The following is a 108,101-nucleotide window of genomic DNA, read 5'->3' as shown; positions in this document are numbered from 1 at the left end:
GCCAGCCAATTAGCTGTGTAATAAAAACTCTAACTTTAAGGGGTCACTACCAAATTGGCCAGCCTTTAAGAGATATAAAATAAAATGAACGGCTTTTATTGGCTTTGCCAATGGAGCCTGCGTCTGATTTTTTTGTAAAACCGATAAGTATGCCTGACAACATCCAGTGCTTTAAAAGGAATTTTTACTGGGTACTTATAAATAGTTTTTTTATATAGTTTATAATATGCCTTCACTAAATCTTCCCATTTTTCATCTTTGCCTTCTTTATAAAAATCCGAGACGTCGACAACATATCCTCTGCCATCCTTCATCATCACGTTTTTTCCGTGGATATCATATGGATTCAGACCACATCTTCTCGCATATTCGAGGGCTTCATTAATATCTTCGATGACAGTTTCCGGTATCCTAATTCCTTTAGCAAAGGCATTATAAAGCGTGATTCCTTTTAGTCTTTTTAAAACTAAATAGTTATCTCCTTCATACACTAGATGAGAGTAGCTCGGATGAATGCCAAGTTTTCTGTATATATCTGCTTCCTTTTTTAGATTTTCTTGTTCTACTACATTGACTTTAACGACGAGATCTGGCTCTGTATCATGCATAAAGACAGCTGCATAATTGCCTACTCCAACACACTTCCATCCAAGTGGTATGCGTTTTACCACGACTGGATTATGCACTTTTTCTCTTTTTAACACTACTTTCTTTAAAAGCTCTGTTTCTATTAAATGAATAAAATTCTTCTTCATCATTCCCCTCCGCTACTTGCTATTTTATCATCTTTTCCTTAGTGTTCCCTTAACTTGAACAGAGAAATTTTTACAAACTGAAAAATAATAATAGAGTAGCTATTTCTATCGAAAGTATTGATTAATTCAATCAAAATAATCAGCTTTCCTTACTATATCTGTCATCATAAAATAGAGATAGTAATGGAGAGAAGGGAGAATTTATTATGACAGTTGCCGTTATATATGGGGGAAACCGCCCGAATGGAAATACAGAATTGCTGACAGACTTAGTAATTAAAGGGGTCAAGGTCGAAAAAATTTATTTAGGAGATTTCCATATTGAACCAATAATGGATATGCGACACGAAGAAATTGGCTTTCAGGATAGCAAGGACGATTACTATACAGTCATAAACCGTATCCTCCCACATGATACTATTCTATTCGCTACACCTATTTATTGGTACAGCATGACAGGAATCATGAAGAACTTTATTGATCGCTGGTCCCAAATGCTAAGAGATGCTAACTACCCTGATTTTAAAGGAAAAATGGCTTCCAAAAAAGCATACGTCATCGCTGTTGGCGGCGATTCACCTACCATTAAAGGTCTGCCGATGATTCAGCAATTTCAATATATCTTCGATTTCGTCGCTGTTAATTTTGCCGGCTATATTCTTGGTGCTGGCAACAAACCTGGCGATATTTTAACAGACAAAAACGCACTTTATGCTGCAACTGAGCTCAATAAGCAATTATTAGCGAGAGAATAACGAAAAAGTCTGCATCAGTTGCTGCAGACTTTTTTCTATTCATTTCTTTACTTCATATTGTAGTTCAACAAATTGTCCAAAGCTTCGTGTACCTTTCAGCTGAAGGTTCAGCTTATAATTACCAGCTTTAAATAACGGAATGCCGTCTCCGATAACAGTTGGGGCAATTGTCACAATCAGTTCATCAACCAAATTGTTTTCCAAAAAAGCCTGAAGCAGATTACCTCCGCCAACCATCCAAATATTTTTGCCTGCTTCTTTTTTTAATTTGTTCACAAAGAGCAAAATATCCTCTTGTATAAATTGAACATATTCTGTATTCTCTTTAGGGGTTCGAGAGAAGACATAGCAATCCTTTCCTTTATACGGAAAATCACCTTTTTCATAATCCATAATCCACTCATATGTACGATTACCGATCAGAATAGTATCAACTGTTTCATAGAACTCGGAGTAGCCGTTATCCCCTTCTCCCTCTACTTGGAATAACCAGTCTAGTGAATCATCCTTTGTAGCAATATATCCATCTAAGCTTTGAGCAATATATAATACAAGCTTTCTTTCGTTCATTGGGCATCATCCTTCACAAACAAGAATATATGTTCTTGTTTATTATATACTATAATCTAATTTTTTAGGATAGTGCTGTAACATTTTTAAAGAGTGTATTTTAACAGCTGCCAAGCCTGTATCACCTTTTGGTATTACAAGTAGGTTAAGGAATCAAGGACTTCCTCCAAACTTAGTTCAGCACAAGCCATGGATGTGTCTGCTGCCCCATAATACAATTTAATGATGTCCTCTTCTGTCAGCACCCCGCAAGAAAACACAACTCCACCGAAAAATCCTTCTTTTTCATACTGTGCTTCCGGTTCAACTATAGGATTCTCCGATCGTGCAGGTTTTGTAAATCTAATAAGACTGCCCCCATACAGTAACGGTGATCCTGTGATGCACCATGATACAATTCTAACCAGCCTTTTTTTGTTCGAAACGGCACTGCTCCTCCTCCGATTCTGCCAGAATCCCATTTTCCTGCTCTCGTGCCAATTAAATGACGGTGATTCCCCCATTGCAGCAGATTTTCAGATTCTGCAATCCAAATATCTGGAGAGCCATTACTATTTGGAACAGGGCGATGCAAAGCATAATACTTTCCATTTATTTTTTCTGGAAAGATCGCTACATCTTTATTTTCTGGAGCCAAAATCATTCCATGATTTTCGACTTGAACAAAATCTTTTGTTGAAACCATGACAACGCCTACACCTTTAGGAGATGTTGCACTATAGTAAATATAGTACGTATCTTCTATTTTAGTAATTCGAGGGTCTTCAATGCCAAAGGTCTCCAGTTCATTGGCTGGATAAATAAACGGCTGTTCATCCACTGTAAAGTGACGGCCGTCTTTACTGCGGGCTATTCGCAAATAAGAAAGAGAGGTTAAGTAAGACCACTTACTATGATTTGCTCTTCTGATCACACGAGGATCGGAAAAATCGTAATTAGGGTCGTCCCGTTGAAATTCCATAATATCGAGCTGTTTCGTGTTTGGATTATATATAGGTGATTTCACTGTATTATCTCTATTGCTAAACGGTCTTTCTGCAATTCGAACAAGCATGATTACTTCCTTCTTATACTCCGTAATTCCCGCATTAAAAGCCCCGATAACTTCAAATCCTTCGTGAAACGGTGTTATATCTTCTGGTGTAAGCAATGGATTTTGTTCGTAGCGATAAATATTCATATGTTCAGCTCCTTCGTTTCATATGGTAGAAATGGATCTGGAATCGTAATTTTCTGTGCTTCTGCATCACTAGTTCCTGCATACAAATAGGCAGTTCCATCACTATTACGTATTATGCCGCCACTAAAAACGACATCCTTTAAATCTGGTCTTTTAGACGGTCCCTTCTGAAAGTTCGCCCGTTCAGCTATGATTTTCATTTCTGACGAAGCACCCGTTTTCGGATTAAGCATGAATACCATCGGATAATAGTGGCGGTGTCCACGTTCGTCAAATTTAGCAATATGACCTAACACACCGATCATTCCGTTGGACAGGAGTTGAGCTTCATTAACTCCTCCCCATTCTTCGTCAGTAAATTGCTCCAGTAATGGTGTATTTTCTATCTCTTGAATGGTTATATCAGCTAAGGTTAGCAGACGCTTAAAACCAATCTTTCCTCTGCCTCCTTTTTTTCCTTGTGGACGGGTAAACATCCCGATTGAACCATCACTTAATTCAACTACTCGCAAATCTTTCATACCATCTGGACCAGCTACAAACTCTTTTAAAGTAGCAATCTTGTCTCCTTTCATTAGGATCGTCCGCCAGCCTAATAAATCTTTATTCTTTGGATGGGGAAAGGTTTCTACCCCTCCAAAAATTAACTCGCCACCAATTTTTGTCATAAAAGGATCTTGCAAAGCAAACACTGGTGCATCCTGCAGAAGTATCCATTTTCCATTTTCCTCTGTAAAGAAATGGACGGACGATTTTTCACTCTCCCGGAATTCAACTCTCCCTGCAATCATCATCTTTCCGCCTTCTTCAAAAGGTGCGGTTATATTGTATACATCTTTTCCTTCCAGCCCAGTTATAGTAAGTTTTTGTGGATTGGTGGGCTGAGGCTGCTGTTGAAACTCCCGTAAGATTTTCTCTAATGCTTTTACTGGTTTTTCCATAGACAAATTCCCTTCTTTTAAGTGCACTGTTTACTTTAAAGTAAATTGCATTCCTTCCTGAAATTTTTTCGTAAAGAAAAGGAAGAGAATGATAATTGGCAGTGTTAATAAAACGGAGGCTGCATACATCGGTCCTGGATAACCGCCATATGGTCCGAACATTTGCGATAAAAGCACATTCAATGTCAGCATATTCTCACTCTTAATGACAAGCATATCCCATAGTAACTCTGACCATCTCTCCATAAACAAGAACAGAAAAACGACCGTGGTAATTGATTTTGACATCGGCAGCACAACCCTCCTCAAAATTTGCAGATGACCTGCGCCGTCCAGTTTCGCTGCTTCTATAAAAGTGTCTGGGATAGCACGAAAAAAGTTCGTATACATAAACACCGCCCATAAACTCATTGCTTTTGGAATAATCATCGCCCAGTAAGTGTCATACAGCCCTGCATTTTGGATGATTAAAAAGGACGGAACTAACAAAATAATCGCCGGAAAAAACATTTGAAACAAGATGATATTGTGGACAGTTTCCCGGCCTTTAAAGTTCATTTTTGCTAATGCATAGGCTACAACAGCTCCGGTGACCATCATGAGGACAGTAGACCCTGCTGAAACAATAACACTATTGAAGAACGCTCTTATCCATGGTCTTGGTACAGCTACATCTCCTCCTCCGAACAGCCATTCGTAAGAGCGAAGTGTAAACTGTGTCGGCACCAAGCTCTTATCGACTTGATCCCAGACCGCAAATGAACTCATTACCATATACAGATAAGGAAAAACCATTATGCATAATAGAATACTTGCGACAATATAGCGAAGCAGCAATCCTTTCCTTTTAGACCCAACCATTGCGCTTTCCCCACAGTTCTAATAGTTTTCTAATGATAAAGATGGATAAAAACGTAATCACAGAAGCGACGATTGCCACCGCAGATGCATAACCAGCCTGTAAATTCTTAAATGCTTGTGTGAAGATTTCCATTTGCCATGTATTGGTTGCGTAATCTGGCCCGCCTCCTGTCAATTGATATACCTCTGTGAAAATTCCAAAGGTAACACCGATAGACAAAATCATGACTGTGTAAATTGCCGGATATAATAATGGCAGTGTGATCTTAAAGAACCTTTGCCAGCTAGAAGCACCATCGATTTCTGCTGCTTCATATATTTCTGCATTGATGCTTTCAAACCCAGAGGTTAATATCAATGCATAATACCCAGTAAACTTCCAAGCGATTATTACTGCGACGACACATAATGCTGCTAGAGGCGAACCAAGCCAATCGATATCGATTCCAAACTTTCCTCTTAAAACAGTGTTAAGCGGACTATTGTATGACAGCAATCCTTTGACAATAAAGGATGACACCACACCAGATGCTAAATATGGCAGGAAAAAACCAATCAGGAATATACCTTTGAATTTCGGAAGACCATGGACAATTGCTGCAACAATCATAGATGAAATAATAACTAACGGAACGAAAACAACCATAAATTTAAAGGTAACAAGGAATGCCGCTTGGACACCGGGAGACCGAAACACTTCTATGTAGTTGGCAATGCCCTTCCCATTATATTCTGGAGAAATTAAGTTCCAATCTGTTGTAGATAAATAAAACGACCATACTAATGGAATGGCAAAAAACAGGACGGCATAGAGGAGGTATGGACTGGCAAACAGCCAGCCCAACCCATTGCTTTTCCTCAACATTAAAGCCCTCCCTCTATTGCCTTTTTCATGTCATTCCAGCCGTTTTTAGGCGTTATTTTTCCTTTTACAACAGGATTCACAGCATGTTGGCCAATAAAGGTTTGCAGCTCGTTATATTTTGGATTATCGATAGATGGAATTCCATTTGGGACAGCATCTGCATACGGCTGCAGTGCCGGGTTTTCGCTGAAGAAGGCTGTGAATGCTTCATTTTCAGCTAAGTCGTCCCGGGCAGGCGGCAGATTGGTTTGTTCAAGCCACTTTAAATCATGCTCAGGATTGGAATATACCCAACTCATGAATTTCATAGCCGCTTGTTTTTGTTCCTCTGTTGCTGAAGCATAAATAACTAATCCTTTCGTATCTGCAAATGTTTTAACATTTTCTGTGCTCATTTCATCTGGAACAGGCGGAGGTGCAAGTGTAAACGTTTCTCCGTATACCATTTTCGGAAACTTTTCCTCCCAATATGTCAGTGTCCACGGACCAATGTCAGTGAAAATTCCGACTCCTGTTTCAAAGGGATCAGTAACTGTTTTTAACAAATAGGCATCTTCTTTTCGCAGATCATCCATGAAATCCAACACCTTTATTCCCGCATTATCATCTGCAACTAGCTTGTTTCCTTCAATGAAGTTATTACCTGCTGATGCGGCATTATATAGCATGAAGAAATCAAACCATCTTTTCCACGCTGTAGGGTCTGCTAAGTCCGGCTTGGCCCACACGAATTTTTCAGGATACTTTTGTTTAAGCTTCTTGGCAGCATCAAGCATTTCGCTGTATGTTTTAGGAGCCTCATTAATGCCAAGATCTTTTAAAATATCCAGCCTCCACCCAAAAAGCATTGGGTTGGAGTAGATTGGCAGTACATACTGATTTCCATCGGAAAATTTCCACGGCTCCACTGTTTCGTTCATGTTCCGATTTGTGATAATGTCTTCCCAGCCGTCTAATTCATTAAGAGGCACGAGCGCTTTACTTTCAGCAAGCTGTGCTGCAAATCCGCGGTTAATATTTTCTGACATCGTCGGAGCGCTTTTACCCGCTATTGCGGATTGAATGCTCGCTTCAGATGAAGGACTTTCTTTGATAGCGCTAACATTTATCTTAATCTTTGGATTGTCCTTTTCAAATTCCTTGGCCATTTCCTTCCAATAAGCTTGTTGAGTAATATTCGGTGCTGCCCAAAACTCTATCGTTGTCTCCCCGTTTTTATCTGCATTCTTTTTACCTTCCCCGCTGCATCCTGAAAGAATCGAAACAGCAGCGGTTGCTGCCATAAGCAGAGAAATCACTTTTTTAGATTTTTTCTTCATGTTATCACCCCGTTTAAGATTAATTACTTTACCAGTACATCAACACGTGGATTATCATTACAATTACAAAAGGGAATTACAATTCTTTTATACGAAATTATTGTAACGTTACAATTAAAATTATCACATTGTCTTTTATATTATTCAACGCGATTTTCGGACTAAACACCAAGTATGAATTGTAGTTAATTCACACTAATATTAAAGATAAAGACTTTGTTGCATGACATTATTTTGTCATGTATGTTAGTATTATGAATAATATTGTTTTCAATTAGTTGAAGGAATGATTTCATGACAAAAAAAATTACGATGCAAGATATCGCAGACCAGTTAAATATTTCGAAAAATTCTGTTTCCCAAGCGTTAACAGGCAAAGCAGGTGTAAGTGAAAAAACGAGAAGTTTAGTGGAAGCAACAGCCCGCGAGTTAGGCTATGAATATTTGCCTGCGCGTAAAAACTACCAATATAACACAGACAGCAAAAATGTTAAAATTGCGCTTATTGCATCTGATTATGCCTTTTCTCTTAAAAGCTTTTTCGGTGAAATTTACTTAAGTATTGAAAAGGAGATAGCAAGTCAAAACAACAGCTTAATGATTCAATCGATAAACCAAGCAGCCATACAATCCCTTGAATTACCTGCCTTTATTCTCAATGGTTCGGTTGACGGAGTATTAATTCTTTCCCACTTGAATACAGAGTATATTCAAAAAATTATTTCAACAGGCATCCCTGCTGTGTTAGTTGATCATCATCACCCACACATTAAAGCAGATGCAGTATTAACAAATAATCGGTTTGGAGCATTTCTGGCGGTAGAGCATCTCGTTCAATTAGGGCACAGAGAAATTGGTTTCATCGGCAATATTTCGATTTCGCCGAGCTATTATGAAAGATTGGAAGGATATCATTTGGCATTAAACCATTATGGAATAAAGCATAATGAAGCATTGCTTCTTTCCGACATAGAAGAAGATGAGGATGGTGTTAGAAAAGCGATGCACCAGCTGCCTAAACAGCCAACTGCCTGGTTTTGTGTTAATGATGGCTTAGGCTTTCTCGTCAGCTCGTATCTCGTGCATGCAGGCTACAAAATTCCTGAACAGATTTCCGTATCGAATTTTGACAATGGTCAATTATCGAAACTTGCTACACCGAAAATCACAACAATGGATATCGACCTTGAACTTTTCGGCAAAAGAGCGGTAGAACAGTTAATGTGGAGAATCAGCAATAAAGATACAGCTAATCAAGAAATACTTTTGCCCACCACTTTGCTTGTCCGAGAGTCCACTGGACCTGCCCCCAATTAAAAAAACCAGCTTCCATTTAGAAGCTGGTTGTATCGTTATTCGTTCGTTTTCCAGTCAAACACAAAATCATCATCTGACAACGGCTCCACTTTAGTAGCCTTTACATAACCATTTCCTTTAACAGAGAAGAAGTCATGGTTTTTCGTATCTGTTTTCATCCCGTTCTCCACGATCGGGTTGATTGCCTCTGACTCAAATACTGCTTCATATCCAAGGTTCATACAAGCTTTGTTAGCATTGTAGCGAATGAATTTATTTACTTCATCTACAAGACCAATCTTTTCGTATAAGTCCTGCGTATATCCTAACTCATTTTGGTAAAGAGTTTCCATTAGATCAAGTCTTTCTTTTGCAGCTCGTTCCTGCTCTTCGATTGTAAGCTGACCGTACAGCTCTTGCGCTATTAGACCAACGTAAACTCCGTGTATACTTTCGTCACGAATTATTAAGTTTATTATTTCTCCAGAAGCTGTCAGCTTTCCTTGCCCTGCCAAGAATAATGGATAAAAGAATCCAGAATAAAATAGGAATGATTCCAAGTAGACAGAAGCAACTGTCGCCATATACAAGTCATACTTGCTTACTTCTGGCTTAAAGAGCTTTTGGTAATATTCAGAGATAAGCTTGCCCTTTTTTTGCAATTGAGGATGATTGTGCACCCAGTCAAATACTTGGTCTATCTCTTCCTCTGTAGCAAGCGTTGTAAAGATGGTTGAGTAGGATTTTGCATGGATTTGCTCCATCATTCCCATAAAGGAAAGCACACCTTTACGCTGCAAGCCGCTTACGTGCATGCTGATCAACGGCATACCTTCGCCGCCCTGCTCTGTATCAAGAAGTGTCAAACCGCCAAGCACTTTCATGTATGTGTCTTGCTCTGTAGCTGACAATTCACCCCAAGTATTTTTATCAGATGAAAGACTGATTTCTTCCGGCAGCCAAAACTGTCTCGTATTTTGTGTATAAAACATCTGTGTGTAATCATCTTCATGCTGATTCCAGTTAACAGCATACTTAGTCATTTTCTTTCCCCCAGTGTTACAAAAAATAAAGGGGAGACTTAGGCTCCCCGTGTATTATCTTAAACTGCACATGCGATACATTCGTCAATCGCCAAGTTGCGTGTGCGTGTGTAGTAAAGTGATTTCAAGCCAATGTCGTTCGCATAGATATAATAGCGCGCCAATTCTTTTGTAGAAACGTCTGAGTTTACATAAAGAATGGTCGAAATACCTTGATCGACATGCTCTTGTGCTGCAGCAATCAAGTCCATAATCTTAAATTGATTCATATCGAATGCTGATTTGTAGAACCAGAAATTCGTTTCATCCATATAAGGCATTGGATAATATGTTGTAGAGTTCGCATATGTGCGGGACTCAATTTGGTTAACAACAGGCATTACAGATGCTGTAGCGTTTTGAATATAGCCAATGGATTGTGTTGGGGCAACAGCTAAACGATAAGCATTATACATACCGTGTTCTTTAACTAAAGCAGCTAGTTCTGCCCAGTCTTCACAAGTAGGAATATAGATGCCATTAAACAATTGCTTCACTTTATCTGTTTTTGGCGCATAGCTTACTTCTTTGTATTTTTCGAAGTAAGTGCCTTTCGCATACTCAGACTTATCAAAGTCCTTGAATGTTTCGTTTCGTTCTTTTGCAATCAGCATACTCTTTTCGATTGAATAGTAATTCATCATCATGAAGAATGTTGCAGTGAAGTCTTTTGCTTCATCTGATTCATAGCTGATGCGGTTCTTAGACAGGTAACCGTGCAGGTTCATGGCACCTAGCCCTATCGCATGCAGCTCTTCATTTGCTTTTTTAACAGACGGTGCGTTTTGCACATCTGAAATGTCTGAAACGGTTGTTAAAGCTTCAATTCCAACATGAACAGAATCTCTGAACACATCACCAGGCTGCATCACATTAGGAATGTTAAGGGAACCTAGATTACAGTTAATATCACGGCGGATAATATCTTCTTGGCCGTAATCGGTAATTTCAGAAGTTTCCTGAAGTTGGAAGATTTCTGTCCTCATCTTCAACAGAGCTCGTTACACTCAGTCCGTTTTCTAACTGCTATAGGTCATACCCTATAGAGGAGACTATATCATCACCCTCAGCTCGACCTGATGGGGTGCTCTGCTTTTCGATTTAAAGGATTTTACAGCTTATGCCATTCCGCATAAGCAACCTACCACTTGGCTCTACTCTACTCGCTTCTTCACTGAAGTCTTTCATTCAGCTATGCTTTCGATAGTCGTTAGGCATTTACTTATCTTATTCTTTCAGAAAGTCTCTTATAAGCAGGAAATTTGTGGATATTTTATTTTACCAATGTATTTCATACCATTAAGTTTATTAACGGTCTCATAGACAAACCCATAAGGCACTTTCTGATTCATTGCGTTTCTCCTTTTCATCTATCATGTTAAACATAAACTTTTAAAGGGAGTAAAGCATTATCATAATAAGATAAGATTTAGCACGGCAGGTTATCGCTATTGCTCTCACACAAATAGGACTTCCCCCGTTTAACAGAGTTATTCGACAGCCATTACTGACTGAAGGTGCTAGAAAGTTAACACAGATTACTCATTTTAATCTGGCCAATGTCTTTAAGCGCATGCGCTTTGTTTGCATTGGATTTGTTCATAAAGTATGGATAGCCTGATTCCAGCTGAATTTGGGCAATCTTTGTGATCATTTCACGCGCCGTCATTGCAACACGTTTTTTCACATTTGGATTTGCCACTAACTCGTCATACATTTCATCCATGCGCATATCATCTAAATGTACACCGTATTCCTTAAACACACTGAACGGTGCGAAAACATAAAAGTCTTTGTTTTCCTTTGCTAATTGGAAGAACTTGTTTTCTACGATTAATCCGATGGAAAGTGTTTGAATACGGGACTTCTCGTCGGCATTTATTTTTTTTGTATCCAAAAATTCAACAACATCCCAATGGAAGATGTTTAAGTATGCAGCTCCTGCCCCTTTACGCTGGCCAAGCTGGTTAGCATAGGAGAATGTATCTTCTAACAGCTTCATAACAGGAACAACACCTGATGCTGCATTATCGATGCCTTTAATTTGTTCATTGCGGGCACGCAGCTTCGAAAGGTTAAGGGCTACTCCGCCGCCTATTTTCGAAAGCTGTCCGGATGTATTGATATTATGGAAGATGGAGTTTAATGAATCGTCCATTTCCAATAAGAAGCAGGAAACCATTTCTCCGCGACGGCTTCTGCCTGCATTCAGGAATGTCGGCGTTGCCGGCTGGTAGCGCTGCTCAATCATCGCGATTGCTGTTTTCTTCGCTTTTTCAGCATCTCCTTGTCCTAAAAACAGGGCGACGATGATAATGCGGTCTTCGTATGTTTCTAAGTAGTTCTTCTTGTCATCTGTCTTCAAGGCATAATCTTTATAGAATTTTGAAATAGCCATGTAAGACTGGAATTTAAATTCATAGTTGTAAACGGCATTTGTTATGTCTTCAATGTCAGATATGCTGTATTGTTCCAGCACTTGCGGATAATAGAAATCTTTTTCCACCATATAAGTAAATTTTTGTGCCACAGATTCAAAACGAATCAATTTCGGCTCGATTTCCGATACAAGGAATTCAGCCACTGCCTCTTTGTCTTTTTCCAGACGGAAGAAACCTTTTTCGTTAAGCTGTGTCACTTCGTTGTTTAATTCTATGTGTCTCATAGCTAATATTTTGCACCCTTTCCCTAACTATCTCCACATCCTCGGGCATGCCGCTCATCTCAAACTTATGGAGAATCGGTACCCCGTACATATTTGATATCTTATTTGCACTTAAAGCAAAGTTTTGCCCCCAATTTTTATTACCACTCGATACGACTGCATAGAGATTGGTGTGATTTGCCTTAAGGAAGTCTAAAGTTGTTTGAGGAACCTGCCCCATTCCAGTTGTATAAGTTAATAGTATAAAAGGTTCATAGACTTTTAGTCCAGCCTTTAGTTCTATTAAATTGTGCTCTGGAAGCTCTAGTTTTTGCACAAAGCGGCGCACATTCCCGGTTTTACTGTCAAACACGATAAACAAAATTATTCCCTCCTTAAGAATTTTGATAGAATAGGGGCAAAAGCAATATTCTATCCTATACCCTAAAAACATACAAGGGCTACTAAATACAGATGTTTTTTATAAATATATCTCAATATGTTGTGTCTAAACACTATTCAACCCTTTTTTGGTACTAGAGTCAATAGAGTCTCTTTGAATTTTTTTGTCAACAATATTACTCAACTTTTATCGATTTTTGAGTTTATTTGAACCTAAAAAAATGCAAAAAGTCTGATGAGAGTAGTCCTCATTAGACTTTTTTTATACGAAAATATATTCTATTTATCTTACTTCCCACACAGCAACTATATAAAACCTTCCTACTTTTTTTACTTTTTAAAGATGTGCTGAAGGATTTCTCCCGTTCGCATTTTATCCATAAAAAAAATTATATTTGATTATAGCACCCTTACAAATTGTCCGAAAACAATAATTAACTTTTGGAACTGCCAAGTGTATCACTTTCCAATAAGCTTTTTTCATGATCACTTTCATTCCATTAATCTTGAATTAATTTTAGCAACTTTCAAAGTAACTAACCGCAATATATGTACAAATAAAAATTACCGGTGTATTTGCCGATACATTTTTACAATGTTAAAAAAGTTAAAAGAATTTTCCATCTTCCATTAATCTTTTTACTCACAGGTAGATTGGAAGATTAATTATCTACATTCACATCCCCCTTCATCCTTAAGCATGTACATTTAAATAACCACACCATTTCGAATGCATAATTATAATCCGTCTCTTTAATAAATTAAGTTTCCGGTAACCTTAAGATTTTAAAAGGAAACTTTAATTTCCTATATATATAGGAAAGAAAATGTTATTTTCTAAATTTAAAGAATTATATTTGACGAATTTACTTCTCTCTTATATGATAGATATATACATTTCGAATATCCCTAAAGGGGAGTAGCTTTTACAGCAAAGTCGTCATTACAGAGTGCATGCACTCTCGGCTTTGTTGGCAGCTGACAAGCTGTTAGCAAGACCTTTACATGTGAACGTGTAAAGGTCTTTTATTTTTCAAAAATCCTTTACCGTCAGCGGTAAAGGATTTTTTTGTTTAATATGTCCAAAAAATAAAATAAAAAAAGGATGAGAACAATGAAAAAACAAGTTAAAATGAATATGTTTGAACTGATTAAAAAGAATAAAGAAGAACTTCTAAAGGATAGAAGCTTAATGGAAAAGATTGAAAAGCGGGTTGATGAAAAGATTATCAAACAATAAGACCAGCAATCAGTTAAAAAAAGACAGCAAAATTCTATTATATTATTTAAGAAGAACACGTATAATTGGATAGTGAAACGCAAAGACAATCATTTTATATTTTGTTATTATATTAACATTAAAGACTAGCGAAACCGCGTCTTATGACATTACAACTGTTCATGTCATTTCAAAAAATCAAACAATATCCTATAAAATTATAGGACTGGAGGATTATAGTTTGTTTACTTTATTGACTAATTTACTAAAATCAGGTGCCCCTACTGTTGACCTTTCTCTATCACAGCAATCAGCTGCTCCAGGAGAGGTTGTCACAGGCCAATTCCATATTCAAGGGGGACGTAAAAGCTGTAAAATTAAACGATTAGAATGCACCTTAGTAAAGGAATTCGAGGATGGCAAAACCGAAACGGTTGAAGAAGTTACGACCATTTTGATGTCCCGAGTTATAGGCAGTGAAGAAAAAATCGAACTGCCATTTTCTTATCTCATTACAGACAAGCTTGAGCCAACTGCTACTTCCTTTTCTTACAGACTGCATACTAATCTTGTTTTCGCAGAAAATATGTCAAGAAAGGACCATGATGAATTAGTGATAGTCGATAATAGGAAATAAAAAGGAACCATTTAAGGATGTGCCAAATTGGCACATCCTTTTTTTACAATTTATGCTAATTTGTATTTATGATTCAATTCATACGCCAACACAGCTTGTCTCTTAAAAAATATAATATAAAGAATACAATTGAAAGGTGGGATAAATGAATGTGTAATTCCAATTCCAGATGCTGCTGTAATCACGGTTTCCATCATGGCTGCAATCACGCTTTTTATCACAATCGCTGTAATCGTTGTCAGCCTTTTATCCGAATCAATCACTGCAACCCTTGCCACTTTTGTCATCACCATCATAATTGCCACAACTACTTCCCTTTCTTCCCAAACAATATTTGCTGCCGCTGTAAAAAATAACGGATAGAAACACCAATTTTCAAATTTTTTTTGAAACCGCAGATTGCTGCGGTTTTTTTTATTTGGCTGTCAAGAGAGATAAAAGCACAAACATGTCATTCAACCATACATACAATACGACTAAAACAAATAATGAGAAGGAAGGTTATGTATGAACGCAGATAAATACCCATTAATTCCAGAAAACTCGATTTTTAAAGGTCTTGAAGGCACAGACATTTTAGTTGTGACAGATGAAGACCAATTGAACATACTTGGGCAAACATTTAGACCGATTTTCACTGGAACAGTAAGTGAAGTGACAAATGGTTATCTTACGTTAAATCCCGCTATCATCAAAATGAGTAATGCTCCGAACTATCGGTTCCCGACACCTTTAAGCATTCCGTTAGAAGCAATTGCCTGGTTTACTCCTTGGGATCCAGAACGACGTCTTCCATTAGTCTAACTTACTTTAGAAAGGTGATATTATGTCTACGAAAAATAAAAGCAAACTGTTGAAAGAATTAGGACTTAACGGTGAAGCAGATGTGAATGCTATCCGCCAAGCGGTTGTAACAAACAAGTTCAGACAAAGTATAGGGAAACGAACATTTATCCTATTAGGACCATACCCGTTTATGGTTATTGGAACAATTCTTGAAGTTGTGTCTGATTTCGTCAGAATTAAAGTAGAAGTTACGAATATTTCTGAATTAGATGGAGAAATTTTCAGCCTCCATTTAGACGAAATTGATGTTTTCTTCATTGAAGATGGTAAATACAAAATACCTAAGCTGAATGTTGGTTCGCAATAAAGGAGGGATAATTATGCTGCGAAAATTTCATATAGTAGCAATCCCCATCAGAATCGTCTTTAATAAATTCGGAGATTACGATCCTGATGGCATGATGTATGTATTAAAAGAAAATGAAGAGAAAGTGAAAGCGCAAGTTGCAGCAAACCCGTTCATGCCTGTTGACCTAGTTGAACCACTCGTTCTCCGCGCAAACCGCGGTGATGATATTGAGATTTTATTCGAAAACCAGCTTCCTTTTAGCACATCTCTTCATATTCAAAAAGCAGAATATAGTGTCTTCACTTCAGATGGCGCCTTTGTTGGGGTAAATCCCGATACTACGGTGCCTCCTTGTGGACAAATTATTTACCGCTGGCATGTAAATGAACAAGGTATATGTTTCTTCTCTGACATGGGCAACACCTTATCAAGTGAATTAGGGAGTAATGTCCACGGCCTGTACGGAGCTCTTTTAGTACAGCCAAGAGGTTCCTATTGGACAGATCCCGTTACTGGTTTGTCTATTAACAGCGGTGCTTTTGCTGATATTCACAATGCTATGCTCCCTTCTTACAGGGAATTTGCCTGGTTTTTCGCAGACGAACCGGAAGTTCGTGATTTAACAGGACAGAATCCAATCAGCCCGCACACCTTGCAGCCTGAGTCAACATTTCCGATCAATTACCGATCGGAGCCAATGCGAAACAGGTTAAGATTGATCCAAGAAGGTGTCGTAGCACCAGAGTGTGAAAGCGAAGAGGTTCATCATGATTCATGGGTATTCGGTGATCCTTCGACTCCGATTCTCCGTGCATATGTTGGAGATCCAATAAAAATTCGCCTTATCCATGGTGGTGTAAAAGAGACACACACTTTTCACTATCATGTTCATCAGTGGCTGCAAGAGCCAACCGACCAAGATTCAGAAGTTGTCGATGTACAAGCAATCTCCCCACAGAACAATTATACAGTTTCGCCATTGTACGGTGCAGGCAGCCTGCAGAGAGCAAAGGGTGATGCAATTATTCACTGTCATCTCTACCCGCATTTTGGTGAAGGTATGTGGGGTATCCAACGGACTTTTGATACATTGCAAGATGGAAGCCAATGTTATCCAAATGGTGTGCCGATTGCTGCTCTTCAACCGCTTCCAACCCAGCCATTGCCACCAGAGCCTACAGCTGAAAAACCAGGATACCCGAACTTCATTCCTGGAATTGCCGGCTGTAAAGCACCAAGACCGCCGCTCGTCGGAGACAGAGAATCAACCGTTCTTGAGATGAATGCCTTTGACAGTCGTCCAGTCCCTGGAGCAGCATTTACAAATCCATGTCCCCCGGGAGCGCCGGTAAGAGAGTATGATATTTCTTTGATTCAAATGCCGATAGTATACAACAAACAAGGCTGGCACGATCCAGAGGGACGCCTTTACGTCTTGGCGAAAGATGAAGAAGATGTTCTAGCAGGCAGAAAGTCACCGGAACCGCTCGTTATCCGTGCAAATGCAGGAGAGTGTCTAAGGCTTCACTTTACAAATAAACTTCCTGAAGTATTAGGCGGTAATGCCTTCCAGCTTGTCAATCGTACGTATGAAGCTGGCATGCATGTCCACTTCGTAAAGTTTGATCCGCTTTGTTCAGATGGTGCTAACGTTGGCTGGAATTATAACTCAGGCATCTTGCCTGGAGAAACAATCACCTATCAATGGTTTGCAGATGTTGAATTAAAAGCAACCTTTTGGCATGACCACTTATTTGCCAATGAACATCAGCAGCATGGTGTATTTGCCGCAATTAATATAGAATCTAGATTCTCCCGCTTCCTTGATCCACACACTGGAGAAGAAATAGAATCAGGAACGCAAGCAATGATTGTGAACCCGCTAAGTCCTGACTTCCGAGAGTTTCATTTGTTCGTTCATGATTTTTCATTACTGTTTGATGCAAATAATCAGCCTTTAAACCCGCCTCCTTTTCCTGGTTCACCAGATGACCCTGGCGTAATGGGCATTAACTACCGAAACGAGCCGCTGCAATACCGGATAAAGGAACCTGACTGTGATCCTGCCTATACCTTCAGTTCATGGGTTCATGGTGATCCAGTCACGCCGCTTTTAGAGACGTACAACGGCGACCCAGTCCGCATCAGGCTTATTCAAGGTGCTCATGAGGAGTCACACAGCTTCAATTTACATCGCCAGCGCTGGCATCGTGAAAGAGGTGACTTGGATTCAGAGTTAGTGCAGCAGCAGCATATCGGTATATCCGAGTCCTTTACCTTTGAATTTTTCATAGATGGTGAAGGCGACTTTGATATGCTCTATCATTTCGGAACAATCGATGATGTTTGGCTAGGAAACTGGGGATTAATGCGTACATTTAAGGAGAAGGTATCGCATTTGCTGCCATTGCCTGACCAGCCTGCACCGCCGCCACGAACAGAAGCCTTGCCTGTTCCGACCGGCTGCAGACCGCCTATGGCACCGCATCCTGGAAACCCAGCACCTCCTGGCGCACCAGTCCGCAAATATGAGGTGGTTGCACTCCAGATGCCAATCGTTTACAACAGCTTTGGCGATCATGATCCGAATGGTCTTATATTCGCACTTGCTGAGGATGTTCCAAAGATAGTAAGCGGCGAAAAAAATCCTGAACCGCTCATATTACGTGGTAATGTTGGAGAATGTGTGGAAGTGACGCTCTACAATCAAATATTTGGTCCGTTTCATAATGAGGATGATCTACTGCATGGCTATCCAAGTGTGCCAGTCGAGGCTCCCTTCCCTCCGTCTCGACGCATTTCGATGCATGCACAGTTAGCTGAATATGACGTCCGATTCTCGGACGGTGCAACAGTTGGCTATAACTATGACCAAACAATTGGACCAGGTGAGTGTATTACCTATCGCTGGTATTTAGATCAGCCGTTTGGATCAGCAAATCTCTGGGATATGGCCGATATCCGCAATCACCGCCACCATGGGGCCTTCGGAATGCTGATCACAGAATTCAGAGGTTCCAGTTATCTTGATCCATGTACAAGAGAAATAGTAAATACCGGTGATCAGATTATCATCTCCAATCCTTTTGGTGAATATAGGGAATTTGCTGTAGTAATGCATGACGGTATTCGTCTTGTTGATAAAGATGGCAATCTTATTATCGACCCTGAACCATTGTTACTCGATATTGAAGACATTGAATTAGAGGATTTTGAAGATCAAGGATCGCGGGCCTTTAATTACAGGGCGGAAAGATTTAAACACCGCTTAGCACAGAATCCGGATATATCAAAAGTGTTCAGCTCCCTTGTCCATGGAGATCCAGCAACACCGCTATTTTTAGCGTATGCCGGTGACCCGGTTGTTATAAGGTTTACCTTCCCTGCTGATAGAGCCCGGGCCCACTCCATTACCTTCCATGGCCACAAATGGCTCGATGATGATGATGATGTAAACTCACGAATCACTTCCATTGAAGGACAGATATCTGTCGGTCATGCAGATGATTTTGCTTTAAAATACGGAGCTGGCGGCTATTTGAACTTGCCAGGAGACTATCTTTACCGATCTGGTCTTATTCGCTGGGATATTGAACTCGGTGTGTGGGGAATCATGCGTGTGTTAGATATGCCTAGTCCTTATTTGGCTCCGCTGAATCCGAATTTCTCTCCATTTAGATACGATTAAGAAAAGAGGTGTTTAAATAAAGATGTCAGAAAAATATTGTGATTGTCCTTGTCACCATAATCAGGGTATTTGTCCCGAAGGCGGCTTTTGCTGCCCTGAACGAATACCAGAAAGTGTTCCAAACAATCGCTTTGGTTCTCCAAATATTTGTCCACCAGCCATTCCGACACCGCGTTACAACTCGCCGAGCAGTTCGCTGCCGCTTCGGGAGTTAAACGCCTTACAGGCTTGTATTGAGGAAATTAATGATACCCTTCGCACCATCGGCAATCCCCGTGATCCACAAGACCCTGAACAACAGCAGCGGCAAAGACAGCTGCAGCAGCATTTCCGGGCACTTCGCTTTTCTCTTGTGAAAGTAATCGTCACTTGTGATGATGAAGAAATGGAAATACTAGGGATATTAGAGGATGCAGGTTCTAATTTCATCAAGCTTAATACACTCGGAGACAAAAAACTGATTCTATTTAACCGAATTTGCCTTTTGAAGCATGAAAATAACGATGCAGAAACGTTTGAACATCAGCAGGAGCTTCTAAACATTGATATGTGCCTGCGCCGTGAAGTCACCTTGCATTTTGGTGAAATTGTCGGGCGCAGCCCTGAGCTCATCAATATATTTTTCGGGATTCCTCTTTATTTGTTCCTGCTGCCTGTTATCGGCTGTAAGATACGTGTAAAAACAGATGGAGAGAATATCTCAGGCATTCTTTGTGAAGTCGATGAAAATCAATTCAGGATTGAATGGATAGAGGAACCAGAACAAGCTGAAGAGGAAGAGGAAGAACCAGAGCAAGAGAATCCTATTGATCCGTGTGCAGAAGAAGATGGAGTCCGTACTATTAATTTTGACGAAGTCTGTTTTATTTCCATAGATTCATAGCAAAAAAGAAGAGTCTGATGCCTACGGCATCAGACTCTTCTTTCTCCTATCTTTCTCCGTTTCGGCCAAATATTATGGCAGGTTTCCTTGACCCACTGAACAAAGGTTGGAAACATTTGAAACGGAGTACTTCTTTTCAATAAATTTATCTCTTTCATATTTATAGTAGACAGCTCTTTGCCGTGCTTTAATGTCAGCTTCCCAGCTTCAAGCTTTACTAGCTTTCCCTTTCGCTTATCTCCACCTGTAAAAACTGTTACCTTTGTGTTCTTCCATGCCTGAAGATGCACTTCAAGGGATTCTTCGTAAAACTGGCGCTTTAATACGTCATTTTTTAGGACGGTTGAGGAAAAATCAGACAACAGCTTCCGCCTCAATGTATCATCATATATGACTTGCTGGTGGTTATTCGGCATATCAGAAATCCCATAAGGAACACTTGCCGATTCAATTGCCGCATAAGGAATCCAATAGCGCTCTGTTACAGTTGTTAATGCCACAAAGTCTCTGCCGACAACACTGACTCTGCCAAGCAGCTCTACTGCTTCTTCACTGACAATAGCATGAACCTTCGTCTGCTGATTGCGCCTTCCTTTAAGAAATCTGGACAGCATAATCGGCTTTTTATATTCGGGAAGACTTTGACCAATCTGCTTCAAATTAATTCCTTCCATGTAATCCCGCAGCAGATTCAGTTCATGTGCAGGCATAGTGCTTGGCGGAGAGGTATAGCCATCTCCCCTTTTTAACGTATAATAATCATTTTTCAGGAATTTCGTTTTATTAGTGAGTCCCTCATAATATTTCTTCTCCTCATCCGGCCCCATCTCTCTTTTCTCCACAGCGATCCCTCTCTTTAGCTTTTTTTATACAGTATGAAGGGAGACTAAAAAAAGGACGGAAACGAGTAAGGGATAATCGCACATTTTTTTAAGGACTAACTAGGAAGTGGCGCAACAAAGTATTTTATCTCATACATATAGGAACAAGGGGTGATCAGTGGTGTTATCTTTTACATGGGTTCTTTTTGTCAGCTATTTTATTACAGCTGCGGTTTCTTACTTTTATTTGCATAAGGCAAGAAACTTAATAAGCTACCATTTTGGCATGAATATTGCGATGACTTCAAGCGGAGTCATGGGAATATCATGCGGCATTATCCTTGGCAGTCAATTCCCGCTGTATTTTTCTGAAGTGACCGTGTTAACGCTGATTATCGCTGTCACTGTCGGAGCAATCTTCGGCTCCCTTGTTGACTACCAGACACTTTTGACAGGAGTTTCAAGCGGCATCATGGCAGGAGTAATGGGACCAATGCTTGGCGCAGCAGCAAACTTTACTCTCATTGTCGTTGCGACCCTGCTAGTATTCTTAAGTTTTGGACTGCTGTGCTTTTCATTAAGATCATTATAGAGGAGTTAGGAAAATGAACAAAAATAGGTTACGACTAATGACTGTTGCCTGCGTGAGCACCATCTTTTTATTTGGGTGCACAACGACAACCGAGCATGAACAAACATCAGAAAATGAAACACATGAGCATTCAAATGAAGTGAGTATTGAAATCAAGACACCGGTAAGCGACCAAGTTAACAAGGAATTAGATTTAGAAGTGGCAGTTATGGATGGGAATAACCCTCTGACCGATGCTAAAGTTGGCTTTGAAACATGGAAAGAGGGAGACACAACTCATCCGTATTTTGATGCAGAAGAAAACAAAGACGGACACTATAACGCAAAACTTCTGTTTGAAGAATCAGGTGAATATACAGTCAAAGTACATGTGGAAAAAGGCAGCATTCATGAACATAAGGAAATATATATTACAGTAGAGTAAGCTACTCCTTGCTTTCTGTTTTAAATATTCGAAAACCTTTAGTGAAGTTCTTCTCTGCTCCATTCTGGTCTACGATTTTAAGATGTGCGACCCACTTTCCGTCAAAAGGAAGATAATAACCTTCTGCCACATACAATCCGTCTGTCTCTGCAGGCTTTAACGGGACTTGGATTGGAGCGATTTCTTCACTGTTTTCATATTGTAGCCACAGCTCTGCCCTTTTGATTGTATGCTCGGTAAATTCAACTTGAAAGCTATTTTTACCTGGAGCATTTGGAGTGATTGTTAAAGTCATATCTGTTTGGCTGCTTTTTTCTTCCCATTTCAAAGGCGTATTTGCCGGAACAGGGCTTAAATAACTTAATCCTCCAACAACAAGCAGGATCAATACCATAAAACCAAAGTCTACTTTTAACCATTGCCAGTTTTTAGTGAATGATTTCTTTTTTAAATAATAGCGGATAATACCTGCTGTCAAGATAACAAGGAACACTAAAAACACTTTAGTCAGCAGGAAAATCCCCCAAGGCGTTACCCATAAATAATCCAAACTAGGCAAATAGAGAACAGTCAACGCAATCCCCGACATAAAGAGGATTAACATGCTTATAAATGCTCCTTTTGAAAACAGCGGTATAAAATCCTTAATATGAAGACGGTGTTTTTTCCAAAAAATCACTATATACAATAACCCGCCAGTCCAGACTGCTGCACCAAATAAATGGAGAAAGTCGATCGGTACAGATATCCACATCGGTCCATAAGAAGCAGAATGACCGTTGAAGCCTTTCGCTGCGAGCATCAGTATTATCCAAATACAATCGAGCCATTTTGCTTTAAAAAGCAGGAAAAATCCCAACAGTGATAACAACAAGGAAAATATCCAGGAAAGACCGAAACCGGTGTTTAAAGGAATGCCGGAGACAGTCGTATTCATAAGCCACTGAACTGCAATTAATATAATTAAACATAACAGATGATATTGCTGCAAGATAAGAGAAACAAACCGAAATTTACGTCTTTGTATATCATTGTGTTTGCTTTCTTGAAGTACTCCCCATAATATCCAGCCAGTGACACTAAGCAAGCCAAAATAATAGGCAGCTCTTGTCACAAATACAGGGATTTCGTATGGATTATCTCCGCTTATTTCTAAATTAGCCGGCAGTGCTGCATTGCCGACCAAAAATACATAGGAACCACTTATTGGATGCCCATCTGCTGAAATAACGGTATATGAGACTAAATAAGCTCCTTCAGAAAGTGCAGGAAGGCGTGTTTTAAGCTGTTTATTATCATTGCTTAAAGTCGTCTCAGCCTCTTTAATTAATTCTTTGTCTTGATTCATTACTTTAACAGCAGAAAGTCCTGCTTTAATCGCTTCATTGAAGAGAAGAACTATTTCCTCTGGACTCTCGTCAAGCCTGGAGTCTGCCGAAGGATTTGCATTTGTTAAGACAGCATGAGCTGCTGCTTGAAAAGGGAAAAGAAACGGACAAATCAGGATAATGAATAGAATAACAACCTTTCTCATATGCCCCCCTAAAAGTTTGCTTTATGTGTATCCTATTCAGCTCCTGCCTAAATGATAATCAAAAACCGCGTTCTATATCTGCTTAAGTATGTTAAATAAAAAAAGAGTCTTTTCCGCATTAACACGGAAAAGACGATCTGCATTGCAATTAAACTTCTTCTTCTTCCTCTTCATCATGCTTTGCGCCACATTGCGGACAAAAATGATCATCCTCACACGGGAAGTAACAAACCGGACACGGATTGCAATGCTTGTCCAGCCATTCAATCTTGCAAATATGCTCAATCAGTACAGTAACAACCTTCTCGTCAAACATAAGAATATCGACAAAGTTAGTACCCACATTACAGATAACGCCTTCCACTTCATCTGACATATCAGGACATTCTAAAAATATTTTTACTTTGCAGCCTTTAAAACGGAAGAGCTGGAAAGCAAGGTTTCCATTCAACCCGTTGAAGTTCAGCCGTGGATTATTGATTCCGAAAAAGAATGGTGATACTTTTAACGGAACATCACAATCCTTGCCGACAAAATGTCCGTTATTACAGTTGTTATGAAGCGGTTTAAGCAGAAAATTCCCTTGTCCCCTTCTGTCATGATGTTTACCGCAGTTACAATTAGAGTGATGATGGTGGCCACAGTTGCAATCAGAGTAATGATGCTTATCGCATTCACAATCTGAATGATGATTGTCGCAGCCACAATCACAATCTGAGTGGTGGTTATAATTGTTTTGTGAATGGTGATGTGGATAGGAAGGATCATTTGAGTAAGTGGAATAGTTTTGATAATTGTTATTAGAAGGATAATGATAATTATGCTTGTCCTCCGAATCCCAATTATTGATTACTCCATGCAGTGATTTCAACAAATGCTTTGATATTTTACGTGCTTCTCCCCTAACAGAAAAACCCAATATACCCATTAAAATGCTCCCTTCTGATCTTGTTCATACTAATATATGTCACCTTATTCCACTGGTTATGTACAAACGTTTAATATGTAAAAAATTGACTTATGTCCTCATTGAATAAATGTCTACAAAACTGTTTTGTGAAAATAAAAAAATGATCAGCCCGTTAAAAAGCGATCACTTTTACTTGCAATTATTCCTTTCCGTCAAGGAAATAATAAATTGTTTTAAGCTCGGAGCAAGCTCTTCAGCCTCTCCGCTTTCATGGTACCATAGAAAGATTTGTTCTCTCATCACTCCATTAACTTTTTTTAAGCATAATTTATCTCCTGTACCATCTTCGCCAATAACAATCCATTCGTCTGCCATTCCATTATAACGAACTTCAATATTTTGTCTGACAATATCATCCCATGTTTTCTTCACATTTTTTGCAGTCTTTAATCGGAAATAGTATCCATTCTCCAATTTCAGGATTGTTTACTAAATGGTACAGCTGCACATATTGTTCTGGAAACACTGCTTGAAGTTTTTCTTCTGCTGCCTTAATATCTATCTCGTCTACACCAGGCTTTCTAGTTAAAATCAACTTACGGACTGTTTCCATCTGCTTCTCTCTCCTTTATAAACGATATCGCTCTTGAATCTCAGCTGTCCCAGTCCTCTGCCAACATCCCATAAACGATATGATCCACATAATGATCATACAACCACTCTGCCTGCCTGATACAGCCTTCCATTGTGAAATGAAGACGTTCCGCAATACTTCTACTTTTCTTATTCCCTGACGCAGCCCTTATTTCTACTTTATCGAGCCGCAGCTCTAAAAAGGCATAATCAGTTAATGCGTGCACAGCATTTGTCATTATTCCATTGCCCTCATAGCCCGTCCCGAGCCAATAGCCAATATAGGCTGTTTTATTCGCCCAGTTTATACTATTAAACCCAACAACTCCAACAATTTCGCCTTTAAAAAGAATTACTGTTGTTAAACTTGTATTCTCAGAAAATCCTTTTAAGCAATATTGGATAAATTGCTGTGTATCCTGCAGCTTTGTTGTTGTGTCAAGCCAAGGCAGCCATGTTCTTAAGTTCTCTCTCGAAAGCTCTGTTAACGCAAACACACGCTGTGCATCATGTGGCTGTATTAATTTTAGTGCTAAATCTTCATTTATTTTATGTATGAACATGAAAGCTCCCCCCATTGCCTTTTTTTGTATTTTACCATAATACTGAAAGTTAGGGAGAAGGTCATAAAAAAGAACAAGGAAGCTCTCTACCTTGTTCTATATTTTCCTATTAAATTGCTTTCGCCTTAAGAATAAATCTGTGCTGCTTAACTTCAAAGTAGCCTATTTCCTCGATTTGTTGATGAATATGATATAATTCATCTTCCAATTGGCCAATGTTAAAGTTTGGTACTTGCCAAGGGATTGCTTGAAGATATTGACACTCCCACAGCTAAGCAATGGGATTCTAAAGTGCTATTGCGTTCACATTTTCTTATTTGTTGCAGCGCCAAGCTTCCATATGACCAGGAAAGCTTAGCACTCGCTGTTCGTCCTGTTTCTGATAAATACGAGAAATCTCAGCCATTAAATACGTGATTTCCCGCTTTTATTAAGTCTAAAAACAGCTGATCCTGCTCCATGTTTGCCTCCTGTAGAAGTTAGTTCTCATAAAAAACTTTAAAGGCGGCACTCTAAGCCAGATTGATTGATAGAAGGGAGTGTTTTTCAAAAGAAAAATCTGCCGCTTCCTTAAACTTCCACAACCTTAAAGCTATTTCCTCTTTTCTGACCGAACAGATAAGATATTTGCTTCTGCACCATATTCAAGGCGGATTGTTTTTCTTGCATCTACAGGTGTGCGCGCATTGATTGGCTTCACCTGTTTTTCGCCGTTTATCTCAAGCTCCACTAAAAAGCATTTCGCTCCACATCTCAAAAGCGCTCCTCCTTATCTACTCACAAGCCTATCATACTTACATCTAGTAAGAAAATCTGCTTTCTTCCATCCTAAAAAAAGAAGATCACTAAGATCTCCCCTACTCTTTGCTTATAGCACCTAAGCCTTCTAACAAAACTTTCGCATCAGAATTCAAATAATTTCGTGCTGATTTTTTCAGCAATGTTTGTTCATTGCCTTTCACAATCATTTTTAATCCTCTCACATCAAACTTAGAGGCATAGGTGTTGATGGAATGATAAATTGCAAGCTCCTGCCTTGTTGGTTGTTCATAGCCTGATTGGATGGAATCAGTAATGAACTTGAGCAGCTCTCTTCCGTTTTTCTTCAATTTCCTTTCATTTTTCTTTAAGTATTCTATGTTCTCTTCCATCAATTTTCTTGCTGTCACTAGGTCAAGCTCTTCTACCTTCTCATTTATTGTTTGAATTAATTGCTCTATATACATGTACATTACCCCTTCCTATCTTTATATCGGATGGTATTCCATCTAAACGCACGTATAAAAGAACTATTTTTCCCTTCAAAATTTTGCAACTATACTCACAGAAGCACTCATTAGCTATAAAGAGAGATGAGACAGCACTGGATAATTCCCGTAAAATGGAAATATACAATAATTTGTAGTTGTTCTTCCTATTCTTTAATACTACAATGTAAGAAGCGGTTAGATTTAAAATTCAGCTCGCCATATTTGTACGGTATTGAAAAGAGGAGGCGCATCAAATTTGGACTTAGACAAAAAAGAAAGTGGTTATAGATGGATCGTATTCAGCGCCGTCTTGTTTGCCTATTTCTTAATCGTAAGTCAAAGAACAGCTCCAGGACTTATTACGGAGCAGTTAATGAATGATTTTCAGATTTCAGCATCAACCGTTGGAATGATCAGCAGTATACAATTTTTAGCGTATGCAGGACTGCAGATTCCTGTCGGGTTATTATCAGACCGTTTTGGTCCAAACCGGTTTCTTATTATTGGAACATTGCTTACTGGAATAGGCAGTCTTTGCTACAGCATTGCTCCTAATGAATATATTTTGATTGTATCGCGCTTTATCGTAGGAGTCGGAGATGCAGCAATTTTCGTTAATGTAGTCTTAATTATGAACGAATGGTTCAAAGGCAATGAGTTTGTTAAATTGATGGGAATGGTAGCACTAATCGGCGGAATTGGTTCCTTATCGGCGACTCTGCCTTTTTCTATGTGGATATCCCATGCGGGCTGGCGAGTTCCATTTTTAAGTGTCAGCATCATATTGATTGTAGTTTCATCTCTGCTTTATATAGTATTAATCTCAAAGTCGAGGAAATTATTTAAACCAGAGTCACAGCCAAAACCGAGTACACCTGTTAAAAGAGAGAGTGTTTGGAAAATTCTCCGCCGCGTCGTCACAACGCGTCAGGCTTGGGCAACCTTTCTTTGCCACTTCGGTGTAGTCGGGACATATGTTGGGTTTATCGGGTCATGGGCAGTTCCATACGGAATGAATGTTTTTGAGCTAACACGCTCAAGTGCAAGTCAACTCGTTATGTATGCCCTTGTTGGTACAATGATTGGCGGACCATTACTCGGGTGGATTTCCAGTAAGACTGGCCAAATTAAAAAGACGTACACGATGGTTCATTTAATTGTCATTATCGGCTGGGTCGGATTATTCAGCCTAAATACAAACCCGCCATTTTTGATGGTGTTATTAATGCTATTTGTTTTAGGTTTTGGAAATGGTGCGAGTGCATTGACATTTGCCATTGTCCGCAAGTCTTTTCGTATGGAAGAAGTCGGTGTTGTAACGGGCTTTGCTAATATGGGCGGCTTTTTAAGTGCTGTATTGCTGCCGATTATTTTTGGGCATGTTTTAGATTTCTTTCCGAAAGATTCCGTCAGCCTCGGCTATCATTACGGCTTTATCGTGCCTGTTATCTTCGCATTGTTCGGTCTCGTTGGCATTCTGTTAGCTAAGGAAGAGAAACAATCAGATGCGAAAAAGGTTTTACCTGCTTCTTAAACAAAAGGGGAGTCCAATTAGACTCCTCTTTTTACTGCTCTTGTTTAGGTTTATTAAAGTTGCTTTTATTAATAAAAAAGTGGCTTAATAAATAAAAAACAGTCAGAATAAAAAATGAATAGGTCAACGCCCAATTCACTTTTTTGTATAAATCAATGGCACTTAGCAGAGGCAAACCTATATAAGCACCAAAGGCACCAAACCCTATTGCCTTAATAAACGGATTTATCTTTGGCTTGTATTGCATTAATAGCATTACAACAACTGGCAAAACAGAAAGCCGAAAAGAGAAATTAATCGTTGCCACTGGAAAAACCTTAACTGGATATGTCCACAAACCAAACATAACACCAATTGTATCTAATATCTCTGAAAAAACCATAATTAATAGACCGGCAGCCAATAATCTGCCTGTGCTTTTTTTATCACGAATAAATATCCAAACCGTCCAAGGCACAATAATCATACCGAAAGCAACCCACCATTGCCATGACCATAAGAAACCATGGAGGATAGCATCAACTATTAGTTTATTTGCTTCCGTAATTTGCTTATTCGCCTCATCGACGAGACTTAGTGCCTCTTGATACTCCATTCACATCACCTTCATACTAACAATTAATTATGGTTTTCAGCTTGCTTCTTGATCGGTCATTTTTAAAAAGAAATTAGTAATTCCTTTCGAAAATAGAACGATAATGACATACCCTAAAAAAATATGGAAGTAATTAGTTCCTTTCGTTAAAATAAACAAGTTTCCTGCTGCTAGTATTGGTTTGAATATAAATGTAATCAGAAAAATTAATATTAACGAATGGAGATAAAAATTCGCCTTTTTTTCAATGGTATATTGGTACATGAGTATGAATAAGACGGGAACTAATGAGGTATCCATACCGAAATGAATCGGAAACATTGGAATTGCTTTGTAGGGATAGCCAATATAATTGGCCCTTGTTGCCATACCATCCAAATAAGCACTCCATATATGTATATTGAATCCAAAAAAAAGCAATAAAAACAGTCTCTTGCGGTCAATAAATAGATAAAGAAAGATTAACGGAAGAATAACCATTACGACATTTAACCAAAATTGCCAAGTATCAAAGCCCGAATAGTCCCACCAATACTGATTCCAAAGATCAAACACTTTCTCTTGGGCAGCTTTTAATTCTTCGTATTTTTTAGCTTGCTCTGTCGGAAATACAGACATTTTCAGTTCTCCTCCTTTGCTATTTTCATGCCACTAGGAGTGATTGTATGTTGTTATTATGCTTCAGTATAAGGCAGGCTATTCCATAGCGTAATTTCAATTTTCATAAAAAAAACTGCCAAACGGCAGTTTATATATTCAGTAAATGCATAAATAAAAATACGATTGGCGGCACGATTAATGCTGGCAGGAGATTAAGCGTTTTGCATTTTTTTATGCCAAGGATACCTAAACCTGATGCCAAAATTAAAATCCCGCCAACTATTGTGACTTCATTTAAAAGATCGGTACTTAAGGAATTTTCCATCAATAGAGCAATTAAGTAAATCGAGCCTTGCCATGCGAACAAGACTATTGCGGCAATGGCAATTCCGATGCCAAATGTCGAAGCTAACACAATGGAAGTAATTCCATCTAGCATACCGTTAGCCAGTAAGTACGTAAAGTCTCCTTTAAGAGCAGCCTCTACTGGACCTAGGATAGACAAGGATCCAATACAGAATAACAGAATTGCAGTCGATAAGCCTTCCGCTAAATTTCCTTTGGAGAATTTACTTACTAATCCATTAAATCTTGTTTCTAAATCAAGCTTTTGACCAAGCAATCCCCCCACTGCCAAACTCACGATAAAAAGGACCGGATATTTGCTTGCAGGCAAATGCTGGACAATTGCATTGATGCCCAAACCCATCGCCACTAATCCCATTGCCTGCATTAAAATCTCATGGTAATCATGCTTGATGCCCTTTTTAAAAATACTGCCAATAATGCTGCCAGCTATAATCATACCGACATTGAATAATGTTCCAAACATATCTTTACCCCTTTAATAAAATACTTTTCAGACCCTAAAATAAAATTAAACCCTCCAGTAACTAGAGGGTCAAGTATTTCTATAAAATTATTTTCTTGCAAATGGCAGCAATATTTCTGTTACATGCTTATCAAAGTCATTGGTTATTCCATAATCGATTAAAGTTATTTCAATGGAATCATCTATCAGCTGATAATCGTGCTCTATTATATAAGAAAGTAACTTATCATAGTAATACGCTGCTTCCATATGGGTACCTTGAAAGCGAACTCTTAGATACTCCCTTGCAGGTATCGCAGCATAAGCCGAATCAGTCTCATCCCCTTCTTCTAACACCATAAACACACTTGAATACGTAGTAAGTTCACCAGCTGCTAAATTATCTATCGAGATGGATAGGCCGATCTTCCCTAAAAAAACCCCTCCATTTATACCAAAGCTGTTCCTTAATTCTGTGATAGGATACTCCAGATCCTCTCCTAATACATATTGCTTTCGTAAGTATGCTAAACGCATTTCAGGAAGAGTCACTTCACAAATAACATCAAGAGGTGTGTGTACAGCATCATCTATTTGCGTTAAACGGCGGCTAATCTTTTTTTCCATCAGTTCTAATTCTTTTCGTTTCTTTCTTACTTCTTCCTGCTGCTCTTTCAGCATATCAATAAGGGTATCAATATCCCGATAGTTGAAAAATTCAATAATTCTGTTTATAGGTAAATCGAGTGCCCGCAAGTACTTAATCGAGTTCAGCCGTTCGAACTGCTGTGTGGAATAATAGCGGTAATTCGTTTTTTCGTCAATAAATGCTGGAGCTAATAAGCCAATTTCATCATAATATCGGAGTGTCGCAATCTTAACTTGAAATAGCTTTGAGACTTCTCCGATTGTGAAGTATTCTTTCATTTCTTTAAACACCTCTGTTATTTTAAAAAAACTGCCTCCCTTTTCCTAATAAATCTTTTCGGTAAAGGGGGCAGTTCTTCGTTTATTCCTCAGTTGTTAAGCTGTAATTATATTGTGTACGGTCAACTGGAGTAAAGTTCTTCGGCGTGTAGAATCGCAATAGGTCACCATTGACCACTTTATCGGAAAGTCTCAGTGTTTCTTCGACACTTGCCTGGTACTCAGCAGCTTTTTCAAGCTGTTCTTCCTCTTCAATCAGTTCACCTGTTTTTGAATTATAATACTTGCCATCCTTTAATGTAAATTCCGGACTGACAAATTCTCCATTACGGAATGGTATTAATTCATCGTGTTCCTCTGACAGGATGTCTGTTCCAAAATGGATATTATCCTTCGTATCCTCACCTAATAAATGAAGCAATGTCGGAAGCAGGTCAATTTGTCCTGCATATTGATGCATTGTCCCGCCTTCCATGCCAGGAACCCGTATGAACAGCGGAGTTCGCTGAAGTCCGGCACTTTCAAAGGAATTCACTTCTTTTCCGATTACTTGTTCCATTGCTTTATTATGGTTTTCGGAAATACCGTAATGGTCTCCGTACATGATAATAATTGAATTATCATATAGACCATTCTTTTTCAGGTCTGCAAAGAATTGTTCCATTGCTTCATCTGCATAACGAGCTGTCTGGAAGTAGTTATCAACAATTTTGTTGCCTGTATTATTTGGCTCTATCGTTGCTTCTTCTTGATTCATCGCGAAAGGATAATGGTTCGTCACGGTAATAAATTTCGTATAGAAAGGCTGTGACATAGAACTCAAGTATGGCAGCGACTGTTCAAAAAACGGCTTGTCCATAAGGCCATAATCAGCAAGCTGATCAGGATTCATATCATAAGCGCTTGAATCGTAAAATTGGTTGTAACCAAAGGATTTATATATTTCATCCCTGTTCCAAAAGCTTCCCGTATTCCCATGAAATACGGCAGAAGTATAGCCAAGCTGGCCTAGAATTCCAGGTGCTGCCTGATAGGTGTTTAACCCTTTAGTCGTGAAAGCAGAGCCTTGAGGAAGGCCATACAGAGAATTCTCAATCATAAACTCGGCATCAGCTGTTTTCCCTTGAGCTGTTTGGTGGAAGAAGTTATCAAAATACAATGTATTTTCGTCTTCTACCAATGAATTAAGGAATGGAGTAGCTTCTTCCCCGTTCACTTCATAGTTGATAAGGAAATTTTGAATTGATTCCATATGAACGTAAATGACATTCATCCCTTTTCCTTTACCGAAGTATTCGGGATTAGGCTCGGCATAATTGGATGCTGTATAGTTAACAACCTCAGCCATATCATCTGTATCTGCAAGCACCCGTTGCGCAGATGCTTTCGTGCTTTGCACTGCATCATAGATTGTGTAGTTATACATTCCCAAGTATTTCACAATATAATTCCTGTCAAATCCCCTTGTCAGAAGCTCTGGGCGGTCGATTTCTGCTAACGCGAGATTCGTTCCAGAAATCCCTAAAGCTAAACCGATAATACCTATCCCTTGCTTGAATCCAACTGCCTTACTGTCCATTTTCACAACTTTAAATACAAGCAGTGCAAGAAGCAGTAATGTATCTGCAAAAAACAAGAAGTCATACGGCTTTAACAATGCATAAATACTGCCGCTAACATCACCGAAGTTTTGCGTCTGCGTTAATGTCGGCAATGTAATAAAGTCATTGAAAAAACGGTAGTACAAAACATTCGCATACAATAGAAAAGATAACACAAAATCAATAATTAACAGCGCATAGTATTTTCTTTTGTTTTTGAATGTCAGGGCTAAGCCAAGAAACAGCAGCGAAGACCCTAAGGGATTAAGAAACAGCAGAAATTGCTGAAGTGAGTTTCCAACACCTAAATCAAATTGTGTCAATTGCACAATATACGTTTTAATCCATAGAAAAAATACAGCCGCAAAAAAGAATAGGATATATTGTTTATTTGTGTCTTTGTTTAAGTTTAATTTTTTTATTTCAAACACCAACCTCTATCAATCATCTCTTTACATCATTTACAAAAATTTAATAATACAAGTGTACCATTTTTTCACCACAAATTTAAATATTTTTGCGTATTGTAGAATAATGGCAATTTTAATTTGTGTTTTACAAGGAATTATTACTTGGGAAATAATTGGTAAGACACCAGGATATAGAACTGATTATACTATCTCTATTTAAATCATCTACTTATTATACGATAAAACATAGAAAAAAGTTTCACTTGCGATGGAATCTTCTCCCAGCAAAAATAATGTGTTATATAATCTAACAAGTTAATTGACGGTCTTTTCTTTCTCATAGATACTCAGTACTATCAAACAAAATAACGGTTCTCATCATAACGGAGAACAAAAATGCTGTCTAGGGTTCCGGTTTAAAAAACGTCTGGACCGAGAGACGGCGTACAGTATTTTATGAAAATACAGTATACACGGAGGGATAAAAGCCCGGGAGAATTTTGCAAAAAAATTCTCCCGGGCTTTTATTTTTTTCCTGAATTTCAATTAGAAAAGAGGAGAAAAAAGGATGACGAACAAACCGACACTTGAGAAATCGTTAAAATTACCCCAAGTTGTATTTATGGGGCTTGCATGGATGACACCAATGATTTTTTTCACTGTTTATGGCGTAGCTTTTGAAGCCGCCGGCGGCATGATGGCTGCTGCCTATATTATTGCATTTGTAGCAATCTTCTTTACTGCGTTCAGCTACAGCCGGATGGTTAAGGCATATCCGATTTCCGGTTCTGCTTATACGTATACAAAAAAATCTATCCACCCGAAGGCTGGTTTCCTCGTCGGCTGGGCACTTCTGCTGGACTATGTATTCTCTCCAATCATTGCAATCTTAACTTTCGGGATTTTTATGCATACTGAATTTCCTGCTGTCCCGGTATTTGTGTGGATAATTATCATGAATATAGTGCTGGTTGTTGTTAATGTCGTTGGCATTAAGTCTGCTGCTCGCATCAGCAGTTTATCTGTCCTAATTCAAATCGCCTTTATTGCTTTGTTTTGCGGCTTGATTGTGAAAGATATTCTTGCAGGTGACACACAGGCAGCTTCCCTCTTTTCACTATCTCCCTTCTTTGGAAACGAAGGTTCATTAAGTGCTGTATTTACAGGAGCTTCTCTAATCTGCTTTTGTTTTCTTGGATTTGATGCTGTCACCACCATGTCAGAGGAAACGATTGATGCTGATAAAACAGTATCTAAAGCCATCTTTTTAATTGTCCTGATAGCAGCGGTTATGTATATTGCTATCTCCTATTTGACACAAGTCGCTTTTCCTGACTTTACTTTTGCCAATCCAGATAATGCAGCATATTCCCTTGTACAGCTTGTTGGCGGAAACTTGTTAAGCTCGATATTTATTATGGTGTTAATTATTGCGACCTTCACCCAAGGTGTTTCTTCTGTAACAAGCGTCAGCCGTTTTCTGTACGCTTTAGGACGAGAATCGATTCTTCCAGAAAAGCTGTTTACTTCCTTGCATCCGAAATACAGAACGCCTGCTGCAAATATTATCTTTGTCGGGATTATTTCTTTTGCTGCTGTCTTTTTTAATCTTGATACAGCAGTAACCTTTGTCAGCTTCGGTGCATTAACGGCGTTCACATTTGTCAATCTGTCTGTTATTGCTCATTACTTTATTAAACAGAAACAACGTTCCTTCAAGTGCACACTTCTATATCTTTTGTTCCCGCTGATTGGAGCTGGCTTTATTTGCTGGCTTTTGACACTGCTTAACAAACAGACACTACTTTACGGCGTTATTTGGCTGGTTGTTGGCTTTATTTACTTAGGTATACGAACCATGTGGCTCTCCGCAAAAGTTAAGCAAGCAGCAGAAATAAACCAAACAGAAAAAACCGTGTTAGATAATCTGACAAAATAATAGTTTTTATTTTCAGAATTGTTATACTTTTACTCAAGATCTTAATAAAGGTTTCCACTTAAGAGTTGGAAACAAAAAGCTGTCTAGGGTTCCGTTTAAAGTTATTCGCTTTAAAGACTGGTCCGAGAGAGAGCGTACAGCAAGTGCTGTATACACGGAAGGACAAAAGCCTGGGAGATTATCTCCTATGTGCTTTTGTCCTTTTTTCATTTCAAGGAGGTTAATTATGAAGCTAAACGTTATGAAGTATGTTCCTGGCGGAGGTAAATGGTCCGGCACAATCAAACGAGGAAAATCAATCAAGTTTACTGCACTGGAAGATGGCGCTAATATTTCTCTGCTTTTGTACTCAGCATCCGATACTGCAGAACGGTACAATATGCCGGACACGTTAAAGGCACAGCACACTTCTCATTTAACAAAGGGCCATGTGCTGATGAGTGATAACGGCCGTGTACTTACAAGTATTACAGATGATTCACTTGGCTGGCATGATACTATTTCCGGCTATATAACGCGACGTATTGTTGATGAACGCTACGGAAAAACCACTTATCAAGATAATCGAAATGAATGGTACCGAAGCGGAGAGGAAAATTTCGCCGTCGAGCTTTTTCGTAATGGATTGTCCGTCCGTGATCTTGTTCCGGCAGTCAACTTATTTTCTAAGGTTTACTGCACAGAGGATGGAAACATGCATTTCGTGCCAGCACATGCTAAAAAAGGGGATTATATCACATTAAGAACGGAGCAAGACGTTCTGCTTATTGTATCCAATACACCAAACGCTTTAAACCAAACAATAAACTATCCCTCTGTACCTATAAAGATAGAGATAACAGATGCAGGCAAACTTTCCGATGATGATTTATGTTTGAATTTTTGTCCAGAAAACAAGCGTGCCTTTGAAAATACATGGGATTATGCAGCCTTACTTGAAGGAGGAATTAAATAATGGCCATATTAAGCCGGATTGAAAGCAACCGCAAACAAGAAAATGCTTTTTTTAATAAAACAATCGAAGCAGGTGACGGCTGGACATATACACTTGAACCTGGGCAAGTCCTTCGCATTGTTGATTTGGAAGGAAACCAGGCCGCAGACACACTTTTTTATGATGCCGACAATCCGACAGACCATTATAGTGCTGTCAATACGATCACAAATCAAAGCAATATCTACTTAACTGCTGGTTCCGTGCTGTTAGCTGAATCCGGCAAAGAGCTTGTTAAAATAATAGCAGATACTTGCGGAAATCATGATACGCTCGGAGGCGCCTGTTCTGCCCAAAGCAATACCGTTCGTTATGCCCATGAGACTTTACCGATGCACAATTGCCGAGATACATTCATGCTTCAGCTCTCAAAGAATGAACCGCGCCTCTCTAAACGGGACTTGGCACCAAATGTGAACTTTTTTATGAATGTTCCGGTAACTCCTGACGGCGGATTAACATTTGCTGATGGTGTTTCGGCACAAGGCTATTATGTAGAAATGCAGGCAATCTGCCGGGTGCTTGTCTTAATCAGCAATTGCCCTCAACTAAACAATCCATGCAATGCTTATAATCCAACACCTATTCAGGTGCTAGTTTGGGACAAATGACAAAAGGAGTGACAGCAATGTATTCAAAAGTATTGATAGCAAACAGAGGTGCTATAGCAGTTCGGATTGAGCGCACTCTAAAAAAATTAGGAATTGCTTCTGTTGCCGTATACACAAAAGCAGACCAAGACAGCCTGCACGTTGATCTAGCAGATGAAGCGGTTTTGATTGGTGAAGGGGCGGCAAAAGACTCTTACTTGAACGCCGAGTTGCTCCTTAAGATTGCCAAAGATACAGGAGCTCAAGCAATTCATCCAGGCTACGGATTTTTAAGTGAAAATGCTGATTTTGCAAGAACGTGCTTTGAAAATGGCATCTCCTTTATCGGACCAACACCTGAACAAATAGAGCTATTTGGCTTAAAGCACTCTGCGCGGGAAATTGCTAAAAAAGCTAATGTTCCGATGCTGCCTGGCACATCGCTAATTACCGATCTGCCAACAGCGCTTACCTCGGCCGCCAGCATTGGCTATCCAGTGATGCTAAAAAGCACTGCTGGCGGCGGCGGAATCGGGATGCGAGTGTGTGAAGACGAGTCCGCCCTGCAGCAGGCATTTGAATCAGTAAGCCGATTGGCAAAGTCGAACTTCAATAACGGCGGTGTATTTCTGGAAAAATATATCCAAAAAGCCCGGCATGTGGAGGTGCAGATTTTCGGCAATGAATATGGCGAAGTAACAGCACTAGGTGAACGTGACTGTTCCATTCAGCGCCGCAACCAAAAAGTTGTCGAGGAAAGCCCCGCTCCCCTTCTTTCTTCGACTATCCGCGCGCAGATGCACCAAGCAGCTAAACGCCTTGCAGAAGAAGTTGGTTATCGAAGTGCTGGAACGGTTGAGTTTCTGTATGATCCGAACAGCCAGCAATTCTATTTTCTTGAAGTAAATACCCGTCTGCAAGTTGAACATGGTGTTACCGAAGAAGTTCTTAGCATTGATTTAGTGGAATGGATGATTCGGGAATCTGCAGGCGACTTGCGTGGACTTGATGAATTGTCTAAACAACCTGTTGGGCACAGCATACAGGCCCGCATTTATGCAGAAGATTGTCTGAACGACTTCCGTCCAAGCGGCGGTCAACTTGATCATGTTCGGTTACCAGAAGATGCCCGAATTGAAACATGGGTGCGAGATGGCATTCAAATCACCTCCCTATACGATCCTATGTTGGCAAAGATCATCGTCCATGGAAATACACGGGAAGAAGCGCTAGGAAAACTGCACAAAGCTCTTGGAGACACTCGCTTTTATGGTGTGACAACGAATATTTCCTATATTCGCTCCTTGTTAGTGGAGGACAGCTGCAAGAGCGGTCTCGTTCATACACGGATGCTGGACGGATTCTCCCCTGCTGAACAGGCAGTTGAGGTGCTGGACGGCGGGATTCAAACAACAGTGCAAGACTGGCCAGGCAGAATCGGCCATTGGGATGTTGGCGTTCCACCATGTGGGCCGATGGATCCTCTATCCTTCCGCATTGGCAACAAGCTGTTAGGAAACGCAGAATCGTCAGCAGGTCTGGAATTAACACTTCGCGGCGGAACGTACCGTTTCCGTGGTGATATCGCATTTTGTATAACTGGAGCTGATATGCACGCCGTCCTTGATGATAATATTATCCCGATGTATACAGTTATTCATGCGAAACGGAATCAAGTGTTACGGTTTAGTGAAGCAGAAACAGGCATGCGCACTTACTTACTCGTTGCAGGCGGCTTGGATATGCCTCTAAACCTTGGCAGTGCAGCAACTTTCACACTCGGCGGATTCGGAGGGCATGGAGGCAGAGCTTTGCGGACTGGTGACGTATTATCTGTTAAGGTCACTTCTGCCCCAAAAGTGAACACTCTTGCTTGTAACAGTCAGCCTCATTTTAAAAAAGAGTGGACGATTGGTGTTATTCCTGGTCCCCACTGCACAACAGAATTTTTACTGCCAGAATATTTGCAGCAGTTAACAGACGTAAGCTGGGAGGTACACTTTAACAGTTCTCGTACAGGTGTGCGCTTAATCGGCCCTTCTCCCCTCTGGGCACGAACAGATGGCGGAGAAGCAGGTTTGCATCCATCAAATATCCATGATAATGCTTATGCAGTGGGAACCCTTGATTTAACTGGAGATATGCCAATCTTGCTCGGTCCGGATGGTCCTAGTCTTGGAGGATTTATCTGTCCTGTTACAACCGCTTCAGCTGAATTTTGGAAGATTGGCCAGCTTCATCCAGGCGACCGCATCCGCTTTAAGCTGATTACATTGGAAGAAGCCGAAGCTCTACGCCATGCACAGGAACAATACCTTGAAAATATCTGTATGGAGGAAAATTTATTACTGCCAGAGCTGAACAAACAGACAAACGAGCTGACACCTGACTATCCTATCCTGCTTGAGCAGTCAAAAGAAAGATTTCCACTGGTAATCAGAGCAGCTGGTGATAAGCATGTGCTCATAGAATATGGCGAGATGGAACTTGACTTGCTTCTCCGCTTTCAAGTGCATGCTTTAATGGAGGCAATACAAGCTGATACAAGCCTCCCTGTTGTTGATTTAACGCCAGGAATTCGTTCCTTGCAAGTCCATATTAATCCAGCTCAAATGTCTGTAATCGAACTAAGTAAAAAAATCGCGGCCATTAACGAAACATTGCCGCCATTGGAAGAAATAGAAGTGCCATCACGCATTGTCCGTCTTCCCCTCTCTTGGGATGATCCAGCAACACAGCTTGCGATTGACCGCTATCAGAAGAATGTGAGACCAGATGCGCCTTGGTGTCCTAGCAATCTTGAATTTATTCGACGCGTTAACGGATTAGACAATATAGATGATGTAAAAAGGATTGTATTTGACGCAAATTATCTTGTACTAGGACTTGGGGATGTCTATCTCGGTGCGCCAGTAGCAACACCACTAGACCCAAGGCACCGTTTAGTTACGACAAAATACAATCCTGCGCGAACTTGGACACCGGAAAATGCAGTCGGCATCGGCGGAGCGTATATGTGTGTCTACGGGATGGAAGGTCCTGGCGGCTACCAGTTTGTTGGCCGTACTGTTCAAGTTTGGAATAAGCAACGAGAAACAGAAAGCTTCCGGCAAGGCAAGCCTTGGCTGCTTCGCTTCTTTGACCAAATATCGTTTTATCCAGTCACTGCAGATGAATTGCTGGAAATGCGCGAAGACTTCCCGCGCGGCCGTTTTGAGATTGAGATAACAGAAACAACCTTTAAACTTGGAGATTACTTAGCTTTCCTTGAATCCATCAAAAAAAGCACCAATGAATTCAGAAGCACACAGCAGACTGCCTTCCATCAGGAGCGGGAAAGATGGCAGGAGCTTGGTCTTGCTGAATATGTTTCTGAAACAGAGCAAACACCGCAGACGGAAGAAACACTTCCAGAAGGTGCTGAAGCAGTCCGCAGTTCGATGCCAGGCAGTGTTTGGAAGGTTCTCGTGTCTGCTGGTGATGTTGTCAAAAAAGGAGATCCGCTAATAATTGAGGAAAGCATGAAAATGGAGTTTCCTCAGCTTGCCCCATTTGATGGAGCAATTGAGGCTGTACATGTTGTACCTGGTGAAGAAGTCCATGCAGGCCAGCTGATTATTTCTATTAAAAAAGCAGAAAGCGGTGATAATAATGCAAACAATTCCGTATCCAATGAAATTATCCATTCATGAATTACAAGCAAACTATGAGTCAGGGAAACTAACTCCTGAGAATGTTATCGAGCATATCTTAGAGAGAGCAGAAGCTGATAAAGATATGAATATATGGATAACTCCCCCTTCCTGGAGCTTCATTAGACCCTTTTTAGAAAATCTATCCAAGATGGAGCGCTCACACGCTCCTCTATGGGGAATTCCGTTTGCGATAAAAGATAATATAGATCTAGCAGGGGTGCCAACGACGGCAGGATGTGCGGAGTTTGCTTATACACCAGACAGAAGTGCTGTTATTGTACAGCGTTTGATTGATGTAGGTGCCATTCCAGTAGGAAAAACAAATTTAGACCAGTTTGCTACTGGCCTTGTTGGTACTAGAAGCCCTTTTGGGGAAACGAAAAACGCATTAAGACCAGAGTTAATCAGCGGAGGTTCCAGCTCTGGGTCTGCTGTATCTGTTGCCAGAGGGCAGGCTGCTTTTTCCCTAGGCACAGATACAGCCGGCTCCGGCCGCGTCCCTGCCGCACTAAACGGATTAATCGGATACAAACCAAGCCTCGGAGCCTGGCCAGTTAAGGGTGTAGTGCCGGCATGTGCTAGCATTGACTGTGTTACAGTATTTTCACATAATATTTCTGATACAATACTTGTTGATGAAGTGGTTCGAGGCTTTGAAGAAGAAGATTCTTGGTCAAAAGAAGTAGAGCGTAAAAAGACAGCTCTTCCGAAAAAAATCTTCATTCCTGAACAAACACCAGAATTTTTTGGACCGTTTGCTGCCGAGTATAAAATTGCCTGGCAGAATACATTAGAGAAGCTGCACAAATTGGATATACCGCTAGAAAAATTAGATGTCAGCTATTTATCGGAAGCAGCGTCTGTTTTATATGATGGGCCATGGGTTGCCGAAAGATGGTCTGATTTAGGAAGTTTTATTGAAACCCATAAAAATACAGCACTAGCTGTAACAGAAACGGTCTTGCGAACAGGTGCTAAAGAAGACTACAATGCAGCATCGGTTTTTCAAGCTATGCATACACTGCAGGCTCATAAACGGAAAGCCCATCTCGACCTGCAGGATGCTGTATTAATTATGCCAACAGCCGGTGGTACTTGGTCCAGAGAGGATGTGCGAAAAGATCCTATTCATACAAACAGCCAAATGGGGGCTTTTACGAATCATTGTAATTTACTGGATTTATCTGCTATCAACATCCCATCTGTTGCTCCAGATGAAACATTGCCATTTGGTATCACCCTATTTACCGGCCCTTACGCTGAACATTTATTGATCGGCTTTTCTGATTTGTATTTAAATAATATTTCTGTTTCAACAGTAAGGAGCACTGAAATGGTGGCTGTGTGCGGACTTCATATGAGAGGATTTTCATTAGAGAAGCAAATGCTAGAACATCAAGCTGTTTATATTGGTCCAGCTAAAACATCAGCACAGTACCGAATGGTAGAATTAACGACCAATCCAAATAAACCAGGACTTATTCGTGCTGATAAAGGCAGTGCCATCGAAGTTGAGCTGTGGGAAATGCCTATTAGCCAGTTAGGTTCATTTGTCTCGCTGATTCCGTCACCACTTTGCTTTGGAACAATTGAGCTAGAAAACGGCTCTGCAGTTAAAGGCTTTCTATGTGAAGCGAATGCAATGGAAACTGGTTTAGACATAACCAGTTTTGGCGGCTGGCGAAATTTTGTTGCAAGCAGCATAAAGTGAAAAATGGCGGAGGGTATATACCCTCCGCCATTTTTCTTTAGCTCCTAAATGTTTAATTCCATATACTCATCGGTTTCGATAAACCCAAATTTTTTATAAACTGGTCTGCCCATCTCTGAAGCCCCAAGCCATAATTTTTTTATGCCTGCTTCCTTCGCTTCCTCAACGAGTAATTTTAATAGCTTTGTAGCAATCCCTTTGCCTCGGTAGTCTTTATTAGTATACATATTGGTTATATACGCTCTTTTTCCACTTCGGTTCGTAAAGCTTGGCGGAAATGGATAAATGATGAAAGCTCCACATGCAACAACCTCCTCATCCTCCTCTACTAAATATTGAATTAAGGACCCACCACTTAACTGTTTTTCAAAAAAATGATACAGTTCCTCGTCAATATCTATATCTGCCTCTAACCCTTCGTCCACTAATTGGGCTTTTCGTAAATGCATCATTGCTTTAATATCCTGTCTTGTTGCTTTACGGAAATTCAACGTAAACACTTCCCATTCTAAGATATTTATATTTATAATATAACTCATTTCCCATACGGAACCTAATGGTAGCATCTCCTCTTTGAGAATGTAAAAAAAGCTGCTTAAAGCAGCTTAATTATGAAAGCACCCAATTATAGGGATCCTCCAGCTTGTTCCATTCACTGTTGTATTCAGCTTCTGTCAACAAACACTCATCTAATTCCTTCGTGATGACATCAATATCTAAATCCATTCCAATAAACACTAGTTTCGTATGTCGGTCGCCGTGTTCCTTATCCCAATTCTCCATTAACTGAGGGTTACTTTGAATAATCTCTGCTTGTCTGTTTTCAGGAAGAGAAGCAACCCAATAAGAAATTGGTTCAATCTTAACAGATGGTCCTGCTTGTGAAAGCAATAATGCTAAATCATTGCGAGAAGCACACCAGGCAATTCCTTTTGCGCGGACAATCTGCATCGGCATGGAGCTGCACCATGTATGGAATCGTTCTGAATGAAAAGGTCTCTTACGGTAATAAACAAAAGAACTTACGCCATATTCCTCTGTCTCTGGCGTATGTGCTGCAGGTCCTGCTTGTAACTCTTTAAGCCAGCCTGCTGATTCACTAGCTTTTTCAAAATCAAATCTGTTCGTATTCATAATTTCCTTTATGTCTATCAAACTGTTTTCCGTGCGGATAATTTTTGCTTCAGGCTGTAAAGTTCTCAAGACATTCTCTAGATTTGCGGCTGCCTCTTCTGTTACTAAGTCACATTTATTCAGTAAAAGGATATTGCTAAATTCAATTTGATCAATAAGCAAATCAGCAATATTCCGTTCATCATTTTCACCGACTGCTTCCTTGCGGTCAAGCAAAGAATCACCAGATTCATAGTCATGCCAAAATCGGTTTGCATCCACAACGGTTACCATTGTATCCAGCCTGCAAAATCTTGTCAGGTCAATCCCTAACTCGTCATCGATATAGGAGAAGGTTTGGGCTACAGGAATGGGCTCACTAATTCCTGATGATTCAATGATGATGTAGTCAATATCCCCTTGATTAGCTAATTTCTCTACCTCGATTAATAAGTCTTCCCGTAATGTACAGCAAATGCACCCATTGGACAATTCAACCAATTTCTCTTCTGTTCTTGAAAAACCGCCCTTTGTTTGAACTATTTCACTATCAATATTTACTTCACTCATATCATTAACGATGACAGCAATCTTCATGCCTTCCCGGTTATTTAAAACATGATTCAGCAAGGTTGTTTTACCTGCACCTAAATAGCCGCTTAATACTGTGACTGGTATTTTACTCATACCGCATCCCCCTATTTATATTCATATGTATCACATACGATTTACTGTTGTGTTTTTGTAATTAGCTGACAAAAACATATGTCCAGTTCTTTCTTTCTGTGTCATTGGTATTAGAATCGTCACTCATATCTACCCATTTTATTTGCTTTAGTCTCTCTACTATCTTATTGTCAATTTCTGCTTGTGCTTCAGTCATTATGTTTTTAATTGTTTGAAAGTCGAGAGAAAAATGACTTACCGCCGCTTGAAATGGAGACTTTTCATGAAACAGCTGTCTAAAGTGGCTCTCATTGACCGCCTCCATCTCGAGTTCGTCCTCCCTGCTTTCTATGAAGCGGTAAATCTCTTTGTATTTATCTGGCAAGCTTTCAATTGCACTGCGATATAAAAACTGGACTAAGACAGGATTAAGAGTATGCATGCCCACTTCCCTCCTTTCCCTTTATTATACTTAGCCGCCAAATCTTCTCTTTGGCGGCGCTTAACATTTACCAACTGGCTTTTTTTACTCCTGGAATTTGCCCTTTATGCGCATACTCCCTAAAAGCAATACGAGACATGTTAAATTTTCTCAAATAGCCTCTTGGTCTGCCTGTGACTTCACATCGGTTCTTAAGTCGTGTTGGTGAAGAATCCCGCGGTAGCTTTCGTAGCGCTTCATAATCTCCCTTCTCTTTTAATTCCTTTCTAATAGCTGCGTACTTTTCTACCATTACTTGGCGTTTTTTCTCTTTTACTACTTTAGACTTTTTTGCCATTAGTTCTTTCCTCCTCTTAAAACGTCATCATTACGATTTAAATTTTATAGAAACTTAAATTCCTCGATAGCCCTTACTTTGTTTCTCTATGCAAAGTACGCCTTTTTAAACGAGGGCAATACTTCATTAATTCAATACGGTCAGGATTGTTGCGTTTATTTTTAGTCGTGATATAATTTCTGTCCCCTGTTTCTGTACAAGCTAATGTAATTTTTACTCTCATAATTATTCCTCCTAGTTATTAGGATAAATGTAAATCATAATGATTACGATTTACAAATCCGTTATAAACATTTATTTTAATGAAGGAAAAAGGATTTTGCAAGTTATTTTATTATTTTTTTGTTTTCTAAGGATTTTTCATAAAAAAAATCAGATGGACACTGCCACCTGATTTTTACTTTATTCGTTTTTCTCTTCCTCCAATAAACGAAGCTCATCAAGAGGCAGAGGCTTGCTGTAAAAGTAGCCTTGCGCTTTTTCGCATTTAAAACCTTTTAAAATTTCAACTTGTTCTTCTGTTTCTACCCCTTCTGCAATGACCTTCAGCCCAAGATTATGGGCCATGACAATGATGGTTGAAGCAATATTATAATCATCTTTATTCACTACGATGTTTTGGATAAAGGATTTATCAATTTTTAAGTAGTCAATTGGAAACTTTTGCAAATATTGTAGAGAACTGTAACCAGTCCCAAAATCGTCTATGGAAATTTCCACGCCAAGCTCCTTCAATTGATAAAGAATTTGACTAGCTTTTTCAACATCCATAGTCATACTCTCGGTGATTTCCAGTGTTATATAAGAAGGTTCAATTCCTTCCTCTTCTAATATACTTGCCATCGTTGTAACAAGATTGCTGTCAAAAAACTGACGTAAAGATAGATTGACAGAAAAGTTTATTGGAATAAATCCTCTTCTGATTATTTCTTTAATTTCTTGGCAAACTTTTCGTATTACCCATTCCCCAATCGGGATTATCAGACCAGTATCTTCGGCAATACGGATGAATTTATCTGGGGAAATGAGTCCAAATTTAGGATGCTGCCATCTTATTAAGGCTTCAGCACTTGTCACAGCATTTGTCTTCAAATCAATAATCGGTTGAAAATGTAAGATGAAGTGTTTAGTAATGTCTGCCTTTCTTAATTCTGTTTCTAATACCAACAGTTCTGATGATTGAAAATCGAATTTCTCATTATAAAACTGATAATTATTTCTTCCTTTTTTCTTTGCTTCATACATGGCAATGTCTGCGTTACGGATAAGTGTCACATCATCATCACCATCTTTTGGGTGCATCGATATACCAATACTTGGAGTAATAAATATTTCATGCCCGCCGATTAGGAAAGGCGAAGAAAGGATATCAATTACCTTATTTGCTTTACTTCTTACTTCTTCTTCAGTAACATTTTCAAGCAGGAGAATAAATTCATCGCCCCCCTGTCTGGAAACTACCCCATTCGTTCCAACACAATGCTTTAATCGATCTGCAAACTCTTGTAAAAGTTCATCCCCAATATGGTGACCAAGTGTATCATTAATAACTTTAAAGCGATCTAAATCCATAAACAGCAATGCTAAATGCCGAATGCTGCAAGTAGGTTGAAAGTTAGTGATTGCCACTTTTAAATTATCAGCAAAAACCCGCCTGTTAGGCAGTCCAGTCAGATCATCGTGGTATGCAAGGCGATGGATTTTTTCTTCAGCTAAACCTCTTTGAATAACGAGACTCGTTAGATAGGTAGCCTCCTCTATCAGCTTTTTTACATTCGCACTTGGAGCCGTCGGTATACGGTGATAAATAGCAAAACAACCAATTACATCGTTATTGCTGTCAAAAACTGGAGTAGACCAGCATGCTTGCAGTCCATGCTTTAATGCGATATCCCGATAGTCTGCCCATAAACAATCATTTGAAATATCTTCAACAACTACCTGCATTTTTTTATAGGCAGCAGTTCCGCATGATCCTGTATTTGGTGCAATCGGAATACCGTTAATAAAGTCAATAAACTCATCTGGCAGATTAGGAGAGGAAGCTGTATAGAGCTTTTTCGCTTCCTGATCGGCAATCATCACAGAACAAAGGCAATCTTTTGCAAAATTTTCAACAATCGAGACAATTTCATCAAGGATCAGCGTATATTTTGTTCCGCTAACAATCATTTTTAAAATTTTATTTTGTTCTTTTACAAGTGATGCAATATAATTTTTACTAGTGACATCCTTCGCCACACCAACAATCCCTATTGTCCTCTCATCTTTATAGATTGGAAGGGCCACTATAGATAATTCAATTCTCTCTCCCTGTTTGTTTTTGATCGTTAACTCAGCATTCTCAGCATGACCATGAAGCAATTTTTCGATACGGTTAAGGGTATTTTCTAACTGAGACTCATCAATTAATTCGGCGTATGATAATGATGAAAACTCAGCACTGGTATATCCAGTCAAGCTTTCTGCCGCTTTATTAATATGCAAAAAGTCACCATTAATGCTTATCGCAAAACATGGATCACTATTATTATTAAACAAAGACTTATACATATCGAATATCGAATCATTTCTTAAAGGATTATCCATCTAGTTCTCTTCCTTCTTTACTAACAATCATAAATAGTAAGTTATACTCCATATTATATCGGTATATTTATAAATTTTTTAACATGAATAAACAATTGTTGTATAAATCTTTCATTCTGAACAAAAGAACAATCTTTTTCGGCGACTCCCTGGCAAGGATACTAGCGTTATTGACAATGTTATAAGAAGAATGTGCAGAGATGCCAAATAATTGTCCGCCTCTCCCTAATTTCAAAGTGATTTCTTTGTTATTTTTCCTTACCGCCACTGCATTTGATTTGTCTTTAACAAACGAAAGAAGCTGCCCGTCAGGCAGCCTCTTAATTTCATATTCTAACACTCTATAAAGCTTTCAAATGCCAGCAAAAGCTTTGAAAATCGCCTTGTATCATTTCAATAGGAATACTTAATCCGGCAAAAGCAAGTTCATCTCCACCGTAAACTGTGTCTGTGCCGTTTACTTGATACTCTTTATTTACATCAATCCCTCTCAGCTTCAAAACAGAAGCTGAAGCGGCTGGTTCTGCGAGCACTTTAAAGTAATAGACGATTACTTCCGTTTTTTCCTTATTAGTAAAAAGCCATGCTGTTTCATTTCCTTCAAAGGGGCTTTTCAAGCGGTAAAACTCACCAAACTGAATGAGGCTTCGGATTTCTTTATAATAGGAAACCTGATTTTTAACGGCGATTTTATCTTCTTCTGACAGCCTTGTTAAATCCAATTCATAGCCTAAGTTGCCTGACATTGCCACATCGCCGCGCATACTTATAGATGTAGTCCGCTGCACCTGATGATTAGGGACCGCTGAAACATGTGCTCCAATTGAAGAAACAGGATATACTAAGCTTGTTCCGTATTGAATCTTTAGTCTGGATACTGCATCCGTATTATCACTCGTCCAAGTCTGCGGCATATAATGGAGCATCCCTGGATCGAATCTTCCGCCGCCACCTGAGCAGCTTTCGAAAAGTACATGTGGAAAAGAAGCTGTTATTTCTTCAAGTATTTTATATAAGCCGAGCATATACCGATGAGCTGTTTCTCTTTGCCTGTCAGGTGGAAGAAGTGCAGAACCAATCTCTGTCATGTTACGGTTCATATCCCATTTCACATAGGAAATAGGCATATTTCCTAAAATATCACTAACTCGCTTCGTAATTTCTTTACATACATCTTCTCTCGATAAATCCAAGACCAATTGGTTTCTGCTTTCGGAGCTTTGCCGTCCCGGAACATGGAGGCACCAATCTGGATGCTCACGGTATAAATCACTGTCAACGGATACCATCTCTGGTTCAAACCATAGACCGAATTTCATCCCTTTCACTTCAACATCTGATGCCAGCTTATTTAGGCCATTTGGAAGTTTACGATTATTGACAAACCAGTCTCCAAGTGATGTTTTGTCATTATCTCTTTTGCCAAACCAGCCATCATCGAGAACAAATAATTCGATTCCAAGCTCTTTTCCTGCTTCTGCAATTTCCAAAATACGCTCAGCAGTAAAGTCAAAATAAGTTGCTTCCCAGTTATTCACAAGAATTGGACGTTCTTTATCTCGATATTCTCCTCTAATTAAATGGGTTTGATACAGGTCATGAAACGTTCTTGACATGCTCCCAAGTCCCTTTGACGAATACACCATAACCGCCTCTGGTGCCTGAAAAGCTTCACCAGGTTCTAGCTTCCAGCTGAAATCAAAAGGATTAATCCCCATTGTTACTCGTGTACAGCTAAATTGATCCACTTCTGCTTGTGCCAGAAAATTACCGCTATATACAAAGTTAAAGCCATAAACCTCTCCTTTATCCTCTGTTGTTTCTTTTCTAAGCAGCGCTATAAACGGATTATGCTGATGACTGCTGGAGCCTCTGCTGCTTTCAATGGATTGGATACCATGGCGGAGCGGCTGTCTTTCAATATGTCTCTCCCTAACATGAGCACCATGTAAGTGCAGAAAATCGAAATCGGCTTCGCGGAAGTCTACACATAGACTCTGCACATTTAACAGCTTTAAGGAATGCTCGCCGTCATTAATGATTTTTACAGATCTTGTAATCACATTAAAGTGTTCAAATACACTGTAGCTCAATACCACCTGTAATCCAATAAGCTCATCGACCATCGTAATTTCGAGTGTTTCTGCTTCCTCTTCCTTCTCAACAAAGGTAGCCGGCAATCCTTCTAAAGGCTTCTTTCCTTTATAGATTAAATGTGATTGATACCGCAAGTCAGTTATAGTTGAACCGTTTTCGAGCTGAATTTGATAGCTGGGCTTTCGAAAATCTGAATTGCCGTACTGTGGGTACTCTAGCGGCAATGTATCTAGTGAAAAGGTTCGATCCTCTTTATGCTGATATGGGTTCCCAGAAAAACCGCGATCCATGAGCTGCAGAAAATTAGAATGGCGGTATTCCTTTACCTTTCTTCCCCAATAAAGATGCAGCAAATAGCCGTCTCTGGCAATTTCCATGACATAACTTGTGTTACGTGCTTGCATATGAAAAATTTTCCTGTTCGAATCAAACAAAATACCCATCAACTCTCACTCCCCTATATTAGTTCAAACCTTTTACACTTTCGCGCAAAATCAATTCAACAGGTAATGTCACTTGCAATGGTATTATTCTCCCGTTCAATTGATCATGCAGAAGCTTAACAGCTGTTTTCCCCATTTCCTCCCCATGAATCTTTACTGTAGAGAGTCTTGGATTCATAAATGCTGCTGCTTCAATATCATCAAAACTGATAACAGAAATTTCGTCGGGAACCTTTATGCCTTGTTCATGCAAGCAGCTGAGCACACCTAATGCCATCGGATCACTGGCAACAACAATGGCTGTTGGTCTCGGAGTTAAGTTAAGCAGCTTTTGTGTAAGAGCGTACCCGCCTGTTGGCCCCCAATCTCCTTCCAATATCCTGCTTGCTTTATTTAATTCCTTCTCTTTTAGAAAATTTTCAAAGGCTTTTCTGCGCACATCTATCTTGTCCGTTGTTTCAAGATTACTGACTTTAAATACCCTGCCCTCGCCTCCTATATAGGCAATATCAGTATGTCCGAGTGTTAGAAGATGGTCTAAAACCATGTTTGTAGCACGAACGAAATCGGAAATAACAACATCCACATTTGCATTTTTAGGAATCTGATCAACAGCAACTATATGCTTCGCTTCAGGATAGATTGTCTTCAGGTCAGCAATATCGACATCGCCTATAACAATTAAGCCATCTAAGGAGTCGAGACCGCTTCCTGTAATCTGGTTTTTGCCTATAATCATAGTGGAAGCAAGATTCATTGAATACTCATGGCATATACCTTCTATACCAAGGCGAATTGACTGAAAATAAGGATCGATTGTTTCATCATTCAGAATGATAATGCCTATTTGATAGGTACTAACTGCTTTTATTTCCTTCGTTTGCTTCTTTCTGGATGGCTTGTAATCAAGCTCATCAACCACTTGTAACACCCGTTTTCTTGTTGCTTCTGTTACAGAGAGGGTCTCGTCTTTATTAAGTATTCTGGAAACTGTCGCCGTGGATACATTGGCTTTTTCTGCAATATCTTTGATTGTTGCCATGCTTTCACCCCCTTTTTAGTAAATTTAACTAAAGTCTTTAGCGAAAATATAACACAGAATACGCTTACATACAATAATATTCTGAAAAATTTAGCATTCTAGCTATTTTCCAAGTAAATAATTGATAAAACCAGCCAGTATTTTATTATTTATTAGTAAATTTATAGTTATGTTTACTAAAAATAATTGTAAATCCACTATAAAACATCATAAAAAAAGCATTCCTTCACAAAAGGAATGCCTCTCTTTTATATTTCACTAAAAGTAATATGGAACATAGTTCCCCTTTTTTTGTCGCTGGTTACACGCCACTTTCCGCCTAATTCCTTAATGATTTGCAAAGTGACCATCAAGCCTAAGCCTGTCCCTTTTTCTTTTGTCGAGTAAAAGGGTAATCCAAGCTTATCCAGCTGGTCTGCAGACATCCCTTCTCCGTCATCACAGATAAAGATATGGACTTCCTTTTCGTTTTGCCGAATGGATACTTGAACGTTTTTAGCCGCTGCTTCTATAGCGTTTTTGATGAGATTCACAAACATTTGTTGAATCTGCGCTGAATTGCCCATAATGACTGCTCGCCCTTGAATCTCAAAAGCAACATCCACATTAAACAGCATCGCATAAGAAGAAAGAGAGCTTATTGATTTTTTTGCTTCTAGCTCCAAATCAAGGACACTATGTTTCTTTCTGCTTTGGCTTTTTCCTAACGATAAATAATCAGAAATAATTTCATTGGCTCTGTTCAATTCTTCTAAACTTATGTTTAAATATTCCTTTTGCGGAGCTGATAAATTGTCTGCTTTCGTAAGAAGCTGCAAAAAACCTTTAATACTTGTCATCGGGTTTCTTATCTCATGAGCAACACTTGCAGCAAGCTCCCCGACAACTTGCATTTTTTCATTTCTTTGGATTTCTTTTCTTAACAGCATTTTTTCCCGGTGTGACTCAATCAAATAGATAGAGAACCAGGCAAGAAGGCCGTTTACAAGAACAAAAAGACTATAGTTCAATAATGTGGTCATTGTCGTTAGGTCTTTCCCAAATAACAATGCAATGATTGGCAGCATGGCAGATGAAAAAGAAACGAATAAAACGGATAAATAAATCTTCTTTTTCACTATTAATGTATGAAACTTATTTTTAGTCCAAAAAATAAATACCACCGAAATAAGCATTCCAATAAAGGAAGGAACCATACCGATTCCTCCATATAACAATCGAACAATAAAGAAACAGACGGTTACTAGAATTCCGGCATAATTACCGCCATATATAAATGCTAAGTACCACGGCACCATGCGCGAATCAAGGCGGATGCCATCAAGAATAATGGAAAAACTGACAGAAAGCCCCATCGTAATGGCACATAAGATACCCCACAGCACGTTCTCTCCAGCTTTATCACCGCGGTCATTTGATATTACTAAATAAAGAATAATAGGTATTTGAACAATCAGCATTTGTAGCAGCAGCTGGTCATATTGAAATTGCATTGTTTTCTCCTAAATTGTAAGCTTAACATTTCTCATGTTTTTACATCATCATTATATACATATACTAACAAAATAGATAGTGAGATTATGAATGCAATACACAAAGGGAATCTCCTGTTATAGGAAACTCCCTTCAAAATTCAGCCACCAGTATAGACACTTTCACAAGTCCCTGCTTTAGGTTCATAATAACAATGATTTTTATATTGACCAGATTGAGGCTGACCGTACCATGTCGGTGGGCATGGAGCATATGGATTGAAATACCAAAGAGCAAACTTACCTGGGTGATCTCTCCAATAATCTAAGTTCATTTTAGCCAATTTTTTTTCGGCTGTTCTCGCTCTTTGATAAAAAACATTTCCCTTTTGAACCGCTTCAAAGGAATAGTTATTACCTTGCACTTGATAAATGACTTGAGGTATCGTTCTTAATCCTTCAAAATCAGAACAGTTCGCTTTCAGACGATTGACAATAACATTGCCAACATACAGCATACCTTGCTGGCCTTCACCTTCTGCTTCTGCTCTCATCATTCTTGCCATTAAATCAACATCTGAACTTTTGTAATTTACACGCGGCATTTTCTCACCCCCAAAATATAGTATGAAAAAAACCGCCTAATGATGTCATTGTTTAAACCATAGCGATTTGTTTTCGCTAATTGATGTTATTAGGTGCATCCATTATCAAATCAAAAAAGAACTGCCCAGATTGTCCAATCCAAAGGCAGTTCTTTTTTAACTGAAAGGCAGACTCAGCTGCAGGCTGATTTTATTGGAACTTCCTTCTCATTGTCTTCCCATATATCGTCATATTTGTATCCTGTTAATGCTTCCACGACTTCTCGTGTTTCTGGATCAACCTCTTTCTTTGAACCGTTATTTTTTAATCTTTCGATTTCATCAACAAGAATCTTATGCGTCTTCTTGTTCAATTTAAAAGTGAACACAACCACTAATGCTGCGATTAAAAGCAAGGCTGAACCAAAAACTAATGTGTAAACAATCGTGTGCACTGCTTGAGGAGATTGTGTTGATTGGCCTGCAGTAAAACCGCCAAATTGCAATACAATTCCGACAAAAAATGTAGCAAGGGCAACCGTGCTTTTACGAGTAAATGTCATCACAGCAGCAAATACCCCTTCACGACGCTGTCTTGTGACAATTTCATCTATATCAGGTATGAACGGAAAGACATTCCAAGGCGTAAAGTCTAATATCGCTCTACCAACTTGGTACAATGCTGAAATAATAAACACATACATAATCATGGATTCAGGTTTCATTAAATACACAGCATAAAACGCAGCTAAACAAACAATCATCGTAAGATATGACACTTTATATAAGCTGTTTGGACCGAACTTAATCATCAGATATCCAGCTAAAATAGTAATAGGAACTCCAATAATACTCAGTGACAGCATGTCCCCTGCCAGAGAAGAGGAAATACTTAATGCAAAAACACAGAAATACACAAATACTGCATTAAAAACATCCTTCGCCGTATAGGAGAATAAATAAATCATTAAATGCTTGCGGAAGCTTTTAATTTTTAAAGTAGAGAAATAAACCTTAATAGTTTCAGCAAATGCTGCTAATAATTCCTTGGCACCTTTTCTATTAGTAGTTTCTCTGCTAGCAATCCATTCTTCTTCCTCTTCTGGAGTTAGCGTTTTTTCCCATGTTACTTTATAAGATATAAAAATACAGATTGCAAAAATAATAGCGAAAAATACTGCATTAATGAAATAGGCATACCCATTATCTTCTCCGAAAAAGGAAATTAGTCGTCCCGGAATAAAAGTGGCCAGAAATACACCTAACCCTGATAAAAACATTCTTGCAGTAGATAATTTTGTACGGTCATTAAAGTCTTTTGTCATCTCTGATGGCAGTGTTTCCCACGGAATCAGTACTAAAGCCATCACAATTTCAAACAATAAATAGCTTAATAAATAATACCAGTAATTCATCCCCGTTATCCAAAGCAAAATATATGTAAACATTAAAGGAGAGCCAATTAGAAGAAAGAAGCGTCGTCTTCCAAATTTTCTGCCTATTTTATATTTATAAAGGTTATCGGTAATGCTTCCAATTGCTAAAGAAACAATCGCATCAACAATGCGGGCAATAGCAATAATCGAGGCCCCTTCAACAGGAGTTAAACCGACAAATGTTGTATAGTAGTATAACAGCCACGCAGATATAATGGTAAAAGCCCCGCCTCCCATAATATCCGTTAATCCGTAGCCGATACTTCGTGGAATCGTAATTTTCTTCCTTGTGTTTTTCATATAAGCTCCTTCCCCCTGCTAGAAAAAATGTATGTGTAGAAGATTGACCGGTCTTGTATGCGTACGCTTTTTTATTTGTAGTTACTTATTCCCAGGTAACTTGCTAACTAAACAAAAGTTTAATAAAGCAGCATTATAAGGTTGTAACTCTATTTGAAGACAATTCTTATATAGGAATAGAATTATAAAGAAGAAACATACTAACTAAAAATATGTAAGGGTGAGTTATGTGCTTTATAAAAATATTTCTAAAGGCTTAATGGTAAGTACCATCTTATCTTCCTGTTTCAGTATCGCTATTATTATTTTTTCGGTGTATCATCATTTTACTGTTTTGTCTCACTTGCAACGAAATAATAAAATGCAGTAAAAACCGGCTTTTTATGGTATGTAAATTGTCTATAAAAGCTACGGAAAAGGTGCGCTTATAAAAAGCAAACCTTTTCCTGCAAGAGAAGGATCGTGCGAGGGTTAATGTGAGAGGAGTATAAGAAGAACACATTAAAGAGGAGAGTCCCAAAATCAGTTTGGAGAAATGTTGTAATCTATTTAAACAGCAGGTTAATTAATTTAAGCTCCTACTGAAACAAACTTAGCTTCTTTAACTGGAATACGGTATAGAATACCGGAAGCCAAAATTAACGCAATTGCTTCTTTAGCGTCTTTAATGATTCCTTGGAAGATTCCTGTAATAGCAGGGGTTGCATGGTTGTCTGTATAAACAGTTACAGTAGTTCCGACTGCAACTCCAGCAAAACGTCCTAGCTTTACAATTGGAAGGTAAACAGCGTGAAGTTTCATTGCTTCTTCTTCAGGCAGTTCTTTCATCAATGCCATTGTATCATCTCCTTTTACATGATTTACAGGAGGTGCACACAACTCATCCTCAAGTTGCTGGACAACTGCATGATCTTTTTCAAACTGACAGTTATCCTTTGGCTTGTCCATCATTTCACACTTGTCCGCTTTTGGAGGATGAGGACGAGTATGCTTTTTGTTTTTATGATTCTTATGCTTTTCAAACAACATTACTTCCAAAGTAAATTTCATGGTACTCTCTCCTTTCACTAATGAATTCTTTTATACAATACAGTATATTATTGCTTGTCCTTAACAGAGATAACATTTCCCCATGACAACATCCATTTTTTTGAAAATAGTAAAAATACATAAAAAAAACAGCCACTTTTCGAGTACTCGAAATGGAAGCTGCTCATTCATAATATCCCCTTCAGACTAATGCCAATAATAAAGAAAATACCAGCCAGAATATAGATCCATCCCATTGCTTTATTTTTTAAGTTGATATTATCAATCCCAAACGCTATCATTGCTGTACTAAAAATTAGAAATGCAATATTATAGTGAAAAAACACCATAATCAAAGATATGGCTGAAAGAATTAGTCCCATTTTCCCCATCAAATTTGCCTCTTTCTTAAATATAAGTTAATTACTCTTAAACAAGAAAAACCTCCACGTAGGACAGGTGGAAGTTCCTCTAACTTTTCTATAACTCACTATATTCATACGAGAGTTATCCTTGTAATTATAACATGGAATTAATTGTATTTTTTTAAAGAATCCTAATATTAATTTACCTTATAGCAAAATAACCTATTACAGTGCCTACTCTTTTTTAAATTGGAACGATACCGTTCTTTCTTCACTAGTGCGCATAACCTTTATTTTATAATTATTCCCTAATAAAAATATCCTCCAATGTCCTTCTAATATCCCTTCTTAATCGTTCCTTTTCCGGTAAGTAATCTTGTGTGCCTTTTACATTTTGGTAAATCATTTTTTTCATTTTTATAAGCCCCATTTTTTAATAAATAAAAAAACCGCATCAGATCTAAGTTTTCAACTTAATCAATGCGGTTTAATAGTAAATAGCCTTCCTTTTCTGATTAAAAAATCAAAATAGCAAGGCTAATTTTTATGATGATGTTTTGGAGACAGACAGGAATAATTGCTATAATCTTGCATTGTTCTCACCTCTTATTCCAATTAAGTTAACATAATATAAGATGGCTAACAACAGATTTAACTAAATTTTTCCTTAAAGCTGTTTTCTCTCTGCTCCATTCAGCGTGTAACTAACAGCGATTTCTGCATTTAGTGAGTTAGATACAGAGCAGTATTTATCCTTTGACAGTTTAATCGCACGTACAACTTTATCTTCAGGCAATTCTCCTTGAAGTGAATAATGGATATGTATACCTGTAAAGCGCTGAGGATATTCCTCTGCCCGCAAGCCTTCTACTTCCATTTCGAATGAAACAATATTCAAGCGCATTTTTGTCAAAATAGAAACAATATCAATGCCTGTACAGCCTGCGGTAGCCTGCAGCAGTAATTCAGTCGGTCTTGCGCCTGTATTATTGCCGCCGGATTTTTCTGCTGCATCCATGATAATCTCATGTCCAGAAGGTGTTTTACCTGTAAACGCCATCTGTCCATTCCATGTAGTTGTTACTTTCATGCATTCACATCCCTTACTATTATTTTGACTTTCTTATAAGTATTCCCTAAAGGTTATGTTCATACCGTGATGATGTGATTTTCTTATAACAAGTAAGCAATCATTATTGCTTACTTGTTATAAAGCTTTGATAGTTTTTATTTCCGCCAGACAGATTATATAGATCCGTAAATCCTATATTGCGAAGAATATTTTGCGCTGCATTTCCAGTGACTCCACTGTTACAATATGTTACAGTAGGCAAGCTTGGATCTAAGTCCTTGCACTTTTCTCGTAAACTGCCAAGCGGAATATTAATTGCCTTGTCTACCCTCGATACATTGAATTGCTTTTCTGCTCTTGTATCGATGATTTGGATAGTCTCTCCTGCTGAAACTCTTTCTGTTAACTGAAGAGGTGTCATCAATTTATTCTTCTTTTCGATCGCATTTTGCAACGCCATTCCTGTGTACATAACAGGGTCCTTCGTTGTACTGAATGGAGGAGCATATGCAAGGTCTAGATGAAACAAGTCCTCTGCTTTTGCTTTAAAAGTCATCGCCGTAACAAAAACATCAAGTCTTTTATCTACGCCTTCTTCTCCGATAATCTGCACACCTAGAACTCTGCCAGTTTCTCTGTCTGCAATGGCTTTAATCACTAATTCCTTGCCGCCAAGATACTCTGCTCTTGCTGGTTTAATATTATGAAGCACTTCAATTGTATAGCCTTCTTCGAGCGCTTCTCGTTCATTCATTCCAGTCTGACCAACAGCGAGGTCAAACACTCTCAATATGCCAGTGCCTAATATGCCACGATGTTCTAAGTTTCCTCCTGTGATAACATCTCCGGCTATTCTCCCCATCTTGTTGGCAGTGCTCCCTAATGGACGATATAATGGTTTCCCTGTAAGAACAGAATAACTTTCTGCCACATCGCCAACGGCATATACATCCGGTAAGTTTGTCTGCATTTTTGGATTAACCGCGATTGCCCCTGAAGACCCAAGCTTCACACCTATGCTTTCAGCCAATAGAGTGTTTGGACGCACACCTGTTGCGAGTAAGACTAAGTCTGTTTGTATTTTTGTACCAGACCTTGTTATTACTTCCTGCTTGTTTATTGCTGTTACTTCCTCATTTAATAAAAGGCTAACTTCTTTATTTTTAAGATAGTCTTCGACTCTTGCAGCCATATCCTTATCCAAGTGGCTAATGATGTGATTGCCTCGTTGTACAATTGTTACATCTAAGCCTTTCAGTTTAAGCTGTTCTGCCATTTCTAATCCAATGTATCCTCCGCCAATAATTGTAGCTTTTTTCGGCTGGTTTGCTTGCATATATTGATGTATAGCAGCCGTATTTTGGATTGTCCTCACTTGAAAGACATGCTCCTCGTTTACACCTTGAATAGGCGGTGTTATTGGTGAAGCACCGGTTGCGAATACTAATATATCGTAGTCATCTGTTTTTACTTCACTTGAATCAAGATTCTTAATCTCCACTTGTTTTTGTTCAGCATTGACTGAGATAACTTCATGACGAGTAAAGATATCCACGTTGTATCTCTTTTTAAACCAAGCAGCATTTCTTGGCGTTAATGTTTCTATCTCCTCTATCTCTCCTCCAAGAAAATAAGGAATTCCGCACGCTGAATAAGAGATATCATAGTCTGCATTATAAAGGGTGATGACAGCATCTTCATCATTTCTTCTTGCCTTTGCCGCAACAGAAGTACCTGCTGCTACAGAGCCTATTATGATTATTTTCATGATATACCCTCCTGTTTTAAACTTTCTTTATGAAATGATAGTTAGCCATAAGTATAGGCCGATAAGTGTAACCAGCAAGGTTGGCACAGTTAAAATAATACCTGTTTTAAAATATGCTCCCCAAGAAATCTTCACATTTTTTTGGGATAGTACATGCAGCCATAATAAAGTAGCTAATGAACCGATTGGTGTTATTTTTGGTCCTAAATCAGAGCCAATAACATTTGCATATATAAGTCCTTCTTTAATTACTCCCGCTGCATTTGTATCCGCAATTGCCAACGCATCAATAAGCACAGTAGGCATATTATTCATAATAGATGAGAGAATGGCTGCAATAAAGCCCATACTGATTGTTGCGACAAATAAACCCTGGTCTGCAGCTGCCTGAATAACACTTGAAAGCAAGTCTGTCAAACCCACATTTCTCAGCCCGTAAATGACTACATACATACCGATTGAGAAGAATACAATCGCCCACGGCGCTCCTTTGACCACTTGTTTAATCGAAACAGCCGGGCTTCGTCTCGCGAATAATAGGAAGATTGCTGCGATTGCAATTGCAATGAACGAAACCGGGATAGAAAGATATTCACTTCCAAAATAGCCTATCAGCAATACTGCCAGTATACCCCAAGACAGACGAAACATTTCTTTGTCTTTCAAAGCCTCTTTCGGAGCTTTAAGCTGGCTCCTATCATATGTTTTTGGAATGCATTTGCGAAAATATAAATATAGAACGATAATGCTTGCAAGTAAGGAGAAGATATTTGGAATAATCATCCTTGAGGCATACTCTGCAAACCCAATATGAAAGAAGTCAGCCGAAACAATGTTCACTAAATTGCTTACGACTAACGGCAAGGAAGTAGTATCTGCAATAAATCCACTTGCCATAATAAAGGGAAAAACCATGTTCTCTTCCAGCTTTAACGCCCTCACCATCGCTAACACGATCGGCGTTAAAATAAGGGCGGCTCCATCATTGGCAAACAATGCGGCAACAATTGCACCAAGTATGGAAACATAAATAAACATCTTCAGGCCGTTTCCTCCCGCAAACCGGGCCATATGTAAGGCTGCCCATTCAAAAAAACCAATTTCATCTAGAATGAGCGAAATAATGATAATGGCAATAAATGCAAGAGTTGCATTCCACACAATCCCAGTCACATCGACAACATCATGGAAGTCGACTACGCCTGCAAGCAAGGCTAAGACAGCCCCTCCACATGCAGACCAGCCAATTGACAGATTTTTAGGCTGCCATATAACAAATGTAAGTGTTACTAAAAAGATAATAATAGCTAAAAATATTTGCAGCAAAATGTTAACCTCCACTATATACAAGTAATTCTAAGTCCACTTTCTTCCAGCCAGTCCAATTTAGCCTGCTGACTTGGAACATGCTCTAATAAGTCGCTTATTAACGGATAGCAGTTACTAGCCCTATTTATAGAATAAACGACCCATTGTCCCTGTCTTTGCTCTTTTACTAGCCCAATATCCTTAAGCTTTCTTAAATGCTGACTAATTGCTGATTGGGACATATTAAAAATATCAACAAATTCACAAACACAGCAATCCTGACTTGACAGCATGCTTATCATGGACAATCTTGTTTTATCCCCTAACAGTTTTAAGACAAGTGCCGTTTCTTCTATAGCTGCCTTATTAAAAGAAGTACCCTTATTTGTCATTTTCAAGCCATCTCCATTCTATCTGCACAATAGGATATAAGCATATGCTTATATCCTAAATTACATTATCATATGTGTCAATGACATTTAGTTTTACCTATTGTCAGGCTTCATAATTAAAACATTACATTAATTTATAGAACTATTAATGCCGAAATAAAAAACTGCCAGCAACTATTATCTTTTGACTGGCAGTTTATGAATGTTTTTTCAAAAAACCTTCTGATGCCCTGCGGGATACTCATCTCATCCCTTCCCTAAACTAAGACTAGGCGGCACAAACCCTTCTCCAAATACTTCAGTTGCATCACTCATAATAATAAAAGCACTATGGTCAATGCTTTGAACCAATGTTCTTAATTGATTTACCTTTGCTGTATCAAGAACAATCATCAAAATGATTCTTTCTGTATTCGTATATCCTCCTGCACCTGTCAGTTTTGTCATGCCTCTGTCAAGTTTATGTAAGACAGCATCGCTTATATTTTGTTCATAATCTTTAGCTGTTATGATATAAGCAATCTTCGGTCGCTTGTGTTTCCCTTGAACAACATCCATTGTTTTGCGTGTTACAAACGCCCCTACAAGAGCGTATAATGCATTCTCTGCTGAAAACACTAAACCGCCTGCAACCATGACAAGAGCATCTAAACATACAATAGTTGTACTATGCTTAACTGATTTATACTTATACAATAACTGGGCAATCAACGTAAACCCGCCTGTATTACCGCCTGCCCGAAACACTATTCCAAGCCCTATTCCTACTCCCAATCCTCCGAATATTGCAGCCAAGAGCGGATCGTTAGTTAACACCGGCATGCCGCTTGTAAGCAATACGAATAACGGTATTAACAGTGATCCAATAACGGATTTCAAGAAAGAATTCTTTCCTAAAAAATAAGAGCACACAAGCAACAAGAGCATGGTCGCTACCCATAACAGCATCGTTGACGGCATATGCAAGATAGAGCTTAGTACTAGAGCTGCACCTGTTAGCCCTCCTGATGCAATATGATTTGGCCCTTGCAATAACGTAAATGATAAAGAAATGATAAAAGTCCCTATTATTAATAAAAGGTAATATTTTATTTGCTTCATATTATTTCCTCCCTTTCTTACAAAAGCATTATAAACACAATTTCACTTTAGCGCAATAAAGTGAATTAACGCTTTCATGTATTTACACAGCTTTGCTTTCCTGCTTTTATTTATCAAAGCAAAAAAGGAGATGTGCAGTTCATGCACACCTCGTGTATTAAAGGAGTTTAGGTTTGTCATACATAGAGATATGTGATGAATTATCCTGATACTATCCTATTCATCTTGTCCATTCTTGTACAGGCACTTGCCCTTTCGCTAAAAAAAATTTATTAAAATAACTTTTACTGGATAACATAAGGTATAAAAGTTAGGGAGGTAGCGACATGAATTCGAGGGACGTTCCTATCACTTCATCAGAATTGGCAAATTTGTGGATGACTTATCAAGAAAAGACAATGATCCTCAGAATGCTCGAGCATTTTTTAGAACATGCAGATAGTGAAGCAAAACAGCTATTACAAACCCATTATGAGAGTGCTGGTAAAGCTATTGATATCATTACAGAAATTTTCAAGCAGGAAGGTGCAGCTATCCCTGTCGGATTTACAGCAAATGATATAAATAAAGGAGTTCCTAAGCTGTTTGATTTCCTCTATGATATTATGTATTTACATATGATGACGAAAGTGGAAATGAGTTTATTCTCCCTGTTCTGCGGCATTTCCTATCGCAGCGACATTAATGACCTTTTCATCAGTTGGACAGCTGAGTCACAAGCCCTCAATAATGAGGTGACCCAATTCCTCCTTGAAAAAGGCGTGCTTGTTCGTCCAGCTTTTGTTTCGATGCCAAAAGAGGTGCATTTTGTACAGGAAAATCATTATCGAAAGTTCGGATTGTTTGGAGAAAAGAGATCGTTAAATACAATTGAGGTTTCCCTTATTCATCATGCTATTGAAACCAATTTGGTTGGAATGCAACTAATGATTGGCTTCGCTCAAGTTGCGGAGAATAAAGATGTGCAACAATACCTTGTTAAGGGCATGAAACTATCGAAAAAAATCGAAGTCGATTTAGGCGAATTTTTGCGGCAAAGCTATATTGAACCACCTGCAACACATGCTGGTAAAGCAACTTCTTCCCAAATCGCACCCTTTTCTGACAAATTAATGATGTATAATACCAGTTTATTGACTTCCTTTGGGCTTGGCACAAACGCAATCGGCGGTGCCTTCAGTTTGCGGAATGATCTGCCAGCGAAAATGTCATTACTGGCAAAAGATATTTTTACATTTGCTCAAGAAGGTGGAAAAATTTTGATAAAAAACGGCTGGATTGAGGAGCCTCCTCAAATGGAGGACCGAAATCAGCTGACTCAATAAAGTGGAAAATGCCCCTAATATAATTGTTATTAGGGGCATTTCTTTTAAAATTTTATTAGTTGTTTCCCTGCAGATATTGTGCTGACAGCGCTTTTAAAGACTAACTGCTGCTTACCATCTACTTCTAATAATAATGTGTATGTATCATTCCCTTTAATCTTACATCTGATTGGAACACCTTTTTTTCCCATAAATACGGTTACGAATATCTCTGTTTCGATGATGTTACGGATGATGCTGTTTTGTAAATCAATAACTGCCATGTTAGCCCTCCTTCTTTGTCTTATATTTATACTTTACTACAATGAGTCACAACTTTTGAGAATTTTTTAGCTGGATTAAAGAAATCCAGCATCTATCCGTCTTAAGAATACATGCTGGAGCAGATTTTTAGGAAGGATTTCTTTTTTGCAGAATCATTCGCAGTCCGCTTCTTGGCCTAAGTGTAATGGATGGAAATGTTTTAATTGGATGATGATTTGGCGCTAATTTAAATTTGAACCGTTGAGCTACAGAAACAAGGACAAGCGCTGCCTCCATTATCGCAAAGTGATTGCCAATGCATACTCTTGGTCCTCCGCCAAACGGAAAGAATGCATATTGGGGAATTGTCTTAATAAAATTATTTTCAAATCTTTCTGGTATGAACGACTCCGGATCTTGGAAGTATTCTGCCTTTCTATGCATCGCATACTGACTGACAAGAATCATATCCCCTTTTTTAAAGCGATATTCACCAATCTCAACATCCTTATCCACTTTCCGGCTTGTTACAAAGGATGGTGGATACAAACGCAAGGACTCCCAAATGAGGTTTTGTGTGTAGGTTAATTTCATAAAATCAGAAGGAGCTGGTGGTTTTTTTCCTAGTACACTTTCTATTTCACTAAATAACTTCTCTTCAGCCTCCGGATGCTGAGATAATAAATACAATGTCCAGGACAGTGCGTTGGCAGTCGTTTCGTGTCCTGCAATAAAAATAGTCATTACCTCATCTCGCACCTGCTTGTCTGTCATCCCGATGCCATCGACATCATCTCTGGCATCCATTAAAATACCAAGCATATCCTCATGCTTAACTGGGTCCTTTCTGCGTTTCTGGATTATCTCCATAACGACAGAATCGAGTTCCCTTATCGCCTTCTTCGTATCACGATTAAGCTTTGTCGGAACCCATAACGGCATTTTTTTAAGGCTTCTCATTCGTTTAACTGCTAATATTAAAGCAGTTTCAAGCGGTTTTCCGATGACCTTGTAGCCTTCTTTAAAGTCCATGTTGAACATTGTTTTACAAATAATTCCGAGTGTTATGTTCATCATATCATTCGTGATAATTCGTTCTTCCTCGTCTTTCCATGTTGATAAATAATCATTCGTTATATCTATCATATCTTGTCCATAATCCATGATATGAGATTTTTTGAATGCTGGTTGGATCAGCCTCCTTTGCCGCATATGGAAGTCTTTATCACTCGTGAGCAGACCTTCACCGAAGATTGGTTTTAATGCTTTAAAATCATCAGATTTAACAAAGTTTTTCTGCTTTGTCACCAGGATTTGCTTAATCATATCCGGATTTGATACTAAGAAGACATTCTTCAAAGGACCTAAACGAAACTTTGCAACATCACCATATTCAGCCGCCATTCTTTCAAGGAATGCAGGCGGATCTGCTCGGAATTCAGCCAAATTGCCTGTCAACAGCTTCCCTTTTGGCCCTTTTGGTGTTTTAAATATGGCAATCTCGTTACTCAACTATTTTTCCCCCTTTAAATTCCCATACTTCTTTTATAGTATGGTGCAATGTTAAAGCAGGATTGTACTTAAGTGGAGGACAGTAAAAAAGAGGACATAATAATTACAATACCGGCACAGACTCATTCAATCATTTGTCTGTTCGATTGTTTGTAAGCGTCCCTTTTCTGGAGTTCGTTCATTCCAGGCATATTGTATAATGTATGTTTTATTCTCTTCTACCAATTGAAATTCATTAAAGGATACATTCAGCTTTTTATTTTCTATTTTAACATAGTATCTTCTATCTTCTTCAAACTTTTCTTTGATTGTATACGCCCCAAAAGTAACCATTTCAGTGGATTGATATGCCGTAATATAGATAATGACAGAGAGAGACGCAATGATGAATATTGCTTTAAAACTGATTCTTTTATAACGCCTCCCTCTCCTCAGCAAAGTCCTAATGAACAAATAAAGATAGAGGATGAATAGAATTGGCACTACATATACGGCCATAATTATAGGTATTTTCAGCATTTCGAGAAGTGCATCATTATGAATGAAAAGAGCTTGGATGTTTTCAACTTGCGAGCAAATAAAGCCTATATAAATAAATGATAACAACAAGTATAACACCCATTTTTGAGCAGCAAACCTTCTATCTGTTTCTTTCTCTATATGATTTTGACTCATTTTGTTTCTCCTTTAAAAAAGTAAGTTCATTATTTAATTCTATAGTATGTAAGAAATTCCCTTCACCTGCTCTTAATTAGTCAGAATGATGTAATACTTCCATAAAAAAATACGCGCCCATAAATGGACACGTACAAATAACTTACTCTTTCCCAGATACCGAATTTTCTTCCTCGGCTTTCTGTTTATCCCATATTCTAAAAAATGGGAAGTAAATGATAAAGGAAAGCAGAATAATGACTAATTGAAGGATTGCTCCTGAGATACTGCCAGTAATTAAATAGCCTTGAATAATTGGCGGCATCGTCCATGGCGGCACAATACCGATTGGCTTGGCAACAAGTCCTATATCCATAGAAACATAGGCGACTATAACAGACAGAATTGGTGTCAACACGAATGGTGCCATCATTAAAGGGTTTAGTACAATTGGCATACCGAAAATAATTGGTTCATTAATATTAAAGATACCTGGGCCTATACTTAACCGTCCAAGCTGTTTCATTTGCTGGCTTTTTGAAAAAAATAACATGGCCAGCACTAATCCTAAGGTTGTTCCAGAGCCGCCGATAAAAATGATGTCATTAAATTGATCTGTCACAATATGCTCTACAGGTTCACCTGCTCCAAAGGAGATGGCATTTTCGTTTGTTAACGTCAGCCAAACTGGTGTCATTACAGCACCAACTATGCTTGCGCCATGCAATCCTGTCGTCCACAGCAAAGTAATAAGGAAGAAAATAAAGATTGTTCCTAACAAACTTGTTCCTATTTGTGTTAATGGCTCTTGCAGTAATACTGTCACGATATTATGCAAGCTGCCAAAATCCCCTACATTTTCAACGATTAGTCGTAAAATCCACACTACAGAAATCGCAAAAAATCCAGGAATTAAAGCGGTAAACGACTTCGCAACAGCAGGTGGAACTCCGTCTGGCAATGTGATTACGATGTTTTTCTGCAATATTTTCCGATAAATCTCTGTACATAATACTGCTATAATCATTCCAACAAACAATCCTTTACTTGTGAAAAGGGCGGTTTGATAGGCTGTTTCAACCACATCAACCCCTTCTGGCGTTTTCCCAATTACATAGGAAACAAAAGGTGTTCCTACAAAGTAGGCAGCTAGCGAAATGGCTCCAGAAGCGAGCGGATCGACCTTATACGATTCGGCCAGCCGATAGGCAATACCAAAGGTTGCAACTAATGCCATGATTTCAAATGATCCTCGATACGGGTAAAGAATGCTTGCTTTAAGCTTCGGATGCTCCGCCATATAATCTAAATAACCTTGAAAAGGCAGATTTGCTAATATCAAAAATACAGAACCGATAATAATAAGGGGCATAGAAAGGATAATACCATCTCTTAATGCTTGTAAATGTCTTTGCTCAGCTACTTTCGCAGCGACAGGCATTACTTTTTCTTCTAAAAACGTATTAAGCTTACTCACATAAATACCTCCTCACACATAATGAAAACGGTTACATTATTATATGTGCAGATTCTAGATTATGTGATATTTTTAAAATTATTTTTTATATTTACCTGCTTTATCCGATAGAATTTATCAACTTAGTAATGTCTCTATCAAATCAACTAGCAACTAAGCATTATACCCGCTTATTAATAAAACAGCTGCTTTTTACAGCAGCTGCCTTTCAAATACTAGATTGCCGGCAATAAAATAATAAATTCTGTCCCTTTGCTTCTTTCACTGTTCACCATAATTTTACCATGAAAGGAATGAATGATTTGAAAGCTTACCATCATTCCCAATCCTGTTCCTTTTTCCTTTAAGGAGTAAAACGGCGATCCTAGACTGTCTATTTGTTTTTTCGTCATGCCTATCCCTTCGTCTTTGACACTGATCTTAATTTGACCGTCAGCTGTTTTTGAACAAGTGATCCAGACCGTTCCACCGTGCGGCATAGCTTCAACGGCATTTTTTAAAATATTGATTAATGATTGATTCAATTTTTGGGAGTTGGCAAATATCCAGCATTCGTCCGTCATATCTGTTTTTATACGGACATTATTGTTTAAAGCATAGTTTTCAAGAATATTAATTACCCGTTCTAACTGGTGTGCGGCATTAATTTTTCCGTTATTATTTATGGCAGGCTTACCTAATGATAGGAAATCATTGATGATGTCGTTTGCTCTGTCTAATTCTTCTATTGAAATCTTAATATACTGCTTTTTAGTTTCTGGGAATTCGGGATCATCTAGAAGCTGCAGAAAACCTCGGGTAACTTGCATAGGATTTCTAATTTCATGTGCAAAGACACTTGTAAGTTCACTTATTACTCGTAATTTTTCCGCATTTTGCAACTCAAGGCGCAGCTGTTGTATCTCTCTGATTGTTTCATTTAACATCGTAAAAAACCACGTTACACATACAACAAATAATAGATGAATAATCTGTACTTTCAATGTATCCAAAGAAAATCCACGGATTACTCCTAAAAAAGTGAGGCCAACAAGACAATAATATGAGGAAAGACCTACTGCGATCATAACCCTCTTATCTTTTGATGAACGAATAAATAATCTTTGGAAAAAGAAAATAACCGGCATCGTTAAGAGCAGAACTAATACTGTATTGTAAAAACCTGCACTGATCCCAAAATTAAGACGGTAGACAATAACTAGACCAGATAGTAAAATGCCTGGCCAAAATCCTCCATACAACGCCCCAAATAGTAAAGGAATAATTCTGATATCCAATCTGTTTTCACCAAAATTCAGCGGAAAGGACATGCATAACAAAATTGAAATTCCCCATAATACGGTCATTAGTATCGTCTTATTTCTATCACTCTTTACTCGTTCAGTGATAATTGTGAAATAAATAAATATGGGCAACACCATTAGCGTCATTTGTAGTAAAAAATCTTTTAATATACTCATATTGGCTACCTTTCCAAGTTAGGAGCAGTTTTGTAAAAATGCTAAATTTGACATAATTATACTCTATATTTATCATATTTTGTCGGTTTTTGCCGAAAAAAATATTGTTCGACATGATTTTCATATCACATAAAGAGTATTATCTCCTTTCTATTGTTTCGGCAGAAAACAACCTCACTTTTATCTACATTCCGACAAATAATAAAAAAAAATGTGGTTAATCTAATTAAGTAAATAGTTTAACTAAATTAGGAGGATTATTATGGGTATTTTAAGCGGCAATCCGAAAGATGAACCACTGCATTATGGTGAAGTTTACGATATTTGGTCATCAGTATTTGGAGCTAATGGTATGATTGGCAGTTATCAGATCATGAAAAACCATACAGGTGACGATGACTTGAAAGAGCTGCTGGATGAAGCAATCAATTTATGCAAAAAGCAAAAAGAACAATTAGAAAAAATCTTGAAAGAAAATGGAATTGGCTTACCTCCAAGCATGCCAGAACCGCCAGAGGCTTGCTTAGAAGATATCCCCGTAGGTGCCAGACTTCCTGACCCTGCTGTTGCTAGTGCATTATCTCTTGATTTAGCTGCAGGGCTTGTTTTAATGAGCCAGATTATGGCCAAAGCCATTAGAGAAGATGTTGGGATGATGTATGAGCAATTTCATACTCAAAAGACCGCCCTTGCTGCAAAAATGCTTCGTTTAAACAAAGACAAAGGCTGGCTTGTACCTCCGCCGCTGCATGTAAATAAACAAGGTGATTGTTAAAAAACAAACCTGTCCACTTGCTTTAGTTGGACAGGTTTGTTTTTTTATCGTCTCGTCTGCTCATATAAATACTGCACACCGTATAATAAGTACGCTTTGTAATTTAAATATATAAAAAACTGAATATGATTTAAGCCATTTAAACTAATAATCCGATATTTTTTTAAAATATCAATTAACAAAAAGGCAAACAGTCCATCTGAAAGGAGATTAAGCAACACATACTTTTTAAAGTTTCCATACGAATATTTTAAAATCCACATAGAAAGGGGCATATATGGACCAACACTAAAAGGAAGTTCATCCTTTAAGAAGGATTTATGGCCATCGTATGTTTTCCACCAATTCCGTCTATGTCCATAAATATGATTAATGATTTCAAACACGACAATAAAAATACCTGAAACAGAGTAGCGTTTAAAGCTTTTCTTCCCGATAAACAGCAAAGTGAGCCACGGGAAAATAATAATGGATAAATTAAATAGTAAATGCCTTCTTGTAATCATGTTATTTCCCCTTTATGCCGATTTCTAATCCACCATGTTATTTTATGGCATTTTATTTATTCTATACTGTTACTCTAATTATTCTTAGTTTTGACTTAAAACTTAAAAAGACCCTTCTACTCGATAGCAGAAAGGTCTTGTCAGTATATACTATTTTTTAAAATCATGGAGCCAGTGAAACAACCCAAAAATGACTGTTGGCTGCATCAATCACCGTTTCTGAAAACTGGATATCTTCTTCTTGCTCTGGAAAAAAGTAAGTGTATACCATAAAGCCCTGCACAGCCATTTCTCGTAAATTCACACTTCGACCGATCGTAACAAAGCGGCTTTCGGTTTCCTCGGCATGCTTCTTAGCAAACTCCGTTACGAGTTCATCTTTTTCTTTAAGATATGCAAATACCTCCATTGGTTTTGAGCCTTTTGGAATTCTAACCTTTTCTTTTGCAAGAAAGTATGTTTTATTTTTAAAATCGATTTTGGCAAAATTAGTTCTTCTTAGTGTTTCGTTGATTTCTTCTATCGATTCTTCATTAAGTTTTAAAATCACAGACTTACCTCTTTCTAATATAATTTATAGTCTTTTTATAACAAAGGCGCCAAGAATAACGACAATATAGATTACTCCTAAACAGACGATCAGCAGCCCTGTTTCAATTAAATGAATACCCATAGAGTAGACAACTATTAATGCGGCGCCGCTTCCTAATAAGATAACATAAAGTGTTATCATAAAATAACGCTTTAAAAGCATAATACTGCGTTCATCAACCTCTGGAACATTACCATTTCTCTTTTTAGATAACTTAGCAGCAATGAAATAAAACAACAGACCTATAGCTGTACCAACTACGACAGCACCAGCTAAGTCATAGTCAAATCCGCCTGTTTCACCTCTAATTAAATATACTCCTAACAATCCGCCTGTTAGATTACAACAAACCATAAAGACTAAAGCAATTATCAGCAGCTTGTTTTTTTTCATAACTACTCTCCTTTCGTCTTCTCCAAATAAAATAACTCTTCAATTGGAACATCAAAATACTCCATTAACTTTAAAGCTAACTCAAGGCTGGGATTATACTTATTCTTTTCAATTGCATTGACAGTTTGTCGAGTAATTTGCAAATCCTCCGCTAATTTAACTTGAGTTATCCCTTTTTTCAAACGAATTTCGCGAATATGGTTTACCACTTTCATATACATGCCTCCACACTGGAAGTAAAGATATCTTTACACTTATTATATGCAAACCAACTAGGATATGTAAAGACATCTTTACACTTAAGTGGAGAAAAGTAAAAAAACGCCAGATGAAAATCTGACGTTTTTCCTAAAAAACTTTATTTTAGTTACCCTTATTTATCGGAATAGTGACTCTTGCGATTGTCTGATTATTATCAGAGGTAATAGCTATTTCTCCACCGTACCTGCTTACAGTTTCCTTTACAATAAACAGACCTTGTCCTCGCAGTTTTCCGTGCTGTTCTTTTTTTGTTGAGTAGCCGCTTTTGAAAATAAGGTCTTTATCCTTATCCCGAATAGGATTTCCAGTGTTAGCTACTTCAAAAATATAGTGTTTAGCATCGACTTTACACACAATCTTCATTTTTCTTTTCTGCTCTGGCAATTCTGTTGTAGCATCAATCGCATTGTCTATTAAATTGGATAATATCTTAATTAAATCTGTTGTCGTTAAAGTAGAATATGAATCTTGGACTACCTCAAACTCAATATGTATTTGATGATTTTGGGCAGCCAGCTTTTTCGTTTGCAACAGAACCGAAAGTCCTGGGTTATTAACATCTAATGCAATAGATTTAATCATATGAATTTCTTTAGCAAGAATGGATAAGTATTCAAGTGCCTTATCTGTTTGGCCAAGTCTAAGTAAACCATGAACGACCTGAATATGATTGGAATAATCATGGCGTAAGGATTGAACAGATGACACTAATGATTGCAGTTCAGTTTGATAGGTATCCTCTGTATCGCCTATTTCCTTTTTTAATTCTCGTGAATACCAATTTTGCAGAACAAAAAAAGCGGCAACCATCAGGATAACAAATAGACCATTAAACACAAAGCTTGAAATACTGCTTCTTAATGCTTTATCACTAATATTATTAACAATGTCTGCACTTATATCAATACCAAGATAGCCGATAATTTCATCAGACTTATCCTTAATCGGCACGCCAACCGTTAAATAATCACCATAAATCGGGTCTGAAATAATGTTTGTGGAAAAAATTTTCCCAAAGTAGGCCATTCTAACTTGTTCTTCTGGAACAGTACAAATGCCCCCGATTGGAAATTCCTCCTTTTCCTCATCTGACATGGCGACAATCATTGCTCTTGATACATTAGGATTATTAACTAATAGTGTGTACACATGAAGTGCACCGTTTTTTTCCCTGGCATCCTCTAAATAACCCTTCACTTCATAATAATATTCGTTTTTCACTGGATTTCTTAGAAATAACTTATAGGTTTCTGTATCCATTGAGGCAGCAATTGATTTGGCAGCCTCTATATTTTGATTCACAACGGAGTTTACCGCTGTTTTTTTTATATTAAAGTAGGAAGAAAAGATATTAACAATCATAAACATTACTACTATAAGAATGGATAAAAGAAAGATAGATTTTAATTTTTTATTTTTCATTGTTGCATCCTCTTTAGTACTTTGTCGAAATTAACTCAAAACGATATGATATCACTATATTTACCTAGTTTACCATACAATCTTAAACCTTTCGTACTAGGAAGCTAGATTTATTTTATTCAGAGCTTAATAACTAGGAATTAATAACCAATTGGGTTTTAAAACCATTTTAGAGGTTAGTATTGGGAAAGGAGAGAATGTGGGGGATTAGGCTGTTTTTTTATTAAGTGCTTAGTTTTTCAAGTAACACCAGCAATATGCCAACAAGAATTATCTCCCAAATGCCAGCCCTTCTAGCGAACAAAATGCAAATAATGCTTAGCCAATTTCTCTTTCCATAATCACATACTCTTTGTCTTCTTTTTTAAAGCTTTCGCCTGTTTCATGCAAACTGAATTTCTGATAAAAAGCCGCTTTATTCTTTCTCGCATTACACCAAATTTTCTTTATGCCAAGCTTTTCTGCTTCCATTAGTACATATTGCAATAATGCACTGCCATATCCCTTGCCTTGTTCTTCTGAAAGTGTGGCAAATTTGCGAAATTGAGCTTCCTCATCTGAAACAAACAGAGAAATAACCGAAACTAGGTCGTTTCCTTTAAAAAGCCCATAGTGGATTCCTGTATCATCATCAGCTAACTTAATAAAGTCAAAATGCTTTTCAGGCCACATCACCTTATGCCTAAGCTCCCATGCCTTTTCTTTATGTATGGCCGAAATGATAGTTTCCATAATATCTCTCCCTCCAAATATATTTAAAGGCTGTCATGCAAGAATATGGTGACAGCCTCTAAACCTCGTTTCTTATTCTGTTCATTTTAGTTGATTTTTGGCGCGGTACATCTCCGCATCTGCTTTTTTAATCAGTAATTCAACAGAGTCACCATCCACTATAGAGATTGATAAACCGATGCTTGCACCAATCTTTAGCTGTTTGCCCTCAATAATAAGTGGTGCTGAAATTGCTCTCTTAATGTTTTCCATGAGCAATTGGAGATTAGCCTTGTTTTCGATATTGGCGCAAATAACTGTAAATTCATCCCCGCCCCAGCGAGCAACCAATCCCTTATTTCCAATGGCAGCGGAAAGTCGGTTCGCTACTTCAATTAGAAGCTGATCACCTATTTCATGGCCAAAATTATCATTAACGAACTTGAACCCGTCCAAATCAATCAACATCAGCCCATGAACTTGCTGCTTACTATCATCAAGCAGCTCTTGGACTTTTTGTTTGAATAATCTTCGGTTTGGCAGTTCTGTGACAGAATCGTGATACGCAAGGTGGGAAATTAGTTCCTCAGCCTCTTTGCGTTCCGTCACATCTCGACCGACGCCAATCTTTTGCAGGATATTCCCAGACTCATCACGGATAACTTCAACTGTTGTTTCATACCAGCGATATTCACCATTCTTATGCAGAACTCGTCCCGTAAATCGTACTGTATCCTTATCAATATGGTAAGTATTCTGAGTATCAAGCAGCCTGGCATAATCATCAGGATGATTAAAGTTAATCTGTGGTTGTCCAATAACCTCCTCTGGTGTATAACCGAGCAGTGCCGTCACAGTTGGTGAAATGTATGTAAACATTCCGTCGCTTGAGAAGGAAGATATAATATTTTGGGATTTTTCAGAAATGAGTGTGAACATTTCTTGTATATTTAATAATCCCCTGTTCTGTTTCAAGTATTGGGTAATATCTTCGAATGTAAGCATCTTGCCAACTTCTTTTCCTTCACTCATAAGGGGTATAACTGTCAAATTTACATATAAAAGCTGCCCCTGTTTATGCGGAATGGCTAATCTTTGCCGAGAATTGTCAGCAGTGCCATTCATTAGCTGCTTTAAAGGAATTTCTAACAGCTCTTCTTTTGTATAACCAAATATATTTAAAACAGCAGCATTTGCGTCTACCATTTGACCGTTCATATCCATAAGAATGATTCCGTCTGGATGATAGTCAAAAAAACGTTGAAAGACACCATGTTGCTCTAATATTTTATTTTGCAGTTCCATGTAACTATCCACCTTTAACGACATCTGGACTATTGAAAATTATTAAATCTTATCCTTTTATTATATTTCCTGCTTACAAATGAAAGCAAAGGAAATTTCTAGTTTTTGATGATAAAAAAGATGACTGCGAACAGTCATCTTCACTCTTTATATATCCTCTGTTTTTTCTTGTTTTGAAATCAATACTTTATCCACTCTAAATTGATCCATATCGACTACTTCCAACACTAAATCCTCGATTTGAATTGTATCCTTCACTCTCGGTATATTTCCTAAGCTATTGGTGATCAATCCGCCAAGTGTGTTATACCGTTTATTCTCTATATCTGTTGCTGTTTTCTCTAACCCGAAATACTCTAGAAAAGTATCGATGGAAACGAGCCCATCTGCCAACCAGGATGTTTCTGTTCGTTCAATGATATGAGGCTCCGCTTCATCTTCTCTCTCCGGCATATCTCCAACTATATTCTCCACAATATCATGAAGTGTGACAAAACCTTCTATTCCTCCGTATTCATCAATAACAATCGCTTCATGGTGACCAGCATTTTTCAAGCTTTCAAGAGCTTGATACACTTTCATTGCTTCTGGCAGCACTAATGTATTTTCTATACAATCAGCTAATTGGAAATCTTGGTTTGCAACCATTTTGGAAAAAACATCTTTAGTATGAATTATCCCCTTAAAGTCATCTAGACTCCCCTTTCCAACTGGAAACTTAGAAAAAGGACTCTGTTCCATCACACGAATACTTTCTGAAAACGAATCTTCTAAATCAATCCACACTAATTGCGTACGTGGTGTTAAGATATCTCCAAGGCGCTTGTCTCCTAAGTAAAAGATTTGTTCTACAAGATCTTGTTCAATCGCTTGAACCACTCCGCTGTATACACCTTGTTCAATTAATTGAGTGATTTCTTCTTCCGTAACATCTGGTTCAGCAGCAGGTTTAATTCTTAAGAGGCGTAACACTAGTTCTGTCGATTTACTTAAAAACCAAATAATCGGCTTGCCTATTTTTGAAAAATAATACATGGGTTTAGCGATGAGACAAGCAACCTTCTCTGGATTTCCCATCCCTATCCTTTTCGGCACCAATTCTCCAATAATTAATGATAAATAGGTAGATAAACCAACAACGATGATAAAACTTATTTCATAACTGAATCTTGACAGCACTTCTATTTTCTCGACGTAAACAGCTAGTTGACTGGCAATCGTTGCTCCTCCAAAGGCACCAGTTACAACCCCGATTAACGTTATACCAATCTGAATAGTTGACAGCAGCTGATTCGGATCTTCCGCTAATTTTAAGGCATACGCTGCCCGTAAATCGCCACTTTCTTTTATTCTTTCGAGTCTGTTCTGTTTAGAAGTAACAATCGCTATCTCCGTCATCGCAAATATTCCATTTGCAATAATTAATATGAATAAAATAAGAATGGAAACCCATATGCTCTCCAATAGACTGTCACCAACCTTTGGTAAAATGTTTTATTATTATTTGTTAATACCCGTTTTATCAAAATTATCTCGTGTAATGACATATAATTTGGGTGTTATAAGGTATTTTTAAGTCCTCGGTTTGTTATATGAGCAAAAAGCGGACTTTATTGTATGTTCCTACAAAAGAACTCTCAAGTTGGCTGGTCCTAAAACTCATTCTCGTTAATGTATTCAAAAAAGGATAAGCAAGGAAAAAAACTTTTTAGAGTAATCCCTTATTAAACCAAAATACAAATCTTCTTACGATATATAACATAAAAAAGTTAATGCCTACACTTAAGAAAAAGTTCCAATGCTTAAATTCAATGAGCGAACTATATTTATTTAATAAAAAAGTATAGGTTGCTAAAAGCAAATTGAATAGAAAGGTATGAAAAAATTTTCTTAATGTGCTTTTATCTGTCGGATAATAAACAATAAAAAAAACAAAAAATGTAGGATATACTGCGTAATGCAAAGAAAAACTTAGTTTAGTCGCCTTTGCAAACTCTCTGTATGGAAATTCCAATAGTCCAAACAATACCTGTATATACTCATAAGCCCATGCGATTGTGGAAGAAAACAAAAATGCTATGATAGATACTCTAAGATATTTCTTCGGAATTAACAGCAGTAATAAACCTATGGAAATTACCCACGAGACGATTAAGATGAGTTCATTTTTCATTCATTTGCACCTGTTTTAGACCTTTTTTAAACCATTTATAAGCACTATCATTTAAAAAAAGAGCGATATTCACGGTAATAAATGTCCAATACCAGTTCCATTTTATATATTTCACTAATGCTGTAAATTTCTCTAAAAGCACCTCAATTGTGGTAAAAAAACCTGAAATTCCAACATAATACAATATAATGATTAGCCAATGTTTACTTCGCGGAAAATATAGGCTAAAAAAGATAGCTACGACTGGAAAAAAGAAAAATTCAAACGAAAAGCTAGACTTATTATAGGAGTTTGTATTCGGTAATAACTGTGTCGGATACTCAATCCACCCTAACTCCACTGTAAATAAGCCGGCCGGCCAAGTAATAACCTGTAAGAATAAAAACAAAACCCACGCATCTCTCCACTTATGTTTAGGGATAAATCGCCATAATGCAAAAATACAAATTATAATAAAGCCGATTAGAAACCATCTTTCAAAATTCAATTAAGATCACCAAGAATATTTTTAACTTAGTTTGTTGAGATTATGTATTTATCAACTTAAATATAAATTTTTATCGCCAATTTTACTCATACAAAAATTACTACTTGAAAAAACAGCTAGGAACTAGTACACTTACACAAGTGCTCATTTAACTTCATATCAATACCCTGTATAACCTTAAGAATATGGCTTAAGGGTCTCTACCAGGAACCATAAAATCCTGATTACAGAAAATGATTTAATCATTTTTTGTAATCAGGATTTTTTTATTTTATTTAATTAGAAAGGATGTTTTCTCTAATATGAATTTAAAGGTTTTTATACTCGCAATATCTACAGTCGCTGTTGGACTTGTAGAACTTATTATAGGCGGAATACTGCCGACAATAGCTGACGATTTTAATATTTCCTTAAGCACGGCAGGACAGCTCATTTCTGTTTTTGCACTTGTCTATGCAGTATCTGGTCCTGTTTTACTTGTGTTAACCAGTAAAATAGAACGAAAAAAATTATATCTAGTGTCTTTATTTATTTTCTTTCTCGGAAATATCATGACATATTTCAGTCATACCTTTACCTTTATGATGATTGCCCGAATCCTGACATCAATGAGCACGGCATTAATTGTAGTATTGTCCTTAACACTTTCTGCTAAGGTAGTCGCTCCTGAACATCGTGCAAAGGCTTTAGGACTTATTTACATGGGGATTAGTTCATCACTTGTGATGGGTGTGCCGCTTGGAATACTCATTTCCAATTCATTTGGCTGGCGGATTATATTCTTAGGAATAGCGGTTTTATCAATCGGTTCCTTTGTACTTATTTCCGTTTTTCTAGAAAAAGTTCCGGGAGAAAGCACCATCCCACTTTCTCAACAATTGCGGGCTGTTGCTAGTACAAAAATCGGCAGTGCCCATCTTGCTACTATGTTTATGCTCGCAGGTCATTATACGATTTATGCATATTTCACACCATTTTTAGAAACAGAGCTTCACCTAAATTCTAATTGGATTAGTCTTTGTTATTTATTATTCGGACTTGCTGCAGTTAGCGGCGGTGCATTTGGTGGAATATTATCAGACTCTATTGGAGCACAGAAAAGTATTATCGTAGTTATCAGCGCATTTGCTGTAGTACTTTTCTTATTGCCATTTACAACTTTCTCACTTATCGTATTTATCCCAATCATGATGGTTTGGGCAGCATTAAGCTGGAGTCTCGCACCGCCACAGCAAAGCTACTTGATTCAAACAGACCCAGCCACATCTGACATCCAGCAAAGCTTTAATAATTCAGCATTACAAATAGGGATTTCCTTAGGCTCTGCCTTCGGCGGAATTGTGCTAACACAAACCGGAACTGTTTCCAAAACAGCGTGGTTTGGCGGTGTCATTGTCATCATTGCCTTATTATGTGCAATCTTCTCACTAACTCGAAAAACAGTAAATAGATCGAAGGCAATTGTAATTTCATCCGTACAAGAAGAAAATATTAATTAGTTCTAGAAATACAAGTAAGACACTATTCTTCAGATGTGTTTTACTTGTTTTTTATTATTTTTAGAACTTTTCTAATGGATTTTTTCTTATTGTATACACATCAAACTTGCTGAGACATCTGCACTTATGTAATAAACCATTTATTATAAAAAGGATGAGGAATGGGAAAACCCATTCCTCAATAAAAATCCTATTGAATGAAGCGAGTAACATTTAGCCATCTTACTTCAGAAGTTACGGTTGTTACTGCTGTTGCTGTTGTTGTTTGTATGTTTACTGTATAAACGATATTCCCAGATGTAACAGGAGGAGTATCGACATAGCTGAACGAATCATTAAACCTTTCAATAGCTCCAAGAATACCAGCACTTCCCGCTCTTGTAACAGTCTGTTGCGCAATCGCTGTACCATTCCTGCGAATAATAATATTGAAACTTATGCTGTAAGATAAATTCAAGCCAATAACAAAGGCCAATTGCTGTGAAGTATCAATCTTTATTTCATTATTACCTGTGACCGCAATACTTACTGTATTTACAGTCGTTTCTGTACCTAATGGAATTGCTGCCGTTGTAGTTGGCTGATCAAAAGTGAGAGCGGCTATAGATGGGAAACCGGCTGTACCTGCTGGGCCAGTTGGACCGGTTGCTCCTGTTGGACCCGTTGCTCCTGTTGGGCCCGCTACTCCCGCTGGACCTGTTGCTCCTGTTGGGCCCGCTGCTCCTGCTGGACCCGTGGCTCCTGTTGGACCTACTGCTCCTGCTGGACCCGTGGCTCCTGTTGGGCCCGCTACTCCTGCTGGGCCTGTCGCTCCCGTTGGACCCGCTACTCCCGCTGGGCCCGTGGCTCCTGTTGGACCTACTGCTCCTGCTGGGCCTGTCGCACCTGTTGGGCCGGCTACTCCCGCTGGGCCCGTGGCTCCTGTTGGTCCCGCTGCTCCTGCTGGACCCGTGGCTCCTGTTGGACCCGTGGCTCCCGTTGGACCTACTGCTCCTGCTGGGCCCGCTGCTCCTGCTGGACCCGTGGCTCCCGTTGGACCTACTGCTCCCGCTGGGCCCGTGGCTCCTGTTGGACCTACTGCTCCTGCTGGGCCTGTTGCTCCTGTTGGGCCCGTCGCCCCTGTTGGGCCCACTACTCCTGCTGGACCCGTGGCTCCCGTTGGACCCGCTACTCCCGCTGGGCCCGTGGCTCCTGTTGGACCTACTGCTCCTGCTGGGCCTGTTGCACCAGTTGGGCCAGCTACTCCCGCTGGGCCCGTGGCTCCTGTTGGACCTACTGCTCCTGCTGGGCCTGTTGCACCAGTTGGGCCAGCTACTCCCGCTGGACCTGTCGCACCTGTTGGCCCCGCTACTCCCGCTGGACCTGTCGCCCCTGTTGGGCCTACTGCTCCCGTTGGACCGGCTACTCCTGCTGGACCCGTGGCTCCCGTTGGACCCGCTACTCCCGCTGTGCCCGTGGCTCCCGTTGGACCCGCTACTCCCGCTGGGCCCGTGGCTCCTGTTGGACCTACTGCTCCTGCTGGGCCTGTCGCACCAGTTGGGCCAGCTACTCCTGCTGGACCCGTGGCTCCTGTTGGGCCCGCTGCTCCTGCTGGGCCTGTTGCTCCTGTTGGACCCGCTACTCCCGCTGGGCCTGTCGCACCAGTTGGGCCCGCTACTCCCGCTGGACCTGTTGCTCCTGTCGGACCCGCTACTCCTGCTGGACCCGTGGCTCCCGTTGGGCCTACTGCTCCTGCTGGGCCTGTTGCTCCTGTTGGGCCCACTACTCCTGTTGGACCCGTGGCTCCCGTTGGACCCGCTACTCCCGCTGGGCCCGTGGCTCCTGTTGGACCTACTGCTCCTGCTGGGCCTGTTGCACCAGTTGGGCCCGCTACTCCCGCTGGACCTGTCGCACCTGTTGGCCCCGCTACTCCCGCTGGACCTGTCGCACCTGTTGGGCCTACTGCTCCCGTTGGACCGGCTACTCCTGCTGGACCCGTGGCTCCCGTTGGACCCGCTACTCCCGTTGGACCCGCTACTCCCGCTGGGCCGGTGGCTCCTGTTGGACCTACTGCTCCTGCTGGGCCTGTCGCACCAGTTGGGCCAGCTACTCCTGCTGGACCCGTGGCTCCTGTTGGACCCGTGGCTCCCGTTGGACCCGCTACTCCCGCTGGGCCCGTGGCTCCTGTTGGGCCCGCTGCTCCTGCTGGACCCGTGGCTCCCGTTGGACCCGCTGCTCCCGTTGGACCCGCTACTCCCGCTGGGCCCGTGGCTCCTGTTGGTCCCGCTGCTCCTGTTGGACCGGCTTCTCCCGCTGGACCGGTCGCTCCTGTCGGACCGGCTACTCCCGCTGGACCTGTTGCTCCTGTTGGGCCTACTGCTCCTGCTGGGCCTGTTGCACCAGTTGGGCCCGCTATTCCCGCTGGGCCGGTTGGTCCCGTGGCTCCCGTTGGACCCGCTGCTCCCGCTGGGCCCGTTGCTCCTGTTGGTCCCGCTGCTCCTGCTGGACCTGTTGCTCCTGTTGGACCGGCTTCTCCCGCTGAGCCTGTTGCCCCGGTTGGTCCCGTTGCTCCTGTCGGACCCGCTTCTCCCGCTGGACCTGTTGCTCCTGTTGGACCCGCTACTCCCGCTGGGCCCGTGGCTCCTGTTGGACCTACTGCTCCTGTTGGACCTACTGCTCCTGTTGGACCGGCTACTCCTGCTGGGCCGGTTGCCCCTATTGGGCCCGCAGCTCCTGCTGGACCCGTGGCTCCTGTTGGACCCGCTACTCCTGCTGGGCCTGTTGCACCAGTTGGCCCCGCTACTCCCGCTGGACCTGTCGCACCAGTTGGACCCGCTACTCCCGCTGGACCTGTCGCACCTGTTGGGCCTACTGCTCCCGGTGGACCGGCTACTCCTGCTGGACCCGTTGCTCCTGTTGGACCCGCTACTCCCACTGGGCCGGTTGCACCTGTTGGACCCGCTACTCCCGCTGGACCTGTCGCACCTGTTGGGCCTACTGCTCCCGTTGGACCGGCTACTCCTGCTGGACCCGTTGCTCCTGTTGGACCGGCTACTCCTGCTGGGCCTGTCGCTCCTGTTGGTCCCGTTGCTCCGGTCGGACCCGCTGGACCTGTCGCTCCCGTTGGACCAGTAGGCCCCGCCGGACCAATTATTCCAGTAGCAGATAACAATGCTACATCATCAACTAAAACATCAGAAGCGCCTTCTAAAGGTATTACGTTTATAAGCAAATATGCCTGTGTTGTTCCTGCCGGGGCTATTTCGGTAGTTAAATATATTTCCTTCCATGTGCTAATTTGAGCATTTGGAAGCCTGTTTGGAGGTATAAAATTTGAAGCACCTGTTCCTAACAACTGTAAATTTTGTCCAAAAAAGAAGACTTGAATTAATACAGCAGGCGCTTGAAGACTATTGGGGCGCGCAAGTGAAAGAATAAGCTCTAAAGTATCACCAGTAGCTGCAGGCACGAACTGACCAATATAAGAAGGAATTGTTCCTTGCTGCAACAAAGCTGCATAAGTGCCTGAATGAGAGTTAACATTGGTAGTAGTCGAATTAGATCCAGTAACCCAGCCATTCAGGTTTCCAGTTTCGAATCCACCGTTCGTAATTAAATTCAGTAAACTCATTTTTCTCTCCTTTCAAAGTAAATACTTATCCGTATATACTATGAAAAGGAAAAAATGATGGATAAGCTGTTATCCTTACTCTGATGATGTTTCTTGCTTTTTTTATCATATAAACTACTAAGCTCCTATTTTAACTTTTAAATTCACAAAAAAAGCCGCCAAACGGCAGCTAATATTGTCTACAAAATGTTATTTAATATAATCATAGATATTTTTCACCAACAATAAACAGGTTACTGTAATAAACAGCGCGCGAACAAAACTGCTGCCTTTTTTTATGGCATATTTTGAGCCGCAGACAGCTCCTGCAAGCTGTGCTAACCCCATAATTATTCCATATGTATAATTCACTTGTCCTAAAAACATAAACATTAGCAAGCCAGCAATATTACTGCCAAAATTCAGAAACTTTGCATTACCTGCTGCCTTTAGAAAATCAAAACCTATCAACAGAAAAGCAAAGATCAGAAAAGAACCTGTACCAGGGCCTAAAAACCCATCGTAGAATCCAATTGCAAAAATAGCTGCTAGAAAAATAGTATAATGGCGAAATGATAATTTTTTCGGGGTAGAAACGCTGCCCCAATCCTTTTTGAAAATTGTATAAACTGCTACTGCTGCAAGCATTATCAGCATTAAGGGTTTAAGCATTTGCGGATCCATTAAGTGTACACACCAAGCTCCTAACATCGAACCAATAAAGGTGAGCGGAAATAATTTATACACTGATTTTAAATCAAGCTTGCCGGAGCGATAAAACATCAATGTACTCGTTAAGGAGCCCATTGTTGACGCTAGTTTATTAGTAGCTACTGCTGCTGCTGGATTCATTCCTGTAAATAAAAGGGCTGGTAATGCAATCAAGCCTCCTCCGCCGACAACTGAATCAATGAATGCAGCCAAAAAACCAAACACAATCAAAATTATTAATACCGTTGGGTCTAAATCAAACAATATCGACAGCTCCTCTATTAGTCACTATTCAAATAGTAACTAAATATTTGATAAATGTAAACAGTTATTGTATCGTTTAAACTATAGAAAATGTATAATTGGAGGACGTGGAAAAGTGAGCGATATTGTACAGCAGCTCAAAAAACTTGGTTTTAATGAATATGAAGCTAAAGCTTATGTATCTTTAGTAAAATCAGGCCCTGTAACTGCCTATCAAGTTAGCAAAGAATCAGGTATTCCAAGGGCAAGAATTTATGATGTTTTAACTACGCTCGTGGAAAAAGGGATTGTCTTAAAGGAAGAAATTAATGAGGCTGCTCGCTATTCACCGCTTCCTGTTGAGATTTTTCTGCAAAAAGCTAAGTCAGAATGGCAATCAACTTATGAAGTAATTAATGATTCATTAAAAGAACTTGAAACGTCTGCGAAGGAAGTCGACAATCGGGTTATTACTTTAAAGGATTATCAAACAATCATTAGCTATTGTCAGACATTAATTAATAAAGCAGAAAATCGTATCGTTATTTCCATGTGGGATGATATGTATTCAGCATTGGAGGGTTATCTTGCTGCTGCTGCTAAAAGAGTGGCAGTAAAAGGGATAACCATACATGTTAACAAACCGCTTAAAAACATAGAAACACATCGTGTTACGTCCTTTACGGAGACATCCTCCACTGAGCATTGGTTTATTTTATCGATTGATTCTAAAGAGATGATTTATGGTCCTTCTTTTGAGGAGCGCAGCATTGCTTTTTATACAGATGACCCTGTCCATATTTATTTGTTAGAGGATTATGTATGGCATGATGTTCTTGTCAATCGGCTTGTACGGCGCAGTTCCGATGACTTGGAAAAATGGATTACAACGGAACGCCAAGCCTTTTTTAAGTAAAATTAAGAATATAAACTTCTTACGAGAATAACGTTATATGAAAATATTCGGTCCACTTACAGCTAAGAAACTTTTATAGGGGGAATTAAAGTGTCATTTAAACCTAAAGCCATCTTTTTAGACATGGATGGTACCATTTTAACTTCTGTAAATAAAGTAAATATGAAAACAAAAGAAATAATTGATGATCTACGAAGCCAAGGCATTTTTGTTTTTATTGCTACTGGAAGAGCTTTCGATGAGATAGCAGATTTAGTTCCAGAGGGCTTTCAAGTAGATGGCTTTATTACATCAAATGGAATGGCAGGATATATTGGAGACAAGCCAATCTTTCAACATTCCTTGTCTATAGATTTAGTAAAAACAGTGATTGAAAAAGCACGTCAAAATAAAATATATTATGAGCTTTTTCCATACGGGGCGTCGCGCATTACTTTAAATGAAGACAAAGATTATGTAGTAAATGAAATCAGAGATCCAAAACCAGACGATGTGGAAATTAATGAGTGGCTATCACGCAAACAAGCAATTAAAGAAGAAATCGCTTGGAAGGATAAGATTGAAGGAGATATGTTTTCGAAGTTTTATTTCTTTGCCAGAACAAAGGAGCATATTAATGAATGGAAGGAAGTCCTTCATGAATTAAAACAAGAAATGGATTTTACTACTTCCACCTCTTCCAGTCATAATGTTGAATTAATGTTCGCAAATGTTAACAAAGCAACAGGAATTAAACAAATGTTAGCTCATTTCGAATTACCGGAAGAAAATATATTGGCTATCGGTGACAGTTATAATGATTTGCCTATGTTTGAGTTTGTCAGCTTTGCAGTAGCAATGAAAAATGCAGCTGAGCCAATTAAGCAAATTGTTGATGATGTAACAGAATTCACTTGCGATGAAGATGGCGTTCATCATTATTTAACTAGATTCTCTACTGTGAAAATCTAGTAAATTAAGAAGTTCTTATTCATATAGATTGGTTCGCTCTAATTAAACAAAATTTACCGAGGTGATAAATATGTTTTGCAAGCCATTGTTTGAAAATGATGTACCAGCAGCATCCTCCTGCTTCTAATGGATGTGATGGCTGCATCTCTCCGTTAGGGCATTTATTGACCTGAATAATAATCGGAGGGAATATATAAATGAAAAACACCTTATTAGGTTCATTATATTTAATATTAGCATCCAGTATTTGGGGCGGTATGTATGTTGTTGTGAAAGTGGTCGTAGCGGTTATACCTCCCCTAGAATTAGTATGGATGCGCTATATGGTCGCCATTCTTGCACTTCTTTTAATCGGATTACTTACAAAACAGAAGTGGAGAATTGAAAAACGTTATATCCTGTTAATTATAGCAATTGGCATAATCGGCAATACCATTTCCATTGTTGCTCAAGAAACGGGTACTATGCTGTCGACTGCCCAAATGGGTGCGATTATTACATCCTCGACACCAGCGTTTATGGTTGTATTCGCACGCCTTATTCTTAAAGAACGCTTGACTATAAAAAAGGCAATTTCTGTTTGTTTAGCTACAGTTGGAGTGGTATTAATTGTTGGAATCGGAAATATGAGTGTGTCAAACACACTTGGCGGTGTATCACTTGTAATTGCCGCCTTAACATGGGCATTAATGTCCGTACTCGTAAAACGTGTGCCAAGTGATTACTCACAAATAGTTGTCACAACATACGCCACATTGGTGGCGCTAGTATTGCTGACGCCGTTTGTTTTACCGCGTCTGTCTGCAATCAACTTTTCTGAACTTACTCACCCTACTATTTGGGGAGGTCTCTTATATTTAGGAGTTATCTCAACAGCAGGCGGATTTCTGCTATGGAATCGCGGCTTACAAATGCTGAATGCTTCAAGCGGCGGTATCTACTTCTTTTTCCAACCAGTTGTCGGAACATTACTAGGCTGGCTTCTGCTTGGTGAGAGGATTGGCATTATGTTTTGGATTGGCTCCTTCCTAATTCTTATAGGTGTCTTATTCGTAATTAGAGAGGATAAATAGTCGGTTGAACCCCTTCATAGGAAGGGGTTTTTTATTATCTAAGAGGATTCTTTTCGGTATTGCAGACAAAAAAATCAGGCCATCCAGAGATATCTCGACAGCCTGATTCAAATATGTTTACTCCAAGGAACAAGATGTTTGCAACAAAAAGGATAATCTCACTAGTTAGGTCATCAAATTACCTAGTGCTGCTTAGGAAAAAGTACAGCTTTTTTTTACAGAGTTACTTCCTAAAATCTATACCTCACTTATTTACAGATATAATCTGCTCACCTGTTATAACCGACTGACTATCAACAACTAAAATTTCACGATAGTCAGTAGAATTTGTAACAATAATAGGTGTAATTGTATTCAAACCAGCTTCCTTAATTTTTTCTATTTCGAATTCTAAAAGAACATCACCCTTGCTGAAATAATCCCCTTCTTTTAGGTTTAAAGTAAAGTATTTTCCTTCTAAGCTGACAGTATCAATACCTACATGGATTAACAGCTCTGCTCCTGTATCTGATTGCAAACCAATCGCATGCTTGGATGCCATCACCGTAACTATTTTCCCATCAAAAGGTGCCTTGACGATACCAGCTGCTGGTATTATTGCAGCCCCTTTTCCCATTAACCCGCCAGCAAATACTTCGTCAGGGACAGATGAAAGCGGTACTAATTCACCATTCAATGGACTAAAAATAATAGTGTTTTTTTCTTGTTTTTCTTTCGGCTCTGCCGCTGGCTGTTCCTTAGTGTTAACTTTACTGTTTTCTTTATATCCGAATAAATAAGTCAGAATAAATGCTAATACGAATGCAAGGACGATGGAGATTAAAAATCCGAAAAAGCCTTGATTAATGCCGTCAGGACTAATAAACAATGGAATTCCAAAAATACCGCCTAAAGCAAATCCATATACAGTGGATCCCATTGATCCAGCAATAGCCCCTGAGATAGCTGCACTGATAGAGCCTAAAATAAATGGAGTTTTCGTTGGCAATGTTACACCATAAATAACTGGTTCTGTTACACCCATAATACCTGCTATTGTTGCAGATGTTGCTGTTGGTTTCAATTTCTTGTCCTTTGTTTTTAGTGCAACAGCAAACGCTGCACCGGTTTGTGCAAATGTTGTACAGAATAACATTCCGTTAATTGGATCAAAGCCATTTGCAGTAATGTTGTTTAGTAAAATCGGAATAAATGCCCAATGCAATCCAAAAATAATTAGAATTTGCCATACTCCTGCTAAAATAAATCCGGCAACTAACGGACTTAAATCATAAACACTCATTGCCCCTTTTGCTAAAAAGTCACTAATAGTTGTAGAAATTGGGCCTACTACTAGAAAAACTAGGGGCGATGCAACAACAATTGCCACTAATGGCACAATAAACATGCTGATTGAGTTATGAACTACCTTCTTAAGAAGATGTTCTATTTTTGCTAAAATAAACGCTCCAATAATAATTGGCAATACAGAAGATGTATAGTTAATTAATGTAATAGGAATCTGCAAAAAGCTGAGTTCCGTGCCATCATTAACAGCTGTAGTAAATGTAGGGTATACTAAAACGGCCCCCAGTACTGCTGCTAAATAAGGATTACTATTAAACTTCTTACCTGCTGAAAAACCTAAAATAATAGGAAGGAAATAAAATAGTGCATCTGATGTCGCATATAGAACTTTATATGTTCCCATTTGGTCTGTCAGCCAGCCAAGTGATGTAAATAAAGATAATAGCCCTTTTAATATACCTACTGCAGCCATAACACCAACAACTGGCATAAAAATACCAGATATCATATCAACAAACCGGTTAAACAAATTGCCCTTCTCTTCTTTTTCATCACTTTGAGCAGAAGCTGCTGCTTCGCCGCCCATAAGTGCGGTCACTTCTTTATAGACATGGGGAACTTCATTTCCAATAACTACTTGGAATTGTCCTCCGCTTTCCACTACTGTAATAACTCCATCTATTTGTTTAATTTCCTCTTTATCTGGCAGATTAGTATCCTTTAACTTAAAACGCAGCCGTGTCACACAATGTATGACACTGTTTACATTATCTTTTCCCCCAACTGACTTTAAAACTTCTTCTGCCGTTTTTTTATGGTTCATTCGTAATCACTCCCCTATATTAATACACTGAATACGCTTTCTTATTTCTTAGAAGGAAAGAGCATTTTGCTCTAGTTCCCTCTTTTTTCCGTAAGATTTCTTGTAGTTACACAAGCAATGATAACAGCGATTATTCCCCCTGCTAATTTTGCAACTATCATTGGCACGATCATTTTCTGATTGATGCTGGCGATAAATCCTAAATGCCCTCCCAGAACAAAAGAAGCACTTACCGCAAAAGCAATCGATATGATTTTTCCCTTTGGCTCCATATCTTTGACGATCATAAACATCGGAATATTATGTGCTAAGGAGGCGATCATTCCACCTGTTGTATTAGTATCAACAGACAATACTCTTCCTAACTTGACCAACGGCCGCTTTAGCAGAGCTGTTAAAATGTGGACGAGCGGAAAAGCCCCCGCAAGAATAATCGCTATCTTACCGACAATTAAAATCGACTCTGACAAAGGAACTAAATTAGGCAATATCGTAAAGCCAGTAATTGTTTGTATTCCGATAAATGCCAGACCTATTATAGAAATAACACTTATCATTTTTCCAAATAAACGAAAAAGGACGACTGTCTGTTTCGGAAAGAGCTGTAACCCAATAATGATTAATATAGATAATCCGATAGGAATAATAAGATTATAAACAATAATTGCCCAATCAAATCCTCCTACAACTCCACCTACGATGCATCCAAAGGGAATTGCTGCAATTCCAATCAGAATGCCCTTTGAAAAATATTCATAATCGTCTTTTCTGACAATTTCAAGCGCAACTGGAATAGTAAACACTAATGTTGAGCCAAAGGTTGTGCCAAGAAAGACAGAGGAAAAAAGGCCTACTTGTTCATTTAAAGCCATTTCTTGCGCTAATGAATATCCTCCCATGTCAACAGCAAGGATTGTATTGGCAAAAGATGCAGGATCTGCACCGATAAAGCTGTAAATCGGTGTGATAATCGGGATCAGGGCATCAGCCAGCAGCGGGGCTAATGAGACAATTCCAATCATGACTAATGCCAAAGATCCCATTGTTTGTATACCTTCATAAAATTTCGCTCCAATGCCGAAACGATTGCCAAAGCTGTAGTCTAAAGCTCCTACAAAAAACAGCAGAGCAATAATAATCATCAATAATGTATTTATGATCATAGCAGATGTTAAAAATGAATCACTTGCTTATTCTGGCTGCTTTCATATGTGCCAAATACAAGCTGTAACGTTTTTAAATTATCTTCCCCGCTTGTTTGGAAATCTGTTCCTTCATTTAAGCATTCAATGAAGTGAGCATGCAGCTTTTTATGACTTTCAATATAATTGAGCTCAGTTGATTCTATATATGTCTTCTCCGCACCTTTATTATCGATAATAGATATTCTGCCATTGTTATACAGCTTAATGGTAGCTTTATCTCCTTCAATAATTAATTGCTCTTTATGATCAGGCAATACTTGTTCTGGCACTTCGGCTTCTAAATCTCTTCTAGTCGCCCAGCTCATATCCATATAGCCGAAGAAGTCATCATAGCCTAACATAATTAAACCGGTATCCTCCCCTTCTATAAACGGACTAATTTGTTTCGTTTCTGCATAGAGGCGTTTTGGTTCCCCAAACAAAAATCTCCACGTATCAAACCAATGTACACCCATCTCAAAAAATAACAGCTTTGGCATATCGCGAAAGAATGGCTGAGGAAGGTTTTTTTCAGGTGAAAACCTTGGTGAATACCAATCTGTATGGATGTAGCGCACTGTTTGAACTATTCCTGCAATGTTTTCAGCCAACATGCTTTTCATAATTTGGAAAGGCTCTAGCCAGCGCCAGTTTTCCGTAACCATTAAACGCACTCCTGCCTCATTTGCTATTTTCACCATTTCTTCTGCTTCTTCTAATGTATTAGCGAACGGCTTTTGGCACATGATATGCTTTCCAGCCTTTGCTGCCAGCTTCACAAGTTCTAAGTGCGTCTCAGGAGGCGTCACAATATCAATTACATCTATATCTGCATTTTCCATCATATTAATGATATCCAGATACAGGTTTTCACTCGGAATATGAAACAATTCGCCTTTTTCCTTTAACAGTTCCGCATTTTTATCGCAAAATCCGTTAATTTGAACCGTTTCAATGGACTGCCATGCTCTTACATGCTTTTCAGACCAATAACCAGCCCCTATAATTCCAACTTTCCACATCTTAAGACACCTCTAGCTTTCTATAATTCTAGTTGTTTCGTGTTCCTATTATCAGGACATCGTTTGTAAAATCGTGTAAAGGGATTATTGTGTTCGCCTCTTCTGTTGCTACTACTTCTGTTTGACTAAATCTTCTATTGACTAAGTCGATAGTAGTGAATGCATAATCACTACTGTCAAGCTCAAGCTTCAATTTCGTATTAACAGGCATATAGATTACAATCGTATCTTCATTCCCAGCAGCTCTAATTTCTTTTGATTTGTCTTTAATAATATCCAACGGTTTTAAACCATGCAGACAATACAATTCCATTAAGTATTTCAAGAAGGAATAATCCCATGCTCCTTCAAACTTTAAGGCATCCCGCCAATCATATGGTGTGTCAAACCCTTCCCCTTCAACGATTCCGAAGCTTTGTCCTTTTTTATGCCAGCTCCAAATACCATGTGCTCCATAAGTTATTCCCGAAGCTCCGCCTGCAAGCACGCTTTGCCAAGCAGCTTTTCTGACATCAAATCTTGTAAATCTTCCATATATATTACGGCTGTAGCTGATTTCTTCATAACATGGCTCCCCGTTAACAACAGGTCTTCCTTCTGAACTCTCGTACAAATATTCAGCAATTTCATAGGCAGTGGGCTGAAATTGAGAATTATGTCCTGATTGGTACATATAAAAATCCAAATCACGTCCTTCTGTAAAGACATCCGGTATCTCTCTGAGCCTTCCTTGAATATGAAGAGTTGTTACACTTTCAGGACTGATTCTTTTCACTGTTTCCAAAGCTTTTTCATAGTAAGCAATAGATCGCTCTGTTGGGAAATTCGAATCACCGCTAACTAAATAAATCGGTGAGAATTTAGCATATCTTTGCACTACATACTCGACGTATGGCTCAACATTTTCAAGCGGCATTTTGTTATCAGCTTGAAACATGTCTGCCCAAGTGTCTGGTACATAATTGCACCATAATAGTACAAGTGCTGGGGTAAACCCATGTTTGACTGCCATTTCCAGCATAACTTCAGCTCGGTCAAAATACTCTATGTCCATTGAGCCGTAATCATATGTGCCATCTTCCATTTGTTTAAATGGATGCAGATTCAGATTTGATCCACTTGCATCCCACTGTCTTAACATATTGATTTGGAGTACATTAAACCCTTGCTTTTTACGGTAGCTGAGGTAGTCCTCCCATTCTTCCAATGTTGCATTTGTAAAAGCACTCCATACGGTGTCAGCTAAATAAAAAAATGGTTTATTATTTTTTATAAAAATCTTTTCCTGTTTATTGATTTTTATGGTCATATTTTTCTTAACCTCCTAAATTAAAAATAATAATTTTAGTTAAGTTTATATAAACTTTATTGAATGTATCCGCTTCACAATTAGATATTAACACCACCATCCTTTAACGTCAATGTATTTTTCAGTATTCTTCACATAAATTTACTAAACTATACTAAACTAAATCCACTAAACTAAACAGAGTAAAAGTGATATAATTAAGTTACGATGAGAAATATAGGAGGAATACGATTGAAAATAGATGATATTGCAAGATTAGCCGGTGTTTCTAAAACAGCTGTTTCCTTGGCTTTTAATAATAAACCCGGCATCAGTCAGCAAACAAAAGATCATATCTTGAAGACAGCTTCGCAATATGGTTATAAACCTAGATCCGTAAAAAAAAGAAATGATACGCCACTAAAGAAAAATCATATTATCCGCTTTGTTGCTTGTAAAAACACAGAAGTAATTACGGAACAATACGATTCCCAGCCCTTCTTTAGTGAACTGCTGAATTATTTAACCGATATCGTAAGGGAAAATGGATTTACATTAGCTATCTCTTCTATTGATATCCATCAATTGGCGGATGACTTGTCCCAATTGGAAACAGAGCAAGAATCAGCAGGGATTCTTTTACTGGGAACAGACTTAACATTAGAGAAGATTGAAGAAGCCAGATCTGTGCATCCTAACATCGTTGTATTGGATACTCTTTTTGAAGCATCAAATACGAGTTTTGTTTCCATTAATAACTTTCTCGGCGGATACCAAGCTGGAGAATTTCTGTATAATCTAGGACACCGAGAAATTGGCTTTATTAAATCAAATATGCGTATATATAACTTTTCACGAAGAGAGGCTGGTTTTCTGCAAGCATTGGACAAGCATGGCCTTAGTCTGAGGGAAGCTAATGTGTTCGAAGTGCCGCCTATGCAAGTCTTGGCACAAGAGAGCTTAAAAAAAGCTATTTCAAACTTGAAGAGCCTTCCTTCTGCCTTCTTTTGTGAAAATGATTATATGGCCATTAGTACTATTAAAACACTGCATGAGCTTGGCATCAAAGTACCAGAACAAGTATCAATCATGGGCTTTGATAACATATACGAAGCAAACATTATAAGCCCTGAACTCACAACGATTCAGGTAAGAAAAGATATTCTGGCTAAATCAGCTGTGGAAAAACTAGTCACATACCTTGCCAATGCTAATATTGGCGCTACTCAAAGCCTTGTCAATACGGAGATTATCCAAAGAAATTCTTGTATACCTTATAAGCTTCAGCAGAAAAGGTCCCTTTAAATCTCAACTTAATAAATGCAAAAAGAATCCGCTTAGCTTTCTAAAAACTAGGCGGATTCTCTTTAACTATTCTTCAGTTCATGTTAACTAGCATTCTGTTTTCTGTTTTGAGGCAGATTGTTTAGTGATGTTTCATTAAACCCCTTTAAAATGAGCCAAACTGCCAACGTCATTTCATTTACTGCTACTGGCAAAGCTAATATCCCTCCCCAAACAGATACTTGTTCAATCACATCAAACATTACTAATAGAGAACAGCTAAATACAAGGACAGCACCAATCATACCTATCATAGGGATAAACCTTGGAACAAGTTTAGATTTATAAAATATATAACTGTACATCATAGTATTGATACCCAGCATAAAGTTAGGACCAAGTAAAAACGTCCAATCGTGAATCGCTTTTAAAACCGTTCCAGAAGCATGATAAGTTTCTGAATTTGGAGAGTTTGCTGCTATAAATTCTTGGCTTAATGTCAGCAATGCCAAGACACTAATAATGCCAATTGCAATAATAACTGCTTCAAAAAACCGGAAACTAACATGCCAAAGTGCAATCGTTTCATCATATTTCTTTAGATAAGGAAACATCGTGACAGCAGTGCCAATTGCAGAAACAACCAGAATCAATTCCATAACTGCACCGACCAGGATTTGGTTTGAATGCTCAGCTCCTGCAGTAAGATAGTCAGAATTAGATAAAATTGGGTCATACATTAATAATCCTACAACTGCACTAACGGCTGCTAGTATAAAAAATACTCCTACAATTCTAGCCTGCTTTTTGTTTGAATTCATAAAAATCCCCTTTTCTTAATAAATTCAAAAACGGTTAAACGGTCACCTTAAACATTTTTTTCATAAAAAAATATTTCTTCTAACGGCAATTGAAACACATGGGAAATACGAAAGGCTAGTTCTAATGATGGGGAGTAGTTGCCCTTTTCGAGTGCCACGATTGTTTGTCTTGTTACGCCTACCTTGTCAGCCAATTGCTGCTGGGTCATTTCGTTATGGCTGAATCGCAATCTTCTGATATGATTGCCGACAAGATGTTTACCCATGATTAAACTCCTTTTCTGTAGTGATAAAGTTTTGTGACAGATCCAGTCATATCAGCAATAAAACCAGCTGCGATGAGGATGATAAACATTACTTGCAATGGTTGCAGAAGTACTAATGCTGTCATGGAAAAAAGAAAGCCTAAGATAAATATAAAAAAGGAATTGCGGTTTGCTTTAAGAGCAATAATCTTATCTAGTTCATCTTCAAAGGATGGTTCCTTTTCATTGGTCGTTATTCTAAATACAATATTAAAAATAATGCTAATAAAGATATGGGCCATGATAGAAATTAGTGTCAAGAGAAGAACAAAGGTACCCCAAAAACGTAAGGTTTCATTTACTATCAAATCTCCTCTAGGGTACTGGGGGGACATGTAAAATGAAAAAGCGGCAAAAATAACAATCGAACTGATAATCGATACAATACTTTTCTTTTCTTGATAAGTCATCCTCAACATCCTTTGTATATTTAATTTGACAATTAGTAAAGTTTCTTATACATAATGTATAGTAAACTTTACATCAAATCAAGGAGTTTAGAATAAATTGAGCAAATAATCTTAGTTTTCTGACTTTTTTCTAATTCTCTTGCCCTATTTGTTTGAAAACAATAAAAAAGCAAGCTTTGAAGATTATTCAAAACTCGCCCTTGTTTTATTACATATCTAAATCTGTAAAAGCGTAAGGCAATAAATCCTTTAAACTCAATTCTAATATTTCTTTCTTCTCATTTGTTAAATATACAGGCATATCTGGCAAACAGAATTCCGCCAATACTTGTCTGCAAATACTGCAGGGCGGAAGATAATCTTCCGTATTACCGGAAACAGCAATAGCACTAAAGTCTCCTTTTTTATATCCATTAGCAATTGCCGTGAAAATAGCTGTTCGTTCGGCACAATTTGTTGCACCTAATGATACATTTTCAACATTAACTCCATTAATTACGGTGCCATCTTTAAGCAATAATGCTGCACCAACTGGAAACTTAGAGTAAGGTGCGTATGCGCTTTCCTTAATCTTGCGTGCACTTTCCACCAATTGTTCTTTATTCATACTAGCCATCCCTTTCAAAGAAGAATGAACTTTTCAAAGTTCCCTTTATGCCAAACATTTAATTGGCAGGACTTTCATATTAAAATTTTCCGAAATATTTGTCAACCAAAAAATTCTGCCGCTCTATACTACTTCAATTTTTTTTATCCCATTAACATGGAGTTAACTCCAGCCATTAGGATAATAACTGCACTATTATATAAAAGGTTGTATGTAAGATGTTAAAAATCATTATTTCTATTATTATGGTCACATTTATTTGGGGTTATTTATGGGTTCCGATGAAAATCAGGCTTAACTATATGCCTCCTTTCCTTTTTACTGCCTTGCGTCTTTTAATTGGCGCTATCCCATTATTTATTGTCCAAGCTGTCCGAAAAACCGAAAAAAGCTGACTGGGGTAAATTAATAATTATGAGTACATTGATGTGCTTAGGTTATTATGGATTATCTACATTTGGCATGCAGTTTGTCAGCTCAGGCCTATCTTCTGTACTAGTTTATACCATGCCTATTATAAGTGTACCAGCTCATTATTTCTTAAATGAAAGATTAACAGCTAAAAAAACGACAGGGTTCGTTATTGGGGCCATAGGACTCTTCCTCATTATTGGTCCACAAATAAAACATCTAAGCTTTGACCGAACAGTTTTGGGAGAAGGTCTAATTGTTCTGGCTGCCTTCTTTTGGGCATGTGCCTAATTACGACACAATAAAAATGACTACATGGCAAATGCTAATAGGCGGATGTTTCCTGTTTGTCATTGTAGTTTTAACGAATCCATTACTGATATTACTTTTGCTCCGCCTTTAATTTGGTCATTATTATACAGTGGCTTATTCTTGTGAGCAGTAAAGAAGGACTAGATCAATTTGATGATTTTAAGCATAATAGCAGCAAATATTTTTCGCGGTAGAAGCTTTTGTAGCTATCGTCTTAAATTATATGAAGAAAACGACCAATCAATTATGATTACACCATAACGAAATTTCCGAGCAAAAAAGAAAGTTTCAAATAAAATTCCTTTCCTAGATAAAAACAAAAATCTCCCCTGCATCCTGCGGGGAGCTTCATCATCTTGCACTATGCTTTTCTTTTCTTCTCCTTCTTGTAAACTTTCTGAGATTAACAACACCTATACTCATCATAGAAAAACCTACCAGTTTATAAATAATCGTTTTAACCAATTCATCATGAAAGGTAATACTAAGCAAAATACTGCCAATAATAATAAGAATAACTGCAAAGACTGCTCGCAATGTAATTTAATCTCCTTTAATCAAGCACTTATTATATTGCTTTTTTAATTATCATTTGTTTATATATGATGCTGAAAACAAGATGAAACATATTGAAAGTCACCCTGTTATCAAAGAAAAATTATAAGGATGGAGGACTATCGCCCATTATATTTACTAAAATTAAATAAATCAGTACATTTCCAGGCAAAAAGATAAATACCAATCTTACCGAAAAAGAAGAAATGCCAAAGTGCTCAGCCAGTCCTCCGCAAACACCGGAAATTGATTTGTCTGTTGCTGATTTTCTGATAGTGTGTTTCACGATTCATTCCCCCATCCTATATAATCTAGTTATTAATAATTAATAAGGTACGGAAGGCCATAAACAGAGGCAATGGTTGTAACAACAGACCAAATTACTAGACTAATACCAAGCCAAGAAATCACTCTAACTTTAGATAATCCGAATAAAAGTGCCATTAGCGCAGCTAAATCTGTTCCAAGAATGGCGGGTGAAAGTAATGCAAATACGGGAAGACCGTATTTTTCCCAAATATGTCTTGCTCTTGTTTCTCTTTTAGTTGGCTCTAATTTCCCCTTTTTTTGTCTCCGTCTATTTCTCCAGTCAGAGATTTGTTTAAAGAATATTGCAAAAACTAACACCATAAGAAAATTCCCTAAAAAAGCAATTATACCGACAGCAACAGGTGACATATCTAACAAAATTCCAGCTGGAATAAGGTAAAAAACATCAAGGAATGGCAATAAAGAAACGATAAATAACGCCGCATATTGCCATATTCCATCTGCCTGTTGAACCCAATCCATCATCTAAAACAGCTCCCTTAATTTTTGGTTAATATTTAATACGACTCATGATGGAAAAAGTTTCTATAATCTGCGCGTTTTATCGTTTTTTACTAGTCAGCCGGTAGCTTTGTTGAATCATATCAGATATTTCAGCCTGTGGAACTGAACCATCAAGAATTATTGAATTCCAGTGGTTTTTATTAAGATGAAATGCCGGTACTACTGAGTCATGGATTTGACGCCAATACTCGAGAAAACCAGGCTCTGCTTTTACATTAATCCAAATACGTTCATCTTTTTCAAAGATCCACGCAAACACTTTCTTATTTTCTTTATGACGGATTACCGTCCAATTCTTATCACGAAACGGGTAATCTTCATATGTATTTTCTAAACGCAAACAAAAATCAATTGCTTCCTTTCTGCTTTCCATTGTTGCCCCTTTTCCAAGGATTAAATTTCTGTCCTTTCCATTTAACCTAATAGAGATACTACTATAACTGCAATAATGATGACAAGAATAAGTATTCCCGTGCCCTTCCCCCCTAAGCTGCCGACTAAATCAACGAGGCCGCCAGTCTCTGCTCGATTGAAAGAATCACGCAAATTTCCTGCTGGATTTCCTTTTATCTCTTGTTGTCGTAATCTTTCTCGTTTTCGCTCCGCTGTTTCTTTCGTTTCTTTCATGTAACTCCTCCGCCTCTTACTTTTTTTACCATTATAACATATTAATTTGCTTCTTTTATTACAGCAAAAAAAGAGACTGCCATAAGCAGTCTCCATTATTTATTTAATTGCTTCTTTTTTAGCAAGCAGCTGCTTCAAGAGCTTTTTAGCTAATGTGGCCGAACGGACACGCAGATGAAGATCAGGTGAAATCTGTACTGAATACTGTCTATTCTGAATTGCTGTCTTTAATTCTGTAATCGTCGAACAGTCTGTTTCTAATTGGTTATAAACGGAACCGTATTGAAGAAATTGATGTGTATCACTTCCGGCAACAACTGGAATATCTAGTTTATCAGCCAGCCAATATACACTTTCGCTGTTTTCTTCTATGCCTATCGAATAGAGGTCTTTTCCATTTAAGTCAAGCGCATCTAGTCTTTTTAACTGGCCCGGATCATGCTGGGTAAGAGGTGTGCTTGGCCGGAAGGGATGACCGCCAATTTTGACTGCATGATATGAATCAGCAAGATCGATTAAGGCAGCAAGTGAGATGAAATTCTCCTCCTCTAAATGAGATTGCAGCTTATTAAACATCTGCACAATAGATTGACGATTACTTATGATAAGAATATGTCCAACTTCTTTTACATCTACCTCCATTCCGGGGAAGATCTTAATCCCTTCTACTTCATAATAGTCTTCTATATAAGCATAATGACGATCCAAATAGCTATAAACGTCCAGAAAGTTTTGAGTATTAAAATGCTCAGTCAGTGCAATGGCATTTAATCCAGCATCTCTTGCCTCTTTTAACATTGTCGTAAAATAGTCTGGTGAAAACTCCGATTTCTTAGAAATTTTCACATGTGTATGTAGATCTATCTTCATGATTTTAAGCTCCTTTAAGATTATTAGTTTTTAAGAAAATAAAAATAACGAAATAACATAAAGACTGCTGATTGCTAAAAATACGTAATCATTTTTGCGAATTTTTAGTGATTGCAGCTTTAATTTTTTTACATCAGGATTTTTGAAAGCATTTCTGCTCCCTTTTGTTTCAAGCGCTTCCACCGTTGTTCTTGCACGTTTTGCAATGCTGAGCAGAAGAGGATAAAAGGACAAGACTGCCAGCTTAATAAAGTAACAGGTTATTCTCCAATACAGAAATCCCTGCCTTTGTGGTGCTCTCCCTCTTAACCTATATGACATAAACACATGGTTATATTCCTCAAGGAGCAACGGAAGCATTCTGTATCCGTAGGAAATCGAAAATGAAACTTGGCCTGGCACCCCAATACTTAATAAACCTACACTCAGTTTTTCAGGGCTCATTGAACAAAAAACCGTAATACTTGCAAGGGATATGACTGCCAGCTTAACGGTCAGTGTGATTAAAGGCAATAATACAATGAAATCTCCGCCAAAAAATAATGTGGCAATAATGAGATAGCCCCCTTGACCGAGGATTCCCAGAATCAATACAACTAAAATCAGCCTGCTCACTTTCGTCATTACAGTTGTCACAATGGTGGCAGCAAGCATTCCTGTTAAAATAGCTGCATTATGGATAAACCATGGTGCAATTCCGAAAAAACCATACCAGATAAATAGGATACGCGGGTCTAATTTTGCAATGAACGTATTATCATTCGCATAAGCTGTGTTCATTAATTCGATTTTCATTTGCTCTACATTCAGCTTGTCTATCATGTTTTTTGCATAATCCATCCTGGTTCCTCCTGAAAAAGTTCAATAAATGAGTCAATCGTATATTTCGCAGGAGTTATGTTTAATTGATGCGATAACTCCACAATTTGCGGTGGAATGATTCCTGCCCTTCTCATCAGCATAGGGTTAGAAAATAATCCGTCTTTATTGCCATCATAAATAATTTGGCCATTATTCATTACCACCACACGTGTCGCCCACTCACTGACAAGCTGCATATCATGGGTAGCCATTAAAACTAGCTCCGTTCTGTCAGCCAATTTATCAATAAATTGAATTAACTGCTTGCGTGTGGCAATATCAAGATTGGCTGTCGGTTCATCAAGCAAGATAACAGCTGGATCCATAGCAGCTCCTATAGCTAAAGATGCTCTCCTCTGTTGGCCACCACTCATAAGCCTGCTGTCTTTATTCTGCAATTCTGTTAAATGAAAAAGTTCAAGAATATAATCTACGGTTTCTTCATATCCCTTTCGGTTACGTGCTTTTAAATAGAATTCCACATCTTTGCGGACAGAATCTTCAATAAACATCTGTTCTGGATTTTGATAGATATATGTGACAATATCTGCAAGCTTTTCTGGCGACTGTTTTGCAGTAAGCTTTCCCTTTACGTAAACTTGGCCTGATTGAGGCTTGCGAAAGCCTGTCAATAACCGAAGCAGCGTGGATTTTCCAGCACCATTATTGCCGACGATTGCCACCTTCTCGCCTTGATAAAACGAGATATTTATGTTTTCTAGTATCTTTTTATACGACCGCTCCACCGTTTGATAGGAGAAATCTACCTCTTTAAATTCTGCTACTGGTTTTGATATGGATGAAGAACTGACACCATTACTACTAGACAATTCGTGTCTTTTAAACTCTGCAAAGGTATCACAAGCTTCTCTTAGCGTAATTGGCAATGTTTCAAGTTTAAGTGCGTTTGCTGCCTGAGTTACTTGCGGTGGAAAAATATTGCGTACCGTTAAGTCAGAAACTGCAGTCAGCGCTTCTTTAACAGATTTCTTCCAGACAATCTTCCCTTTATCTAATAACAGCACTTCAGAGCAATATTCAGCAATAAACTCTGTATGATGTTCAATCACAATTATCGTTTTATTGTGCTCGCAATGAAGCTTTCGCAATATCTCATACATCTGCTTTGCATGGTATGGGTCAAGCTGTGCAATCGGTTCATCTAATACAATAATTTCCGGATTTAAAGCGAGACATCCTGCCAAAGCCAGCAAATGCTTTTGCCCTCCGCTCAGCTGCCACACAAATTCGTCCTCATAATCTTGTAAACCGACAATTGTAAGGGCGTTCCGTGCTCTTTCCAGATAATCGGAATAACCAAAATGCAATGGAGCAAAGGCTGCATCCTCTAAAACCCGCGCCTGGACGATTTGGTTTTCGAAATCTTGATACACATAGCCAACATGCTCAGACAGCTCTGCTACCGTACTTGTTGCCGAATTTAGACCATTAATGACCGCTTCTCCTTCAAAATCGCCTGAATAATAATGAGGAATTAAGCCGTTTAAAAGCTTGCATAGTGTCGACTTCCCGCTTCCATTTCCTCCAATAACAGCTAAAAACTCTCCTTTTTCTACTGTCAGATGGACATCCTTAAGGATTGGTTCTTTCTCGTTTGGATAAGTAAAGCTTACATTCTTTATGTCTATTAATGAGTTCATGCTGCTTTATTCCTTTCCTTCTTAGAACGTTTTAAAAGAGCAATAATGATAGAAACAGTGACTATTGCGGCAACAACGATGGAAATCAGTGTTAGCATCGATTCTGACAAACTTGAAAAGGATGCCTCCCATTCGAATATGTTTAAATCTGTTTCTGATAAGTACTCAAAACCAAATGCAGCCATTGCCAATACAATAGAAGGAATAATTAACTTCGGATGCAAGATACCCGTAATAGCATAAGAATTATCAGGCGTCCGCGGCTTCATACCTAGCAATGGTTCTATCTTGCCGTAAAGGCGCGGGACAAGATACAGTGTTGGCAGTAAGGTAAATAAGATTCCGGAAAATAGAATATCATTCAGGAAAGAAAAGCCCTCTACTACTACAACACTTTCGGCAAGACCTGGAAGTGTTTCAAAATCATCTACCCCTATCCATACTTTTCCAATATCAACCATCATGCTGATTAATTGATGAATAGTTACTCCAGTTATCGCAGCAATCCCAACCTGCCGTTTATTTCTTGGATCTTTGACCATTATTCCAGCTATATACATGGCTAGAGAAAAAGAGATAAACTTCTCCAGCTCGCCAAACCCTCCGAATTGACCGAGCATTATTTCTCCGAAGATAATCTCTCCTAATGCCGCACCAACACCAGCAATTAGCGGGTGAAACAAGATACATAATGTAAGAGGAATAAAAGCAAAGTACTCAATGGAAAATTCGACTGGGCCTAAATAAATGGAAGGTACAAGTTCAGTAATCATGTTGGACAGGCCGTAAAGTGACATAGACAAAATAAAAACCATCATTTTTTGTGACTGGGTAAGTGTGTACTTTTGTTTCATAGTGCTAGCTCCCTTCTTAGTTAAACTTCTATTTCATTGTAAGAAGGCAATATAAATATCCGATATGACAATTGTAAGAATACTGTAAACTTTTTATCATTTTCTTACATTTTGATATTTTTTTATCACTTCATGCTACGATGAAAGAAAAAGGAGAGAATCGATGTTTGACCTAAATTCGTTGTCACCAAGTCATTGCAGAGTTGGAAATTGGATTGTTCACAATGAATCTGCTGTTCTTATTTCTACTGAAAAGGACATAGCAAAGGCAGCCGGTGTTAGTATTGCTTCTGTATCTCGTTTTTGGAATGCAGTCGGCTTTAAAAACTTGAAGGAATTCAAACAATTTTTGAAGGAAAAACGAGATGTTACACCAGCTAAAAAATTGCTGAACACGATGACAGATTTAGAATATTCCAACTTGCAAAGCCATCATTTAAACCGGAGTATTCAGCATCTGCAAGCTACCTTGAATTTTTTCCAAAAAGAGACGTTTGAACAGGCGGTATCTTGCATTCGCAACACTAATAAGTTATTTATCTATGCTCCTGGTCCTTCTTTTGGTTTAGGTGAGCTATTATGCTATCGGCTGCGCCGTTATGGACGGGATGTACGGATTATCCGGTGGCTGGGGAGTGAAATAATGGAGGAGCTTATACACATCGATGAGCATGATTCTGTTCTGCTCTTCAGCTTTGGAAGGCTTTTGAAGGAGGCAGAGGTGCTCCTAAAGCATGCTAGTCAAAAAAAATGTAAAACCATTGTTGTCAGTGATCAATCTGTATTGGAAGCTCCTGTAAAGTTTGACATTTTGCTTTATGCAGATAGAGGCGAAAAAAATGAATTCCATTCGATGATTGCCCCTCTTTTTCTGATGGAAAATTTGATTGTGGAAATAGGCAAATCAGGTACATCATTAAAAAATATGGAGCAGCTTGATTTACTTCGTAAAAGATTTAAAAATTATCTGCCTCGTTAAAAAAAACAACATCCTGTCTGTTTGGGAAGGATGTTGTTTTCTTATCATGATTGGGGAACATAATTGTCAGCAAAATCAAATTGATAAGAACCGCTGCCAATTTGAATTTGTAAACGTTCATTTTCATCATTTTCAAGGACTGTACCATTTAATCGTATATTTGATTTATGTGACAGCACAACTGTTGCTGTCGTATTAGCAGGCACCTCAACAATCAATGTCACCAAATTGTCTGTTTTTGTCCAAGAGGAGCTTAATTTTCCGTACTTCGTATTTATTTCAGCAGCTGCCGACGTTAATCCACAATCTGTATGTGGTTCAATGATGCTCGTTTTATATCCAGGCTCGCCTGGATTAATCCCGGCAATATAACGATATAACCAATCCCCTACACAGCCAAAAGCATAGTGGTTAAAGGACATATGGCCGACCGTTCCGTCTGGAGCAATTGCAGACCACGACTCCCAAATCGTTGTTGCTCCATTTTCCACCTCATATAACCAGGAGGGACATTGTGTTTGAAAAAGCAAACGGTAAGCTGTTTCGTGCTCGCCCTCTTTACACAACACATCCATTAAGTATGGAATCGATAAAAAGCCCGTGTCTAACTTATATCCATTCTCTTTAATTAATTGAATCAGCTGGTTTACTACGAGAGGACGTTTACTATCCGAAACCATATTCATTTGCAGCGCTAAAATATAGATGCCTTGTGTAGGTGAGGATACTCTGCCGTTCTTATCTATATACTCTTCTTCAAAGGCTTTTCGAATCTGTTGATTTAATTCCTCATACATAGCTGCTGTTTCTTTTTTGCCAAGGATAATGGAAATTTTCGCTAAAAGCAAAGCCGAATTGGCATACAAGCATGTGGCTACAAGTTCTTTTGTCTTAAGTGCACTTTCAATTGGATCCTTCATGCTTGGTATGAGCCAATCTCCAAAGTGGAAGCCTGTGTTCCATAAATATTTTTGCCGATTTAAGCGAACAGCATCTTGTTCATCCTTTAAACTGTCAGGGATTTCTGACTCTGCTGTTTGCCGAACATAATTCAACCACTTTGTCATTGCAGCATAGTTCTCTTCTAAAATTCTTGTATCACCATATCTTTCATACAGCACCCATGGGACGATAATGATAGCATCTCCCCAGCCTGCACTAGAAAGATTTCCAAAACTAGCTTTACTTTCACTCACATAATATTTTCCAGTTGGTACATAGTTAGCAATTTGCCCGTCAGGAAACTGTTCTAAACGAACATCCTTAAGCCACCTCGTTAAGAAGGAAGAAACATCCATATTATATGCAGCTGTAGAAGCAAACACTTGAATATCACCTGTCCATCCAGCCCGTTCCCGCTGCGGACAATCTGTCGGGATCGACAGCATATTTGTTTTTTGGCTCCACTGAATGTTTTGCTGCAGGCGATTTAGGCGCTCATCTGAACAAGTGAAGTTCCCTGTCATCTCCATATCGCTGTATAAAACAACTGCTGTAATATCTTCTGTTTGAATAGGTGTAGGATGACCAGTTACTCGCACATACCGGAAGCCATGGAACACAAAGCTTGGTTCATATGTCTCTCTGTCATCTCCTTTTGCCACATAAAAGTTCGTTTGATCTTTATTTCTGCCCATAATATTCATAAAAAATTTGCCGTTTTCATCTAATACCTCACTATGCTCAAAAATTATCCTTGTATCTCTAGGAACAGTCATTTGAATACGCATGCGGCCAGCGATCACTTGGCCAAAATCAATGATTTGAGCTCCATCCTCTTCATAATGTATTTCTCGGGGAGCAATTTCCTCCATTGCTTTTACAACAGGACCATATTGGGCAGAAAGATTTCCCAAGGAATATTCTGCTCTTTTAACCGGAGTCCATTCTGCAGCAACATACTCTGCACAGCTCCAATTCTCTTGCTCTAGACGGGCATCATAGCTTTCGCCTATAAACAAATCAGCATATTGCCAAGGTCCTGAGCTTGACACAAACTGTTCATCTGAGGTGATAATTTCTTTCGTTCCATCCTCTAATTCAATCTCTAATTGGAGCAGCACACCTAATTTATTACCATATTGGCAGCTATGGCCTGTTAACTGAATCCGGCCGATATACCAGCCATCTGCCAATTCTACACCAAGGGCATTTTCTCCTTTGTTTATATATCCAGTCACATCGTATGTCTGATATTGCAAATGAACATTATATGCTGTAAAGTCTGGAGCAAATTCAATATTTTCTAGTTTCCGCCCGTTTAGTTCCAGCTTATAAATACCATGACTTGTTATATAGAGACGGGCTTTTTTTACCGTCTTATTAATTGTAAACAATCGTCTTAACCGCTTTGGCGGATGAAGATTTTTTGTTCTTTCCTCAAGACTCTCCCCCTTTAACGCTCCTGAAAATATGTCTTGAACAGTAATCTCCGCTTCCTCAACTGCCTCTTGCTGCTCTGGTTCTATCCATGCTGCCAGCCAATCTTCTTTGCATAATAAACCCATTTCCAGATTTTGCGGCACACTCCAATTTGTCTCATTTCCATGATTATCCCATATCTTAACTTGCCAGCTGTAACGTGTTCGAGACTGGAGGGGAGAGCCATTATATTCAATCCATACTGACTGATCCGTTTCTACTTTGTTTGAATTCCATACTTTTATCCCCTGCTCATCTGTCACTATAATGTGATACGCCGTTTGCAAAACATTATGATTAGATGAAAGAATTGTCCAGCTAAATCGTGGTTTCATTATATCTATTCCCATTGGGTTTACCTGGTTTTCTACTTTTAAGTTATCCACCTTAACCTTACAACACATTGGAACGGTCACCTTCTATCTGTGAGTTTATTGCTTCTGCCTTATTGGAGTTATAAAACACCATTAATATAGAAAACAAAAGGGCACAAGCTGCTGGTATTAATGCAGATGTTACGAGAATTCCTTCTAAGCTTTGAGGAGTTGGCGCATTGCCTGTTTGATAGCCATATGCAGCTAACACAAAGCCAGCAAGACCGCCGGCAAGGGAAGTTCCCAGCTTTTGAATAAAGTTGTAAAGAGAATAATAAACACCTTCTATATGCAACCCATTCCTTTTAATAGAATAGGAAATGGCATCTGGAAGCATGCCCCAACCAGCAAACATCGTTAATCCAGTCAATGTTCCTGCCATAATATTAAGCGTTAAAACCAGTGGAATATTGCTTACTGGTGTAAAGTAAATCAAGAGAAAATCTATAACAGTAAATGCACCTACAAGAATATAATATTTTTTCATGCCTATCCTCAATGCGAGCAATGGAGACAAGAATGTTAAAACTAACCCGATAATTCCGCCAATACCAGAAACGATACTGAATAGATTGGCATTGCCTACATTATAGATAAAGTAATAGATACCGGCAGCACCGCGAATTCCTAAGCTAAGCTGGGCCAATAGGAACGAAGCACATAATATCAAGAATGGAATATTTGTCATGACAGTTTTCAGTGCAAGTCTTAACGGTACTGATTTGTTATCCGTATTTGTAACCTGTTCTGTTGTTCCCCTAAAACAAAGTAGAATAAAAATGATCGCTAACATTCCTAATGATGCTCCCATAAAAAAATAGCCGCTCTTTTCATTTGGAAACAAACTAACAATCGGAACAGTAATAACTCCTGCTACAGCTGCAGCGATTCCTGAGAACATAACCAAGTATTTAGAAAGATGTGCTCTTTCTTGAATATTATCTGTCATTACTGTGTTTAAAGCTGCATGAGGAATGCTGACAATACTGTATAAAATGCTAATCAATAAATATAAAGTGAAAGCATAAAAAATCTTTCCTGACTGAGAAAAAGCAGGAGCATAGAATAAGAATGCAGCGCAAGCTCCGTAAGGAACCGCTCCAAATAGCAAGTACGGTCGCAGCTTTCCCCATCTAGTCCTCGTTTTATCCACTAAAAAACCAAAAGGCAGATCAAACAGCGCATCTACAAGGCGAACGATTAAAAGGATAGCACCAGCTGTTGTCGCCGGAATCTGCAGTACATCTGTATAAAAGTACAAAAGATACATCGATATAAAGATATAAACAAAATCCTTACCGAAAGCACCCATGCCAAAAGCAAGCTTTTCTTTTAATGCAAGTGAACCAGTATTCTTCATATTAAAACCCCCTTTAACCTTAATTTGTAAACGTTATCATATTTATCATATAAGGATTAAAGCAAATTTTTAATATCAAAATATATCTCGTTTTATGGCAAATGATAACCTTAATGAAAAAAAACTGCTTCACTATCATCATAAAAATAGAACAAAAAAGCGAAGCTTAAGTCTATGTAAAGACAGCAGCTTCGCTTATTAGTAATTATATCCCTTTTGTCTCTTTAACCTTCGTTTCCACAAAGCTAATTTTTATCATAATCTTATGGATAAATTTTGGGAAGAAGTAAGCTCCAAAAAATGCACAAATGAATGCTTGTCCCCACATTTTTAACCATTGTGGGAGAAAATGACTGCTGTATCCAAAATTAATGGATACAAGAATAAAAGAAATAAATACGCTCATACTTAACGACATAAAGAATGCAAATACAAGCTGTTTATATTTTATATGAATCTTCATAAATACCCCTTACAAAATTCTTATTATAAAGCAGAAACCTCTACCGTTTCGTATTGAACAATCGTCTTTTTCATCACAGGCTTCTCACTAATGCCTTGTTTCTTCTGTTTAATCATTTCTTTATGCTCGTTAACATGCTCTTCTCTAGATAACCATGCTGTGAAGTCCTTTTTTGCTGTCCATTTTGAGACAATTACATATTCGACTGTATCGGTTTTTTCTTTTTTCCAAAACTCAACAGCATGCAATCCTTCTACACCACTCAAGTCCTCTTGCGTTTTTTTCATC

General features: G+C 38.7%; 101 protein-coding genes, 6 pseudogenes and 3 riboswitches (1 of these 110 only partly in view). Of the genes and pseudogenes, 25 read left to right on the top strand and 82 right to left on the bottom strand.

The window, feature by feature from the left end; all coding sequences use genetic code 11:
* Positions 1-95: 95 nt before the first annotated feature.
* Positions 96-758, bottom strand: a complete 663-nt coding sequence (locus ACLIJJ_RS16790; RefSeq protein ID WP_233315329.1) for a serine/threonine protein kinase — start codon at positions 756-758, stop codon at positions 96-98.
* 203 nt (positions 759-961) lie between these two features.
* Here ACLIJJ_RS16790 and ACLIJJ_RS16785 point away from each other — a divergent pair, with 203 nt between their 5' ends.
* On the top strand, positions 962-1,510 hold the full coding sequence (locus ACLIJJ_RS16785) for a flavodoxin family protein (protein ID WP_233315330.1): 549 nt from the start codon (positions 962-964) through the stop codon (positions 1,508-1,510).
* Positions 1,511-1,549: 39 nt separating this feature from the next.
* Here the strand turns inward: ACLIJJ_RS16785 and ACLIJJ_RS16780 are convergent, their stop codons facing one another.
* From ACLIJJ_RS16780 to ACLIJJ_RS16755, 6 genes and pseudogenes are all read right to left on the bottom strand, one after another.
* Positions 1,550-2,080, bottom strand: a complete 531-nt coding sequence (locus tag ACLIJJ_RS16780) for a dihydrofolate reductase family protein (RefSeq protein ID WP_233315331.1) — start codon at positions 2,078-2,080, stop codon at positions 1,550-1,552.
* A gap of 134 nt (positions 2,081-2,214) precedes the next feature.
* Positions 2,215-3,260: pseudogene (locus tag ACLIJJ_RS16775) on the bottom strand (BtaManbiosPhlase).
* On the bottom strand, positions 3,257-4,201 hold the full coding sequence (locus tag ACLIJJ_RS16770; protein WP_233315333.1) for a DUF1861 family protein: 945 nt from the start codon (positions 4,199-4,201) through the stop codon (positions 3,257-3,259). The pseudogene ACLIJJ_RS16775 and the gene ACLIJJ_RS16770 overlap by 4 nt, the downstream one beginning before the upstream one ends.
* Before the next feature lie 30 nt (positions 4,202-4,231).
* Positions 4,232-5,062 (bottom strand): carbohydrate ABC transporter permease, encoded by an 831-nt coding sequence (locus tag ACLIJJ_RS16765; protein ID WP_233315334.1) that lies wholly within the window; start codon positions 5,060-5,062, stop codon positions 4,232-4,234.
* A complete protein-coding gene (locus ACLIJJ_RS16760) occupies positions 5,049-5,927 on the bottom strand; it encodes a carbohydrate ABC transporter permease (protein WP_233315335.1) in 879 nt (292 codons plus the stop codon). Before ACLIJJ_RS16760 ends, ACLIJJ_RS16765 begins: the two co-directional genes overlap by 14 nt.
* Entirely contained in the window at positions 5,927-7,246 is a 1,320-nt protein-coding gene (locus tag ACLIJJ_RS16755) for an ABC transporter substrate-binding protein (RefSeq protein WP_411411329.1), read from the bottom strand. Before ACLIJJ_RS16755 ends, ACLIJJ_RS16760 begins: the two co-directional genes overlap by 1 nt.
* Positions 7,247-7,540: 294 nt before the next feature.
* Here ACLIJJ_RS16755 and ACLIJJ_RS16750 point away from each other — a divergent pair, with 294 nt between their 5' ends.
* Entirely contained in the window at positions 7,541-8,563 is a 1,023-nt protein-coding gene (locus tag ACLIJJ_RS16750) for a LacI family DNA-binding transcriptional regulator (RefSeq protein WP_411411328.1), read from the top strand.
* Between the two features lie 35 nt (positions 8,564-8,598).
* Here the strand turns inward: ACLIJJ_RS16750 and nrdF are convergent, their stop codons facing one another.
* From nrdF to nrdI, 4 genes and pseudogenes are all read right to left on the bottom strand, one after another.
* A complete protein-coding gene (gene nrdF, locus ACLIJJ_RS16745; RefSeq protein ID WP_233315338.1) occupies positions 8,599-9,585 on the bottom strand; it encodes a class 1b ribonucleoside-diphosphate reductase subunit beta in 987 nt (328 codons plus the stop codon).
* A gap of 59 nt (positions 9,586-9,644) precedes the next feature.
* Positions 9,645-10,604: pseudogene (locus ACLIJJ_RS16740) on the bottom strand (ribonucleotide reductase large subunit); the annotation flags it as partial.
* Between the two features lie 551 nt (positions 10,605-11,155).
* Positions 11,156-12,289, bottom strand: a pseudogene (locus tag ACLIJJ_RS16735) (ribonucleotide reductase N-terminal alpha domain-containing protein); the annotation flags it as partial.
* Positions 12,249-12,650 (bottom strand): class Ib ribonucleoside-diphosphate reductase assembly flavoprotein NrdI, encoded by a 402-nt coding sequence (gene nrdI, locus ACLIJJ_RS16730; protein ID WP_233315339.1) that lies wholly within the window; start codon positions 12,648-12,650, stop codon positions 12,249-12,251. The gene nrdI and the pseudogene ACLIJJ_RS16735, both read right to left, overlap by 41 nt.
* A gap of 1,134 nt (positions 12,651-13,784) precedes the next feature.
* Here nrdI and ACLIJJ_RS16725 point away from each other — a divergent pair.
* Both ACLIJJ_RS16725 and ACLIJJ_RS16720 read left to right on the top strand, forming a co-directional pair.
* Positions 13,785-13,910: an FbpB family small basic protein gene (locus ACLIJJ_RS16725; RefSeq protein ID WP_233315340.1), complete on the top strand. Its 126-nt coding sequence runs from the start codon at positions 13,785-13,787 to the stop codon at positions 13,908-13,910.
* Between the two features lie 220 nt (positions 13,911-14,130).
* Positions 14,131-14,526, top strand: coding sequence for a sporulation protein (locus tag ACLIJJ_RS16720; protein ID WP_233315341.1), 396 nt, complete (start codon positions 14,131-14,133; stop codon positions 14,524-14,526).
* A 50-nt stretch (positions 14,527-14,576) separates the two neighbouring features.
* Here the strand turns inward: ACLIJJ_RS16720 and ACLIJJ_RS16715 are convergent, their stop codons facing one another.
* On the bottom strand, positions 14,577-14,822 hold the full coding sequence (locus ACLIJJ_RS16715) for a hypothetical protein (RefSeq protein ID WP_411411327.1): 246 nt from the start codon (positions 14,820-14,822) through the stop codon (positions 14,577-14,579).
* Between the two features lie 211 nt (positions 14,823-15,033).
* Here ACLIJJ_RS16715 and ACLIJJ_RS16710 point away from each other — a divergent pair, with 211 nt between their 5' ends.
* From ACLIJJ_RS16710 to ACLIJJ_RS16695, 4 genes are read left to right on the top strand one after another with little or no spacing between them, the layout of a single operon-like run.
* Positions 15,034-15,330, top strand: coding sequence for a hypothetical protein (locus tag ACLIJJ_RS16710; protein ID WP_233315343.1), 297 nt, complete (start codon positions 15,034-15,036; stop codon positions 15,328-15,330).
* Positions 15,331-15,352: 22 nt separating this feature from the next.
* Positions 15,353-15,679, top strand: a complete 327-nt coding sequence (locus ACLIJJ_RS16705) for a hypothetical protein (protein WP_233315344.1) — start codon at positions 15,353-15,355, stop codon at positions 15,677-15,679.
* A 13-nt stretch (positions 15,680-15,692) separates the two neighbouring features.
* A complete protein-coding gene (locus ACLIJJ_RS16700; RefSeq protein WP_411411326.1) occupies positions 15,693-19,349 on the top strand; it encodes a multicopper oxidase domain-containing protein in 3,657 nt (1,218 codons plus the stop codon).
* A 22-nt stretch (positions 19,350-19,371) separates the two neighbouring features.
* On the top strand, positions 19,372-20,232 hold the full coding sequence (locus ACLIJJ_RS16695) for a hypothetical protein (RefSeq protein WP_411411325.1): 861 nt from the start codon (positions 19,372-19,374) through the stop codon (positions 20,230-20,232).
* Positions 20,233-20,261: 29 nt separating this feature from the next.
* Here the strand turns inward: ACLIJJ_RS16695 and ACLIJJ_RS16690 are convergent, their stop codons facing one another.
* On the bottom strand, positions 20,262-21,074 hold the full coding sequence (locus ACLIJJ_RS16690; RefSeq protein WP_411411324.1) for a hypothetical protein: 813 nt from the start codon (positions 21,072-21,074) through the stop codon (positions 20,262-20,264).
* Positions 21,075-21,234: 160 nt separating this feature from the next.
* Between ACLIJJ_RS16690 and ACLIJJ_RS16685 the strand changes: the two genes are divergently transcribed.
* Both ACLIJJ_RS16685 and ACLIJJ_RS16680 read left to right on the top strand, forming a co-directional pair.
* Positions 21,235-21,645: a hypothetical protein gene (locus tag ACLIJJ_RS16685; RefSeq protein ID WP_233315348.1), complete on the top strand. Its 411-nt coding sequence runs from the start codon at positions 21,235-21,237 to the stop codon at positions 21,643-21,645.
* A 13-nt stretch (positions 21,646-21,658) separates the two neighbouring features.
* Positions 21,659-22,069 (top strand): FixH family protein, encoded by a 411-nt coding sequence (locus ACLIJJ_RS16680; RefSeq protein ID WP_233315349.1) that lies wholly within the window; start codon positions 21,659-21,661, stop codon positions 22,067-22,069.
* A gap of 1 nt (position 22,070) precedes the next feature.
* On the opposite strand, the gene ACLIJJ_RS16675 is transcribed toward ACLIJJ_RS16680, so the two are convergent.
* The 7 genes and pseudogenes from ACLIJJ_RS16675 to ACLIJJ_RS16645 form a co-directional block, all read right to left on the bottom strand.
* On the bottom strand, positions 22,071-23,603 hold the full coding sequence (locus tag ACLIJJ_RS16675; protein ID WP_411411323.1) for a copper resistance CopC/CopD family protein: 1,533 nt from the start codon (positions 23,601-23,603) through the stop codon (positions 22,071-22,073).
* Positions 23,604-23,751: 148 nt separating this feature from the next.
* Positions 23,752-24,531 carry a hypothetical protein gene (locus ACLIJJ_RS16670; RefSeq protein ID WP_411411322.1) on the bottom strand — a complete coding sequence of 260 codons (780 nt, stop codon included), beginning with the start codon at positions 24,529-24,531 and terminating at the stop codon, positions 23,752-23,754.
* Positions 24,532-24,702: 171 nt separating this feature from the next.
* A pseudogene (locus tag ACLIJJ_RS16665) lies at positions 24,703-25,126 on the bottom strand (SMI1/KNR4 family protein).
* Between the two features lie 40 nt (positions 25,127-25,166).
* A complete protein-coding gene (locus ACLIJJ_RS16660) occupies positions 25,167-25,709 on the bottom strand; it encodes a GNAT family N-acetyltransferase (protein WP_411411321.1) in 543 nt (180 codons plus the stop codon).
* A gap of 109 nt (positions 25,710-25,818) precedes the next feature.
* Positions 25,819-25,965 (bottom strand): annotated as a pseudogene (locus tag ACLIJJ_RS16655) (SAM-dependent methyltransferase); the annotation flags it as partial.
* Between the two features lie 336 nt (positions 25,966-26,301).
* On the bottom strand, positions 26,302-26,466 hold the full coding sequence (locus ACLIJJ_RS16650) for a hypothetical protein (protein WP_233315354.1): 165 nt from the start codon (positions 26,464-26,466) through the stop codon (positions 26,302-26,304).
* 100 nt (positions 26,467-26,566) lie between these two features.
* Positions 26,567-26,935, bottom strand: coding sequence for a hypothetical protein (locus ACLIJJ_RS16645; protein WP_233315355.1), 369 nt, complete (start codon positions 26,933-26,935; stop codon positions 26,567-26,569).
* Between the two features lie 280 nt (positions 26,936-27,215).
* Between ACLIJJ_RS16645 and ACLIJJ_RS16640 the strand changes: the two genes are divergently transcribed.
* Positions 27,216-28,493: an MFS transporter gene (locus tag ACLIJJ_RS16640; RefSeq protein ID WP_233315356.1), complete on the top strand. Its 1,278-nt coding sequence runs from the start codon at positions 27,216-27,218 to the stop codon at positions 28,491-28,493.
* Positions 28,494-28,524: 31 nt separating this feature from the next.
* Here ACLIJJ_RS16640 and ACLIJJ_RS16635 read toward each other — a convergent pair whose 3' ends face one another.
* The 5 genes from ACLIJJ_RS16635 to ltaS all read right to left on the bottom strand — a co-directional run bounded on the left by ACLIJJ_RS16635 (position 28,525) and on the right by ltaS (position 33,449).
* Positions 28,525-29,088 carry a CBO0543 family protein gene (locus tag ACLIJJ_RS16635; RefSeq protein ID WP_411411320.1) on the bottom strand — a complete coding sequence of 188 codons (564 nt, stop codon included), beginning with the start codon at positions 29,086-29,088 and terminating at the stop codon, positions 28,525-28,527.
* 36 nt (positions 29,089-29,124) lie between these two features.
* On the bottom strand, positions 29,125-29,706 hold the full coding sequence (locus ACLIJJ_RS16630; RefSeq protein ID WP_251645943.1) for a CBO0543 family protein: 582 nt from the start codon (positions 29,704-29,706) through the stop codon (positions 29,125-29,127).
* Positions 29,707-29,836: 130 nt separating this feature from the next.
* Entirely contained in the window at positions 29,837-30,520 is a 684-nt protein-coding gene (locus ACLIJJ_RS16625) for a DUF554 domain-containing protein (protein WP_251645945.1), read from the bottom strand.
* An 87-nt stretch (positions 30,521-30,607) separates the two neighbouring features.
* Positions 30,608-31,426 (bottom strand): MerR family transcriptional regulator, encoded by an 819-nt coding sequence (locus tag ACLIJJ_RS16620; protein WP_233315360.1) that lies wholly within the window; start codon positions 31,424-31,426, stop codon positions 30,608-30,610.
* 82 nt (positions 31,427-31,508) lie between these two features.
* Positions 31,509-33,449, bottom strand: coding sequence for a lipoteichoic acid synthase (ltaS, locus tag ACLIJJ_RS16615; RefSeq protein ID WP_282581470.1), 1,941 nt, complete (start codon positions 33,447-33,449; stop codon positions 31,509-31,511).
* Positions 33,450-33,829: 380 nt separating this feature from the next.
* Positions 33,830-33,935, top strand: a riboswitch (guanidine-I (ykkC/yxkD leader).
* Between the two features lie 70 nt (positions 33,936-34,005).
* On the opposite strand from ltaS, the gene ACLIJJ_RS16610 reads away from it, so the two are divergent.
* From ACLIJJ_RS16610 to atzF, 5 genes are all read left to right on the top strand, one after another.
* A complete protein-coding gene (locus ACLIJJ_RS16610) occupies positions 34,006-35,376 on the top strand; it encodes an APC family permease (protein ID WP_251648197.1) in 1,371 nt (456 codons plus the stop codon).
* A gap of 72 nt (positions 35,377-35,448) precedes the next feature.
* Positions 35,449-35,555, top strand: a riboswitch (guanidine-I (ykkC/yxkD leader).
* Positions 35,556-35,602: 47 nt separating this feature from the next.
* Positions 35,603-36,331, top strand: a complete 729-nt coding sequence (locus ACLIJJ_RS16605; protein ID WP_237942613.1) for an urea amidolyase associated protein UAAP1 — start codon at positions 35,603-35,605, stop codon at positions 36,329-36,331.
* Positions 36,331-36,981: an urea amidolyase associated protein UAAP2 gene (locus ACLIJJ_RS16600; protein WP_237942612.1), complete on the top strand. Its 651-nt coding sequence runs from the start codon at positions 36,331-36,333 to the stop codon at positions 36,979-36,981. Before ACLIJJ_RS16605 ends, ACLIJJ_RS16600 begins: the two co-directional genes overlap by 1 nt.
* A gap of 17 nt (positions 36,982-36,998) precedes the next feature.
* Positions 36,999-40,652: an urea carboxylase gene (gene uca, locus ACLIJJ_RS16595; protein ID WP_411411319.1), complete on the top strand. Its 3,654-nt coding sequence runs from the start codon at positions 36,999-37,001 to the stop codon at positions 40,650-40,652.
* Positions 40,612-42,366, top strand: a complete 1,755-nt coding sequence (gene atzF, locus ACLIJJ_RS16590; RefSeq protein ID WP_411411318.1) for an allophanate hydrolase — start codon at positions 40,612-40,614, stop codon at positions 42,364-42,366. The genes uca and atzF overlap by 41 nt, the downstream gene beginning before the upstream one ends.
* A gap of 44 nt (positions 42,367-42,410) precedes the next feature.
* On the opposite strand, the gene ACLIJJ_RS16585 is transcribed toward atzF, so the two are convergent.
* From ACLIJJ_RS16585 to ACLIJJ_RS16495, 19 genes are all read right to left on the bottom strand, one after another.
* Positions 42,411-42,857, bottom strand: a complete 447-nt coding sequence (locus tag ACLIJJ_RS16585; protein ID WP_233315366.1) for a GNAT family N-acetyltransferase — start codon at positions 42,855-42,857, stop codon at positions 42,411-42,413.
* 118 nt (positions 42,858-42,975) lie between these two features.
* Positions 42,976-44,166 carry a GTP-binding protein gene (locus ACLIJJ_RS16580; protein ID WP_233315367.1) on the bottom strand — a complete coding sequence of 397 codons (1,191 nt, stop codon included), beginning with the start codon at positions 44,164-44,166 and terminating at the stop codon, positions 42,976-42,978.
* Positions 44,167-44,227: 61 nt separating this feature from the next.
* A complete protein-coding gene (locus ACLIJJ_RS16575; protein ID WP_233315368.1) occupies positions 44,228-44,587 on the bottom strand; it encodes a hypothetical protein in 360 nt (119 codons plus the stop codon).
* A gap of 67 nt (positions 44,588-44,654) precedes the next feature.
* Entirely contained in the window at positions 44,655-44,924 is a 270-nt protein-coding gene (rpsN, locus tag ACLIJJ_RS16570; protein WP_233315369.1) for a 30S ribosomal protein S14, read from the bottom strand.
* Between the two features lie 73 nt (positions 44,925-44,997).
* Positions 44,998-45,147 carry a 50S ribosomal protein L33 gene (gene rpmG / locus ACLIJJ_RS16565; RefSeq protein ID WP_084347913.1) on the bottom strand — a complete coding sequence of 50 codons (150 nt, stop codon included), beginning with the start codon at positions 45,145-45,147 and terminating at the stop codon, positions 44,998-45,000.
* Between the two features lie 179 nt (positions 45,148-45,326).
* Complete coding sequence (locus ACLIJJ_RS16560; protein WP_411411317.1) at positions 45,327-47,513, bottom strand: bifunctional diguanylate cyclase/phosphodiesterase; 2,187 nt, start codon at positions 47,511-47,513, stop codon at positions 45,327-45,329.
* A 67-nt stretch (positions 47,514-47,580) separates the two neighbouring features.
* The gene (locus tag ACLIJJ_RS16555; RefSeq protein WP_237942606.1) at positions 47,581-47,853 is read right to left on the bottom strand and encodes a hypothetical protein; all 273 of its coding nucleotides are present in this window, start codon (positions 47,851-47,853) and stop codon (positions 47,581-47,583) included.
* A gap of 1 nt (position 47,854) precedes the next feature.
* Positions 47,855-50,053, bottom strand: coding sequence for an alpha-galactosidase (locus tag ACLIJJ_RS16550; RefSeq protein ID WP_411411332.1), 2,199 nt, complete (start codon positions 50,051-50,053; stop codon positions 47,855-47,857).
* A 19-nt stretch (positions 50,054-50,072) separates the two neighbouring features.
* Positions 50,073-51,095 carry a LacI family DNA-binding transcriptional regulator gene (locus ACLIJJ_RS16545; RefSeq protein ID WP_411411316.1) on the bottom strand — a complete coding sequence of 341 codons (1,023 nt, stop codon included), beginning with the start codon at positions 51,093-51,095 and terminating at the stop codon, positions 50,073-50,075.
* 248 nt (positions 51,096-51,343) lie between these two features.
* Positions 51,344-52,588, bottom strand: coding sequence for a sensor histidine kinase (locus tag ACLIJJ_RS16540; protein ID WP_233315374.1), 1,245 nt, complete (start codon positions 52,586-52,588; stop codon positions 51,344-51,346).
* Between the two features lie 140 nt (positions 52,589-52,728).
* Positions 52,729-53,172 carry a cell wall hydrolase gene (locus ACLIJJ_RS16535; protein WP_233315375.1) on the bottom strand — a complete coding sequence of 148 codons (444 nt, stop codon included), beginning with the start codon at positions 53,170-53,172 and terminating at the stop codon, positions 52,729-52,731.
* Between the two features lie 173 nt (positions 53,173-53,345).
* Positions 53,346-54,887, bottom strand: coding sequence for an MFS transporter (locus tag ACLIJJ_RS16530; RefSeq protein WP_411411315.1), 1,542 nt, complete (start codon positions 54,885-54,887; stop codon positions 53,346-53,348).
* A 570-nt stretch (positions 54,888-55,457) separates the two neighbouring features.
* Complete coding sequence (locus ACLIJJ_RS16525; RefSeq protein WP_233315377.1) at positions 55,458-55,937, bottom strand: hypothetical protein; 480 nt, start codon at positions 55,935-55,937, stop codon at positions 55,458-55,460.
* A 167-nt stretch (positions 55,938-56,104) separates the two neighbouring features.
* Positions 56,105-56,308 (bottom strand): DUF3953 domain-containing protein, encoded by a 204-nt coding sequence (locus tag ACLIJJ_RS16520; RefSeq protein WP_233315378.1) that lies wholly within the window; start codon positions 56,306-56,308, stop codon positions 56,105-56,107.
* A gap of 640 nt (positions 56,309-56,948) precedes the next feature.
* Positions 56,949-57,371: an OsmC family protein gene (locus ACLIJJ_RS16515; RefSeq protein WP_411411314.1), complete on the bottom strand. Its 423-nt coding sequence runs from the start codon at positions 57,369-57,371 to the stop codon at positions 56,949-56,951.
* Positions 57,372-57,474: 103 nt separating this feature from the next.
* A complete protein-coding gene (locus ACLIJJ_RS16510) occupies positions 57,475-59,121 on the bottom strand; it encodes an FAD-dependent oxidoreductase (RefSeq protein ID WP_411411313.1) in 1,647 nt (548 codons plus the stop codon).
* A 27-nt stretch (positions 59,122-59,148) separates the two neighbouring features.
* Positions 59,149-60,447, bottom strand: coding sequence for an arsenic transporter (locus ACLIJJ_RS16505; RefSeq protein WP_233315381.1), 1,299 nt, complete (start codon positions 60,445-60,447; stop codon positions 59,149-59,151).
* Between the two features lie 14 nt (positions 60,448-60,461).
* On the bottom strand, positions 60,462-60,821 hold the full coding sequence (locus ACLIJJ_RS16500; RefSeq protein ID WP_251647624.1) for an ArsR/SmtB family transcription factor: 360 nt from the start codon (positions 60,819-60,821) through the stop codon (positions 60,462-60,464).
* 246 nt (positions 60,822-61,067) lie between these two features.
* Positions 61,068-61,922, bottom strand: a complete 855-nt coding sequence (locus ACLIJJ_RS16495) for a YitT family protein (protein WP_251647623.1) — start codon at positions 61,920-61,922, stop codon at positions 61,068-61,070.
* A gap of 326 nt (positions 61,923-62,248) precedes the next feature.
* Between ACLIJJ_RS16495 and ACLIJJ_RS16490 the strand changes: the two genes are divergently transcribed.
* The gene (locus ACLIJJ_RS16490; protein ID WP_411411312.1) at positions 62,249-63,247 is read left to right on the top strand and encodes a DUF3231 family protein; all 999 of its coding nucleotides are present in this window, start codon (positions 62,249-62,251) and stop codon (positions 63,245-63,247) included.
* A gap of 44 nt (positions 63,248-63,291) precedes the next feature.
* Here ACLIJJ_RS16490 and ACLIJJ_RS16485 read toward each other — a convergent pair whose 3' ends face one another.
* The 5 genes from ACLIJJ_RS16485 to ACLIJJ_RS16465 form a co-directional block, all read right to left on the bottom strand.
* A complete protein-coding gene (locus ACLIJJ_RS16485) occupies positions 63,292-63,510 on the bottom strand; it encodes an RNA chaperone Hfq (RefSeq protein WP_411411311.1) in 219 nt (72 codons plus the stop codon).
* A gap of 127 nt (positions 63,511-63,637) precedes the next feature.
* Positions 63,638-65,002, bottom strand: a complete 1,365-nt coding sequence (locus ACLIJJ_RS16480) for a cytochrome P450 (RefSeq protein ID WP_411411310.1) — start codon at positions 65,000-65,002, stop codon at positions 63,638-63,640.
* A 126-nt stretch (positions 65,003-65,128) separates the two neighbouring features.
* The gene (locus ACLIJJ_RS16475; RefSeq protein ID WP_411229076.1) at positions 65,129-65,677 is read right to left on the bottom strand and encodes a hypothetical protein; all 549 of its coding nucleotides are present in this window, start codon (positions 65,675-65,677) and stop codon (positions 65,129-65,131) included.
* A 142-nt stretch (positions 65,678-65,819) separates the two neighbouring features.
* The gene (celB, locus tag ACLIJJ_RS16470) at positions 65,820-67,133 is read right to left on the bottom strand and encodes a PTS cellobiose transporter subunit IIC (RefSeq protein ID WP_233315388.1); all 1,314 of its coding nucleotides are present in this window, start codon (positions 67,131-67,133) and stop codon (positions 65,820-65,822) included.
* 215 nt (positions 67,134-67,348) lie between these two features.
* A complete protein-coding gene (locus ACLIJJ_RS16465) occupies positions 67,349-68,593 on the bottom strand; it encodes an ATP-binding protein (protein WP_233315389.1) in 1,245 nt (414 codons plus the stop codon).
* A gap of 262 nt (positions 68,594-68,855) precedes the next feature.
* Between ACLIJJ_RS16465 and ACLIJJ_RS16460 the strand changes: the two genes are divergently transcribed.
* On the top strand, positions 68,856-69,368 hold the full coding sequence (locus ACLIJJ_RS16460; protein ID WP_233315390.1) for a DUF3231 family protein: 513 nt from the start codon (positions 68,856-68,858) through the stop codon (positions 69,366-69,368).
* 44 nt (positions 69,369-69,412) lie between these two features.
* Here ACLIJJ_RS16460 and ACLIJJ_RS16455 read toward each other — a convergent pair whose 3' ends face one another.
* The 10 genes from ACLIJJ_RS16455 to ACLIJJ_RS16410 all read right to left on the bottom strand — a co-directional run bounded on the left by ACLIJJ_RS16455 (position 69,413) and on the right by ACLIJJ_RS16410 (position 77,218).
* The gene (locus ACLIJJ_RS16455) at positions 69,413-69,874 is read right to left on the bottom strand and encodes a hypothetical protein (RefSeq protein WP_233315391.1); all 462 of its coding nucleotides are present in this window, start codon (positions 69,872-69,874) and stop codon (positions 69,413-69,415) included.
* Positions 69,875-70,037: 163 nt separating this feature from the next.
* Complete coding sequence (locus ACLIJJ_RS16450; RefSeq protein WP_411411309.1) at positions 70,038-70,424, bottom strand: hypothetical protein; 387 nt, start codon at positions 70,422-70,424, stop codon at positions 70,038-70,040.
* Between the two features lie 24 nt (positions 70,425-70,448).
* Positions 70,449-70,859 carry a hypothetical protein gene (locus ACLIJJ_RS16445; RefSeq protein WP_411411308.1) on the bottom strand — a complete coding sequence of 137 codons (411 nt, stop codon included), beginning with the start codon at positions 70,857-70,859 and terminating at the stop codon, positions 70,449-70,451.
* A gap of 2 nt (positions 70,860-70,861) precedes the next feature.
* Positions 70,862-71,074 (bottom strand): helix-turn-helix transcriptional regulator, encoded by a 213-nt coding sequence (locus tag ACLIJJ_RS16440; protein ID WP_233315394.1) that lies wholly within the window; start codon positions 71,072-71,074, stop codon positions 70,862-70,864.
* A 148-nt stretch (positions 71,075-71,222) separates the two neighbouring features.
* Positions 71,223-72,542, bottom strand: coding sequence for a GHKL domain-containing protein (locus ACLIJJ_RS16435; RefSeq protein WP_341080700.1), 1,320 nt, complete (start codon positions 72,540-72,542; stop codon positions 71,223-71,225).
* Between the two features lie 318 nt (positions 72,543-72,860).
* Positions 72,861-73,274: a GNAT family N-acetyltransferase gene (locus ACLIJJ_RS16430; RefSeq protein WP_233315396.1), complete on the bottom strand. Its 414-nt coding sequence runs from the start codon at positions 73,272-73,274 to the stop codon at positions 72,861-72,863.
* Between the two features lie 81 nt (positions 73,275-73,355).
* Positions 73,356-74,558 (bottom strand): diguanylate cyclase domain-containing protein, encoded by a 1,203-nt coding sequence (locus ACLIJJ_RS16425; RefSeq protein WP_233315397.1) that lies wholly within the window; start codon positions 74,556-74,558, stop codon positions 73,356-73,358.
* Between the two features lie 147 nt (positions 74,559-74,705).
* A complete protein-coding gene (locus ACLIJJ_RS16420) occupies positions 74,706-76,022 on the bottom strand; it encodes a hemolysin family protein (protein WP_411411307.1) in 1,317 nt (438 codons plus the stop codon).
* Between the two features lie 244 nt (positions 76,023-76,266).
* Complete coding sequence (locus tag ACLIJJ_RS16415; protein ID WP_341080694.1) at positions 76,267-76,731, bottom strand: CBO0543 family protein; 465 nt, start codon at positions 76,729-76,731, stop codon at positions 76,267-76,269.
* On the bottom strand, positions 76,721-77,218 hold the full coding sequence (locus ACLIJJ_RS16410) for a CBO0543 family protein (RefSeq protein ID WP_411229089.1): 498 nt from the start codon (positions 77,216-77,218) through the stop codon (positions 76,721-76,723). The genes ACLIJJ_RS16415 and ACLIJJ_RS16410 overlap by 11 nt, the downstream gene beginning before the upstream one ends.
* A 147-nt stretch (positions 77,219-77,365) precedes the next feature.
* Positions 77,366-77,465: riboswitch (purine riboswitch) on the top strand.
* Between the two features lie 55 nt (positions 77,466-77,520).
* On the opposite strand from ACLIJJ_RS16410, the gene ACLIJJ_RS16405 reads away from it, so the two are divergent.
* Positions 77,521-78,717 carry an MFS transporter gene (locus ACLIJJ_RS16405; protein ID WP_411411306.1) on the top strand — a complete coding sequence of 399 codons (1,197 nt, stop codon included), beginning with the start codon at positions 77,521-77,523 and terminating at the stop codon, positions 78,715-78,717.
* Positions 78,718-78,907: 190 nt separating this feature from the next.
* Here ACLIJJ_RS16405 and ACLIJJ_RS16400 read toward each other — a convergent pair whose 3' ends face one another.
* Together ACLIJJ_RS16400 and ACLIJJ_RS16395 are read right to left on the bottom strand one after the other, a co-directional pair.
* The gene (locus ACLIJJ_RS16400) at positions 78,908-82,327 is read right to left on the bottom strand and encodes an NTTRR-F1 domain (protein ID WP_411411305.1); all 3,420 of its coding nucleotides are present in this window, start codon (positions 82,325-82,327) and stop codon (positions 78,908-78,910) included.
* A 189-nt stretch (positions 82,328-82,516) separates the two neighbouring features.
* Complete coding sequence (locus ACLIJJ_RS16395; RefSeq protein ID WP_233315653.1) at positions 82,517-83,284, bottom strand: TSUP family transporter; 768 nt, start codon at positions 83,282-83,284, stop codon at positions 82,517-82,519.
* A gap of 112 nt (positions 83,285-83,396) precedes the next feature.
* On the opposite strand from ACLIJJ_RS16395, the gene ACLIJJ_RS16390 reads away from it, so the two are divergent.
* The 3 genes from ACLIJJ_RS16390 (at position 83,397) to ACLIJJ_RS16380 (ending at position 86,200) form a co-directional block, all read left to right on the top strand.
* Positions 83,397-84,176: a TrmB family transcriptional regulator gene (locus ACLIJJ_RS16390; RefSeq protein ID WP_411411304.1), complete on the top strand. Its 780-nt coding sequence runs from the start codon at positions 83,397-83,399 to the stop codon at positions 84,174-84,176.
* Between the two features lie 90 nt (positions 84,177-84,266).
* Complete coding sequence (locus tag ACLIJJ_RS16385; RefSeq protein ID WP_233315402.1) at positions 84,267-85,127, top strand: HAD family hydrolase; 861 nt, start codon at positions 84,267-84,269, stop codon at positions 85,125-85,127.
* 197 nt (positions 85,128-85,324) lie between these two features.
* Positions 85,325-86,200 carry a DMT family transporter gene (locus tag ACLIJJ_RS16380; protein WP_411411303.1) on the top strand — a complete coding sequence of 292 codons (876 nt, stop codon included), beginning with the start codon at positions 85,325-85,327 and terminating at the stop codon, positions 86,198-86,200.
* A 244-nt stretch (positions 86,201-86,444) separates the two neighbouring features.
* Here the strand turns inward: ACLIJJ_RS16380 and ACLIJJ_RS16375 are convergent, their stop codons facing one another.
* The 4 genes from ACLIJJ_RS16375 to ACLIJJ_RS16360 all read right to left on the bottom strand — a co-directional run bounded on the left by ACLIJJ_RS16375 (position 86,445) and on the right by ACLIJJ_RS16360 (position 91,825).
* The gene (locus tag ACLIJJ_RS16375; protein ID WP_411411302.1) at positions 86,445-88,310 is read right to left on the bottom strand and encodes a beta-glucoside-specific PTS transporter subunit IIABC; all 1,866 of its coding nucleotides are present in this window, start codon (positions 88,308-88,310) and stop codon (positions 86,445-86,447) included.
* 71 nt (positions 88,311-88,381) lie between these two features.
* Positions 88,382-89,473, bottom strand: coding sequence for an ethanolamine utilization protein EutH (gene eutH / locus ACLIJJ_RS16370; RefSeq protein WP_411411301.1), 1,092 nt, complete (start codon positions 89,471-89,473; stop codon positions 88,382-88,384).
* 8 nt (positions 89,474-89,481) lie between these two features.
* The gene (locus ACLIJJ_RS16365; RefSeq protein ID WP_411411300.1) at positions 89,482-90,516 is read right to left on the bottom strand and encodes a Gfo/Idh/MocA family protein; all 1,035 of its coding nucleotides are present in this window, start codon (positions 90,514-90,516) and stop codon (positions 89,482-89,484) included.
* A gap of 28 nt (positions 90,517-90,544) precedes the next feature.
* A complete protein-coding gene (locus ACLIJJ_RS16360) occupies positions 90,545-91,825 on the bottom strand; it encodes a glycoside hydrolase family 140 protein (protein WP_411411299.1) in 1,281 nt (426 codons plus the stop codon).
* A 231-nt stretch (positions 91,826-92,056) separates the two neighbouring features.
* On the opposite strand from ACLIJJ_RS16360, the gene ACLIJJ_RS16355 reads away from it, so the two are divergent.
* Complete coding sequence (locus ACLIJJ_RS16355; RefSeq protein WP_411411298.1) at positions 92,057-93,109, top strand: LacI family DNA-binding transcriptional regulator; 1,053 nt, start codon at positions 92,057-92,059, stop codon at positions 93,107-93,109.
* An 83-nt stretch (positions 93,110-93,192) separates the two neighbouring features.
* On the opposite strand, the gene ACLIJJ_RS16350 is transcribed toward ACLIJJ_RS16355, so the two are convergent.
* The 4 genes from ACLIJJ_RS16350 to ACLIJJ_RS16335 form a co-directional block, all read right to left on the bottom strand.
* Entirely contained in the window at positions 93,193-93,909 is a 717-nt protein-coding gene (locus tag ACLIJJ_RS16350) for a DUF4386 domain-containing protein (protein WP_411411297.1), read from the bottom strand.
* 47 nt (positions 93,910-93,956) lie between these two features.
* Positions 93,957-94,175: a helix-turn-helix transcriptional regulator gene (locus ACLIJJ_RS16345; protein ID WP_233315409.1), complete on the bottom strand. Its 219-nt coding sequence runs from the start codon at positions 94,173-94,175 to the stop codon at positions 93,957-93,959.
* Positions 94,176-94,177: 2 nt separating this feature from the next.
* Positions 94,178-94,624: a hypothetical protein gene (locus tag ACLIJJ_RS16340; protein WP_233315410.1), complete on the bottom strand. Its 447-nt coding sequence runs from the start codon at positions 94,622-94,624 to the stop codon at positions 94,178-94,180.
* A 208-nt stretch (positions 94,625-94,832) separates the two neighbouring features.
* The gene (locus ACLIJJ_RS16335) at positions 94,833-95,231 is read right to left on the bottom strand and encodes a cytidine deaminase (protein ID WP_233315411.1); all 399 of its coding nucleotides are present in this window, start codon (positions 95,229-95,231) and stop codon (positions 94,833-94,835) included.
* Between the two features lie 218 nt (positions 95,232-95,449).
* Here ACLIJJ_RS16335 and ACLIJJ_RS16330 point away from each other — a divergent pair.
* A pseudogene (locus ACLIJJ_RS16330) lies at positions 95,450-95,933 on the top strand (DMT family transporter).
* 372 nt (positions 95,934-96,305) lie between these two features.
* On the opposite strand, the gene ACLIJJ_RS16325 reads toward ACLIJJ_RS16330, so the two are convergent.
* From ACLIJJ_RS16325 to ACLIJJ_RS16285, 9 genes are all read right to left on the bottom strand, one after another.
* The gene (locus tag ACLIJJ_RS16325) at positions 96,306-96,491 is read right to left on the bottom strand and encodes a hypothetical protein (protein WP_233315413.1); all 186 of its coding nucleotides are present in this window, start codon (positions 96,489-96,491) and stop codon (positions 96,306-96,308) included.
* A gap of 121 nt (positions 96,492-96,612) precedes the next feature.
* Positions 96,613-96,795, bottom strand: a complete 183-nt coding sequence (locus ACLIJJ_RS16320; RefSeq protein ID WP_233315414.1) for a PspC domain-containing protein — start codon at positions 96,793-96,795, stop codon at positions 96,613-96,615.
* Between the two features lie 32 nt (positions 96,796-96,827).
* On the bottom strand, positions 96,828-97,304 hold the full coding sequence (locus ACLIJJ_RS16315) for a small multi-drug export protein (protein WP_233315415.1): 477 nt from the start codon (positions 97,302-97,304) through the stop codon (positions 96,828-96,830).
* A 76-nt stretch (positions 97,305-97,380) separates the two neighbouring features.
* Positions 97,381-97,716: an MmcQ/YjbR family DNA-binding protein gene (locus tag ACLIJJ_RS16310; RefSeq protein WP_233315416.1), complete on the bottom strand. Its 336-nt coding sequence runs from the start codon at positions 97,714-97,716 to the stop codon at positions 97,381-97,383.
* Positions 97,717-97,757: 41 nt separating this feature from the next.
* Entirely contained in the window at positions 97,758-97,970 is a 213-nt protein-coding gene (locus ACLIJJ_RS16305; RefSeq protein ID WP_233315417.1) for a DUF6366 family protein, read from the bottom strand.
* Between the two features lie 99 nt (positions 97,971-98,069).
* A complete protein-coding gene (locus tag ACLIJJ_RS16300; RefSeq protein WP_233315418.1) occupies positions 98,070-98,840 on the bottom strand; it encodes a PHP domain-containing protein in 771 nt (256 codons plus the stop codon).
* A 30-nt stretch (positions 98,841-98,870) separates the two neighbouring features.
* Positions 98,871-99,680 (bottom strand): energy-coupling factor transporter transmembrane component T family protein, encoded by an 810-nt coding sequence (locus ACLIJJ_RS16295; protein WP_233315419.1) that lies wholly within the window; start codon positions 99,678-99,680, stop codon positions 98,871-98,873.
* Complete coding sequence (locus tag ACLIJJ_RS16290; protein ID WP_233315420.1) at positions 99,659-101,362, bottom strand: ABC transporter ATP-binding protein; 1,704 nt, start codon at positions 101,360-101,362, stop codon at positions 99,659-99,661. The genes ACLIJJ_RS16295 and ACLIJJ_RS16290 overlap by 22 nt, the downstream gene beginning before the upstream one ends.
* On the bottom strand, positions 101,359-102,216 hold the full coding sequence (locus ACLIJJ_RS16285; RefSeq protein ID WP_411411296.1) for a DUF8171 family membrane protein: 858 nt from the start codon (positions 102,214-102,216) through the stop codon (positions 101,359-101,361). Before ACLIJJ_RS16285 ends, ACLIJJ_RS16290 begins: the two co-directional genes overlap by 4 nt.
* Positions 102,217-102,379: 163 nt before the next feature.
* Here ACLIJJ_RS16285 and ACLIJJ_RS16280 point away from each other — a divergent pair, with 163 nt between their 5' ends.
* On the top strand, positions 102,380-103,195 hold the full coding sequence (locus tag ACLIJJ_RS16280; protein WP_251647601.1) for a MurR/RpiR family transcriptional regulator: 816 nt from the start codon (positions 102,380-102,382) through the stop codon (positions 103,193-103,195).
* 44 nt (positions 103,196-103,239) lie between these two features.
* On the opposite strand, the gene ACLIJJ_RS16275 is transcribed toward ACLIJJ_RS16280, so the two are convergent.
* The 4 genes from ACLIJJ_RS16275 to ACLIJJ_RS16260 form a co-directional block, all read right to left on the bottom strand.
* Positions 103,240-106,020 carry an alpha-L-rhamnosidase gene (locus ACLIJJ_RS16275; protein ID WP_489685869.1) on the bottom strand — a complete coding sequence of 927 codons (2,781 nt, stop codon included), beginning with the start codon at positions 106,018-106,020 and terminating at the stop codon, positions 103,240-103,242.
* Positions 106,010-107,350: an MFS transporter gene (locus ACLIJJ_RS16270; RefSeq protein ID WP_237942536.1), complete on the bottom strand. Its 1,341-nt coding sequence runs from the start codon at positions 107,348-107,350 to the stop codon at positions 106,010-106,012. Before ACLIJJ_RS16270 ends, ACLIJJ_RS16275 begins: the two co-directional genes overlap by 11 nt.
* Positions 107,351-107,555: 205 nt before the next feature.
* Positions 107,556-107,813 carry a DUF2798 domain-containing protein gene (locus tag ACLIJJ_RS16265; protein ID WP_237942534.1) on the bottom strand — a complete coding sequence of 86 codons (258 nt, stop codon included), beginning with the start codon at positions 107,811-107,813 and terminating at the stop codon, positions 107,556-107,558.
* Positions 107,814-107,836: 23 nt separating this feature from the next.
* Positions 107,837-108,101 carry the 3' portion of an antibiotic biosynthesis monooxygenase family protein gene (locus ACLIJJ_RS16260; protein WP_233315426.1) on the bottom strand. It continues 62 nt past the right edge of the window, so the window shows 265 of its 327 coding nt (coding positions 63-327); its start codon lies beyond the right edge, outside the window; the stop codon is at positions 107,837-107,839.

The sequence above is a fragment of the Niallia laureatilytica genome (genome assembly GCF_046613985.1).
GTDB lineage: Bacteria > Bacillota > Bacilli > Bacillales > Cytobacillaceae > Niallia.
This window is presented reverse-complemented; position numbering and strand designations above follow the sequence as displayed.

Excerpts from the sequence above, each read along its gene's own strand:
- ACLIJJ_RS16675 (WP_411411323.1), bottom strand. The coding sequence starts at position 23,603 with ATGAGAAAGGTTGTTATTCTATTCATTATCCTGATTTGTCCGTTTCTT.
- ACLIJJ_RS16520 (WP_233315378.1), bottom strand. The coding sequence starts at position 56,308 with ATGGGGAAAATGGGACTAATTCTTTCAGCCATATCTTTGATTATGGTG.
- ACLIJJ_RS16310 (WP_233315416.1), bottom strand. The coding sequence starts at position 97,716 with ATGGAAAGCAGAAAGGAAGCAATTGATTTTTGTTTGCGTTTAGAAAAT.
- ACLIJJ_RS16710 (WP_233315343.1), top strand. The coding sequence starts at position 15,034 with ATGAACGCAGATAAATACCCATTAATTCCAGAAAACTCGATTTTTAAA.
- ACLIJJ_RS16530 (WP_411411315.1), bottom strand. The coding sequence starts at position 54,887 with ATGAAAAACACAAGGAAGAAAATTACGATTCCACGAAGTATCGGCTAC.
- ACLIJJ_RS16700 (WP_411411326.1), top strand. The coding sequence starts at position 15,693 with ATGCTGCGAAAATTTCATATAGTAGCAATCCCCATCAGAATCGTCTTT.
- ACLIJJ_RS16425 (WP_233315397.1), bottom strand. The coding sequence starts at position 74,558 with ATGGAACTGCAAAATAAAATATTAGAGCAACATGGTGTCTTTCAACGT.
- ACLIJJ_RS16770 (WP_233315333.1), bottom strand. The coding sequence starts at position 4,201 with ATGGAAAAACCAGTAAAAGCATTAGAGAAAATCTTACGGGAGTTTCAA.
- ACLIJJ_RS16300 (WP_233315418.1), bottom strand. The coding sequence starts at position 98,840 with ATGAAGATAGATCTACATACACATGTGAAAATTTCTAAGAAATCGGAG.
- eutH (WP_411411301.1), bottom strand. The coding sequence starts at position 89,473 with ATGATCATAAATACATTATTGATGATTATTATTGCTCTGCTGTTTTTT.
- ACLIJJ_RS16600 (WP_237942612.1), top strand. The coding sequence starts at position 36,331 with ATGGCCATATTAAGCCGGATTGAAAGCAACCGCAAACAAGAAAATGCT.
- ACLIJJ_RS16270 (WP_237942536.1), bottom strand. The coding sequence starts at position 107,350 with ATGAAGAATACTGGTTCACTTGCATTAAAAGAAAAGCTTGCTTTTGGC.
- ACLIJJ_RS16445 (WP_411411308.1), bottom strand. The coding sequence starts at position 70,859 with ATGAAAAAAAACAAGCTGCTGATAATTGCTTTAGTCTTTATGGTTTGT.
- ACLIJJ_RS16680 (WP_233315349.1), top strand. The coding sequence starts at position 21,659 with ATGAACAAAAATAGGTTACGACTAATGACTGTTGCCTGCGTGAGCACC.
- ACLIJJ_RS16515 (WP_411411314.1), bottom strand. The coding sequence starts at position 57,371 with ATGAAAGTAACAACTACATGGAATGGACAGATGGCGTTTACAGGTAAA.
- ACLIJJ_RS16345 (WP_233315409.1), bottom strand. The coding sequence starts at position 94,175 with ATGGGTAAACATCTTGTCGGCAATCATATCAGAAGATTGCGATTCAGC.
- ACLIJJ_RS16785 (WP_233315330.1), top strand. The coding sequence starts at position 962 with ATGACAGTTGCCGTTATATATGGGGGAAACCGCCCGAATGGAAATACA.
- ACLIJJ_RS16380 (WP_411411303.1), top strand. The coding sequence starts at position 85,325 with ATGAAAAACACCTTATTAGGTTCATTATATTTAATATTAGCATCCAGT.
- ACLIJJ_RS16435 (WP_341080700.1), bottom strand. The coding sequence starts at position 72,542 with ATGAAAAATAAAAAATTAAAATCTATCTTTCTTTTATCCATTCTTATA.
- ACLIJJ_RS16340 (WP_233315410.1), bottom strand. The coding sequence starts at position 94,624 with ATGACTTATCAAGAAAAGAAAAGTATTGTATCGATTATCAGTTCGATT.
- ACLIJJ_RS16630 (WP_251645943.1), bottom strand. The coding sequence starts at position 29,706 with ATGTCTGTATTTCCGACAGAGCAAGCTAAAAAATACGAAGAATTAAAA.
- ACLIJJ_RS16580 (WP_233315367.1), bottom strand. The coding sequence starts at position 44,166 with ATGAGTAAAATACCAGTCACAGTATTAAGCGGCTATTTAGGTGCAGGT.
- ACLIJJ_RS16575 (WP_233315368.1), bottom strand. The coding sequence starts at position 44,587 with ATGCATACTCTTAATCCTGTCTTAGTCCAGTTTTTATATCGCAGTGCA.
- ACLIJJ_RS16525 (WP_233315377.1), bottom strand. The coding sequence starts at position 55,937 with ATGAAATTTACTTTGGAAGTAATGTTGTTTGAAAAGCATAAGAATCAT.
- ACLIJJ_RS16315 (WP_233315415.1), bottom strand. The coding sequence starts at position 97,304 with ATGATGGATTGGGTTCAACAGGCAGATGGAATATGGCAATATGCGGCG.
- ACLIJJ_RS16475 (WP_411229076.1), bottom strand. The coding sequence starts at position 65,677 with ATGAGTCAAAATCATATAGAGAAAGAAACAGATAGAAGGTTTGCTGCT.
- ACLIJJ_RS16605 (WP_237942613.1), top strand. The coding sequence starts at position 35,603 with ATGAAGCTAAACGTTATGAAGTATGTTCCTGGCGGAGGTAAATGGTCC.
- ACLIJJ_RS16535 (WP_233315375.1), bottom strand. The coding sequence starts at position 53,172 with ATGCCGCGTGTAAATTACAAAAGTTCAGATGTTGATTTAATGGCAAGA.
- ACLIJJ_RS16350 (WP_411411297.1), bottom strand. The coding sequence starts at position 93,909 with ATGAATTCAAACAAAAAGCAGGCTAGAATTGTAGGAGTATTTTTTATA.
- ACLIJJ_RS16275 (WP_489685869.1), bottom strand. The coding sequence starts at position 106,020 with ATGTGTTGTAAGGTTAAGGTGGATAACTTAAAAGTAGAAAACCAGGTA.
- ACLIJJ_RS16290 (WP_233315420.1), bottom strand. The coding sequence starts at position 101,362 with ATGAACTCATTAATAGACATAAAGAATGTAAGCTTTACTTATCCAAAC.
- ACLIJJ_RS16440 (WP_233315394.1), bottom strand. The coding sequence starts at position 71,074 with ATGAAAGTGGTAAACCATATTCGCGAAATTCGTTTGAAAAAAGGGATA.
- ACLIJJ_RS16705 (WP_233315344.1), top strand. The coding sequence starts at position 15,353 with ATGTCTACGAAAAATAAAAGCAAACTGTTGAAAGAATTAGGACTTAAC.
- ACLIJJ_RS16550 (WP_411411332.1), bottom strand. The coding sequence starts at position 50,053 with ATGGGTATTTTGTTTGATTCGAACAGGAAAATTTTTCATATGCAAGCA.
- ACLIJJ_RS16610 (WP_251648197.1), top strand. The coding sequence starts at position 34,006 with ATGACGAACAAACCGACACTTGAGAAATCGTTAAAATTACCCCAAGTT.
- ACLIJJ_RS16780 (WP_233315331.1), bottom strand. The coding sequence starts at position 2,080 with ATGAACGAAAGAAAGCTTGTATTATATATTGCTCAAAGCTTAGATGGA.
- ACLIJJ_RS16430 (WP_233315396.1), bottom strand. The coding sequence starts at position 73,274 with ATGGAAACTATCATTTCGGCCATACATAAAGAAAAGGCATGGGAGCTT.
- ACLIJJ_RS16725 (WP_233315340.1), top strand. The coding sequence starts at position 13,785 with ATGAAAAAACAAGTTAAAATGAATATGTTTGAACTGATTAAAAAGAAT.
- ACLIJJ_RS16765 (WP_233315334.1), bottom strand. The coding sequence starts at position 5,062 with ATGGTTGGGTCTAAAAGGAAAGGATTGCTGCTTCGCTATATTGTCGCA.
- ACLIJJ_RS16560 (WP_411411317.1), bottom strand. The coding sequence starts at position 47,513 with ATGGATAATCCTTTAAGAAATGATTCGATATTCGATATGTATAAGTCT.
- ACLIJJ_RS16670 (WP_411411322.1), bottom strand. The coding sequence starts at position 24,531 with ATGGGTATATTGGGTTTTTCTGTTAGGGGAGAAGCACGTAAAATATCA.
- ACLIJJ_RS16645 (WP_233315355.1), bottom strand. The coding sequence starts at position 26,935 with ATGTATATAGAGCAATTAATTCAAACAATAAATGAGAAGGTAGAAGAG.
- ACLIJJ_RS16405 (WP_411411306.1), top strand. The coding sequence starts at position 77,521 with ATGAATTTAAAGGTTTTTATACTCGCAATATCTACAGTCGCTGTTGGA.
- ACLIJJ_RS16360 (WP_411411299.1), bottom strand. The coding sequence starts at position 91,825 with ATGACCATAAAAATCAATAAACAGGAAAAGATTTTTATAAAAAATAAT.
- ACLIJJ_RS16460 (WP_233315390.1), top strand. The coding sequence starts at position 68,856 with ATGGGTATTTTAAGCGGCAATCCGAAAGATGAACCACTGCATTATGGT.
- ACLIJJ_RS16660 (WP_411411321.1), bottom strand. The coding sequence starts at position 25,709 with ATGTTCATACATAAAATAAATGAAGATTTAGCACTAAAATTAATACAG.
- ACLIJJ_RS16625 (WP_251645945.1), bottom strand. The coding sequence starts at position 30,520 with ATGTTTGGAACATTATTCAATGTCGGTATGATTATAGCTGGCAGCATT.
- ACLIJJ_RS16500 (WP_251647624.1), bottom strand. The coding sequence starts at position 60,821 with ATGACAAATAAGGGTACTTCTTTTAATAAGGCAGCTATAGAAGAAACG.
- ACLIJJ_RS16695 (WP_411411325.1), top strand. The coding sequence starts at position 19,372 with ATGTCAGAAAAATATTGTGATTGTCCTTGTCACCATAATCAGGGTATT.
- ACLIJJ_RS16545 (WP_411411316.1), bottom strand. The coding sequence starts at position 51,095 with ATGGCAACAATCAAAGATATTGCAGAAAAAGCCAATGTATCCACGGCG.
- ACLIJJ_RS16280 (WP_251647601.1), top strand. The coding sequence starts at position 102,380 with ATGTTTGACCTAAATTCGTTGTCACCAAGTCATTGCAGAGTTGGAAAT.
- ACLIJJ_RS16295 (WP_233315419.1), bottom strand. The coding sequence starts at position 99,680 with ATGGATTATGCAAAAAACATGATAGACAAGCTGAATGTAGAGCAAATG.
- uca (WP_411411319.1), top strand. The coding sequence starts at position 36,999 with ATGTATTCAAAAGTATTGATAGCAAACAGAGGTGCTATAGCAGTTCGG.
- rpmG (WP_084347913.1), bottom strand. The coding sequence starts at position 45,147 with ATGAGAGTAAAAATTACATTAGCTTGTACAGAAACAGGGGACAGAAAT.
- ACLIJJ_RS16415 (WP_341080694.1), bottom strand. The coding sequence starts at position 76,731 with ATGAAAAATGAACTCATCTTAATCGTCTCGTGGGTAATTTCCATAGGT.
- nrdF (WP_233315338.1), bottom strand. The coding sequence starts at position 9,585 with ATGACTAAGTATGCTGTTAACTGGAATCAGCATGAAGATGATTACACA.
- rpsN (WP_233315369.1), bottom strand. The coding sequence starts at position 44,924 with ATGGCAAAAAAGTCTAAAGTAGTAAAAGAGAAAAAACGCCAAGTAATG.
- ACLIJJ_RS16715 (WP_411411327.1), bottom strand. The coding sequence starts at position 14,822 with ATGATGGTGATGACAAAAGTGGCAAGGGTTGCAGTGATTGATTCGGAT.
- ACLIJJ_RS16265 (WP_237942534.1), bottom strand. The coding sequence starts at position 107,813 with ATGAAGATTCATATAAAATATAAACAGCTTGTATTTGCATTCTTTATG.
- ACLIJJ_RS16790 (WP_233315329.1), bottom strand. The coding sequence starts at position 758 with ATGATGAAGAAGAATTTTATTCATTTAATAGAAACAGAGCTTTTAAAG.
- ACLIJJ_RS16335 (WP_233315411.1), bottom strand. The coding sequence starts at position 95,231 with ATGAATAAAGAACAATTGGTGGAAAGTGCACGCAAGATTAAGGAAAGC.
- ACLIJJ_RS16485 (WP_411411311.1), bottom strand. The coding sequence starts at position 63,510 with ATGGCAGTTATTGATTTACAAAACAGCATCATCCGTAACATCATCGAA.
- ACLIJJ_RS16400 (WP_411411305.1), bottom strand. The coding sequence starts at position 82,327 with ATGAGTTTACTGAATTTAATTACGAACGGTGGATTCGAAACTGGAAAC.
- ACLIJJ_RS16540 (WP_233315374.1), bottom strand. The coding sequence starts at position 52,588 with ATGCAATTTCAATATGACCAGCTGCTGCTACAAATGCTGATTGTTCAA.
- ACLIJJ_RS16455 (WP_233315391.1), bottom strand. The coding sequence starts at position 69,874 with ATGATTACAAGAAGGCATTTACTATTTAATTTATCCATTATTATTTTC.
- ACLIJJ_RS16365 (WP_411411300.1), bottom strand. The coding sequence starts at position 90,516 with ATGTGGAAAGTTGGAATTATAGGGGCTGGTTATTGGTCTGAAAAGCAT.
- ACLIJJ_RS16305 (WP_233315417.1), bottom strand. The coding sequence starts at position 97,970 with ATGAAAGAAACGAAAGAAACAGCGGAGCGAAAACGAGAAAGATTACGA.
- ACLIJJ_RS16495 (WP_251647623.1), bottom strand. The coding sequence starts at position 61,922 with ATGAAGCAAATAAAATATTACCTTTTATTAATAATAGGGACTTTTATC.
- ACLIJJ_RS16760 (WP_233315335.1), bottom strand. The coding sequence starts at position 5,927 with ATGTTGAGGAAAAGCAATGGGTTGGGCTGGCTGTTTGCCAGTCCATAC.
- ACLIJJ_RS16510 (WP_411411313.1), bottom strand. The coding sequence starts at position 59,121 with ATGAAAATAATCATAATAGGCTCTGTAGCAGCAGGTACTTCTGTTGCG.
- ACLIJJ_RS16375 (WP_411411302.1), bottom strand. The coding sequence starts at position 88,310 with ATGAACCATAAAAAAACGGCAGAAGAAGTTTTAAAGTCAGTTGGGGGA.
- ACLIJJ_RS16635 (WP_411411320.1), bottom strand. The coding sequence starts at position 29,088 with ATGGAGTATCAAGAGGCACTAAGTCTCGTCGATGAGGCGAATAAGCAA.
- ACLIJJ_RS16750 (WP_411411328.1), top strand. The coding sequence starts at position 7,541 with ATGACAAAAAAAATTACGATGCAAGATATCGCAGACCAGTTAAATATT.
- ACLIJJ_RS16285 (WP_411411296.1), bottom strand. The coding sequence starts at position 102,216 with ATGAAACAAAAGTACACACTTACCCAGTCACAAAAAATGATGGTTTTT.
- ACLIJJ_RS16465 (WP_233315389.1), bottom strand. The coding sequence starts at position 68,593 with ATGAGTATATTAAAAGATTTTTTACTACAAATGACGCTAATGGTGTTG.
- ACLIJJ_RS16755 (WP_411411329.1), bottom strand. The coding sequence starts at position 7,246 with ATGAAGAAAAAATCTAAAAAAGTGATTTCTCTGCTTATGGCAGCAACC.
- ACLIJJ_RS16490 (WP_411411312.1), top strand. The coding sequence starts at position 62,249 with ATGAATTCGAGGGACGTTCCTATCACTTCATCAGAATTGGCAAATTTG.
- atzF (WP_411411318.1), top strand. The coding sequence starts at position 40,612 with ATGCAAACAATTCCGTATCCAATGAAATTATCCATTCATGAATTACAA.
- ACLIJJ_RS16620 (WP_233315360.1), bottom strand. The coding sequence starts at position 31,426 with ATGAAAGAATACTTCACAATCGGAGAAGTCTCAAAGCTATTTCAAGTT.